Raw genomic sequence first — 102679 nt, 5'->3', positions numbered from 1 at the left:
ACGGAGGAAAGGAAATCGCATCCCCCCCCCCCCCCCCTCTACCCCCCCCCCCCCCCCCCCCCCCCCCTCCTTCTTCCCCCCCTCCCCCCCCCCCCCCCCCCCCCCCCCCCCCCCACCGCCCTGTTCACGCGTCCAGCAGCGGGATCAGCTGCTCCTCCTCGTACCGGAGGTGCTCCTCCAGTTCCTCGGTGAGCCGCTCGACCTCCGCGAGGACCCGCGACCCGTCCGCCTCCTCGTCGGAGACGGCGTCCCGCAACGCGGCGAGCAGCGCGGCGATCCGCTCGTGCTCCTGCTTCAGCCGGTCCATCACCGGGGCGAGGCCGGGATGCGCGGGGTGACGGTCGGCGAGCATCGGGAAGAGCATCGTGTCCTCCCCGGTGTGGTGGTTGTGCAGGCCCTGGCAGAGGGTGAGGCAGTTGACGCGCAGCTGGGTGCCGAGGCCACCGGCGGTCCCGGATTCCGCTATCTCCTTGCTGATGAGGCCCAGTTCGCGCCGGAACGCGTCGTGGACGACCTTGATGGCCTCCCCGAGGGACGTCGCGTTGATGTCCGGCGGGCCGGGGACCTCGTCGAGGGCCACGACGGGGATGACGCGGGCCGTCCTGGCCTGGTAGTCGGCCCACCCGGAGTCGGCCTCCACGGCGCGGGCGAAGGCCCGGTCGCGTGCGTCGCCCGTCAGGACGGTGGCGTCGGCCTCGTACGTGAAGACGCCGCTCTCGACGGTCACACGGGGGTGGGCCAGAAGGTTGTGGTACCACGCGGGGTGCCGCGGGGAGCCGCCGGCCGAGGCGATGACCAGGACGCGGCCGTCGCCGTCGGGGTAGTAGCCGACGGGGGTGGTGTGGGGCTCGCCGGACCGGGCGCCGGTCGTGGTCAGCAGGAGGAGCCGGGCTCCCTCGAACATCCCGCCGACGCGGCCGTGGTTGGCCCGGAACTCGTCGATGACGGGCTGGTTGAAATCGTTGGGCAAGAGTGTGGTCTCTGCTTTCTGCTCCGGAGAAGACGCATGGGTACGCGGAGGAGGAACGCAGAGACGGCGGGGATCTGCCCCGCCCCGGCGTCACGCGGAGGCCGGGTGCCCTACTCGTGTGTGGCCCATGGCCGACCCGGCAGTCACCGCGTCAACGTACCGGCACGTTCTCACCCGTCGCAACGACGAAAACCGGCCAGCAGACCCGGCTTCAGCCCAGGTCGATCCGGTCCCCGACCGACCGCGCCCGCGCCGCGTCCACCACGAGCGCCGCGGCCACCGCGTCCTGGACGGCGACGCCGACCGACTTGTAGAGGGTGATCTGGTCGGCCGACGTACGTCCGGGCCTGCTGCCCTCGACCAGCTCACCGAGCTCGGCGTGGATGTGGTCCGGGGTGATGACACCGTCCCGGATCGGGTAGAGCAGGTCGTTGCTCCCGGCGGGGAACGGCGCCAGCGCGGCCCGCCGCGACTCGACGCAGACGAGCGCGTCGGCGACGGTGGCGTCGTCGACCTCGCGGCCCGCCCGGCTGAAGCCGACGGACGCGATGTGCACGCCGGGGGTGAGCCATTCCCGGCGTACCACCGGGTCGACGGGGTGGGTGGCGGCGGCGACGAGGTCCGCGCCGTCGAGCGCGGCGGCGTAGTGGGGCGCGGCGACGACGTCCACGCCGAGCTCCGCCGACAGCTCCTCGGCCAGCACCCCGGCCCGCACCGGGTCTCGCCCGGCTACCCGGATCTCCCGGACCGGCCGCACCCTGCACATGGCCCGGGCGTGGGTACGCGCCTGCACTCCGGTGCCGAGGAGCGCGAGGACCGCCGCGTCGTCCCGCGCCAGCAGCCGCGCCGACAGCGCCGACCCGGCGGCCGTGCGCGCGGCGGTGATGGCGGTCCCGTCCAGCAGCGCGGTCGGCTCGCCGGTCGCCGGGTCGAAGACCACGATCAGCGCCTGGTGCGTCGGCAGCGGCTTCCCGGCGGCACCACCGGCACCAGCGGTACTCCCTGCACCTCCCGCCCCGGCCCTGCTTGTCTTCCCGGGCCTCCCCGCCGCCCTCCCGGCGTTGTGCGGGAACACCGACACCAGCTTGCTCAGCAGGACCCCGGCCGACGGCACGAACCCCGGCATGGCGGCGAGGAAGGCGTCCTGCTCGGGCACGACGGCCGCCACCCGGTCGGGCACCGAGGCCCGCCCCTCGCTGAGGTCCACCATCGCCGGGGCGAGCCTGTCGATCAGCGCGTCCATGTCGAGCAGCGCCTCGACCTGCGACCGTCCCAGTAGCAGCATCCGTCCAGCGTCTGTCAGTCCCGTGTCCGGCGGGGAGGCGACACGCCGGAACCGGCCCGGCGCGCGGGCGGCGGACCCCTCAGGGACCCGTGCGCGCCGCGGCGGCCCGGCTCAGCCGCTCGGCGACGCGCACGGCCGGCGCCGCGCCGTCGGAGCCCTCGACGCACACGGCGATCGCCAGGAGGCCGCCGTCGCCGGCGCGGGCGTACGACACGGACCACGCGGCCGCTCCGGCCCCGTCGCCGTCGTCCGTCGCCGCCGCGACCCAAGCGGTCCGGGACGCCGAGGGCCCCAGCGCCGAGCGCAGCTGGTCGGCGGTCGCCTGTGCGACGACCCGGCCCGGGGTTTCGGCTGCGGGCCGCTGGGTGCTCCCGTCCGCCCGGACCACGTGGTCGACCACCGTCGGACGGACCTGGCCGCCTCCTCCGGCGAGGACCGCCATGACCCTCGCCATCTGTACGGGCGTGGCGGTCACTCCGCCGAGTCCGTTGCCGGTCGCCGCGAGGTCCGCCTCACCGTCCGCACCGCGCGGGTAGGTGCTCGTGACGGCGCGCACGGGCACGTCGAGGCGGTCGTCGTTGAAGCCGAACGCCTCGGCGGCCTGGGCCAGGGTGTCCTCGCCCAGGTCGGTCGCGATGCGGGCGAAGACGTTGTCGCAGGAGAACCGCAGGGCGGTCCGCAGCGACGCGTTCTCGCAGCGGGCGGGGACACCGGGGGTGAGGGGGCTGCGGGTCGGGGCGTCCATGGAGCTGTAGAGGTCCTGCTCGACGGCCGCCACCGCGACGACGAGGTGGAAGGTGTCGCCCGGTGCCACCGCCTGCCGCAGCGCGCGGTTCAGCAGCGGATCGTCCTCGTCGCTCTCCAGCTCCTCCCACGCCTCGGCGTCCTTGGGCATGTTCCCGCTGAAGGTGGCGGGATCGAAGGACGGAGCACTGACCAGGGCCTCGATCCTGCCGCTCTGCACGTCCAGGGCGACCGCGGCGCCCTTGCGCCCGCTCAGCCCGTCGGCGGCGGCCTTCTGCAGCACCGGGTCGATCGTCGTCACCACATCGCCGGGCGCGCGTCCACCGTGACGGGCGGCCGGCCCGAGGACGTCCTCGTAGACCGCCTCCAGACCGTTGTACGCGTAGGCCGTCGACCGGTACCCGGTGACGGCGGCGTACAACTCCCCGTCGGCGTAGGTGCGCTGGTAGGGCGCCTTCTCCAGCCCGGTCGGCTTCGCCCCCGTGACGGCCCGTCCCGCGACGACGATGTCACCGAGTCCCTTCGGCTGCCCGGCGGTCGGTTTCCCCTCTCCCGCCCCCGCAGGGGGCCGGGGCTGCTTGTCGGCCGTGCATCCCGACAGGGCGGCGGGGAGCAGCGCGACGAGGACGGCGAGCGCAGCCGTACGCCGGAGAACATAAGACATGTTGATCACTCTACGTTCGCCAACTCCCCTGCGGACAGGGCGTGATCATCCGAACAGGATGCCGCCCACCGCGTGCGGCGCCGATCGAGGCCGGGCGACCGCGCCTACGGGAGACCGGCGTCCGGGCACCTCCGGGCAACCTTCGCGTTCGGGAACCGCTTGGAGTCCCTTGCACGTCACATGGCATGCTGACACGATCTGCCGCGGCATGACAGTGCGTGAAACGGGGGCTTTGCGCTGTGGGTTACACCATTCCCGAAGGCGTCGACACGATGCTCGACATCGTTGGCGTCGGCTGGCCGAACGTCGACGAGGACGCCTACCGCGACATGGCCACGGCGCTGCGGGAGTTCGCCGACGACGCCGACGACGACGGCCACGCAGCCCACCAGCACATCCAGCGGCTGCTGTCCACCGGACAGAGCGAGTCGCTGACCGCCCTCGACAAGCACTGGTCCAAGGTGCAGGGCAAGCACGCGGACCTGGCGAAAGCCGCCCGGCTCGTCGCCGATGCCCTGGACCGGGTGGCCGACATCATCGTCGCCCGCAAGATCGCCGCGGTCGGCGAACTGGCCGACCTGTGCGCCACGGTGGGCATCACCCTCGCCTTCGCCCCGGTGACCGCCGGCCTGTCCACCCTGCTCGCCGGCGCGAAGATCGCCGCCACCCGCATCGCCTTCAAGAAGATCCTCAAGGAGATGGCCGAGGCCGCCGTCGCCGAGATCGTCGCGGTCCTCACCCAGCCCGCCGTCGCCGCCATCGAGAACGTCGTCGCGGACCTGGCCATCCAGACCGCGCTCAACGTCACCGGCGTCCAGGACGGCTACAACACCGGCCAGACCGTCCAGGCCGGCAAGGACGGCCTGCAGATCAACTCCGCCGGCCCCGGGGGCGGCGGACCCGGCGGCGGCCCGGTCATCGACCACGACGCCCACGGCAAGGCCGGCGGCAACCTCACCGACGTACAGATCGCCATGCAGGGCAAGACACGCGGCAAGCTCGGCACCGCCAAGTCCCACCACGGCCGCGCCAAGGGCAAGGACTCCCTCACCGCCGTCCTGGACACCACCATCGAGGGCGTGACCGAGAAGCTCGGCAAAGCCCTCGACGACCTCGGCGACCACATCGGCAAGAAACTCCCCGACGCCATCAGGGGCGGCTCCAAGACCCACCGGGACACCGACCAAGGCGTCCACGACGACGTCAGGAAGATCAAGCCGGGTGACGGCAAGGACGAGAACGGCAAAGGCGGCGCGGGGGGCGGCGGCGGTGGCGGTGGCGGTGGAAACGGCGGTGGCGGCGGGAATTCCGGTAAAGGCCCCGCAGGGAAGCCGATAAGCCCCCAGCCGGATTGGCACGGAAAGAGCGCCGGCAAGATGAAGCACCACCGGCGCGACGCACTGGACGTAAGTCACCTCACCCCGGAGCAGCAGCGGCAGGCCCTCGTCCAGGAGACGCGCGATCTGGCGGACAACGCCCGCGACCAGGAAGCGGGCCACAATCCGCCCGGCAAGGACCGTCTGGTGAAGTCGTGCGCGGGAGGCCTGCTGCACGAGGGCACGCTGACGAGCCACTCCAGCTCCACGAAACGGCACGGCCAGACACACCTCGACACCCACCCCGCGCTCAAGAGCGTCGTGGACCAGGTGGAGAAGGCCATCCGAGCGGACGGCGACAACCCGGGCGCCGGGCATGGGAAGTGCGCGGAGATAGCACTCGTGTCCGACCGGTTGCGTGGTATAGAAGACAGGGACAAGACAGCGATCCGCACGCCGGAGGACATTCGCCGAGTAATGAGCGGAGCACTCGTCTACTCCCTTCAAATCGGAGAACAGGACTCGCCGACCGGTTTCAAAAAACACGGCGATTACAAGGAACCATGCCGTTCCTGTTCGAGAATTCTCCCGTTGATCGGTGTCACGGCACACACATAGAGCGAGGGCAACGATGCCGATACTTTCCACACCCGAAGAAGTGGACGCGTGGCTTGCCGAGGCAGGCTGGCACCCGGGCCGCGACGTCGGGGAACAGGCGGCCGAGGCAGTCGCGACGGTGGTCGAGCGCTACCGGTCCTACGGCGTGGACATCCAGCCCTCCGCGCCCGCCCTCGCCTTCATCCGGGAGCACGCGTTCCTCAAGGCCGTCATCGACACGGCACCGGAGAATTTCGCGGTATTCACGCCACACCTCGTCTTCAAGGGAGACGCCGAAGAGATCGAGGAACTGGCGGGAGAGCTGGGCACCAAGCTCTTCCCCATCGGTTACGACACATACGACGGGTCAACCATTCTCATGGACGAGACCGGCCGGTTCTTCTTTTCTCATCACACCGGCGCGTATTATCTGGGACGGGAAAAGTACGAGGCGCTGATGAGTCTGATGAGCAGCGAGATGGAGGACGCGGAGGACTACTTTGTCTGAGCTGATTCCCGGCGTAGCCGCATCACTGCTGCTCCACAACCAGATCTTCAGCCATACGAATGTGGCCGGCGACGAGGAGCCCCATCTCCATCCCGCCGTCAGGGCGTTCTTCGAGACGCTGCCCGTGGCGCAACGCGAGCCCTTCATCGGATACTGCGCGGAATCCGCTCTCGTCTCGGACCAGCTGTGGAGTCTGGACCGACGACGCTCCGACGGGGGAACGACGACCCTGGAAGAGGCCGTCCCCCACTTCACCGGTGCCGTCCTCGTCGCGAAGAAGATCCGCGGTTACGGCGACCCCGAGCACGGCACCACGGCTCAGGTGTGCCGCTCTTGTTCGGCCCTCCTGGAGCGGCTGGGCATCGACGTGATCGACTCATGAGCCGAGATGAGGACGCACTGGTCACGGCGGGCTGGTACGAGGGCCGTGACGTCAGGGAGGAGGCACTGAGGGCCGCCCTCAAGACCGTCGCGCTTGTCGAGCCGGTGGCCGATGGAGCGACATGGGTGCTGTTCCCCGCTGCCGAACGGGCACTGCGCGAATTCCACGGGCTGCGCATACGCCCGTCCTGCCCCGGCCAGGACGTCGCAGCCACGGGATGTGTGATCGACCCCACGGAAGCCAGGCACGCCCTGCGCCCGTTGACGCTTCTCGGTCGGTCCACGGGGTCCCGGTTGTTCCCCTTCGGCCGTACGGACGCCGACGCCCTGCTCGCCGTCGACGAGGAAGGGCGCCTGTTCTCCATCGATCACGGCGGGCGCTGGCAGCTGGGCGAAACCGTGCGGGAAGGCCTCTCCGCACTGGCGCAGGGACGTGCTCCGCAGCGGATCGCCGCTCGCCGCTGGGCCTGGACCGCGCCCACCTCACCGGGCAGCGAGCCACTCGAAGACGCCGTACGTACCGCGCTGGTGGGGGTGTACGTCTTGCACCGGCACCAGGTGTTCAGCGCTCGCGAGCTGTGGTTCACCGTGACGACGCTGCGCGGTATCGGGGTCGAGGCCCTGAACCGCCCCCTCCCCCTCCCGGGCGGCTCTCTCGGCGAGAGCGCGGCGCCGTTGGCGGCCAGGATGGAGGCGTTGATCCGGGCGGAGGGCATCACCACGCAGGGCGCTGAGCTCGGCCTGGCCGTTCGCGCCCCGCGGGAGACCACCGCCCCGCTGTCGTCCGTCATGTGCGCCGTGCGCACCGGGCACTCGGCGAAGGCCCCGGCGTTGGTCGAACTCTCGCTCTCCGCCGGCGCGGGCGCTTCGGTCGGCCGGTCCGGCACGGCCGTCGCCGCCTGCGCACAGGACCTCGCGCGATACGCCGAGCACCCGTCGTCGTGAGCGTGTCCATGGGGAGGGCCACGCCGAGCCCGGCCCCCGCCACCGGCCCTCGGTGAGCACCTAGAACGGCGCCCGCGCCGCCTCCATCAGGCGGACGGTGTCGTCCGCGCACAGCCGCAGCGCGCTACCGACGGTCGTCAGCACCTCGCGCTCGGCCTGGGTGTACGCGCCGTCCGCGAGCGCGATCCGCGCCCCCTGGAGCAGGATCGACTCGCGGCCCGCCGGGGCGAGGTGCGGGGTGAGCGGCTCCAGCGCCTCGTGGAGCTCGATGGCGAGCGCGGCGCCGCAGGGGCCGTCGGTGTCGGTCACGAAGCGGCCCGTGTCGGCTTCGAGGGCCTCGATGAGCGAGGTGAGGCTGTCGGCGGTGCAGTCCTCGTACCCGGCGGCGCGGACCGTGGAGACGGCGGTCTGCAGGACCGTACGGGATGAGACGCCGCCCGCCGCGAGGACGGCGAGGGCGACGGTGTGGACGGCGTCGCGCAGCATCGCCGAGAAACGGGCGGTCGTCGGGTGGTCGAGGGCGTCCAGGCCGAAGTGCGCGTGGCAGGCCGCGCACTCGACGACGGGCCCGGCGATGCCCCGCGGCAGCAGCGGAACACCGAAAAGAGTGAACCGGCGGCGGCCGGTGCGGCGCCGGTAGTTGCGGTCGCCGCCGCAGCCGGGACAGAAGAACTCGCCGTCACCGACGGTGTTCCACGTGGTGGAGATGGAGCAGATGCGCAATTTCCGGCCGCGTGATCCTCGTGCTGGCAGCACGTCGCACCTCCATCTAGCCTCGGCCACCTTGCCGCGTGGGCGTGATGTTAGCCACATCGGTGATGCCGCGTCAGCACCTCGTCCAGAGAACGCCACCGGACATGGCCGAACCCCGCCCGCTGTCGGCGGGCGGGGTTCGGCGTACGGAGGGGTGCGGGGGTCAGCGCGCGGCGCGGTTGACGGCCGAGATGACCGCCTTCAGCGAGGCGCGGGTGGTGTTGGCGTCGATGCCGATACCCCACAGGACCTTGCCGTCAATGGCGCATTCGATGTACGAGGCGGCCTGCGCGGAGGCGCCCTCGCTCATCGTGTGCTCCTGGTAGTCCAGCAGGCGTACGTCGATGCCGATCGACTGGAGCGCGTCGAAGAAGGCCGAGATCGGACCGTTGCCGGAACCGGTCAGGACGACGTCCTGGCCGTCGACGACCGCCTCGACGGTCAGCGTGTCCGTGCCGTCCTTGTCGGTCGTGGTCTGGCCGGAGCGCAGCTGGATGCGGCCCCAGCGGGCGGCGGCGTCGTCCGCGTTGGGCAGGTACTCGTCCTGGAAGACGGCCCAGATGTCCTTCGGCGTGACCTCGCCGCCCTCGGCGTCGGTCTTCGCCTGGATGATCTTCGAGAACTCGATCTGCATGCGGCGCGGCAGGTCCAGCTTGTGGTCGTTCTTCAGGACGTAGGCGATGCCGCCCTTGCCGGACTGCGAGTTGACGCGGATGACCGCCTCGTACGACCGGCCGACGTCCTTGGGGTCGATCGGCAGGTACGGCACGGCCCACTCGATCTCGTCGACGGTCTTGCCTGCCGCGGCGGCGGTGGCCTCCATCGCGTCGAAGCCCTTCTTGATGGCGTCCTGGTGGGAGCCGGAGAAGGCGGTGTAGACCAGATCGCCCGCGTAGGGGTGGCGGGGGTGGACCTCCATCTGGTTGCAGTACTCGGAGGTGCGGCGCACCTCGTCGATCTGCGAGAAGTCGATCTGCGGGTCGACACCCTGCGAGAACAGGTTCATGCCCAGGGTGACCAGGTCGACGTTGCCGGTGCGCTCGCCCTGCCCGAACAGGCAGCCCTCGATGCGGTCGGCGCCCGCCATGATGGCCAGCTCGGCCGCCGCCACCGCCGTACCGCGGTCGTTGTGCGGGTGGACGGAGAGGCAGACGAACTCGCGGCGCGACAGGTTGCGCGACATCCACTCGAACCGGTCCGCGTGCGTGGAGGGCGTGGAGCGCTCCACCGTGGCGGGCAGGTTGAGGATGATCTCGCGGCCCTCCTCGGGCTGCCAGACGTCCATGACCGCCTCGCAGACCTCCAGGGCGAAGTCCAGCTCGGTGTCGGTGAAGATCTCCGGGCTGTACTGGTAGCCGAAGGTGGTCTCGTCGCCCAGGATCTTGTCGGCGTACTCCATCACCAGCCGGGTGCCGTCGACCGCGATCCGCTTGACGTCCTCCTTGGAACCGCGGAAGACGACCCGCCGGAAGACGGGCGCGGTGGCGTTGTACAGGTGCACGGTGGCGCGGTGGGCGCCGCGCAGCGACTCGACGGTCCGCTCGATCAGGTCCTCGCGCGCCTGCGTCAGGACGGAGATCGTCACGTCCTCGGGGATCGCGCCCTCTTCGATGATGGAGCGCACGAACGCGAAGTCGGTCTCGCCGGAGGACGGGAAGCCGACCTCGATCTCCTTGTAGCCCATGCGCACGAGCAGGTCGAACATCTCCCGCTTGCGGGCGGGGGACATCGGGTCGATCAGCGCCTGGTTGCCGTCCCGCAGGTCGGTCGACAGCCAGCGCGGGGCCTTGGTGATGCGCTGGTCCGGCCAGGTGCGGTCGGGGATGTCGACGGCGTCGTACGGGCGGTACTTGTGGATGGGCATCCCGGACGCCTTCTGGGTGTGCGTCGCGTTGGTGATGGGCGTGGGACGGCCGATCCACTGGGACTGAGACATTGCGTAGGGCTCCTGGGATGTCCTGATCTGGGGGTCCCCCATGTCCGAAGGGCTATGGGGGAGGCCGACAGGGTCGAACGCAGCACCAGACTCCGCGGGGAGGGGGTCGGCCTACGACTACAGGCCCTCGCCGCGGCAGCTAAGGAGAAGCAGCCCGAAACGCATGATGCGAAGCAGCCTAGCCGAGGGGCACGGTGGGCGGGGGGTCTGTTTCAGTATGCGGGATTCCGCGCTGTAATCACCCAAGCGTGAGGAATCACTCCTTTTCAGGAATCGTCGTCGCACCTCGTGACAGGCACGTGACGCGCTGCGACATTGCGGAACATGACCACCGCACCTGCCACACGCACCTCCGATCCCTCCACCCGCTGCTCACCGGGGTTCTGCTCGGTCGTCCCGCCGCACCTGCTGGACCGGCTGAGCCGTTCCGCCGACCCGCTGATCGCCGCGGCCGCCCGCCGCACCCTGGTCACGGACGCCGCCAACCGCACCGCACGCCGCCTGACCACGGTCACCGGCGCCGCCGCCGTACCCCGGGCGGCCGACGCGCCCGCCGGCAAACCGCGGCGCACGATCTACGACGCCGAGCACAAGACCGCGCTGCCGGGCAGGAAGGTGCGCGCGGAGGGCCAGCAGCCGACGGGTGACGCGACCGTCAACCGCGCGTACGCCGGTCTCGGCGCGACCTTCGAGCTGTTCCGGGACGTGTACGAGCGCGACTCGATCAACGGGTCGGGCCTGCCGCTGGACGCGACGGTCCACTACAGCCGGGACTACAACAACGCCTTCTGGAACGGCGAGCAGATGGTCTTCGGCGACGGCGACGGCCGGATCTTCCTCGACTTCACCCTCGCGGTGGACGTCATCGGCCACGAGCTGGCGCACGGCGTCACGCAGTACACGGCGAACCTGGCGTACTTCGGCCAGCCGGGCGCGCTCAACGAGTCGATGTCGGACGTCTTCGGCGCACTGGTCAAGCAGTACGCGCTCCAGCAGACGGCCGAGCAGGCGGACTGGCTCATCGGGGCGGGGCTGCTGGCCCCGGACGTCCAGGGCGTGGCGCTGCGCTCGATGAAGGCGCCCGGCACCGCGTACGACGACGACGTCCTCGGCAAGGACCCGCAGCCCGCGACGATGGACGACTACGTGCACACGGGTTCCGACAACGGCGGCGTCCACATCAACTCCGGCATCCCGAACCACGCCTTCTACCTGGTCGCCACCCGGCTCGGCGGCAGCGCCTGGGAGCGGGCCGGGCGGATCTGGTACGACGTGCTGACCGGCGGCGAGCTGGCGGTGGACGCGGAGTTCGCGGACTTCGCCAAACTGACGGTGGCCGCGGCGAGCGCGCGGTACGGCGCGGGGGGCGCGGAGCACGACGCGGTGACCAAGGCCTGGTCGACGGTGGGGGTGCCGACGGAGTAGACAGGGCCCATGCGGATTCGGGTGACACGCACGGGCGGTTTCACGGGCATCGAGCGGCGGGCCGAGGTGGACACCTCGGGCCGCCGCGACGCTGCCGAATGGCACACCCTGGCAGAGGCTGCACTGACCACGAACCGGGGGGCGCCGCCGTCCGGGGTGCCGGACGGCTTCCAGTACGAGATCAGCGTGGACGGCCGTACGGTGCGCTGCGCGGACCCGCACCTGTCGGACGCGCAGCGCGAGCTGGTGAGCCGGGTGCTCCGCGAAGGCGCCTGAGCCGGTGATCGCCTCGGAAGCCGAAGTGCTCCGGCAGAAGCTCAGAAGCCGAGCTTGCGGAGCTGCTTGGGGTCGCGCTGCCAGTCCTTGGCGACCTTCACGTGCAGGTCGAGGAAGACCGGCGTACCGAGCAGCGCCTCGATGTGCTTGCGGGACTTGGTGCCGACTTCCTTCAGGCGCTGACCCTTGGGGCCGATGATGATGCCCTTCTGGCTGGGGCGCTCGATGTAGACGTTGGCGTGGATGTCCAGCAGCGGCTTGTCCGCCGGGCGGTTCTCGCGCGGGATCATCTCCTCGACGACGACCGCGATGGAGTGCGGCAGCTCGTCCCGTACGCCCTCCAGCGCGGCCTCCCGGATCAGCTCGGCCACCATGACCTGCTCCGGCTCGTCCGTGAGGTCACCCTCGGGGTAGAGCGGCGGGGACTCGGGCAGCAGCGGGACCAGCAGGTCGGCCACGAGCTGGACCTGCTTGCCGCCGACCGCCGACACCGGGATGATCTCCTGCCACTCCATGCCCAGCTCCGCGCCGAGCCGGTCGATCGCGATGAGCTGCTCGGCGAGGGTCTTGGAGTCGACCAGGTCCGTCTTGGTGACGATCGCCACCTTCGGGGTCTTCTTGATCCCCGCGAGCTCCTTGGCGATGAACCGGTCGCCGGGGCCGAGCTTCTCGTTCGCCGGGAGGCAGAAGCCGATGACGTCGACCTCGGCCCAGGTGGTGCGGACGACGTCGTTGAGCCGCTCGCCCAGCAGGGTGCGCGGCTTGTGCAGCCCCGGGGTGTCGACCAGGACCAGCTGCGCGTCCGGGCGGTGCACGATGCCGCGCACGGTGTGGCGGGTGGTCTGCGGCCGGTTGGAGGTGATCGCCACCTTCTGTCCGACCAGAGCGTTCGTGAGGGTGGACTTGCCCGCGTTGGGACGGCCGACGAAGCAGGCGAAACCGGCCCTGTGGGTGGTTTCGGTTTCTGGATTACGAGCGCTCATAGGGGCCATTCTCCCCGATGCGGGCACCCTCACGTACCGCTGCCCTTCCGCATGGCCAGCGCGGAGGCCATCGCGACCGCGTAGAGGATCACCAGCACGCCCACGATCAGGTCCAGCCAGTCGAACGTTTCACCGCGTGCGGCCGCGGCGGCGGCCCGGACGCCGACGGTGAGGCCGGCCGCGAACAGCACCACCCCGGCGGTTCCCCGCATCGCCCGGGCGGCGGTCGGCCGGCGCTCCTTCAGCAGGTCGCCGGCCGCCCACAGCACGAGCAGCAGCGGGAACACGTCGTAGGGCTGCGGCCGACCGTCCCCGACGAACCAGTCGGCGACGTTGATGGCGACGCCGATGGCGCCGACCCCCAGCACGACCCAGGGGTAGGTCAGGCCCCCGGTCTTCTTTCCGGGCTTCCGCCCGGTCTTCCCACCGGTCGTCTCGCCGGTGTTGCCGCCGACGGTCTCGTCGGCGTTCTCCCCCGTGCCCGCCATCAGCCGGCGCTCACCGTGGCACGCAACTCGCCGTCGGGGCCGGCCACCAGCACGGGCGTGGCCGGGCCGCCGAGGTCGCGGACGGCGGCGCGGTCCGCGTCCGAGGCGGCGTCGGCCTCGGTGACGACGGCCGCGGCCTCCAGCGACTTCGCGCCGCTGGCCACGGCCATCGCGACCGCCGTCTGGAGCGCGCTGAGGTTCAGCGACTCCAGCGCGACGGTCCCGGCGACGTACGTACGCCCCGTCTCGTCCCGCACCGCCGCGCCCTCGGGCACACCGTTGCGGGCACGGGCGCTGCGCGCCAGCGTGATGATCTTGCGGTCCTCGGGGCCAAGGTCGGATGTCGTCTGCGTCATGCCCCGAGGATAAGTCCGCGATCAGCGTCAGCCCTGGGCGGCCTTGGCGAACTTGTCGCCGGCGAGCTTGGCGAGGTCGTTGACGCTCTTGCCGGCGTTCGCGACGCCGGGCAGGTACATGACCCGGCTCACGCCCGCGCCCTGACGGGCGACGACCACGTTGATCGTGAGCGCCATCTCGCCGCCGAGGTCCATGCTCAGGGCGACGCCGTGGGTCTCCTCGCCGCTCTTCGGCGCGTCCAGCTTCGCGACCTTGATCGCCATGGGCGTGCCCTCCAAGTCCGAGCTGAAGGAGGTGCACTTGTCCGCGGCGGTGCCGACGGACTTCATAAAGTCCGCGGCGCCGGTGCCGGAGAAGGTCATGACCTGGTGGTTGAGCTGGCTCGCGCCGTTGTCACCGCGGAAGTCCTCTTCGGCGCCGACGGTCGCACCGGCGACCTTCTTCTGCAGCATGTCGGTGAGAGGCTGGCACTCGGACTTGTCGACCTTGTACGGGGAGCTGCCGGACTCGGTCGGGGCGTCGGCCCAGCCCTTGGGCAGGTCGGCGACGGCGAGCACGCCCGCCTTCATCTGCGCCTCGGTCAGCGGCTTCGCCGCGGCCTCCGCCGGCTTCTCCGCGGACTTGCCGGGCGCCTCGGAGGACTTGGCCTTGTCGGAGCCGCCCTTGTCGGCGGAGCCACCGCACGCGGCGGTGAAGGTGAGCGCGGAAACGGTGAGCGCGACGGCAGCGCCGCGACGAATGCGGGTACGCATGAAGATGTGTTCTCCCCTTGGGATGTGGATGTTTCCGGGGAGCACGGTTCCCCCCTCCCCGCCGGTGATCGGCCGGGCTGAGGATACACACATCGGAGGCAAAGGCTCCGCCTATTTACGAACTGACTTTCGAGAGAACCCGCTTCACGGGTGGTCGAGGCGCAGCCGGGTGGCACGGGGCAGGCCCGCGACGACGAGGTCGTACGAGTCCTCGATGAGCTCGCGGAGGAGGCGGTCGGGCAGGCCGGAGACCGTGACGGTGTTCCAGTGGCGCTTGTTCATGTGCCAGCCCGGAACGATCGCGGGGTGCTCCGCGCGCAGCCGTACCGCGATCTCCGGGTCGCACTTGAGGTTCACGGTCAACGGGCGGGCGTCCAGGGCCGCGAGGGCGAACATCTTGCCCTCGACCTTGAAGACCGAGGTGTCCGGCCCGAAGGGGAAGTCCTCCACCGCGGCGTTGAAGGAGAGGCAGAAGGCCCGCAGCCGTTCCGGAGTCATGCCGCCTCCCGATCCGGTTCCGGTTCCGGCTCCGGGGCCGGCTCGGCGAGGACCGTGACGATCTTGTTGCGGCGGCCCGCCGGGGACTCGGCCGTCAGCCTCAGGGCGCGGCCGTCCGGCAGGTCCACCACGGCGCTCGCCCCGGCGATGGGGACGCGGCCGAGGGCCTTGGCGAGCAGCCCGCCGACCGTCTCGACGTCCTCGTCGTCGTACGCGTCGAGACCGAAGAGCTCGCCGAGGTCGCCGATGTCAAGGCGGGCGGTGACGCGGTAGCGGCCGTCGCCGAGCGGTTCGACGGGCGGCAGTTCGCGGTCGTACTCGTCGGTGATCTCGCCGACGATCTCCTCCAGGATGTCCTCGATGGTGACGATGCCGGCGGTGCCGCCGTACTCGTCGATCACCACCGCGCAGTGGTTGCGCTCCTTCTGCATCTCGCGCAGCAGGTCACCGGCGTTCTTGGTGTCGGGGACGAAGGCGGCGGGCCGCATGGCGGTGGAGACGAGGTCGCTCTCGGCGTCGCGGTTGATGTGGGTGCGGCGGACCAGGTCCTTGAGGTAGACGATGCCGACGATGTCGTCCTCGTTCTCGCCGGTCACGGGGATGCGGGAGAAGCCGGAGCGCAGCGCCAGCGTCAGGGCCTGGCGGATGGTCTTGAAGCGCTCGATGGAGACGAGGTCGGTGCGCGGGACCATCACCTCGCGGACGAGGGTGTCGCCGAGCTCGAAGACGGAGTGGACCATCCGCCGCTCGTCGTCCTCGATGAGGGACTCCTGCTCGGCGAGGTCGACCATGGCACGCAGCTCGGCCTCGGAGGCGAAGGGGCCCTTGCGGAAGCCCTTCCCGGGGGTGAGGGCGTTGCCGATGAGGATCAGCAGCTGCGGGACCGGGCCCATGACGCGGGCCAGCGGCAGCAGGACGTACGCGGCGGCGGTGGCGGTGTTCAGCGGGTGCTGGCGGCCGATGGTGCGGGGCGACACGCCGACGGCGACGTACGACACGAGCACCATCACGCCTATCGCGACCAGCAGCGCGGACCAGGTCTCGGCGAACTCGTTCAGGCAGACGTACGTGACGAGGACGCCGGCCGCCATCTCGCAGGCGACGCGTACCAGCAGCGCCACGTTCAGGTACCGGACCGGGTCGGAGGCGACCTGGGCCAGCTTGGCCGCGCCGCGCCGCCCGGCCCGTACCGCCTCGGCGGCGCGGAAGCTGGACACGCGCGCGATGCCGGCTTCCGCGCAGGCGGCGAGCCACGCGACCACGACCAGCGCGACCGCGCCGAGGAGCAGTTGGGCGGTCATGAGACGGTCGGCGCCGGGGAGGGGCCGGTCAGGCCCTTCTCCGCCCGCCAGCCGTCGATGATCGCCGCCTGGAGGCCGAACATCTCCACCTTCTCGTCCGGCTCCTCGTGGTCGTAACCGAGCAGGTGCAGCACGCCGTGGACGGTGAGCAGCTGGAGCTCCTCGTCCATGGAGTGCTGCGTGGGGGCGTCCTGGCCCTGCTTGGTGGCGACCTCGGGGCAGAGCACGATGTCGCCGAGGAGCCCCTGCGGGGGCTCCTCGTCGTCCTTGGACGGCGGGCGCAGCTCGTCCATAGGGAAGGACATCACGTCGGTCGGGCCCGGCAGGTCCATCCACTGGATGTGGAGCTGCTCCATCGCCTCGGCGTCCACCAGGATCACCGAGAGCTCGGAGAGCGGGTGGATGCGCATGCGGCCCAGGGCGTAGCGGGCGACATCGAGGATCGCCTGCTCGTCGACCTCGGTGCCGGACTCGTTGTTGACGTCGATCGACATGGTGCTGGTGTGCTACTTCCCGTTTTGGTTGTCGTACTTCTCGTACGCGTCGACGATACGGCCGACGAGCTTGTGCCGGACGACGTCGTTCGACGTGAGCATCGAGAAGTGGACGTCGTCGACCCCGTCCAGGATCTCCCGGACCTGGCGCAGACCGCTCTTGGTGCCGCCCGGAAGGTCGATCTGGGTGATGTCACCGGTGATGACGATCTTGGAGTCGAAGCCGAGCCGGGTGAGGAACATCTTCATCTGCTCGGGGTTCGTGTTCTGTGCCTCGTCGAGGATGATGAACGCGTCGTTGAGCGTCCGGCCGCGCATGTACGCCAGCGGCGCGACCTCGATCGTGCCCGCCGCCATCAGGCGGGGGATCGAGTCGGGGTCGAGCATGTCGTGCAGCGCGTCGTACAGCGGCCGCAGGTACGGGTCGATCTTCTCGTAGAGCGTGCCGGGCAGGAAGCCGAGGCGCTCGCCCGCCTCGACGGCCGGCCGGGTCAGGATGATCCGGGTGACCTGCTTGGACTGCAGGGCCTGGACGGCCTTCGCCATGGCCAGGTACGTCTTGCCGGTGCCCGCCGGACCGATGCCGAAGACCACGGTGTGCTTGTCGATGGCGTCGACGTACCGCTTCTGGTTGAGCGTCTTGGGGCGGATGGTACGGCCGCGGCTGGAGAGGATGTTCTGGGTGAGGACCTCCGACGGCGTCTCGACGCCCCGTCCCCCCGTCTCCTCCTTGAGCATGGCGATGGAGCGTTCCACTGCGTCCTCCGTCATCGGCTGCCCGGTGCGGAGCACCAGCATCATCTCGTCGAACAGGCGCTGGATCAGGGCGACTTCCGTCGCGTCGCCGACCGCGCTGATCTGGTTGCCCCGGACGTGGATGTCGGCCGCCGGGAACGCCTTCTCGATGACGCGCAGCAGCGCGTCACCGGAGCCGAGCACCGTCACCATGGGGTGCTTGGCAGGCACGGTGAAGTGGGCTCGGACCTGGTCCTGGTCTGTGGGTGTGTGAGTCATGGGCCGGCTCTCTGGCCTGCACATACCTCCTGCTGCAGGGTTCTCGCCGATCGAGACCCTCTGGACTGTCCAGCGTACGTCGTGCGACTGACAGGTCCGAAGGCTTTTCCCAAGGAGGGCGCGCTCACACCGAGCGGCGGAAGCCGATCGTCGGCACGGCCCGCCGCAGCGGCCAGGGCCGGATCGGGGCGGGGAGCAGGGACTCCAGGAACGCGTACCGGCGCAGCGCCTCGGGGTCCTGGTCGCCGCACTCCTGTACGTACTCCCACCAGGCCGCCACCTCCACCCAGCCCGGCGCGGAGAGCGACCCGCCGAACTCCTGCACCGACAGGGCGGCGGTCAGCCCGGCGAAGGCCAGCCGGTCGGCGAGCGGCCAGCCGGCGAGCGTGCCGGTCACGAACCCGGCCACGAAGACGTCTCCGGCCCCGGTCGGGTCGAGCGCCTCCACCTCGATGGCCGGCACCTCGGCGGTCTCCCCGGTGCCGGAGTCCACGGCGTACGCGCCCTCCGCGCCGAGGGTGACGACCGCGAGCGGCACCTTGTCGGCGAGCGCGCGGGCGGCGGCGCGGGGGCAGGAGGTGCGGGTGTAGCGCATCGCCTCCTCGGCGTTGGGCAGGAACGCCTCGCAGTGCTCCAGGCCGGGCAGGGCCGCGAGGTCCCAGCGGCCGGTCTCGTCCCAGCCGACGTCGGCGAAGATCCGGGTGGCGTGGCGGGCCGCTTCGGCGACCCACGGCTCCGGGCGGCCGGGTACGAGCGAGGCGACGGCGGCACGCGCGCGGGGCGGGTACTCCGGCAGGTGTCCCAGGGTGGCCTCCGGGGGCGGAGCCTCGTGACCGTGGGAGACCATGGTCCGCTCACCCTCGTACGCCATGGAGACGGTGACCGGGGAGTGCCAGCCGGGGACGGTGCGCGACCGGGAGAGGTCGATGCCCTCGCCCTGCTCCAGGGCGTCCCAGCAGTAGTCGCCGTAGTGGTCGTCGCCGAAGGCGGCGGCGAGGGAGGTGCGCAGGCCGAGGCGGGCGAGGGCGGTCGCCATGTTGGCGACGCCGCCGGGGCTGGAGCCCATGCCGCGGGCCCAGGTCTCGGTGCCGCGCACGGGGGCGGAGTCGAGGCCGGTGAAGATGATGTCGAGGAAGACCGTGCCGGTGAGGAAGACGTCGCACGTGGGATCGCCGGGGGCGCGCAGGGGGGCCAAGGGGTCGACGCCGGCAGTGTGTTGTAGCTGCTGCTGCTCTCCTCTGGGTGTGGTCACTGCGGGCTCCCCGGTCGCGGTACGGACGTGGCCAGTGTGCCTGAACCCGGGCGGTCGGCGGGGGTGAAGGACGCGCCGAGAACCACCCTCTTTACCCGGCCTCCCGGCAAACAAACGACTTGTGATACAGATCACATATACACGGCTTCTCGCCCGCGTCGCCCGCTTGATACAAATTGGCGCGCGTTCCCGTGCGCGTTCCGCTTCCCCGCGACGTTTCGTGCGGCGTTCCCCTGCGACGTTTCCGTGCGACGTCCGCTTCCGTGAACCCGTGGACAGACACGAGCGCTCTCCTCTCGCTTCGCTCCCCTCCCCCTCCCGCCTTTCTGTCCGCTGGAACGCCCATGCCCTCGCGCCCGCGCGCCCCGTGGCCCCTCGTCGCGCTCTTCACCGCCGGCTACCTCGCCTCGTACCTCCTGCCGACCGTCGTCGGCCGCCTCTCCGCCGGACTCGGCCTCTCCCCCGCCGAAGCCGGGCTCGTCGGCTCGACGCTGCTGCTGTGCTCCGCCACCGCCGGGTTCACGCTCGCGGCCCGCGTGGAGCGCTACGGGCCCCGGCGCCTCGCCCGGGCCGGCCTGGCGCTGGCGGTGGCCGGCTACGGCGGCGCGGCCCTCACCTCGTACGTCCCGCTCGTCGTGGCGGGCGCCGCGGTCGGCGGCTTCGGCTCCGGTACGGCCCTGGCGGTCGCCGCGGCCGGGATCGCGGGCCGACTCGACCCGCACCGCACCTCCACGCTGGGCCTGCTGTCGGTCTCGGCGACGGCGGGCGCGCTGTATCTGACGCTGCCGCACCTGGGCGGTGGGCACGTGCTGCCGTTCGCGTCGCTCGCGCTCGCCGCGGCGGCGGTGTGGCCCGCGACGTCCCGGCTGGAGACCGGCCACGACACCGGTGAGGTGCGCGAGGAGAGGGCGCCGCTGCCGCGCCTGCGGGCCGGGGTGGTGCTGGCGGCCGCGATGGTGTGCTGGTCGATGGCGCAGAACGCCCTGTGGGGTGTCAGCGGCCGCATCGGCCTCACCCAGGCGGGCCTGAGCGAGGTCACGGTGGGCGCGGTCTTCGCGGCCGCCCTCGGCGCCGGGCTGCTGGGCGTCACGACGGCCGGGGCGCTCGGCTCCCGGCTCGGCCGGGCGGTGCCGATCGGCCTGGGCACGGTCGCCATCGCGGGCTGCATCGCGCTGAGCTCCTCCGCCGAGGGGCTGGCGTCCTTCGCGACCGGCGAGATCCTGTGGAACGCCTGCTACCCGGTCGTCCTGTCGTACGTGATCGGCCTGGCCGCCTCGCTGGACCCGCGCGGCCGCTGGGCGGTGCTCGTCGGCTCGGCGTCCTCGCTGGGCACGGCATGCGGCCCGGTCACCGGGAGCCTCCTGTCGGAGGGGGCGGGCTACCCGGTCATGGGCCTGGTCCTCGGCGGGCTCCTGCTGCTGCTCGCCGTGCCGATGACCGCCGTGGCCCTGCACACCTCGGGCCGCCCGCTGGTGCCGGGCGCGATCCGGCGCCGGGGCGGCGCGCCCGCGGCCGTGGTCGCGGCCACCGCGGCGCCCACGGCGCTGGCGCCCCAGGTCGGCGCCCCGGAGCAGCCGGTCGCGGAGATCCCGGTCGCCGACCTGGCCGACCTGCGAGGGCCGGCCGCCGCGACGCAGCGGGCCTACGGCCTCGCGGAGTCGACCGCGTCGGCCGATTCGGGCGAGCCGAAGTCGTACGCCTCGACCTCGGCGAGGTAACGCGCCCTGCGCTCCTCGTCGTGGTCGAGGAAGGACGCCGTGAAGGAGTTGCGGGCCAGCTCGCGCAGCTGCTCCTGGTCCAGGCCGAGGGCCTCGTGGACCGCGTGGAAGGTGTCGCCGACGTAGCCGCCGAAGTAGGCGGGGTCGTCGGAGTTGACGGTGACCAGGAGCCCGGCCTCCAGCATCCGCTTCAGCGGGTGCTGCTCCAGGATGTCGATGGCGCGCAGCCGTACGTTCGACAGGGGGCACAGCGTCAGCGGCACCCGCTCCCGCGCCAGCCGCTCCATCAGCTCCGGGTCCTCCACCGCGCGCAGCCCGTGGTCGATCCGCTCGACACCGAGCACGTCCAGGGCCTCACTGATGTATGCCGGCGGGCCCTCCTCGCCCGCGTGCGCGACCTTCCGCAGCCCGAGCGCGGCGGCCGCCTCGTACACCTCGGCGAACTTCGACGGCGGGTGGCCCACCTCCGCCGAGTCCAGCCCGATGCCCGCGATGCGGCTCAGGTACGGCTTCGCCGCCTGGAGCGTCTCCATCGCGGACTCGGCCGGCAGGTCGCGCAGGAAGCACATGATGAGCTGCGTGGAGACGCCGTGCCGCTCCTCGCTGTGGTCCAGGGCCCTGGCCAGCCCCTCCACCACCGTGCCGAGGGGGATGCCGCGGTTGGTGTGCGCCTGCGGGTCGAAGAAGATCTCGGCGTGGCGCACGCCCTGCGCGGCGGCGCGCGCCAGGTAGGCGTCGGCGAGCTCGGCGAAGTCGTCGGCGGTGCGGAGCACGGCCATCAGCCCGTAGTACAGGTCCAGGAAGGACTGCAGGTCGCTGAAGAGGTACGCCTTACGCAGCTCCTCGGTGTCGGCGTAGGGCAGGGTGACGCCGTTGCGGGCGGCGAGGGCGAAAGCGAGCTCGGGTTCGAGGGTGCCTTCGATGTGGAGGTGGAGTTCCGCTTTGGGGAGGGGTGCCATGGTGCCTGCCTGCCTCGATCACTTTCCGGGAGTCTGCGCAGCGTAACGCGCCCGGTCACGCATCGTGCTCGTCGGCGTACTCCATGGGCGGGTGGGCGACCGGCCAGACGGGCCCACCCGCAGGGCGGGCCGTCAGGCGGACCGGCGTTCGCGGACACGACCTAGCGCTTGGGCAGCGGCACCCGGACGAGGTCGTGGGCGACGGTCAGCTCGCCGTCGAAGCCGGCCGCGCGGGCCTGGGGGGCGAAGACGGCCGGGTCGCCGTAGCGCTGCGAGAAGTGCGTGAGGACGAGGTGGCGTACACCCGCCTCGCGCGCCACCGAGGCCGCCTGGCCGACGGTGAGGTGGCCGTGTTCGAGGGCGAGGGACTCGTCCTCGTCGAGGAACGTCGACTCGATGACGAGCAGGTCGCAGCCCTCGGCGAGCGCGTACACGCCGTCGCACAGCCGGGTGTCCATGACGAACGCGAACTTCTGCCCGCGCCGCACCTCGCTGACGTCCTCCAGGCGTACGCCGCCGAGCCGGCCGTCGCGCTGGAGGCGGCCCACGTCGGGGCCCTTGATGCCGTGCTCGGCGAGCTTGGCGGGCAGCATGCGGCGGCCGTCGGGCTCGGTCAGCCGGTAGCCGAAGGACTCGACGGGGTGCGAGAGGCGGCGCGCCTCAAGGGTGAAGCCCCGGGTCTCGGCGAGCACGCCGTCGTCGGCGACCGGTGCCTCCGTCAGCCGCACGGTCTCCCGGTAGGCGGTGGCGTACCGCAGGCGGTCGAAGAAGCGCTGCCCGCTCGCCGGGTAGTGCGCGGTGACCGGGTGCGGGACCTTGTCGAGGTTGATGCGCTGGATGACGCCGGCGAGTCCGAGGGAGTGGTCGCCGTGGAAGTGGGTGACGCAGATCCGGTTGATGTCGTGCGCGGCGACCCCGGCGCGCAGCATCTGGCGCTGCGTGCCCTCGCCGGGGTCGAAGAGCAGACCCTCGCCGTCCCAGCGCAGGAAGTAGCCGTTGTGGTTGCGGTGGCGGGTGGGCACCTGGCTGGCGGTGCCCAGCACCACGAGTTCACGGACCGACATCGGCGTCGACTACCCGGGGGGCCAGTTGAGGCCGCGGCCGCCGAGGACGTGCGCGTGGGCGTGCCAGACGGTCTGCCCGGCGCCGGTGCCGGTGTTGAAGACGATGCGGTAGCCGGTGGAGTCGACCTTCTCCGCCGCGGCGACCTCACCGGCCTCGCGCAGCACGTCGGCGGCGATCTCGGGCGCGGCGGCCGCGAGCGCGGCGGCGTCGCGGTGGTGCGCCTTGGGGATCACCAGGACGTGGGTGGGCGCCTGTGGGTTGATGTCGCGGAAGGCGACGGTGGTCTCGGTCTCACGGACGATCGTGGCCGGGACCTCCCCCGACACGATCTTGCAGAACAGACAGTCGCCCTGCGGCTCTCCGGCCATGCTCCGGCCCCTTCTCGAATCGGATCATCTCGAATCGGATCATCACTACGGACGCAGCTTATCCGTGACGATCACGACCAGCGCCCGGTCCTCCCCAGCAGCAGGGCCGTGGCGGCCGTCCCCGCGGTGGAGGTGCGCAGCACGCTGCGCCCCAGCCGGTAGGGCCGTGCGCCCGCCTCCGCGAAGGCGGTCAGCTCCTCGGGCGACACACCGCCCTCGGGCCCGACCACGAGAACGATCTCGCCGGTCGCGGGCAGGTCGGCGGTGGCCAGCGGCTCGGCGCCCTCCTCGTGCAGGACGGCGGCGAAGTCGGCGGCGGCGAGCAGCTGCGCGACCTGCTTGGTGGAGGCGGCTTCGGCGACGTCCGGGAAGCGCAGGCGGCGGGACTGCTTGCCGGCCTCGCGGGCGGTGGCACGCCACTTGGCGAGGGACTTGGCGCCCCGGTCGCCCTTCCACTGGGTGATGCAGCGGGACGCGGCCCACGGCACGATCGCGTCGACGCCCGTCTCGGTCATGGTCTCGACCGCGAGCTCGCCGCGGTCGCCCTTGGGCAGGGCCTGCACGACGGTGATCCGGGGGCTCGGCCCGGGCTCGGCCCGCACCTCGCTCACGGCCACGTCGAGGCGGTCCTTGCCCTCGACGGCGGCTACGGTGCCGTACGCGCCGGTGCCGGCGCCGTCCGTCAGGATGATCTCCTCCCCGACGCGGAGGCGGCGTACGGAGACGGCGTGCCGCCCCTCGGGTCCGTCGAGGGTCACGGTGCTCCCGCCGGTGATCCGATCCAGGTGCTCGACGACGAAGACGGGCGCGGTCATGCGGCCCCCCGCAGCGCGAGCGTGGCCGCCGCGGCCCGCAGTTCGGTGGTGAGCACCTCGACGAGCTGGGCGGCGGGCAGCGCGCGGGCGAGCCGGTGCCCCTGGCCCGCCCACAGCGCCATGCCCTGCGGGTCGCCCGCGGCCGCCGCGGCCTTCCGCAGGCCGCTGGTGAGGTGGTGCACCTCGGGGTACGCGGCCGGTGCGTACGGCCCGTGTTCCCGCATGAACCGGTTCACCAGACCGCGCGCGGGCCGCCCCGAGAAGGCCCGGGTCAGCTCGGTGCGCGTGAACAGCGGGTTGGTCATGGCCTGCTTGTGCAGGGTGTGCGCGCCCGACTCGGGGCAGACGAGGAACGCCGTGCCGAGCTGCGCGGCCTGCGCGCCCGCCGCGAGGACGGCCGCGATCTGGCTGCCGCGCATCAGCCCGCCGGCGGCGATCATCGGTATCTGGACGGCCTCCCGGACCTGCGCGATGAGCGCGAGCAGCCCGGTGCCGCACGCGTCCGTCTCCGGATCGTCGCGGTGCGTCCCCTGGTGCCCACCGGCCTCGACGCCCTGGACGCAGACGGCGTCGGCGCCCGCGTACTGCGCGGCCTGCGCCTCCTCGGGCGAGGTCACGGTCACGACCGTGTACGTCCCGACGCGCGCGAACGCGTCGAGGGTCTCGCGGGTCGGGCAGCCGAAGGTGAACGACACCACCGGCACCGGGTCGTCGAGCAGGATCGCCAGCTTGGCCTCGTAGCCGTCGTCGCGTCCGGCGTCCGGGTCGCCGAGCGGTGTGTCGTACCAGTTGGCCTCCCCGGCCAGCTGGTGCCGGTACACGTCGACGGCGGCGGCGTCGGCGTGCCCGGGCTGCGGCATGAAGAGGTTCACCCCGAAGGCCCGCGAGGTCAGCCCCCGGACCTGTGTGACCTCCTGGTACATGCCGTCGGCCGTTTTGTAGCCGGCGGCGAGGAAACCGAGCGCGCCCGCCTCGGACACGGCGGCGACGAGCTGCGGGCAGGAGGCACCACCCGCCATGGGTGCCTGCACGATCGGGTACCGGCAGAGATCGGTCAGTGCGGAGGACATGCACGCATGGTGTCACGCCACGGGTCCGCCTCCGAATCCCGCCCGCCCCCGGTTCCGCCCCCTGGTCCGCTGGGGTGTCTCCCGGGGGCTCGCCCCCTCCGGAACGCCCCGGAACACCCCCGGAACGCCCCCGAACCGCCAAGGCCCGGAACGCCGCTGACCGGGGGCACGGGCCCCCGGTCAGCACCGATCACCGCTGGATCTACCGGCGGATCACCGACGGATCACCGACGGCTAGCGTCCGTTGAACGCGTCCTTCAGGCGCGAGAACAGCCCCTGCTGCCCCGGCTGGAACTGACCCGTCGGCCGCTCCTCGCCCCGCAGCTTCGCCAGCTCCCGCAGCAGCCGCTCCTGCTCGGCGTCGAGCTTCGACGGCGTCTGGACCTCGACGTGCACGATGAGGTCGCCGCGTCCGCCGCCCCGCAGGTGGGTGACGCCCCGCCCGTGCAGCGGGATCGACTGACCCGACTGCGTACCGGGCCGGATGTCGACCTCCTCCATCCCGTCCAGCGTCTCCAGCGGCACCTTCGTGCCGAGCGCGCCCGCCGTCATCGGGATGGTCACCGTGCAGTGCAGGTCGTCCCCGCGCCGCTGGAAGACCGCGTGCGGCAGCTCGTGGATCTCGACGTACAGGTCGCCGGCGGGGCCGCCGCCCGGGCCGACCTCGCCCTCGCCCGCGAGCTGGATGCGGGTGCCGTTGTCGACACCGGCCGGGATCTTGACCGTGAGCGTACGGCGGGACCGTACGCGCCCGTCGCCGGCGCACTCCGGGCACGGCGTCGGCACCACGGTGCCGAAGCCCTGGCACTGGGGGCAGGGACGGGACGTCATGACCTGGCCCAGGAAGGACCGGGTCACCTGGGAGACCTCGCCGCGGCCGCGGCACATGTCACAGGTCTGCGCCGACGTACCGGGCGCGGCGCCCTCACCGGAACACGTCGTACAGACGACGGCGGTGTCGACCTGGATGTCCTTCGTCGTACCGAAGGCGGCCTCGTTGAGGTCGATCTCCAGCCGGATCATCGCGTCCTGGCCGCGCCGGGTCCGCGAACGCGGGCCGCGCTGGGACGCCGTCCCGAAGAAGGCGTCCATGATGTCGGAGAAGTTGCCGAAGCCGCCCGCGCCGAAGCCGGCGCCCGCTCCCGCGCCGCCGGAGGCGGACAGGGGGTCGCCGCCGAGGTCGTAGACCTGCTTCTTCTGCGGGTCCGACAGCACCTCGTAGGCGGCGTTGATCTCCTTGAACCGCTCCTGCGTCTTCGGATCGGGATTGACGTCCGGGTGCAGCTCGCGCGCGAGCCGCCGGAACGCCTTCTTGATCTCGTCCTGGGACGCGTCGCGGCGTACGCCGAGTACGGCGTAATAGTCCGTGGCCACTACGACTCCGCCAGGATCTGTCCGACGTAACGTGCCACTGCGCGTACCGCTCCCATCGTTCCGGGGTAGTCCATGCGGGTCGGTCCGACCACGCCGAGTTTGGCGACTGCCTCGTCGCCCGAACCGTAGCCGACCGCGACGACGGACGTGGAGTTCAGCCCCTCATGGGCGTTCTCGTGCCCGATGCGTACGGTCATCGCCGAGTCCTTGGCCTCGCCGAGCAGCTTCAGGAGCACCACCTGCTCCTCCAGCGCCTCCAGCACCGGCCGGATCGTCAGCGGGAAGTCGTGCCCGAAGCGCGTCAGATTGGCGGTCCCGCCGATCATCAGCCGCTCCTCGGTCTCCTCCACCAGCGTCTCCAGCAGCGTGGCCAGCACCGTGGAGACCGTCCCGCGGTCCTCCGTCTCGAACGACTCGGGGAGGTCCTGCACCAGCTGCGGCACATCGGTGAAGCGCCGCCCCACGACACGGCTGTTCAGCCGCGCCCGCAGGTCGGCCACGGACTGCTCGCCGAACGGCGCGGGGCAGTCCACCATGCGCTGCTCCACCCGGCCCGTGTCGGTGATCAGCACCAGCATCAGCCGGGCCGGGGCCAGCGACAGCAGCTCCACGTGCCGCACGGTGGAGCGCGTGAGGGACGGGTACTGCACGACCGCGACCTGCCGGGTCAGCTGCGCGAGCAGCCGCACCGTACGGCCGACGACGTCGTCCAGGTCCACCGCGCCGTCCAGGAAGTTCTGGATCGCGCGGCGCTCCGGCGTCGACAGCGGCTTGACGCCGGCGAGCTTGTCGACGAAGAGCCGGTAGCCCTTGTCCGTGGGGATGCGGCCCGCGCTGGTGTGGGGCTGGGCGATGAAGCCCTCGTCCTCCAGCACCGCCATGTCGTTGCGCACGGTGGCCGGCGAGACGCCGAGGTTGTGGCGCTCCGTGAGCGCCTTGGAGCCGACGGGCTCCTCGGTGCCGACGTAGTCCTGGACGATGGCGCGCAGCACCTCGAGTCTGCGTTCGCTGAGCATCGCGCGCACCTCCAGCTGGCTTCGGTTACTCGGTGTCCATTGGCACTCGACGGGTCCGAGTGCCAGGTATCACCCGGCCAGTGTACGGCGCCGGGGTACGCCCCTAGCAAGGGCGGCGGCCACGCTACCGCGCTAGCGTCACGGTATGGACGTCAGCTGGGAGGACTTCGGATGGGAGCGGCTCGCCGACGGTGTGGGCCGTCGGCGGCTGCCCGTCTGGGACGCCACCACCGCCCTGGTGGCCGGTGAGGACGCGGCTCTGCTCTTCGACACGGGGGCCACGCTCCGCGAGGGGGCGGAGATCCGGGGGCAGGCGCAGAAGCTGCTCGGCGGGGGGCGGAGGGTGACGCATATCGCACTGAGCCACCCCCATTTCGATCATGTGCTGGGTACGGCGGCGTTCGCGGGGGCGGAGGTGTTCGGCGCGGTCGGCGTCGACACGCTGCTGGACCGGGAGCGGGACGACCTGCGGGCGGACGCGGTCCGGCACGGGGTGGCCGCCGCGGAGGCCGTCGAGGCGGTGGACGTGCTGGTCAGGCCGCACCACCTGGTGACCGGCGAGTGGACGCTCGACCTGGGCGGGCGGCAGGTGCTGCTGGCCAACGTGGGGCCGGGCCACACCGGTCACGACCTGGTGCTGCTGGTGCCCGGCGCCCCGGAGGTCGTCTTCTGCGGGGACCTGGTGGAGGAGTCGGGCGACCCCCAGGCGGGCCGGGACGCCATCCCGTCGCGCTGGCCGGCCGCGCTGGACCGGCTCCTGGAGCTGGGCGGGGAGGACGCGCTGTACGTGCCGGGGCACGGCGCGGTGGTCGACGCCGCCTTCGTACGCGCCCAACGCGATGAGCTGGCCCGGCGGTTCGGGGTGTCGTAGCGTCTGCCGAATGCGCAGTTACGACCCTGATCTGACGCCCTCGTGGAAGCGGCCGCCGGCCCCGGTGCCGGAGGTGCCCGCCGAGCCGGATCTGGTGGTGGAGGAGGTGGGGACCGGTTTCTGCGGGGCGGTGATCCGCTGTGAGGCGGGGACGGTGACCCTGGAGGACCGGTTCGGCAAGCACCGGGTGTTCCCGCTGGCCCCGCGCGGGTTCCTGCTGGAGGGCCGCCCGGTCACCCTGGTCCGCCCGTCCTCCGCCGCTCCGGTACGGCCCGCGCGAACCGCCTCGGGTTCGATCGCCGTCCCCGGCGCACGCGCGCGGGTGGCCCGCGCGGGGCGCATCTATGTGGAGGGCCGCCACGACGCGGAGCTCGTGGAGCGGGTGTGGGGCGACGACCTGCGCGTCGAGGGCGTGGTCGTCGAGTACCTGGAGGGCGTCGACGACCTGCCCGCGATCGTCCGCGGCTTCGCGCCCGGCCCGGACGCCCGCCTCGGGGTCCTGGTGGACCACCTGGTGCCGGGCTCCAAGGAGTCCCGCATCGCGGCACAGGTCACGGACGCCCACACGCTGGTCGTGGGGCACCCGTACATCGACATCTGGGAGGCCGTGAAGCCGTCGGCGGTGGGCATCCCGGCGTGGCCCGCCGTCCCCCGGGGCCAGGACTGGAAGACGGGCGTGTGCCGCGCCCTGGGGTGGCCGGAGAACACGGGAGCGGCGTGGCGGCACATCCTGTCCCGGGTGCGGGACTGGAAGGACCTGGAGCCGGAGCTGCTGGGGCGGGTGGAGGAGCTGATCGATTTCGTGACGGCGCCGTAGGGCCGCCGCGAGGGCGGTTCCGGGCGGCTCAGTCCACCAGGTCCCGCACCACCGCGTCCGCCAGCAGCCGTCCGCGCAGCGTCAGTACGGCGCGCCCCTCGGCGTAAGGACCGGGGTCCAGGAGACCGTCCCTTACCGCGCGCTCGGCGGCGAGCAGGCCCGCGGGCTTGAGCAGCTCCAGGCCGCAGCCCTCGCGCAGCCGCAGTTCCAGCAGCACCCGCTCGACCCGACGGTCCTCCTCCGAGAGGACCTCGCGGCCCGCGCCCGGCGAGCGGCCGGCGGCCAGGGCGGCGGCGTACGCGCCCGGGTGCTTGACGTTCCACCAGCGCACGCCGCCGACGTGGCTGTGCGCGCCGGGGCCCGCGCCCCACCAGTCGGCGCCGCGCCAGTACAGCTCGTTGTGCAGGCACCGCCCGGCCTCGGAGGTCGCCCAGTTGGACACCTCGTACCACGCGAACCCGGCCCCGGACAGGACGTCCTCGGCGATCAGGTACCGGTCGGCGTGGACGTCGTCGTCGGTCATCGGCACCTCGCCGCGCCGGATGCGCCGCGCCAGCTGCGTGCCCTCCTCCACGATCAGGGCGTACGCCGAGACGTGGTCGGGGCCCGCGCCGATCGCCGCGTCGAGGGAGGCGCGCCAGTCGTCGTCGCTCTCGCCGGGCGTGCCGTAGATCAGGTCGAGGTTGACGTGGTCGAAGCCCGCCGCCCGCGCCTCCGCGACGCACGCCTCGGGCCGCCCGGGGGTGTGCGTGCGGTCGAGCACCTTCAGGACGTGCTGCCGGGCGCTCTGCATGCCGAAGGAGATCCGGTTGAAGCCGCCCTCCCGCAGCTCCGCGAGGTATGCGGGGCCGACGGACTCCGGGTTGGCCTCGGTCGTGATCTCGGCGTCGTCCGCGAGCCCGAACTCGTCGCGGACGGCACCCAGCATGCGGACGAGGTCGGCTGCGGCGAGCAGGGTCGGCGTACCGCCGCCGACGAAGACGGTCCGCACCGGGCGGGGGTCGTCGCCCAGCACCTTCCGCGCGAGGCGCACCTCGTCGACGAGGGTTTCGGCGTAGTTGTCGCGCGAGGCGAGCACGCCGCCGGAGCCGCGCAGCTCGGTGGCGGTGTACGTGTTGAAGTCGCAGTAGCCGCAGCGGGTCGCGCAGTAGGGCACGTGCAGATAGAACCCGAGCGGCCGCTCACCGGCCCCGAGCAGGGCGGACGCGGGCAGCGCGCCGTCCTCGGGCATGGGCTCGCCATCGGGCAGTACGGAAGGCATACCGCCCATTGTCCGTCACTCGCGTGGTTCTCCGGCCTGGAGGACGAGGAGGGCGAGGTCGTCGGAGACCGGCCCCTCGCCGAAGGTGTGCACGGCCTGCCGGATCCGGTCGGCGACGCCCTGGGCGGTGAGCCCGGCGCAGCCGGCGAGCGTCCGGGCGAGGCCGTCCTCGTCGTCGAACATCCGGCCGGCGCGGGAGCGCCGCTCGGTGACGCCGTCGGTGACGCACAGCAGGGTGTCGCCGGGCGCGAGGTGGAAGGTGTGGGTCTCGTACGCGACGTCGTCGATGACGCCGAGGAGCACCTGCGGCACGGCGACGGGCGACACGGTGCCGTCGGGGCGCAGGAGCAGCGGAAGCGGGTGCCCGGCGCAGGCGAGGGTGCAGCGGGCGCCGCCGCCCTCCTCCGGTGGGAGCGGCGCGAGCTCGCCGTACAGGAGGGACAGGAACCGTGACTGGGTGGGGCTGATCGGCTGCGCGTCGGGGCCCCCGGCGGCGGCGACGACCAGCGCGGCGGCCTCGGCGGCCTCGGTGGCGTCGTCGAGGAGGAGCCGGTTGAGCCGGTCGAGGACCTCGCCGACGCGGTGGCCCTCGCGGGCGAGGAGCCGCAGCCAGGGCCGGGCCAGGCCGGTGACGACGGCGGCCTCGGGGCCGCTGCCCTGGACGTCGCCGAGCATGAAGCACCAGCGGCCCGCCGCCTGGAAGACGTCGTAGAAGTCGCCGCCCGCGAGCCCGTCGTCGCTGGGCTCGTACACGACATGGCTGGCGACGCCCGGGATCTGGGCGACCTTGCTGGGCAGCAGTCCGCGCTGGAGGACGCGGCTGATGGTGGCCTGGCGCGTGTACCGGCGGGCGGCGCCGATGGCGAGTGCCACGCGGCGCGCGAAGTCCTCGATGAGGGCGGTGACCGCGTCCGGGATGCGGCTGGTGCCGCGCCGCCCGATCATCAGGGTGCCGAGCCCGCGGCCGCCCACGACGAGGCACAGGGCGAGCGCGGTGCCGTGGCCGTCGCCCGACGGGTCGGGCCACGGGACGGGCACGGGGGCGGTGTGGGCGGGGCCGGGGAGCTTCGGCGGCTCCTGCTGGAGGACCGCGCGCAGCGGCTCGATGGCGGACTCGTCGGCGTGCCAGACGCGCGCGAGGCGGGGCACGGCGGCCGCGCCGCCCTCGCCGCCGTCGCCCTCCAGCCAGAAGGCGCACCAGTCCGCGAGCCGCGGTACCAGCAGCTGTCCGGCGAGCGCGGCGACGAGGTCCTCGTCGAGCTGGCCCGCGAGGAGGTCGGACGCCTCGGCGAGGAAGGTCAGCGCGCCGCTGCCGATCCACTCCTGGTCGTCGCGGACGGCGCGGCGGGGCGCGGGGGCGAGGATCTCGGCGGCGCGCAGGCCGCGCTGGATGGCCGGCTCGGGGCCGGGCACGGGGCAGGTGTTCCAGCCGTCGAGGGGGAGGCGGGCCCAGACGGTCTTGAGGCCGGGGCGGTAGGTGATGCCCCAGCACTCGGCGAGGGCGGCGACGAGCTGGAGCCCGCGGCCGTACTCCTCCGGTCCGCCCTCCTCGTGGGCGGGGTGTTCGTTGCGGACGGTGCGGGTGGGGTGGTGGTCGGAGACTTCGAGGACCAGGGCGGCGGGCTGGTCGGCGTCGGGCTCCTCCAGCCGGAAGAGGAGCTCGACGGTGGTGCCCGCGTGGACGACGGCGTTCGTGACGAGTTCGGCGACGACGAGTACGGCGTCGTCCGCGACGCGGTCGGTGATCGCGGCGGTGGCGGGCAGCGCGAGGCCGGTCCAGTCGGCGAGCGCGGCCCGTACGAAGCGGCGTGCGGCGCCGGGGGCGAGCGGGTTGCCGGGCAGGCTGGTGCGGGCCACGGAGTGGTGGGGCGGCGGCTGCCGGGGTGGCAGATGGTCCTGCGACTCCGCGCACGCCATGGAGGCCATGGAGGCCATGGGCGTCATGGGCGTCATGGGCTCGACTGGATCCATGGGCTGGAGCGCCTGCGGCCGCTGTGCCCGCTGTGCTGGAAAGGACCCCACGTGCTCTCCTCGTCGGCTCCCGGTTCGGACACCGACAGAGTGACAGATCGAGCTCGTCCATAAGCGCCGAGTCATCGAAGTGGGCGCGGGAAGGACACGAAAAGCGGGTCCCGCCCCCGTGAAGCAAGCCCCCTCGGACGCGGAACCTACCTCTCGGCGGCGCCCAGGGCGGCCCAGGAGTCGAGGAGGAGCTCGACCGCGTCGACGACCACCTCGGCGCTGATCCGATCGGGGGTCAGGAGCCGCTGGATCAGCAGACCGTCCTCCAGGGCGTGGGCGATCAGGGCGAGCGAGGCCGGGTCGGCGGGCGGGGTGGCGATGCCGCGCCGGGACAGTTCCTGCTGGATGCCCGCCCCGATGGCGTCCCGGGCGAGCTCTTCGCGCTCGGCCAGGGGCCGGCGGAGGTCGGGGTTGCGCACCGCGTGGAGCAGGAGCTCCAGGCGGAGGGCCAGCCAGGAGGTGAGGTGCTCGGCTCGGGCCCTGTTCCAGGCGCGGAGCCGGTCCAGCACCTCGGCGAAGGAGGCGGCGTCGGCGGCCATGGCCCGCACCTCGCGCAGTTCGGCCTGGGTGCGGCGCAGGAGCAGTTCGCGTACGAGCTCGTTCTTGTCGTCGAAGTTGCCGTAGAAGGCGCCGCGGCTGAAGCCGGCTCGTTCGGCGATCTGCTCGACGGACGTGCCGTTGACGCCGCGTTCGGTGAACAGCTCGGCCGCGGCCTGCACCAGGCGGTCCCGCGTCTGCTGCCTGGTCTCCTCGCGCGTGAGGCGACGCTTCGGTGGTGCCATGGCGTGCCCTGCCCTCCGTCTCCATGGAAATCGCTGGCGCACTTCGCATACAGACCTGTATCCGTATACAGAACTGTATCCGGAGCAGAGCTGCGCCCGCAGCGCGAACCCAAGGAGCCGTCGCATGGACCGGGAACTCTGGCGCGAGGACGCCTCCGCAGTGGCGCGTGCCGTCGCGGGCGGCGAGGTCAGCGCCGTGGACGTCACCGAGGCCCATCTCGCCCGCATCGCCGCGGCCAACCCCGCGGTGAACGCGGTCACGCAGGTCCTCGCCGACAGCGCCCGCGCCGCGGCTCGGGACACCGACCGCCGCCGGGCCGCGGGCGAGCCGCTCGGCCCGCTGGCCGGCGTGCCGTTCACGGTGAAGGAGAACATCCACGTCGCCGGTTCGGCCACGACCTTCGGCGTGCCCCGGTTCCGCGGTCTCGTACCCGCCGAGGACGCGCCGCCGGTGCGCCGGCTGCGCCGGGCCGGGGCGATACCCGTCGGCCGGACCAACCTGCCCGACATGACCATCGCCGGCATGCACACCGTCAGCACGCTGTACGGCGCCACCCGCAACCCCTGGGACCCGGCCCGGACACCCGGGGGAACCAGCGGAGGCGACGGGGTCGCGGTCGCCACGGGCATGGCGCCGCTCGGACTCGGCAACGACTCGGGCGGATCGATCTGCGTTCCGGCGGCGTTCAACGGCGTGGCCGCGCTGAAGCCCTCCTACGGCAGGTTCGCGCTCGACCACCGGATCGGTCCGCAGGACCCGACGCTGTCCTCCCAGCTGTTTCCCGTCGACGCCCCGCTCGCGCGCTCGGTCGCGGACCTGCGGCTGGTGTACGAGGTCCTCGCCGGCGCCGATCCGCAGGACCCCCGCGCGGTGCCGGTCCCGCTCGACGGGCCGCCCCTCGCGCCCGGTCGCCCGGTCCGGGTCGGCGTCGTCACCGACCCGGGCGGGGGCGGCGTCCACCCGCACGTGCGGGCCGGAGTGGAGGCGGCGGCCGCGGCGCTGGAGGACGCCGGGTACGCACTGGAGGAGGTCGAGGTGCCGAGGCTGGACGAGGCCGTCGAGGCCTACCACGGGCTGATCTTCACGGAGTTCGCCCTGATGTGGCCGGCGGTGCGGGACCTGCTCACCGAGGACAGCCGGCGGCACGTGGAGTACACCCTCCAGGAGCACCCGCCCGTCGACCTCGCGGAGTACCTCCGGCTCACCGGTGTCCGCTTGGGCGTCCAGCGCGACTGGGCCCGGCTCTTCGAGCGGTTCCCGCTCGTGCTGGGGCCGGTGTCGACCGAGCCGGCGCCCTTCCCCGACACCATGCACGGCACCGTGGAGGACAACGCCCGCACGATGGCGGCGCTCCGGTTGTGCAGGGCGAACACGTTCGTCGGTACGCCGTCGGTGACGGTGCCCGTGGGCGTCGCCGACGGGCTGCCGCAGGGCGTGCAGATCGTCGGCGGGATGTACCGGGAGGACCTGTGCCTGCGGGCCGCGGCGGCCATCGAGCGGCGGCGGGGGACGTTCACACCGGTCACTCCGGTGACCGGTGTGACCGGTGCCAAGCCTGCCCCGCCGGTCACGCCGGTCACGCCTCGGCCGTAGCCCGCGCCCGCCGGAGCGGGCCCCAGCGGGCGCGGCCCGGGCGGGCCCGGGCGAGCGGGGCAGGCCCGGGCCGGCGGGGCGGGGCCGGGCGGTGGGCCCGGCAGCCGCTCACACCTCCCTGGCGCCCTCGTACATCTCCTCGATCAGGTGCTTGTACTCGCGCTCCACGACCGGCCGCTTCAGCTTGAGGCTCGGGGTGAGCTCGCCGTGCTCGATATCCAGGTCGCGAGGGAGCAGCCGGAACTTCTTGATGGTCTGCCAGCGCTGCAGCCCCTCGTTGAGCCGGTCCACGTACCCCTGCACGAGCTGGTTCACCTCGGGCCTGGCCACGAGGTCGGAGTACGACGTGCCGCTCAGGCCGTGCTCCTCGGCCCAGCCGAGGAGGGCGGGCTCGTCGAGGGCGATCAGCGCCGTGCAGTAGTTGCGGTCGGCGCCGTGGACGAGGATGTTCGAGACGTACGGGCAGACCGCCTTGAACTGGCCCTCCACCTCGGCGGGCGCGATGTACTTGCCGCCGGACGTCTTGATGAGGTCCTTCTTGCGGTCGGTGATGCGCAGGTAGCCGTCGACCGACAGCTCGCCGATGTCCCCGGTGTGCAGCCAGCCGTCCGGCTCCAGCACCTCCGCGGTCTTCTCCGGCAGCCCGTGGTAGCCCGCCATGATGCCGGGGCCGCGCAGCAGGATCTCGCCGTCGTCGGCGATGCGGACCTCGGTGCCGGGCAGCGGCTTGCCGACCGTACCGGTGCGGTACGCCTCGCCGGGGTTGACGAAGCTGGCGGCGCTGGACTCCGTCAGTCCGTACCCCTCCAGGATGTGGACGCCGGCGCCGGAGAAGAAGTAGCCGATCTCGGGCGCGAGGGCGGCCGAGCCGGAGATGGCGGCGCGCAGCCGGCCGCCGAAGGCGTCGCGGAGCTTGGAGTAGACGAGCGCGTCGGCGACCTTGTGCTTGGCGGTGAGGCCGAAGGGGGCGCTCGCGGTGCCGGTGCGGCGGAAGTTGTCCTGGGTGACCTTGGCGTACTCGCGCGCGACCCCGGCCGCCCACGTGAAGATCTTGTACTTGGCGCCGCCGCCCGCCCGCGCCTTGGCCGCGACCCCGTTGTAGACCTTCTCGAAGATGCGGGGGACTGCGGCCATGTAGGTGGGCTGGACGACCGGCAGGTTCTCGATGATCTTGTCGACGCGGCCGTCGACGGCGGTGACGTGCCCGACCTCGATCTGGCCGGAGGTCAGCACCTTGCCGAAGACGTGCGCGAGCGGCAGCCACAGGTACTGCACGTCGTCCGCCGTGATGAGGCCGGTCGCGGCGATGGCCTTGGCCATATACGACCAGTTGTCGTGCGGCAGCCGTACGCCCTTGGGGCGGCCGGTGGTGCCGGAGGTGTAGATGAGGGTGGCGAGCTGGTCGGCGCTGATCGCGGCGACCCGCTCCTTGACGGCGTCCGGGTGCTTGGCGAGGTACGCCCTGCCGCGCTCTTCGAGATCGGCGAGGGAGAGGACCCAGCCCTCGGGGTCGGCCTCGTCCACCTCCACCGCGCCGGCGTCGATGACGACGACGTGGGCGAGGTGGGGCAGGTCGGCGCGCTTGGCGCGGGCCTTGGCGAGCTGGGCGGCGTCCTCGGCGATCAGCACGCGGCTGTCGGAGTCGGCGAGGATGTACGCGGACTCGTCGGCGTTGGTCTGCGGGTAGACGGTGGTCGTGGCCGCGCCGGCGCACATCACGCCGAGGTCGGCGAGGATCCACTCGACGCGGGTGGCGGAGGCGAGCGCGACGCGCTCCTCCGGCTGGACACCCAGGTCGACGAGGCCGGCGGCGACGGCGTACACGCGGTCGGCGGCCTGCTGCCAGCTGAGGGACTTCCAGTCGTCGGGGCCCTGTCCGGAGGCCGCGGGGACGGGGTAGCGGTAGGCCTCGGCGTCCGGGGTCTTCGCAACGCGCTCAAGGAAGAGGGACGCCACGGAGGGCGGCCGGTTCTCGATCAGGGTCTTGGTGTCGCTCACGGCGTCCTCCGGGCGGCGGCTTGCGGCAGGGCTGCACGACGGGGTGGTTGTTTAACTGGCGAGTAACCCTCGGGCGGGATCAGGTTAGAGCGCTGTCGTCCGCCATGTAAGGGGCTACGGCCAGGCGCTTGATACCCGGTTCATAACGACTGTGCAGTACCTGTGCGGTCCGTGGGCACGCAAAAGCGCCCGTCCGTGAACCGAACGGGCGCTTTGGCGCACGTACCCGCGCGGGGCTGCTTCTTCGCTGCTCCCGGCTACTTCTTGCTCTTGCCGCCGGCGGACTCGTCGCTCGACAGCACCGCGATGAAGGCCTCCTGCGGCACCTCGACGGAGCCGACCATCTTCATCCGCTTCTTGCCTTCCTTCTGCTTCTCCAGCAGCTTCCGCTTACGGGAGATGTCACCGCCGTAGCACTTGGCGAGGACGTCCTTGCGGATGGCGCGGATCGTCTCGCGGGCGATGACGCGGGAGCCGATGGCCGCCTGGATCGGCACCTCGAAGGCCTGCCGCGGGATGAGCTCGCGCAGCTTGGCCACGAGCCGCACGCCGTACGCGTACGCCGCGTCCTTGTGCGTGATGGCGGAGAAGGCGTCGACCTTGTCGCCGTGCAGCAGGATGTCGACCTTGACGAGGCTGGAGGCCTGCTCGCCGGTGGGCTCGTAGTCGAGGGAGGCGTACCCGCGCGTCTTGGACTTCAGCTGGTCGAAGAAGTCGAAGACGATCTCGGCGAGGGGGAGGGTGTAGCGGATCTCGACCCGGTCCTCGGAAAGGTAGTCCATGCCGAGGAGGGTGCCGCGGCGGGTCTGGCACAGCTCCATGATGGAGCCGATGAACTCGCTGGGGGCGAGGATGGTGGCGCGTACGACCGGCTCGTACACCTCGCTGATCTTGCCCTCGGGGAACTCGCTCGGGTTGGTGACCGTGTGCTCGGTGCCGTCCTCCATGAGGACGCGGTACACCACGTTGGGCGCGGTGGCGATGAGGTCGAGGCCGAACTCGCGCTCCAGCCGCTCACGGATCACGTCGAGGTGGAGCAGGCCGAGGAAGCCGACGCGGAAGCCGAAGCCGAGCGCGGCGGACGTCTCCGGCTCGTAGACGAGCGCGGCGTCGTTGAGCTGCAGCTTGTCGAGGGCGTCGCGCAGCTCGGGGTAGTCGGAGCCGTCCAGCGGATACAGGCCCGAGAAGACCATCGGCTTCGGGTCCTTGTAACCGCCGAGGGCCTCGGTGGCGCCCTTGTGCAGGGTGGTGATGGTGTCACCGACCTTGGACTGCCGGACGTCCTTCACACCCGTGATCAGGTAGCCGACCTCGCCGACGCCGAGGCCGTCCGCCGGGAGCATCTCGGGCGAGTTCGTGCCGATCTCCAGCAGCTCGTGGGTCGCGTTGGTCGACATCATGCGGATGCGCTCGCGCTTGTTGAGCTGTCCGTCGATGACACGGACGTACGTCACGACGCCACGGTACGAGTCGTAGACCGAGTCGAAGATCATCGCGCGGGCGGGGGCGTCGGCGACGCCGACCGGCGCCGGGACATCCTTGACCACGCGGTCGAGCAGCGCCTCGACGCCGAGACCGGTCTTGGCGGACACCCGCAGGACGTCGTCGGGCTCGCAGCCCACCAGGTTCGCCAGCTCCTCGGCGAACTTCTCCGGCTGGGCGGCCGGCAGGTCGATCTTGTTGAGCACCGGGACGATGGTGAGGTCGTTCTCCATCGCGAGGTAGAGGTTCGCGAGGGTCTGCGCCTCGATGCCCTGGGCGGCGTCGACGAGCAGGACGGTGCCCTCGCAGGCGGCCAGGGACCGCGACACCTCGTACGTGAAGTCGACGTGGCCGGGGGTGTCGATCATGTTGAGGATGTGGGTGCTGCCCTGACCGGGGCCCGTGGTCGGGGCCCACGGCAGACGCACAGCCTGGGACTTGATCGTGATGCCGCGCTCGCGCTCGATATCCATGCGGTCGAGGTACTGAGCGCGCATCTGCCGCTGCTCGACCACACCGGTCAGCTGGAGCATCCGGTCGGCGAGGGTCGACTTGCCGTGGTCGATGTGCGCGATGATGCAGAAGTTGCGGATCAGCGCCGGGTCGGTACGGCTCGGCTCGGGCACGTGGGTAGGGGTCGCGGGCACGCAGGGTCCTGATTCTCGAGACGCTGGCGTCTCTGCTCGGGTCGACGTCGGATCGATACGTAGGTTCCATGGTCCCACGGACGGGGACGGGCGCTCGGTTTGGGCCGCTCGGAGCACGACTGGTACCGTGGGCAGCTGTGTCTCATAGCCCTCTCAGCATTGAGGCACTCCTCTAAGAAATCCTTACGAACCTGAAAAGGCTCTTTCGTGGCGAACATCAAGTCCCAGATCAAGCGGAACAAGACGAACGAGAAGGCGCGCCTGCGCAACAAGGCCGTCAAGTCGTCGCTCAAGACCGCGATCCGCAAGGCCCGTGAGGCTGCCGCCGCGGGTGACGTCGAGAAGGCCACCGTGGCCGCTCGCGAGGCCGCCCGCAAGCTCGACAAGGCCGTCTCGAAGGGTGTCATCCACAAGAACGCCGCCGCCAACAAGAAGTCGGCGCTGGCTGCCAAGGTTGCCTCCCTCCAGGGCTGAGCTTTCTGCTCTTGATCCATCCTGATTCACCCTGATCCCGCGGGATCAGCCGCCGGAAGGGACCCAAGCGGGCCCTCTCATCCGCTCCCGACCGGCACCCCGGGACCGTACGCGGCCTGCGTTCGCCACGCGGGTACGGACCCAGCATCGTGATCCGAAGGCCCCGGCCTCGGTCCTTCCCCAGGACCGCGGCCGGGGCCTTCGGCGTACCGGGACGCGGGGTTCCCTCTACGTACGGGGCGCGCGGGGCTTTTTGGACCGGGGTGGGCCGGGGGTGGGCCGGGCCGGGGCTGACCCGCCCTCCGGCGGTCCACCGCCCCCGGCGGGTCAGCCGTGCCGGGTCAGTCGTGTCGGGTCAGCCGCGGCGGGAGCGGGCCGCGCGGGCGATGGCGACGACCGCTTTCTCCAGGGCGTACTCCGGGTCGTCCCCGCCGCCCTTGACCCCGGCGTCCGCCTCCGCGATCGCTCGGAGCGCCACGGCCACGCCGTCCGGCGTCCAGCCGCGCATCTGCTGCCGCACGCGGTCGATCTTCCAGGGCGGCATGCCGAGCTCGCGGGCGAGGTCGGCGGGGCGGCCGCCCCGCGCCGAGGACAGCTTGCCGATGGCGCGCACGCCCTGCGCCAGGGCGCTGGTGATCAGCACGGGCGCGACGCCCGTCGCGAGCGACCAGCGCAGGGCCTCCAGGGCCTCGGCCGCCCGGCCCTCCACCGCCCGGTCGGCGACGTTGAAGCTGGAGGCCTCCGCACGGCCGGTGTAGTACCGGCCGACGACCGCCTCGTCGATCGTGCCCTCGACGTCCGCGGTGAGCTGCGACACCGCGGAGGCGAGCTCCCGCAGGTCGCTGCCGATCGCGTCGACGAGCGCCTGGCACGCCTCGGGCGTCGCCGACCTGCCCAGCGCGCGGAACTCGCCGCGCACGAACGTCAGACGCTCCGCGGGCTTGGTGGTCTTCGGGCAGGCGACCTCGCGTGCCCCTGCCTTGCGTGCCGCGTCGAGCAGGCCCTTGCCCTTGGCACCGCCGGCGTGGACCAGAACGAGGGTGATGTCCTCCTCGACGGGCGCCCCGAGGTAGGTCTTGACGTCCTTGACCGAGTCGGCGGAGAGGTCGTGCGCGTTCCGCACGATCAGCACCTTGCGCTCGGCGAAGAGCGACGGGCTCGTCAGCTCGGCGAGCATGCCCGGCTGGAGCTGGTCGGCGGTGAGGTCGCGGACGTCCGTGTCGGCGTCGGCGGCACGGGCGGCCGCCACCACCTGCTGCACCGCGCGGTCCAGGAGCAGCTCCTCCTGGCCCACGGCCAGGGTGACGGGGGCGAGGGGGTCGTCGGTCGCGTTCTTTCTGGTGGCCATCGCGAACCAGGATCGCACGCGCCACCGACAACCCGTCCCCGCCCGGCCCCTCCCGCGGCCGCGCCTACGGCGCCCTCTACAGGTCCGTCTCCGGCCCCGTCTACTGCTCCCTCCACGGCTCCGTCTACGGCTCCTCGCGCCAGCCGTCCCACTCGGCCGCGAAGTCGTCCAGCTCGGCCGCAGCGAGCCGGGCCTCCGGGTCCTCGACGACCACCAGCCACTGCGCGTCCTCGGCGTCGTCCTCGCCGGCCAGCGCGTCCCGTACCAACTGCGGCTCCTCGTGGAGCCCGAACCGGTCGCCGAGAGCCTCGGCCACCTCCTCCGCGGCATCCCGGTCGGGCAGCACCAGCACATGTCTCACATCGTTCACAGGACCATTGTTCAATGCCGGTTCCGGGCCGTGGCCCGCAGGTCCCGCCCGGTGCCGGTGACCGCGATCGGGCCGTCCAAGTCGGTGCGCAGCACCACCGCTCCCCCGTCACGCAGGGCGGCGACCGTACGCGGTGACGGATGGCCGTAGTCGTTGTCCCGGCCTGCCGACACCAGGGCGAGCCGGGGCCGGACGCGGTCCATCAGGCGTGGGTCCTGATGGGACGAGCCATGGTGGGCGACCTTGAGCACGTCGACGGGCGGCAGGTCCGGGTGGGCCCGCAAAAGGCCCCGCTGTGCGGGCGGTTCGAGGTCGCCGAGGAGAAGCAGGGTCACCTGGGAGCCTCCTGTCCCGGCGCGGACGAGCAGCGTGACGCTGGCGTCGTTGGGCCCCTCGGGGTCCGGGCCGGGCCGGGCTCCCGGCCACAGCACGCGCCATTCCAGGGCGCCGGTCCGGCGCCGCTCCCCCGGTACCGCAGGTATGACGGGCACCCCGGCGGCGCGGGCCGTCCGGTAGACGAACGCGGCCTGGCCCGCCGGTTCCCGGAGGCTCGTCGTCTGGACGGCACCGACTTCGCGCCCCCGCAGCACCCCGGGCAGTCCGGCGACATGGTCGGCGTGGAAGTGGGTGAGCACCACGAGCGGTACGCGGCTCACAGCGAGGTCGCGCAGGCACCGGTCCACGGGCCGCGGGTCGGGTCCCGCGTCCACCACCACGCCCGCGCCCGGACCGGCCGCGAGCACCATCGCATCACCCTGCCCGACGTCGCACATCGCGTAGAGCCAGCCCGGCGGCGGCCATCCGGTGACGAGCCGGGTCAGCGGGGGCGGCCGCACCACCGCGAGCAGCAGCAGCGCCGCGCAGGCGGCGGCCACGAGCGAGCGGTACGGCACCCTCCGGGCCAGCAGCAGGGCCGCACCGGTGGCGGCGGCGAGCAGCAGTCCACCCCGCCAGCCACCCGGCCAGCCGGCCTCCGCCCCGGGCAGCGCGGCCCCGGCGCGGGCGACGGAGGCGATCCACCCGGCCGGCCACCCCGCGCACTCGGCGAGCAGCCGGGCCACCGGCATCGCCACGGGTGCCGCGGCGAGCGCGGCGAAGCCGAGGACGGTCGCCGGGGCCACCGCGAGCTCGGCGACCAGGTTGCAGGGGATCGCCACCAGGCTGACCCGGGCCGCGAAGACCACCACCACGGGCGCGCACACGGCCTGGGCCGCCGCGGTCGCGGCCAGCGCCTCTGCGATGCGGGACGGCACCCGGCGCCGCCGCAGCGCGGTGCTCCAGCGTGGGGCGAGGGTGAGCAGGGACCCGGTCGCCAGCACGGACAGCAGGAAGCCGTAACTGCGCGCCAGCCACGGGTCGTACAGCACCAGCAGCAGCACCGCGGCGGCCAGGGCGGGGATGAGGGATCTGCGGCGCCCGGTCCCGATGGCGAGCAGCGTGATCAGTCCGCAGGCGGCGGCGCGCAGCACGCTCGGGTCGGGCCGGCAGACCACGACGAAGGCGAGCGTGAGCGCCCCGCCGATGAGCGCGGTCGCCCGCAGCCCGAGCCCCAACCGGGGTGCCAGCCCGCCGCGCTCCGCCCTCAGCGCCGAGCCCGGCCTGCCGATGAGCAGCAGCAGCGCGACGCTGAGGTTGCTGCCGGAGACGGCGAGCAGGTGCGTGAGGTCGGTCGCCCGGAAGGCGTCGTACAGCTCGGGCGGGATGCGGGAGGTATCCCCGACGACCAGGCCGGGCAGCAACGCGCGGGCGTCGGGCGCCAACCCGTCCGTCGCCGTGCGCAGGCCCGCGCGCAGCTTCCCGGCGGTGCGCTGGAGCGCGTTCGGCGGCCCGGTCACGCGCGGTGGCCCGGTGCCGACGCGCACGACGGCCGCGAACCGGTCCGCCGTGCGCTGCGGCGGGGCCAGCCGCGCGGCCACGCGCACCCCGGTGGAGGGCAGCAGCCGCTGCCACCCGGCTTCGACGGGTGCGATCAGCAGCACGGGGGTGCGGATCCTGGTGGCGCCGCCGCCGGTCACCGTGACGCGTGTCGCCTCGCCGTCGAGGACGACCGAGCCTGTCCCGGCCGGGCCGCCGACCCGCCGCACCGGGCGCGGGTCGGAGGTGACCGTGACGTCGAGGGTGACGCGCGCGTACTCCCGCGCCAGCCCCGGCAGTGGCCCCCGCCGCAGATCGGCGCCGTGAAGGCCGGCCGATGCCGCGCCTGCGGCGCCGCACAGCAGGACGGCGGCGCACGCGGTGACGTTCGCACGCCACCGCCCACCGGGCGACGAGCGCGCGCGCCGCTGTCGACGTACCGTCACGCGGGCGAGCAGCCCGAGCGCCGCCGCGACGCCGACGGCCACTCCCGCGACGGTCCACCATCCCGGCGCACCGACCGCGAGGGCCGCCGCCACCCACGCGGCCAGGGCCGGAGGCACGAGCCGCAGGTCGGCAGGCTCTTCCTGGCGCGGGTCGGCGGCACCGAGCGGGTGGCCGGACGCGGCGTGGACCGGCGCGCGGGCCGGGGCGGTCCCGGGGGTCATGGCCGTACCAGGGGCTGGAGGTCCGAGAACCGGCGGTCGCCGATCCCGTTGACCTCGCGGAGCTCATCGACCGACCGGAAGCCCCCGTGCCGGGTGCGGTAGTCGACGATGTGCTGGGCCAGTACGGGCCCGACGCCGGGCAGCGCGTCCAGCTGTTCGACGGTGGCGGTGTTGAGGCTCACGGGCCCCGCACCCGCCGCACCCGCTTGACCGGAGGCGCCGCCCGGGCCGGGACCGGGTGCCGGTCCGGCCGGCGCGGGGGTGACGCCCACGAGCACCTGCTCGCCGTCCATCAGCAGGCGCGCCCGGTTGAGGCCGGAGACGTCCGTGCCCGGCCGGACCCCGCCCGCCGCGTGCAGCGCGTCGGCGACGCGCGACCCGGCGGGCAGCCGCAGTACGCCGGGCCGCCGCACCTTGCCGCTCACGTCGACGACCACGGCCGGGGGCGAGGCGGTCGGCACCGGCGGGCCGGCCGTTCCAGTCGTCGGGGCGGCCGCCGGCTCCGCCGCCCCGACGACTTCGGGAGCGTGCACGGCCTCCGGCCGCCCGGCCCAGAAGTACCGTCCGGCCACGAGGGCCGCCACGACCAGTACCACCGCGAGCGCGGCGAGCGCCCTGGGCTCGACCCCGCACCGCAGTTGCAGCCACAGCGGTAAGCGGTCGCGCAGCGCGGGCCACCACCGCTCGCGTGCTCCTCGCGCTTCCGCCGTCGCCGTCCCCGTCTCCGGCTCCGTCTCCGTCCCCGCCCCGGTCCCCATCCCCGCCCCCGTCCCCGGTGCGTCCGGTCCGGCCGCGGCGGGGGCCGCACCCGGAGGTGGGGGCATCGCGTACGCCGCCGTACCGTCGAAGGCCCCCGTACCGTCGAAGAGCGCCTCCGCACGTTGGCGGGGTGCCGTGGCCGCATGCCCGTCGTGGGCCTGTCGCCGTACCCGGCCGCGGGCGCGGGCGTGGACACGAGCGCGCCCGCGGGCACGGCTCCGTCCGTCTGATCCCGGCATCCGCCCGGGCCCGCTCGTCGCGAGACTCGTCACTGTGCGTGTTCGGTTCGTCATGGCGCAACACGGTACGCACATACGCCCGAACCTGCCGAGCAGCCCCAAAAGTGGTGGATAACCCAGGAGTTGTGGAAAAACCGCTCACCCGAACGAGCGACGTCCGAGCCTGCTCGCCGTCACCGCGACACCGTCACCGCGACGACGTCACCAGGACGCCGTCACCACGACGAGACGACCACGCCCAGCAGCCCCGGCCCGGTGTGCGCACCGATCACCGCGCCCACCTCGCTGACGTGCAGCTCGGCGAGGTCGGGGATCCGTCGGCGCAGCCGGTCCGCCAGTGCGGCGGCCCGTTCCGGGGCCGCCAGGTGGTGAACGGCGATGTCCACCCGGCTCGCGCCCGCCCGGTCGGCGGCGATCTCCTCCAGCCTGGCGATGGCCTTCGACGCCGTGCGCACCTTCTCGCGTAGCTCGATCCGGCCGCCCTCCAGCTCCAGCAGCGGCTTGACGGCGAGCGCCGAGCCCAGCAGTGCCTGGGCCGCGCCGATGCGGCCGCCCCGGCGCAGGTAGTCGAGGGTGTCGACGTAGAAGTAGGCGGAGGTCCCGGCGGCCCGCTTCTCGGCGGCCGCGACCGCGTCGTCCAGCGTGCCGCCCGCCTCCGCCGCCTCGGCGGCCGCGAGTGCGCAGAAGCCGAGCGCCATGGCGACCATGCCGGTGTCGACCACCCGCACCGGCACCGGGGCGTCCTTCGCCGCCAGGACGGCCGCGTCGTACGTGCCCGAGAACTCGGCCGACAGGTGCAGGGACACGATTCCGTCGGCGCCTCGCTCGGCGGCCGCCCGGTACGCCGCCGCGAACGTCTCGGGGCTCGGCCGAGAGGTGGTCACGGAGCGCCGCTTCTGCAGGGCGAGGGCGAGGGAGCGGGCCGAGATCTCGGTGCCCTCCTCAAGGGCCTGGTCGCCGAGTACGACGGTCAGCGGCACCGCTGCGATGCCGTGCCGCTCCATCGTCTGCGGCGGCAGGTAGGCCGTGGAATCGGTGACGATAGCGACATGGCGGGACATGAGCGGGAGGTTACCCGCAGGCGGGCGTCCCATGGCAGTCCGCCCCCGCCGCCGTGCTCGGTTCGGGTCAGTTCGTGGTCTCGGGCCGGGTGGACTTCTGCCATGAATAGGGGTGCGGCTGCCGGGGGTCGCGCGCCGTGATCGCCGGCCGCTCACCCTGGCCCGACGCAGCGCCGCCGTTCGCCTGCGCCGGGGGCGCCTCCGGCCACGTCAGGTCGTCCCCACCGTCACCGGCGCCCCGGCCATCCCGGCCGTCCGCACCGCGCACGGTCCGCGCCGACGACGACTCCGCCGTCACCGGGGGCTCCGCCGACCAGTGCCGCAGCGCGCCGGCCTCGATGTCGATCTGGGCGCTCAACGTCTCCAGCTCGTCGTCGGCGAACCTCCGCGCCCGGTCCCGGGCCGCCCACCGCAGGGAGTCGGCCGAGTCCGTGATCCGCTGCGTACGCTCCCGCAGGCCCGGCAGCTGTTCGGCGACCCTGGACCGGTCCGGGTCGCGCTCCATGCGCCGCAGGTCCTCGTCCAGCTCGTGCCCGTGCGCGCTGAGCCGCCGGAACAGCTCCAGCGACTCCTTGACCGAGGCGTCCTCCCGCGCGGTCGCCTCCAGCGCCTCCTGGGTGGCACGCATCGACGTGCGCAGCTTCAGCCGCAGCTGCGCCAGCTCGCCTACGACGCCGCCCTGTCCGTAGCTCTTGGCGCGCAGGGTGGTGTCCTCGACGGTGCGCCGCGCCTGGGTGATCGTCCGGTCGACGCCGCGCTTGACGCCCTTGACCACCTTGACGGACACGTACACGCCCAGCGCGACGAAGGCGACGAAGAGCAGCGCCAGGATCAGGATCGCGGCTTCCATGAAGTCCCCTCGGTTTCGGTGCCGGACGCTCGCGCCCGTGTTCCTCCACGGTAAACGGAACAGGCAGGTCGGGGGTTCCATCGAAACCCCCAACCTGCCCGTAAGGGAAACCACCCAGGCGTTATGCCCGGAACGCGCTACGCCGGGACGATGTTCACCAGCTTCGGCGCCCGCGCGATCACCTTGCGGATGTCCGCGCCGCCCAGCGCCGCGACGACCGCCGGGTCGGCCAGGGCCAGCGCCTCCAGCTCGGCGTCGGTGATGGACGGGGAGACCTCCAGCCGCGCCTTGACCTTGCCCTTGATCTGGACGACGCAGGTGACGGTCTCGTCCACGACGTACGCCGGGTCGGCCACCGGGAAGTCCTGGTGGACCACGGAGTCGGTGTGGCCCAGCCGGTGCCACAGCTCCTCGGCGATGTGCGGCGCCAGCGGGGCGATCAGCAGCACCAGCCGCTCGGCGATGGAACGCGGCACCGGGGCGCCCGACTTGGTCAGGTGGTTGTTCAGCTCGGTGACCTTGGCGATCGCCGTGTTGAACCGCATCGCGGCCATGTCCTGGGACACGCCGTCGATGGCCTTGTGCAGGGCGCGCAGCGTGTCCTCGTCGGGCTCGGCGTCGACGACGGTGACCTCGCCGGTCGCCTCGTCCACGATGTTGCGCCACAGCCGCTGCAGCAGCCGGTACTGGCCCACCACCGCGCGCGTGTCCCAGGGGCGGGAGACGTCCAGCGGGCCCATGGCCATCTCGTACAGGCGCAGGGTGTCGGCGCCGTACTCGGCGCAGATCTCGTCCGGGGTGACGGCGTTCTTCAGAGACTTGCCCATCTTGCCCAGGACGCGGCTGACCTTCTCGCCCTGGTACCAGAAGGCACCGTCCCGCTCCTCGACCTCGGCGGCCGGTACGGCGATGCCGCGCGCGTCCCGGTAGACGAAGGCCTGGATCATGCCCTGGTTGTACAGCTTGTGGAAGGGCTCGGCCGACGAGACGTGGCCCAGGTCGTACAGCACCTTGGACCAGAACCGGGCGTACAGCAGGTGCAGTACGGCGTGCTCGGCGCCGCCCACGTACAGGTCGACACCGCCGTGCGGCTGTCCCTCGCGCGGGCCCATCCAGTACTGCTCGATCGCCGGGTCGACCAGCGCGGAGTCGTTGTGCGGGTCCAGGTAGCGCAGCTCGTACCAGCAGGAACCGGCCCAGTTGGGCATGGTGTTGGTCTCGCGGCGGTACTTCTTCGGGCCGTCGCCCAGGTCCAGGGTGACGTTGACCCAGTCATCGTTGCGCGACAGGGGCGTCTCGGGCTGGGTGTCGGCGTCGTCCGGGTCGAAGGTGCGCGGCGAGTAGTCGTCGACCTCGGGCAGCTCCAGCGGCAGCATCGACTCGGGCAGCGCGTGCGCCACGCCGTCCTCGTCGTAGACGATCGGGAAGGGCTCGCCCCAGTACCGCTGACGGCTGAACAGCCAGTCGCGCAGCCGGAAGTTGACGGTGCCCTCGCCGATGCCCTTCTCGGACAGCCACTCGGTGATGCGGGCCTTGGCGTCGACGACACCCAGGCCGTCCAGCGAGACGTCGTCGTTCGACGAGTTGACGAGGGTCGCGTCGTACGAGTCGAAGGCGTCGTCCCACGTGGACGGGTCGGTGCCGCGCTCGTCGGAGGGCTGGACGACACAGCGCATGGGCAGGTCGAAGGCGCGCGCGAAGGCGAAGTCACGGCTGTCGTGCGCCGGGACGGCCATGATGGCGCCGGTTCCGTAGCCCATCAGGACGTAGTCGGCGATGAAGACGGGGACCTGCTCGCCACTGACCGGGTTGGTGGCGTACGCGCCGGTGAAGACGCCGGTCTTCTCCTTGGCCTCGGCCTGGCGCTCGACGTCGGACTTGGCGGCGGCCTGCTTGCGGTAGGCGTCGACGGCCAGGGCCGGGGTCGCGTGACCGCCCGTCCACAGGGCGTGGGTGCCGGCCGGCCAGGCCTCCGGGACGATCTTGCCGACCAGCTCGTGCTCGGGCGCCAGCACCATGTAGGTGGCGCCGAACAGGGTGTCCGGGCGGGTGGTGAAGACGGTGATGGCGTCCTCGCCGACGGCGAAGTCGACGCGTGCGCCCTCGGAGCGGCCGATCCAGTTGCGCTGCTGCAGCTTGATGGCCTCGGGCCAGTCCAGCGCGTCCAGATCGTCCAGCAGCCGGTCGGCGTAGGCGGTGATGCGCATGTTCCACTGGCGCAGCTTCGCCTTGAAGACCGGGTAGTTGCCGCGCTCGGAGCGGCCGTCGGCCGTCACCTCCTCATTGGCCAGGACGGTGCCCAGGCCGGGGCACCAGTTGACCGGCGCGTCGGAGGCGTACGCCAGCCGGTAGCCGCTCAGGACGTCGGCGCGCTCGGCGGCGGTCAGCTCGCTCCACGCGCGCTTGGAGCCGGGGACGGAGCCCGGTACGGCGCGCTCGCCGCTCTCGAACTGGGCGACCAGGTCGGCGATCGGGCGGGCCTTCTTCGCCTCCTCGTCGTACCAGGAGTTGAAGATCTGCAGGAAGATCCACTGGGTCCACTTGTAGTAGTCCGGGTCGATCGTCGCGAAGGACCGGCGCTTGTCGTGGCCCAGGCCCAGCCGGCGCAGCTGGACCTTCATGTTCTCGATGTTCGCCTCGGTCGACACACGCGGGTGGGTGCCGGTCTGGACGGCGTACTGCTCGGCCGGCAGGCCGAAGGCGTCGAAGCCCAGCGTGTGCAGGACGTTGTGACCGGTCATGCGCTGGTGGCGGGCGTAGACGTCGGTGGCGATGTAGCCCAGGGGGTGCCCGACGTGCAGGCCCGCGCCCGAGGGGTACGGGAACATGTCCATGATGAACTTCTTGGGGCGGGCGACGACGGCCGGGTCACCGGCCAGATCCCCGCTCGGGTTCGGCGCCTCGTACGTGCCCTCGGCGTCCCAGAAGTCCTGCCAGCGTGCCTCGATGTCGGCGGCCATGGCCGCCGTGTAACGATGCGGGGCTGCTGCCTCGGCAGCAGAATTCGTCTCGCTCATGATCCTTAAAGCTCCATCGATCGTCGTCTCTGCCACGAAATGAAAAATCCCCTCGCACAGGAGGGGACGCCGCGCCGATTCCGACCGGATTCATCAACCGTCGGGACTGATCAGCGCGGCTCGCTAAGCAGAAGGCGTACGGCACGCATGGCGCCAGGGTACCGCAGGGCCCGGACGGGCCGCACCGAGGTTCCGCCGTGTGGGCGCGTGCCACGCGCGCGCTCCATGCGTGCCGTGTGCGTGCCGTGTGCGTGCCCCGCGCGTGCGGTGGATACCCCGCCCCGGCCACGGCGGCCGCTCCGGTTACTCCGCGTATCGACCCTATCCAGGGCAACCCCAGAGTCAGTTGCCGATGTTCCGAGCCATAAAGGCCCAAAACTCGTACTGGTTGGTATGCGTCGACCTAGCATGCGGCTCCGGGACCTCTTTTCCGCACCACTGGAGTCGCTCCCCATGAACCCTCATCGCAAGATCCGCTCATCGCCGCCCACACCGAAGGGCGGCATGAGCCGGCCGGTGCAGGGCGGGTTGTACGTGGCGGCCGTGGTGCTCATACCCCTGCTAGCGGTGGGCGGCAGCGACAGTTTCCGCGCCGCCCTGGACTTCACCACGGGCGTGCTGTCCCTGGTGTCGCTCACCGCCTCCGTCGCATGGGGTCTGATCGCCACCGACCGGTTGCTCCTGTCCACCCGTCACCGGCTGGTCGCCCAGGCCGTCCACAGGAGCACCGCGGTCGCCTCCCTGGGCTTCCTCCTCCTGCACGCCACCGTCAAGGTCTCCCTCGGCCACACGCAGCTCATCGGGGCCCTCCTCCCCTTCGGGCTCGGACTCTCCGGCTCGGCCGGGCTCATCGGCTTCGGGTCCTTGGCGGGCCTGCTCATGGTGATCGCCGCGTCGACCGGCGCCGCCCGGAGCGCCCTCGCCGGGCGCGGCAGCATCGCGGCCCGCTGGCGGCCGCTGCACATGCTGGCGTACCCGGCCTGGTGCTCGGCGCTGATCCACGGCCTGTACGCGGGCCGCCCGGCGGCCGCCTGGGTGGTCACCCTGTACTGCCTGGCGCTCGCGGGCGTCGCCGCGGCCGTGTCCGTACGGATGCTGCCCCGGCCCGTACAGGACCGCCTGGCGGCACGTCTGCTGGCGCTGATAGGTCCGGGCGCCGCGCAATCGGACGCGGAGCCCGCCCGGCGTGACCTGTCGGTGTCGCCGCTGCCCGGCACGGCGCCCGCCCCCGAACCGCCGCCCTCCCCGTCCCCGTCCTTCTCCGCCTTCGAACGCCCCTCTGACCGAGCCTCCGACCGACCCTCCAGGCGGTCCTCCAGGCAGTCCTCGGAACGTTCCTTCGGCCGGCCCCGCGCGCGGCCGCCGCGCACCTTCGACCCGCCGTCCCCGGCTCCTCTCTACGACCCGATCGCCCCTGAACGGCCGACCGCGGGAGCCGGTCTCTCCGCCGGTTACCGCGCGGTCTCGCTCGGCAACGCGAGCTACCCGGGCGTTTCGGGTGTCTCGGGCAGCTCGGGCGTTTCGGGTGTCTCGGGCGTCTCGACCGAGGAGATCCCGCTCGCCGAGCGCATCCCCATGACGGAGGAGCTGCCCGTCGTCCCCGACGAGCCGGTTACCCGCCCCGGGTACTGGCCCACCCCGTCCCCTCCGCCGCCCGCCCAGTCCCCCGCACCGCCCTCGTACCCCTCCCCTTCCTCCGTCTCGTACCCCTCCTCCCCCTCCCCTTCGTACCCCTCGTACAGCAGCCCCACCGAGCCCACCCCCGGCCCGTTCCAGTACCCGCCGGCCGGTGAACCGTGGTCCGCACCCGCAGGAGACCGCCCGTGAACGCCCCGCTCCCCGACGTCCCCGAAGTCCGCGTCGTCGGCCTCCCGCACCTGACCCAGGGCTTCGACCTGGTCGAGCGGCTGGACCTGCAGATGCACCTCAAGGTGCACGGCCCGCTCGAGCCGATACCCGGGGAGCGGCTGGCCCAGCTCGCCGAGGAGATCTCCCTGCGCGGGCGGGGCGGCGCGGGCTTCCCCTTCGGCAAGAAGCTGCGCGCGGTCGCCAAGGCGGCGATACGGCGCGGGGTGCGGCCCGTGGTGGTGGTCAACGGCAGCGAGGGCGAGCCGGCCTGCCGCAAGGACACGGTCCTGCTCAACCGGGCCCCGCACCTCATCCTGGACGGCGCCCTGCTGGCCGCCGAGGCGCTCGGCGCGCGCACCCTGATCGTCGCCGTGACGCGCAACTCCACGGAGATCTCCATCCGTGCCGCGCTGGCCGAGCGGGGGCTGTCCGACCGGCGCGGACAGCAGCTGCGCGCCCGGGTGGTGCGTACGCCGGAACGGATGGTCTCCGGCGAGGCGTCCTCCGTCATCCGCGCGGCGGGCGGTGGTCCGGCGATCCCGCCGGGCCGCCGTGAGCGGGCCGCCGAGTCAGGGGTGGGCGGCGCGCCGACGCTCCTGTCGAACGCGGAGACGTTCGCGCAGCTGGCCGTCGCGGGGCGGATCGGCGCCCGCCGCTACGGCCACACCGGCCTGGAGAGCGAGCCCGGCACGGTCATGCTGACGATCTCCGGCGCGGTCGCCCGTCCCATGGTGGTGGAGGTCCCGACGGGCGTCCCGCTGCGGTACGTCCTGGAGCTGGCCGGTGCCCCTCCGCAGCCCCAGGGCGTCCTCACGGGCGGCTACCACGGCAACTGGATCGACGCCATGGCCGTGCACAACGCCGTCGTCTCACGCGAGTCCCTGGCAGCCGTGGGCGGCTCCCTGGGGGCGGGCGCGATCCTGCCGATCGGCCCGGAGACGTGTCCGCTGGGTGAGGCGCAGCGGGTGGCGAACTGGCTGGCGGCGGAGACCGCCGGCCAGTGCGGCCCGTGCCGGCTGGGCCTGCCCGCTGCGGCGGGGGGCCTGTCGGACGTGCTGAACGGCGGCGGACCGGCCGCCCTTGAGGCGCTGCGCGAGGTGACGCAGGCGGTGAAGGGCCGGGGCGTGTGCAAGCACCCCGACGGGTCGGCGCGCTTCTTCGGCTCGACGCTGTCGGCGTTCACGGACGATCTCGCCGCGCACGTGCTGCACGGCGGCTGCGGGCGTCCGACGATCGGCGTGCTGCCGCTGCCGGAGCCGGGCTACCAGGAGGCCGAGGAGTCCATCCCGAGCGGCGAGAAGCTGGCCGTGGACTGGACCCTGTGCAAGGGGCACGGGCTGTGCGCGGACATCGTGCCGGAGCTGATCCGGATGGGCCGGGACGGCTACCCGGTGCTCGCGGACGCGTCCGTGCCCGTGCACCTGCGGACCCGCGCGCAGCTGGCCGTACGCCGCTGTCCCGAACTGGCGCTGCGCCTGGAACGCTCCGAGGAGGACCGCGTCGGCCGTCAGGGCCGTCCGGCGCTGCCGAGCGCCGCCCGCAAGGCCCTGGGCAGCGGGCGGGGTTGACCGGAGACAGAGAAGCGGGCCATCCGATCCGGATGGCCCGCCTCTGGTGCTTGTGGAGCTAAGGAGAATTGAACTCCTGACCTCTTGCATGCCATGCAAGCGCTCTACCAACTGAGCTATAGCCCCTTGCGGTGTGTCGTTCGCTCGGTTTCCCTTGCGGGTTTCCCTCGCGGCGACAGAGAGAACATTACACGGTCCCCCCGGTGGTTCACCAAATCCGTTTACGGCCGGAAGGGCTCCGGCCGGTAGCGTCGCCCCTCGTGACCGTGACCCTGAACTTGCGCGCCCGTCTGCGAGGCCTGCCCCTGCCCGCCGCGGTGGCGGCCTGCCTGCTGTCCTTCGTGGCCTTCTGGGTGGCGCAGCGCGCCGCCAACGTCACGATGCTGGACCTGTCGGTCTACCGGGCGGAGGGCGAGACCGTACTCGCGGGCGGCGACCTCTATGCGATGCGCGCCACATCGGCGAACCTGCCGACGACGTACCCGCCCTTCGCGGCGCTGCTGTTCACGCCGCTGACGCTGCTCGGCGTCCCGGAGATGCGCACCCTCGCCACCGCGGGGAACCTGCTCCTGCTGCTGGCCCTGGTGCGGCTGTCGCTGCGCCTGGTGGGCCGGGACCGGCCGGAGACGGCGCTGTGGGCGGCCGCGGTGCTGGTGTGGTGCGAGCCGGTGTGGACGACGCTGCGGTACGGGCAGATCAACCTGCTCATCGCGGTGGCGGTGCTGTGGGACCTGACCCGGCGGGAGAACAACCGGTGGGCGGGCGTGGGCATAGGCCTGGCCACGGCCGTCAAGCTGACGCCGGGGCTGTTCGTCGTCTTCCTGCTGCTGGTGGGGGTGGCACGCGCGCGTGCGCACGGCTGGGCGTGGAACGCGTGGCTGCGGCAGGCGGCGACGGCGACGGGGGTGTTCGCCGTGGTGACCGTGGCGTCCGCCGTGATCCTCCCGTACGACTCGCGCCGCTTCTGGACCGAGATGATCTTCGAGACCAGCCGGGTGGGTCGTAAGGAGGAGACGGCCAACCAGTCCCTGAGCGGGGTGCTGGCCCGGCTGCTGCACACCACCGACCCCGGGCACTGGTGGCTGGCCGCCGCGGTCCTGGTGGGGGTCGCCGGTCTGGCCGTGGCGGTGCTGGCCGCGCTGCGCGGGGACCGGCCGATGGCGGTGGTGGCGTGCGCGACGACGGCGCTGCTGGTGAGCCCGATCTCCTGGTCGCACCACTGGGTGTGGTGCGTGCCGATGCTGATCCTGCTGGCGACCCGCGTGAGTACGGCGTGGACGGCCGCCGTCGGGCTGGTCTTCGCGTCCTTCGCCCTGTGGTGGGTGCCTCACCAGCCCGCCCCCGTACGGCTCGAACTGCACCAGAACGCCGGGCAGATGCTGCTGTCCGGGCTCTACACCCTGGTGGGGCTGGGACTGTTGGCGGCCTTCGCGGTACGCCTGGGCCTCGGCCGCCGCCGTCAGACCGGCCAACCGGGCCGAGCCGTCCGGGCCGTGCAGCCGGTTCAGCCGGTTCAGCGCGGTCAGGCCGGTCAGGCCGGTCAGGCCGTGGCGAAGGAGTAGAACCGCTTGAGGGTGCAGTGCTCGTCGAGCAGGCGCCCGTAGATGGGCTCCCCTTCGAGCTCCCGGTAGGTCTCGATGGGGTCGCCTTTTATGATCAGGGCCCGCGCGCACTCCTCGCACCAGTACTGGTACGCGGGGTTGACCGGATCCATGTCGCGGACGATCGGCGTGCCGCTGCCGCACCAGTCGCATTTCCGCCTGTGCGCACCCATCAGTCAGCTCCAGCTGTGGCCGCAGGACGTGCACACATAGGACACTCCGCCGTTGTCACCGAGCATCTGGGCGACGTGGGAGGAGCCGCACGAGGGGCAACTGAGGCCGACGTTCGTCTGCGACGCGGCGGCGAGCCGGGCAGCCGGTTCCTCGAAACTGCTAGCGGCCATCGCACACTCCCTCCCGTCCGGACGTCGTCCCCCTCCGGCCGTCCGATTCTGCCATGGCCCCGCAAGGGGGTCAGCGGGGTCGGCGGACCGGGCCGGCGGCCGCTCCCATGATCGACGCGGTGGCCAGCGCCAGGGCGCATACCCACAGCGCCTCGGCTGACGCGTGCGCCCCGGCGTATGGAAGCGGCTGAGGAAGAGTGTGCCAAAGGTCGCGACGCCGATCAGGCGCATGAGCCGCCAGGGGAAGGCCCGGAAACGCAGGATCCCGCCCCCAGGTGGGGACGGGATCCGGTGCTTGTGGAGCTAAGGAGAATTGAACTCCTGACCTCCTGCATGCCATGCAGGCGCTCTACCAACTGAGCTATAGCCCCTCGTGTTCTTCGCGCTCCGCGCTGCGAACAAGAAGAACTTTAGCCTGCCACCTGCCGGAAAGTGAAATCCGGGTCCGTGGGCACCGTCGAGACTACGTCGCGACTTCGTGGGCCGTCGTCAGTCGTCGTCGCCGAGGACGGGCTCGGGGAGCGTTCCGGCGTTGTGCTCCAGGAGCCGCCAGCCGCGGGCCCCCTCGCCCAGGACCGACCAGCAGCAGTTGGAGAGACCGCCGAGGCTCTCCCAGTGGCGCGCCTCCAGGCCGAGGAGCCGGCCGATGGTCGTGCGGATCGTGCCGCCGTGGCTGACCACGACGAGCGTGCCGTCCGTGGGCAGCTTCTCGACGTGCTCCAGGACCACCGGAGCGGCCCGGTCGGCGACCTCGCTCTCGAGCTCGCCGCCGCCGCGCCGCACCGGCTCGCCCCGCTTCCACGCGGCGTACTGCTCGCCGTACCGCTCGACGATCTCGTCGTGCGTCAGGCCCTGCCACTCGCCCGCGTACGTCTCGCGGAGCGCGGAGTAGTGGTTGACCTGGTGGCCGGTGATCGCGGACAGCTCGCCGGCCGTGGCGGCCGCGCGCTTCAGGTCGGAGGCGATGATCGCGTCCGGCTTCAGCGCGGCGAGCAGCCTGGCGGCCCGGCGCGCCTGGGCGACGCCGGTCTCGGTGAGCTCGATGTCCGTGGAGCCCTGGAAGCGGCGCTCCAGGTTCCACGAGGTCTGGCCGTGGCGCCAGAGGACTATGCGGCGGCCCCTGCCGCCCTTGGTGCCGCTCAGCTCAGCTCACCGTCCGGGCCCTCGGCGCCCATGAGCCGGGCGTGCTCCTCGGCCTTGCCGCGGGTCTTCATGGCGTCCTCGGGCAGCGGCAGCTCGGGGCAGTCCTTCCACAGCCGCTCCAGGGCGTAGAAGACCCGCTCCTCGCTGTGCTGTACGTGGACGACGATGTCGACGTAGTCGAGCAGGACCCAGCGGGCCTCGCGGTCGCCCTCGCGGCGGACGGGCTTGGCGCCCAGCTCCTTGTTGAGCCGCTCCTCGATCTCGTCCACGATCGACTTGACCTGGCGGTCGTTGGGCGCGGAGGCGAGCAGGAAGGCGTCGGTGATCGACAGGACGTCGCTCACGTCGTAGGCGATGATGTCGTGCGCGAGCCGGTCGGCCGCCGCCTGGGCGGCGGTCGTCACGAGCTCGATGGAACGGTCAGTGGCGGTCACAAGCAGGCTTTCGTCGGCGGTCGGGAACACCCCCAGGGTCTCACGTACCGCCGACAGCCCGGCAAACGATTAGCTCACGCGCTCACTCGTAGTCCCGGCCGAGGACGACCGTGACGTCCGCGTTCGCCGCTGTCGTGCCCTTCTCGACCGCCTCGGCGGGCAGGCCCAGGGTCTTGGCGACCTCCACGGCCTTCGCCTTCTGGGTCGCGTCACCGTAGATGACCTGCGAGGACGAAACGGAGTCGGCCTTGCCGCCGTCGATGACGGCGTAGCCGCCGTTGACCAGGGCGATCCGGGCGCTCTCGGTGGCGTCCTCGTCACCCGACGCGTTCTTGACGCCCACGCGCACGGCGGAACCCTTCGCGGGTGCGGTCACCGAGCCGCCGAGGACGTCCTTGACCACGCTCCGCGCGGCCTCCTCGCTGAGCGTGCCGTCCTGCTGGACGGGGAGCAGCTCCGTCTTGTAGTCGCCGCCCTTGGCGTGCTCGGCGAGCTTGGCCAGCGAGGCGCCCAGGTCCTTCTCGGGCAGGGAGGGGTCGAGGATCTGCGCGAGCGTCTCCACGGTGACGGTGGCGGCCCGCGGGTCGTCCGACATCTTGCGCAGGACGCCGTACACGACCTGACCGAACCGCTGGAGCTGCGCCGCCTCCGCCTCTCCCGCGCCGCGGTAGGTGGCGTACGCGACGGCCATGCGCCCGTTGAGCGTCTGGTTCTCGCCCTTCGGCACGAGGGGCGCTTCGCCCTTCTTGGCGGCGGGCACCTCGGTGTCGGTGGTGAGGTCGACGCCGCCGACGAGCTCGACGAGGTTCTCCAGGTAGGGCGTGTCGAGCCGCCACGTGCCGGAGATCTCCGTGCCGAGCAGGGCGCCGATGGCCTCGCGGGTACCGGCCGAGCCGTCTTCGTCGACGGACTTCGCGAGGGTGGTGGTGGTGCCGTCGTCGTGGGCGACGGAGAGGGCGTTCGGCAGCAGGACCGTGGTCCCCTGCTTGGTGGTGGCGTTGTCGACCAGGAGCGCGGTGGAGGTGTCGTCGCTCTTGGTGTTGTGCAGGTGGAGGACGATCACGTCGCGCTTCTGCGGGCCGCCGGCGGCGGTGCCGCCCTGCTTGGCCTCTTCGTCCCCGAGGCCGGGCAGGTTGCCCGAGGCCCAGAGGTAGCCGACGCCGCCGATGAGGGCGACGGTCAGGACGACGACCAGGGCGATGACCCGGTTGCGGCCCCGGCGGCGGGCCTCCTCACGCCGCTCGGAGCGGCTCTCGGTGAACTTGAGCCAGTCGATGACGTCTTCGGAGTCCTCGTCCGGATCCTCGACGAAGGCGAACTGCTCGGTGCGGTACTCGCGGTCGGCCTCCCGCTCACCCTCCCGGTCGGGCGCGGACGCCACCGGCCGGCGCGGGCCGGGTACGGAGGAGGGCGACGCGGTCGCCGCACGCTCCGGCCCGGGCTGGGGCTCGGGCGGGGACACCGGCTGGGGCTGGGGTTGGGGCTCGGCCTGCTGGGGGATCCACTGCCGGCCGGCGTCGTAACCGGTGCCGGTGTAGCCGTCGTACCCGTACCCCTGGGGTGCCTGGGGCACCTGGGCCGACTGGTCCGACTGGTCCTGCGAGTAGCCCTGCGGGTAGCCGTCGTAGGACTCGTACCCGTAGCCCTGGCCCTGCGGCTGTCCCTGCTGCTGATACCCCTGCTGGTACTGCTGCTGCGGCACCTGCCCCTGCACCTGCTGCTGCGCGTAAGGGTCGTACTGCTGCTGGGCCTGCTGGTACACCGGCTGCCCGTACTCGTCGTAGCCGACGATCTGCGGCTGCGGCGGGTAGTACGGGTCGTACGGGTTCTGCTGGTCGTTCACCGGTGCCCCTCTCCGTGGCTCACTCGCCGCGGTACAACTGGCGCTTGTCGATGTAGCGCACCACGCCGTCGGGCACCAGGTACCAGACCGGATCGCCCGCCGCGACCCGCGCCCGGCAGTCGGAGGACGAGATGGCCAGCGCCGGCACCTCGACCAGGGTCACCCCGCCCTTGGGCAGCCCGTCGTCCGACAGGTCGTGGCCCGGGCGCGTCACCCCGATGAAGTGGGCGAGGGAGAAGAGCTCCTCGGCGTTGCGCCATCCCGGCATGATCTGGGAGAGCGCGTCCGCCCCGGTGATGAAGAAGAGGTCGGTGTCCTCATTGAGGGCACGCAGTTCCCGCAGGGTGTCGATGGTGTACGTCGGCCCCGCCCGGTCGATGTCGAGGCGGCTCACCGAGAACTGCGGGTTGGACGCCGTGGCGATGACCGTCATCAGATAGCGGTCCTCCGCCGGGGACACCGTCTTGTGGGTCTTCTGCCACGGCTGTCCGGTCGGCACGAACACCACCTCGTCCAGGTGGAACAGCGCGGCCACCTCGCTGGCGGCCACCAGGTGTCCGTGATGGATCGGGTCGAATGTCCCACCCATCACGCCGAGTCGGCGTTTGCCGGGACTGGTAGGCACTTCCTGGTCTCCCATGCGTGCAGAGCCTACTGGCACGGCGGCGCGCCCGGTCCCGGCGGCCCGGGGCTCAGCGGTCGCGGTTGAAACGCGTGGTGATCCACAGCAGCAGGAGGAGCGCGACGAGGGCACCGATACCGGTGAGGTAGGGGCTGAGGCTTTCGTGGTTGCCGCCGTGCTCGGAGCCCTCGGCGAGCGTGACGAGGGAGGCGGCGGTGCTGGGGATGCTCATCTTCGGAAGGCCTATCCATCGGGAATCGGAGCGGAGACTTCGCGCACATCGTATGCGGGCGCTCCGGGCACGCTCACGCCGACTCAGGCGTTGTCATCTTCCGGGCCGTCCCCCGCGTCTGAGTTCACAGTTATCCACAGGCCGCCTGCCCGAGGGCGCCAGCACCTACTCTGGGGTGCGTCAGGGGGACGAGGCGGGGCTTGTACGAAGAGGGGGCATCATCCATGGCAGACAGCAGTGCCGAAAACGTGCCGAGCAGGCAGCGCACGCGCTTTCCGGGCATCTCCTCGCGCGCATACGAACATCCGGCGGACCGCTCGGCGCTCGTCGCGCTGCGCAAGCTCAGCGGCTTCGACACCGTCTTCAAGGCCCTGAGCGGCCTGCTGCCGGAGCGCAGTCTGCGGCTGCTCTTCCTCTCCGACTCCGTGCGGGTGAGCGACGCGCAGTTCGCCCACCTCCACGCGATGCTGCGCGACGCCTGCTACATCCTGGACCTGGAGAAGGTCCCGTCGATGTACGTCACGCAGGACCCGAAGCCCAACGCCATGTGCATCGGACTGGACGAGCCGATCATCGTGGTCACCACCGGGCTGGTGGAGCTGCTGGACGAGGAGGAGATGCGGGCGGTCATCGGCCACGAGGTGGGTCACGCTCTGTCGGGCCACTCGGTGTACCGCACGGTGCTGCTGTTCCTCACCGGCCTCGCGGTCAAGGTCGCCTGGATCCCCCTGGGGAACGTGGCGATCATGGCGATCGTGACGGCGCTGCGGGAGTGGTTCCGCAAGTCGGAGCTCTCGGCGGACCGGGCCGGGCTGCTGGTCGGGCAGGACCTGCGGGCGTCGATGCGCGGCCTGATGAAGATCGCCGGCGGTAACCACCTGCACGAGATGAACGTGGACGCGTTCCTGGAGCAGGCCGAGGAGTACGAGGCCGGGGGTGATCTGCGCGACTCGGTGCTGAAGATTCTCAACGTGCTGCCGCGCTCCCACCCGTTCACCACGGTCCGGGCGGCCGAGCTGAAGAAGTGGGCGGAGAGCCGCGACTACCAGCGGATCATGGACGGGCACTACCCGCGGCGCGCGGACGACAAGGACACCTCCGTCACGGACTCCTTCCGCGAGTCGGCGTCCCACTACGCCGAGTCGGTGCGCACCAGCAAGGACCCGCTGATGAAGCTGGTCGGGGACATAGCCGGCGGCGCTGGTGACCTGGGCGGGAAGCTCCGCGACCGGTTCACCGGCGGCAACGGCGGCAACGGTGCCAATGGCGACAGCGCGGGAAGCGGCGGCGGTGCGGCGGGCGGCGAGCGCGGCGACGCCTGAGCCGGCCGCCGGGTTCAGCCGGTCGGCTGGGCGTGGGGGGCCAGGGTGCCGCAGAGCGGGGTGGCGGCGCGGTCCCTGGCGTACGGATCGGTGACCGCGGGGCCCTCCGCGGTGGCGCTCCGGCCGGCCAGCAGCGGTCGCATCGCGCCCGCCACGTCGGCCGAGCAGGACTGCGGTCCCGCCAGCACACGGCTGCTCACCAGCTCGGTGCGGTGCATCCGCAGATCCTCCCGGTCGAAGCGGAAACGCAGCTCGCGCCGGACGGTGAAGAGGGAGGCGGCGGCCGTGTCGCCGTCCGCCGCGGCCGGGCGCAGCGCGTAGACGAAGGTGTGGTCCGTCGTCACCTCCAGGGCGTCGGACAGCCCCTCGGTCACGCGGATGGTGCCGCGTGCGCGTACGGCGGTGGTCGCCAGGGCCACCTCGTCCGGGTCGAACCGCACCAGCCAGCCGGTCGCCGCGTGCCGCCCGTCGTCGGCCGGCGACGTGACGCTGCGATCGAACTGCGCCAGCTGGTCGGGGTCGAGCAGCAGCCGCACCGGCCGGACGGAGCCTCCCGTCAGGACGTCCGGGGTGAGCGCCGACCGCACCAGGTAGTCCTGCACGGTGTGCAGCGCGGCCACCACCTGGCTCTCCGTGAAGTGGGTGGTACGGCGCGCCGGGGGCAGCGCGACACCGGCGGCGCCGCTGTGGAACGCGGCGGCGGGGCTGCGCGCGTACAGGTCGTCGGGGTCGCCGCCCGGAACGGGGCCCCGCGGGGCCAGCGGGACGATCGTGCTGCGCAGGGGCTCGGCGGGCCGGTCGGGCAGTGGCTGGAAGGGGCGGGCGCCCGCGTAGATGGCGGCGGCGAAGGCCAGGGCGACGACCAGGACGAGGGCGAGCGCGCCGGGGCGGGAACCGCCGCGTGGCCGCCAGGCGGGGCGGCGGCGTACGGCCTCGGTGTGCTCGGCCAGGCGCTCCCGCGCGGAGTACTCCTGGAGCCGGGCAGCACGGACGAACGACTCGTCGAAGACGACGGATCGGTACTCGTCCTCGCCACCGCCAGGGAGCCCCTCGGGCGCCCCCTCGGGCGGGTCGCCACTCCGTGCCATACCTTCAGGGTAGGTCGGCGGGACCTCCCGTAAACGCGCCTCGGGAGGGCGCTCAGGGCGGTTTCAGGGCGTGTGCGGTGCCGCCGGGAGAGGTGCCGGGGCGGTGTGGGCGGCGGAGGCCGAGGGGGCGGACGCGGTCGCGTGCGGCTCGTCGGAGCCGGTCCTCCCGGACATGCCGGTCGCGCCGGTCGTCGCCGGGGCCGGGACCTGGTCGTCGCGGCTGCCGGAGGCCCCGCGGTACACGGCCGCGAAGGCGAGGGCGACCATGCCGACGCCCAGGAGCACGGCCAGGACCCAGGCCACCGGACGGTGCCAGCGGGCGCTGGGCCGGTACGGGCGCAGGGTGCCGCCGTGCGGGCCGTACGGTCCCTGGCAGTGGCCCCGGCAGCGGTCGTCGCCGTCGCCGTACTCGCTTGCGCAGCCGCACGCGGGGGCGGGTCCGTACGCGCCATCGTACGAGCCGTCGGCGTGGCCGTCGGCGTGGCCGTCGGCGTCAGTGGAGGCGGCCCGGGCTTGGGCGGCGGCCAAGAGCCGCTCGACGGCGGTGGGTTCGTGGAATGCGGCGGCCCGTACGAAGTCCTCGTCGAACACCACGGAGGCGAAGTCCTGGTCCGCGCCCCCGCGGTCGTCGTCGGGCTCCCAGCCGTCCTGGAACGGCTTGCCCCCCACGTCGTCCGGCACGCCTTCAGGGTAGTGGCGGGAGGGCGGTTTGGGCAGGGAGAGTGCGAAACCTCCCCGCCCTCGCATCGCCCTGGCGCCGCTACCGGGTGTGGCCGTCGCCCGTGACGATGTACTTCGTCGACGTCAGCTCCGGCAAGCCCATGGGGCCGCGGGCGTGCAGCTTCTGCGTCGAGATGCCGATCTCGGCGCCGAAGCCGAACTGGCCGCCGTCCGTGAAGCGCGTGGAGGCGTTCACGGCGACCGTCGTGGAGTCCACCAGCTGGGTGAAGCGGCGGGCCGCGGCCTGCGAGGTGGTGACGATCGCCTCGGTGTGGCCGGAGGACCAGAGCCGGATGTGCGCCACGGCGGCGTCCAGCGAGTCGACGACGGCCGCGGCGATGTCGTACGAGAGGTACTCGGTCTCCCAGTCCTCCGGCGTGGCCGCCACGACGGTGGCCTTGGAGCCGTCGCCGTACGAGACGACCCGCTCGTCGCCGTGGACGGTGACGCCCGCCTCGGCGAGGGCCTCCAGGGCGCGCGGCAGGAAGGCGTCGGCGATGTCGCGGTGGACGAGGAGCGTCTCGGCGGCGTTGCAGACGCTGGGCCGCTGCGCCTTGGAGTTGATCAGGATGTCGACGGCCATGTCGAGGTCGGCCTGGGCGTCGACGTAGACGTGGCAGTTGCCGGTGCCGGTCTCGATGACCGGGACGGTGGACTCCTCGACGACGGTGCGGATCAGCGAGGCGCCGCCGCGCGGGATCAGGACGTCGACCAGGCCGCGGGCGCGCATCAGCTCCCGTACCGAGTCGCGGGACTCGCCGGGCACCAGCTGCACGGCGTCGGCGGCGAGCCCGGCGCCGCCGACGGCGTCGCGCAGGACGCGGACGAGGGCGGTGTTCGAGGAGTACGCGGAGGAGGAGCCGCGCAGCAGTACGGCGTTGCCGGACTTCAGGCACAGGGCTGCGGCGTCGACGGTCACGTTGGGCCGGGCCTCGTAGATGATGCCGACGACGCCGAGCGGGACGCGGACCTGGCGCAGGTCGATGCCGTTGGGGAGGGTCGAGCCGCGCACCACCTCGCCGACCGGGTCGGGCAGCGCGGCGACGTCGCGGACGTCCGCGGCGATGGCCCGGACGCGCTCCGGGGTGAGCGTGAGCCGGTCGATGATCGACTCGCTGGTGCCGGCCTCGCGGGCGCGCGCCACGTCCTCGGCGTTCGCCTCGACGATCTCGTTGGTGCGGACCTCCAGCGCGTCCGCCATGGCGAGCAGCGCGTCGTCCTTCGTCGCGCGCGGCAGCGGCGCGATGTCGGCGGCGGCCGCGCGGGCCCGGTAGGCGGCGCGGGCGACCGGCGACATGTCGTCGAACGGCGTGATGGAGGGGGTGGGGGCGGAGTGCGAGGTCATGCCCGCAGGGTAATGCGCGGAGGGCGGGCATCCGTCACATATCCCGCACTGCGAGACGCCCGTCTCGGAATCGTCCCCCGGCGCGCGGCGTGCGGCGTGCGGCGTGCGTCGACCAGCCGGCCCGCAGCAGTCGGCCGGCAGCGACCGGCCCACGGTGATCGCCCACCGGGACCGGCGCGCCGCGACCACCGGTCAGTACGGGTGGACGCCGACGGGAGCCGCCGGTGGCGGACCGTACCCCTCCGCGATCCGCAGGTGGTAGGTCTCCCGGTCGATGACCTCGAGGCCGACGATCTCCCAGGGCGGCAGCTTGGCGCTCTGCCGGTGCTCACCCCACAGCCGCAGGGCCACCGCAGCGGCGTCGTGCAGGTCGCGGGCCTCTTCCCAGTACCGGATCTCGGCGTGGTCGTTGGCGTATCTGCTGGTCAGCAGGAACGGGTGGTCGTGCGCGAGCTGCTCCAGGGCCCGCCTGACCTCCGCCAGGGGCGCCTCCTGGCCCGAGACGCTGAGGGTGATGTGCCAGAGCTTCGACATCTGGCGGTCCCGGGGCTGCCGGTCGGGCTCGCGGACGGCCTCCGCGTCGCTGACGGCGGCGTCACCGAGCCCGGCGTCGGCGAAATCGGCCCCGGCCTCGACACTCGTCAGGGCGCGTTCGGTCGTCCCTCGGGGCAGTGCCCCCGGGCGCGCTCGTCTCACCGGCGGCCTCCTGTTGATGCGTTCTCGTGCTGTCACCCCGCTTACCCCCCGACACAAAGTTGACCAGTCCTGAGCGGAACGTGGGGCTGTTTTGGTGAAGGTCTCCGGCGGATGGCGGGACTTTCAGCCGTTCTGGGGCTGGAGGACGACCAGATCGTCCCTGTGTACGACTTCTCTCTCGTATGCCGGACCCAGCTCCTTCGCGAGCTCTCGGGTGGAACGTCCCAGGAGCTGCGGCATCTCCTTGGCGTCGAAGTTCACCAGCCCGCGGGCGACGGCCCGGCCCGCGGCGTCGCGGAGCTCGACGGGGTCGCCGGCCGCGAAGTCGCCCTCGAAGCCCGCGATACCGGCCGGGAGCAAAGACTTCTTGCCCTGCACCACGGCGCGTACGGCGCCCTCGTCGAGGAGCAGCGCACCCTGCGGGGTCGAGGCGTGGGCCAGCCACAGCAGCCGGTTCGCCGAGCGCCGGCCGGTGCGCCGGAAGTACGTGCCGGTGTCGCGGCCCGCGAGGGCGTCGGCGGCCCGGCTGGCGGAGGTCAGGACGACGGGGATGCCCGCGGCGGCGGCGATCCGGGCCGCCTCCACCTTGGTCACCATGCCACCGGTGCCGACGCCCGCCTTGCCGGCGGAACCGATCTCCACGCCTTCCAGGTCCTCCGGTCCGCGCACCTCCTCGATCCGCGAGGTGCCGGGCTTCGACGGATCACCGTCGTACAGCCCGTCCACGTCGGAGAGCAGGACCAGCAGGTCGGCGCGGACGAGGTGGGCGACGAGCGCGGCGAGGCGGTCGTTGTCGCCGAACCGGATCTCGTCCGTGGCGACGGTGTCGTTCTCGTTGACGATCGGTACGGCGCCCATGGCGAGGAGCTGGTCCAGGGTGCGGTAGGCGTTGCGGTAGTGGGCGCGGCGGCTGGTGTCGTCGGTGGTGAGCAGCACCTGGCCGACGCGTACGCCGTAGCGGGCGAAGGAGGCGGTGTAGCGGGCGACGAGCAGGCCCTGTCCGACGCTGGCGGCGGCCTGCTGGCGGGCCAGGTCCTTGGGGCGGCGGGCGAGGCCGAGGGGCGCGAGGCCGGCGGCGATGGCGCCGGAGGAGACCAGGACGATCTCCTTCTCCCCGCCGTCCCCGCCGCCGCGGACCTTGGCGAGTACGTCGACGAGGGCGTCGACGCGGTCGGCGTCGAGGCCGCCGGACGCGGTGGTCAGGGACGAGGAGCCGACCTTGACGACGATCCTGCGGGCTTCCGTTACGTACTGCCTTGCCACTGCTGTCACATGGGGAAATCTATGCCAGGGGCGGTGGTCGGCGCGCGCCTGTTTCAGCGCGTGGACAGCGCGCTGGACACGCCGACGGCGCGCCGGGCCCCTCCCCGCGCGGGCACCCGACCCCACCCGGGGCGGGCGCGCGGGCCCCTGTCCACGCGAGCGCGCGCTCGCTGCTTGGGCGCCGGCCGGAGCCGCCGCGAAAGCGGCCGAATCCGATCCCCCGGCGTACCCGTCACCCGCGCGCGCCCCGCCGCGCCCGGGCCTCGCGACCGCGGCGGCCCTCACGCCGCCTCGCGTGCCGCCTCCCCGGGAGTCGCCGGGCGCGGCGTGCCGGCGGTGGCGCGCGGGCCGCGCAGGTGCAGGCGGCGCAGGGCGGTGCCCGCGAGGCGCCGGGTCCGGCGGTAGGCGCGGCGCAGGATGCGGCGGGCGGCCGCGCGGACGGCGGCGCGCGGGCCCCCGGCGCCGCGGAGCTCGTACGCGGCGTCGGGGATGCCCGCCACCGGGTCGCGGAAGTGCGGGTACGCCAGGTACGCGCGGCCCCAGCGGCGCACGCGCTCCGGAGGCGTGCCCGCCTTCAGGCACGCGACCACCTCCCGCAGCGCCTCCGGCTTGTTCAGCGCCACGCAGGTCAGCCGCAGCCGGTCCTCGGGCTTGAGCCGGCGCGCGACGCCCGGTGTCCAGTACGCGGCCATCAGCGGTGCCGCCAGCTCCATCTTGTGGCGCAGCACCTCGGGCGACTGCTTGAGCAGCACCGGCCCGAACTGCGGCAGCAGCGTGACGATGAACGGCCGCAGCATCAGCAGGTCGCGTTTCCGGCCCTTCGGCACGAGCCGGGCGATCAGCTCCATCAGGGCCTTCGCCGAGTCGAAGCGCAGGGTGTAACTCCCGGTCTTCGTCACGTGCTTGCCGTCCTCGCGGCCCACCAGGTAGTAACAGACGTAGTCGGCGACCACCGAGACGCCGTTGCCGCGCAGGTACGCCTCCAGTGTGAACAGCGCGTCCTCGCCCGTACGCAGCGACTCGTCGAAGCGCATGCCGTGGCGCACCAGCAGTTCGCGCCGGAAGAGCTTCTGGGCGCTGAGCGTGTACTTGACGTTGGAGGTGAAGATGTCGGCGCGCTCGACGGTACGGCCCCACATCGACTTGGCGGCGTTGCGGTTGACTCCGACGGTCTTGCCGAGCACCACGTCCGTGCCCGCCCTGTCGGCCATCGCGACGAGCCGCTCCAGGGCCTCCTCGCCGAGGTAGTCGTCGGCGTCGAGGAAGAAGACGTACCGGCCGCGGGCCAGTTTCAGGCCGGTGTTACGCGGGCCGCTGGGGCCACCGGAGTTGGCCTGCCGGACGACCCTCGTCGGCACGGCCGACCGTGCGGCGAACTCCTCCAGGTACTCGCCGGTGCCGTCCGTCGAGCCGTCGTCGACGGCGATGATCTCCATGCGCTCCGGGCCGATGGTCTGCGCCTCGGCCGAGTCCAGGCACTTCACCAGGTACGGCATGGCTTCGTAAGCCCCGATGATCACGCTGACATCGGGAGTGTTCTCAGGCATCGGCACCCACTACGGCGGTAAGCGGTGAACGGTAAACGGACGACGGCCGTCCGTCAGTGCGTCATGGTGCCCCTGAGCCGTGTCACGCATGTGTCGGCACGCACAACGGCCCGTAAGTCCCCTTCGTACGAGGGACTTACGGGCCGTTGTGTGTACGCCGACGTCTACGGCGGTGTACGTCCGGGCCGCGCCAGGCGCGTCAGGTCGCGACGGGGGCGGCCGCCTCCTCCGTGGTCTCCTCCGCGCCCTTCTCGGCCACGGTGTCGGTCACCACGTCCGCTCCCACCGAGGCCTCCGCGTCCAGCTCGCCGATCCGCTGGCCGCCCAGCCGCTGCGCCACGCCGCGGTTGCGGGCCTCCGCCTTCGTGGCGAGGGCGCGGACCGCCGCGTTGAACCGCTCCATGGAGGTCGGCTCGTCCGGGCCCAGCAGGTACCGCTTGAGCCGCCGCCGCTCCGCCGCGAGGAGGTCGGCGGCCGGGTCGGCCACGGCCGCCAGCAGCTCGTCCAGCTCGGCGGCGCTGTTGGAGAGGATCACGGCGGCGCGGACCGCGGTGTTCTGGCGCTTGAACTCGTCGGCACCGAGCTCGGCCGAGTCGGTCACGGCGTACGGCTTGCCGCTCGCGATGAAGTCCGACACGACACTGGAGATGTCGGAGACCATGCCGTCGGACTCGTTGAAGCAGTCGTAGAGCTTCGGCTCGGGGCCGGTGACGACGCGGTGCTCCCACCAGCCGAAGGAGCGCCAGTACGCGTCGTTCCACTGCGCGCGCAGCCGCTTGATCTCGGCGAGGCGGTGCGGGTCGGCGAGCGAGACGCGCGACTCCTCGGCCTCGTCGCCGCCCTTGCGGCCGGGGCGGCAGAGCTCGGCGATCCGGGCCTCGATACGGGTGAGCTCGGCGCGCGCCGCGCTCTGCGACGCCTGCGCGGCGGCGGTCTCCTTCGCCCAGCGCGGGTCGGCGGCGCGGGCGGCGTTGGCGGCGGCGACCATCTTCTGCAGCCGCTCGTCGACGGCCTTGGCCTTCTTGTTGACCAGGCCGGTGAAGGGGTGCGGCTTGTAGATCACGCGGACCGGGCTCGGCGCGTTGAGCAGCCGCTTCATGATGTTCTCGCCGGCCAGCAGCAGCGAGGTGTTGCCCGGGTTGTTGTCCCAGCCCTCCCAGGTGGGGGCGTAGAGGATGGTCGGGATCGGGTTCTTCGGGGTGCCCGTCCAGGTCGTGATCGGCGCGAGCTGCGGGCGGCCGACCTCGACGATGTCCTCGTCGCGGACGCCGACGTCGGCGAGCGCGTACCGGTCGCGGCCCGCCTGGCCGGCGGTCCAGACCTCGTCGTACACCTTGGAGAAGGGGTTGACGCTGGCGAGCTTGTCGCTGTCGCCGTGCCCGATGAAGACGTGCTTCATCGTCGGGACGCGCAGCATGTGGATGTTCTTGCCGACGTTGGCCGCGTAGAGCGTGACGCGGATCGAGGAGAAGTCCATCGCCATCAGGTGCTGCCCGCCGGGCACGCACAGGACCGGCACGGACGTCGGGTTGAGCTTCTTGACCAGGTTGCGCTCGCGCATGATGACGATCGGCCGGCCGTCGGCCTGCTCCATCGTCTCCAGCCACATGTTGACCTGGTACGCGGAGTCGTCGGAGCCCGAGAAGTACAGCGCGACGGTCGGCTGGTACTCGCCGAGCCAGGTGCCGACGGCCTTGAGGACCGCGCCTGCGGCCGGCACGCGGCGGCCGCGGCGCAGGTACGGGACGAGGACGAGGGTGTAGAGCAGGCCCAGTGCGAGGGTGGCGGCGACGCCGGCGTACGCGACGGTGTCGGCGCCGGTGGCGGCGGCGATGATGACGCCCGCGACGGCCGGGATGTCGAGGTGCAGCATCTTCTCGGCGGACCGATTCAGCAGGGCGCGCGGCGGGGCGTCCGGGATGCGCACGGCGTGCAGGTCGATGTTGCGGGTGACGACCGGCATGGTGCGCCGCAGCCGGATGAGGGTGGCGAGGGCGCCCTGCGGGGCCTGGAGGCCGTAGAAGAGCAGGAAGCAGGCGACGGCGGCGTAGAAGACCGGCTGCTCGGCGAGGTTCTCGCGGGCGAGCAGCAGGATCAGCAGCAGCTGGCGCAGCAGGAAGCGGATCGGCAGGCCGGCTCTGACCTTGCTCAGCCGGTTGATCAAGTAGCTCTTCTTCTGGTGCAGATACCAGTCCGCGACATAGGTCACGGCACCGGCGGCCGCGAAGAACCAGAGGTTCGGGATGAGCGCGGCGAGCATGACGCACGGATAGCCCAGTCCCATCAGGACTGCCGCGGCCAGCTCCGACGCGCTGCCCACGCGTACCAGGCGAATGGCGGTCGAAATCACGAAGAACCTGCTCCAGAGGGGGGTGCCGGTTTATTCATTGCGATGCGGGGTGGTTCAGGAGCCACGGGCCCGTGAACCGGTGGTTCATGAACTCGAGGCCCGTGAACCCGGGGGTTCACGAACTCGGGCCCCTGTATTCGCGGTGAGGCGACACAGAGGCCCGAATTGCATATCAAGCGATCCAGATCATGAGATTCTGCGATCCGCCGAGTATTACACATCTCCCTGACGGTCCAGAACGGACGCCAGGGCCTGCTCGAAGCCCGACGCCTCGCTCGCGCCGGCGGTCGGGTCCTGCTGCCGTACGTCGATGACGTGGCCGGTCAGCTCGGACAACAGCACGTCCAGCGAGGTCCGGGCCACGGCCTCGGAGGACAGCAGCGAGCCGGCCGGCTCCTGGCCGAACGCCTTCGTACGCATGGGGGTCGCGGTGCGCTCGGGGTTGACGCAATTCACCCGGATTCCATCGCCGGCCCATTCGTCGGCGAGGGCCTGGGTGAGATTCACCATGGCGGCCTTGGTCGAGGAGTAAAGGCTGTACTCGGCGCGGCCGCGGGTGTAGCTGGAGGAGGTGTAGAGCAGCAGCTGCCCCTTGGTCTCGACCAGGTATTTGTACGACGCGCGGGCGATGTGCACGGGCGCGAGGTAATTGACGTTCAGCGCTTCCTGAATGGTGGCGCTGTCGGTCTCGGCGAGCTTGCCGATGCGCAGCACGCCCGCGGTGTTGATCACGTAGTCGATGCGGCCGCTCTCGGCGTACGCCTTGGCCAGCGCGGCGTCGACGTGGTCCGGGTTCTCCACGTGGGTGCCGGTGGTGGAGCGGCCCAGCGCGTACACCGTGGCGCCGTAGCGCTCGGCGAGGGCGGCGATGTCGGCGCCGATGCCGTACGAGCCGCCGAAGACGACGACGGTCTTGCCGGAGAGCTGCTCGCGGTAGGCGGCCTCGTCGGCCTGGCGGGGCGCGGCGGTGGAGGCCAGCTGGAAGAGCTTGTCGGCGATGAAGACGTCGACCGGCTGCGTCACCTTCATGTTGTACTCGTCGCCCGGCACGACGTGGATCGGCACGTCGGGCAGGTACTTCAGCACGACGGAGCAGTCGTCGGTGGCCTGGAAGTTCGGGTCGCCGGCGGCGACCTCGTACGCCTTGCGGATCGTGGAGAGCTTGAACGCCTGCGGGGTCTGGCCGCGGCGCAGCCGGGAGCGGTCCGGGACGTCGGTGATGAACTCGCCGTCCTCGCCGTGGGTGCGGGTCACGATGATCGTGTCCGCGGACGGGATGGCGACGTCGACGGCCTGGTAGCGGTCGAGGGCCTCGACGCAGTCCTTGATCACACGCTGTGACAGAAGCGGACGGACGGCGTCATGGAAAAGGACGTTGCGGTCCTCGCCCTCCGCGAGCCCCTCGCCGAGGGCGCGGATGGCGCGCTCGGTCGTCTCGTTGCGGGTGGCGCCGCCCTCCAGGACGCGGGTGACCTTGGTCAGCCCGGCCTTGGCGATGATCTTCTCGACGTCGGGCACGAAACCGGGCGCCATCAGCACGATCACGTCGTCGACGGACTCGGCCTGCTCGAAGATCGTCAGCGTGTGCTCGATGACCGCCTTGCCCGCGATCTTCAGCAGCTGCTTGGGAATCGCGAGGCCCACCCGCTGGCCGGTACCACCGGCCAGGACGACTGCTGTGGTGCGGGTCTTGGCTTCATGCGGCGCTGACACAGAACGACCTACCTTGCGACGACGGGGGGACGGGCTGATGGTCGCACTCTCCGTGACCGTCTCGCAAGGCGGACAGCAGGCCCCCGGCACCGGGTGGACACCCCGTGTTCACCGCGTGGCCTGGGGAGTTGTTCCGGTACCCGGAAGGGCGTTCGGTGACCGACGCCACACGGGGGACGGCGGAGTGTGATGGAGGTGTGCGGAGCCGGTTACTTGACCGGCACATCGGCGACATTGACCAGCAGGTCGTTGGTGTCGGCGTACGCCGGGCGGACCCGCACGTACTGCTGTGGGAGGCCCCGCAGCCTGCGGGCCGCGATGCGCAGCAGGGCGTAGGGGCGCTTCTTGCGCAGCCGCGTGCCGGGGTAGCCGAAGACGGGGCCCTTGTCGACGATGTCGTCGAGGACGCGGGCGAGGCGGACGGGCTCGGCGCCGGGCGCGTACCGCACCAGCAGGTCCCACCACTGGTTGGCCGCGGTCTGGTGGGCGGCGGGGCCGGCGGCCGGGAAGGTGAAGCGGAACCGTCCGTCGCCCTGCCAGCTGCCGGGGTACGTGAGGTCGACGGAGCCGCGGCCGCGGCGGCGGACGATCAGGGTGGGGGCGCCCGGTGCCGGCGTGGCGCCGATCAGTTCACCGGAAACGGTGATTTCTCCCCGCGAGACCTGGACATCGGCGGCCTCGGCGTGGACGGGGCGCACCCAGGAGCGGAGCAGGAGCTGCTTCTTGGGCTTGCTGGGGTACGGGATGAGGGTGCGTACGCCGTCGGTGACGCGGTCCCGGGCGCGCATCGCGCCGCGCTGGTCTATGGAGCGGGTGGTGATGCGGACGCGGCGCCCGGAGCCGGGCAGTTCCACCGACCCCTCCCAGATGCCCTCGTGGAACACGGCGTCCGCCGGTATGGTGGCGCGGCCCTCGGAGTCGAAGGGGAAGCGGTGGTCGTCGGTGCGGTCGTCGGTGCGTACGCAGGCGAGGTGGAGTCCGTCCCGGCGCGGGCCGGCGAGCGTGACGGTCACGGCGCCGTCGGGCTCGGCCACGCAGTCGGCGACGGGGGCGTAGCCGCCGGCCTCGGCGCGCTGGGCGGCGGCGGTGCGCAGCTCACCGAAGAGCTGCTCGTACTGCTCGGCGACCTGGGCGGGGTGGAAGCGGCGGGCGTTGCGCAGGGCGGCGGCGCCCATCTTCCGGCGCAGTTCCTCGTCGTCGATGAGGCTCAGCAGCGCGGTGGCGACCGCGTCGGCGTCGCCCACGGGGACGAGGATGCCGTCCTCGCCGTCCTTGAGGATCTCGCGCGGGCCGTAGTCGCAGTCGGTGGAGACCACCGGCAGGCCGCAGCGCATCGCCTCGACGAGCGTCATGCCGAACGACTCGTGACGCGAGGTCGACGCGGCGATGGCGCCCTTGGCCCACTCCGGCTCGATGGGCGAGTGCGGGCCCATGAGGCGGACGCTGTTGTAGAGGCCGAGCTCCTCGATGCGGGCGAGGAGCTTGTCCCGCTCGGTGCCCCAGCCGTAGATGCGCAGGTCCCAGTCGGGACGGGCCTTGACGACCTTGGCGAAGGCGTCGATCAGGACGTGGTACTGCTTCTCCGGGGAGAGCCGCCCGGCGGCGACGACCGTCTTCCCGGAGACGTCCGACGGCGCGACCGGCGGCTCCGGCACGCTGTTGGGGATGGCCAGCACGCGCGTGGCGGGCAGCGGCATCCGCTCGCGCCACACCCGGGCGTCGCCCTCGGAGACGGTGACGTACGCGTCGAGCGCGTCGAGATGTGCGTACATCTCCTTGCGCAGGGCCGTCTTGTGGTGATGGTGCGTCATGTGCTCCTGACCGATGAGCACGGCGCCGGAGGGCGCGAACTGCGCGACGTACGCGGAGAGTCCGGGGCGGGTGCCGATGACGACGTCCGCGTCGGAGCCCGCGGTGGCGTAGTGCGCCCGGACGCGCTCGTCGGTGAGCTTGCCGTACTCCTTGTAGCGCGCTTCGTTCCGGGGGAAGAACTCGGCGGGCTGGAGCAGGAGCGGGTGCTCCTTCTCGTTGGTGGGCGAGGAGGGGCGGGTGTCGACGAGCGGGACGACGGTGATGCGGGGGTCGATGTCGAAGAGCGGGATGTCGCGGTGCCGGAAGACCGACACGATCTCCACCTCGTGGCGGTCGGCGAGCTCTTCCGCGAGGTTGAGCGTGGTGCGGATGGTGCCGCCGATGCCGTAGATGGTGTGGATGAGGAAGGAGATCTTCATCAACGCTCCGTTCGATGTGCCGGGGGCGGTTCTGCTCGGCCCCTCGTAGCTAGACGGCTGTTCGACGGCTGAGGTTGTGCGCGAACGGAGGCAATCCCTCCAAGCCGTCGGCGGCCCACGATGACGCCGGGCACCGCGAAGCCCCGGCCCCCGGAGGCCGGTGCGGCGCTTTCCGGGGGCCGGGGCACGGTGTCGCGGAGCCCGCGAGGGCTCCCAGGGGACCGGACTAACCGGACTAGAAGGGCTCGAAGCCCTCGTACTCGCGGAGCGCCTCGTCGCGCTCGGCGTCGCGGTCCTTGCGGCGCTGGGCCGCGGGGCGCGGGGCCTCGAAGCGGTGGTCCTCGCCGCGGCGGCCGAGCATCTCGGCGCCCGACATCATCGTGGGCTCCCAGTCGAAGACGACCGCGTCGTCCTCGGGGCCGATCGCCACGCCGTCGCCGGCGCGGGCGCCGGCCTTCATCAGCTGCTCCTCGACACCGAGGCGGTTGAGGCGGTCGGCGAGGTAGCCGACGGCCTCGTCGTTGTTGAAGTCGGTCTGGCGCACCCAGCGCTCCGGCTTCTCGCCGCGGACGCGGAAGAGGCCGTCCTCCTCGCGCGTGACGGAGAAGCCCGTGTCGTCGACCGCCTTCGGGCGGATGACGATCCGGGTCGCCTCCTCCTTGGGCTTGGCCGCGCGCGCCTTCGAGACGATCTCGGCGAGCGCGAAGGAGAGCTCCTTCAGGCCCGTGCGGGCCACGGCCGAGACCTCGAAGACGCGGTAGCCGCGCTCCTCCAGCTCCGGGCGGATCATGTCGGCGAGGTCCTGACCGTCCGGGATGTCGATCTTGTTGAGGACGACGATGCGCGGGCGGTCGTCGAGGCCGCCGTACTGCTTGAGCTCCTCCTCGATGACGTCGAGGTCGGAGACCGGGTCGCGGTCGGACTCCAGGGTCGCCGTGTCCAGGACGTGGACGAGGACCGAGCAGCGCTCGACGTGGCGCAGGAACTCGAGGCCGAGGCCCCGGCCCTGGCTGGCGCCCGGGATGAGGCCCGGCACGTCGGCGATCGTGTAGACGGTGGAGCCGGCGGTGACCACGCCCAGGTTCGGCACGAGGGTGGTGAACGGGTAGTCCGCGATCTTGGGCTTGGCGGCGGAGAGCACGGAGATCAGCGAGGACTTGCCGGCGCTGGGGTAGCCCACCAGGGCCACGTCCGCGACGGTCTTGAGCTCCAGGACGATGTCGCCGGACCGCCCGGGCTCGCCGAGGAGCGCGAAGCCGGGCGCCTTGCGGCGCGCGGAGGCCAGCGCGGCGTTGCCGAGGCCGCCGCGGCCGCCCTCGGCGGCGACGTACGAGGTGCCGTGGCCGACCAGGTCGGCGAGGACCTCGCCGTTCCTGTCCAGCACGACCGTGCCGTCCGGCACCGGCAGGATCAGGTCCTGACCGTCCTTGCCGGAGCGGTTGCCGCCCTCGCCGGGCTTGCCGTTGGTGGCCTTGCGGTGCGGGGAGTGGTGGTAGTCCAGCAGGGTGGTGATCGACTGGTCGACGACCAGGATCACATCGCCGCCACGGCCGCCGTTGCCCCCGTCGGGGCCGCCGAGCGGCTTGAACTTCTCCCGGTGAACGGAGGCACAGCCGTGGCCTCCGTTACCCGCGGCGACATGCAGCTCGACGCGGTCCACGAAGGTGGTCATGTCCTATGCCTCCAGTTACGTAGGAATTGTCTTCGGTGCAACAAGCGAAAGGCGGACCCGCTTCCCGATACGGGAAGTGAGGTCCGCCTCTCGTAAGTGGCTTAGGCAGCCGGAACGATGTTCACGACCTTGCGGCCGCGGTGCGTACCGAACTGAACCGCACCGGCCTGCAGCGCGAACAGCGTGTCGTCGCCACCACGGCCGACACCCGTGCCCGGGTGGAAGTGGGTGCCACGCTGGCGGACCAGGATCTCACCGGCGTTGACGACCTGACCGCCGAAGCGCTTCACGCCGAGCCGCTGAGCGTTGGAGTCGCGACCGTTCCGGGTGGACGATGCGCCCTTCTTGTGTGCCATGTCTCCTCAGTCCCTTACTTCGCGGCCGACGGGATCGTCGTGACCTTGATCGCCGTGTACTGCTGGCGGTGGCCCTGACGACGGCGGTAGCCGGTCTTGTTCTTGTAGCGCAGGATGTCGATCTTGGCGCCCTTGTGGTGGTCCACGACCTCGGCCGTGACCTTGATGCCGGCCAGCACCCACGGGTCGCTGGTCACGGAGTCGCCGTCGACAACGAGCAGGGTCGAGAGCTCGACCGTGTCGCCAACCTTGGCAGTGGAAATCTTGTCAACCTCAACGATGTCGCCGACAGCAACCTTGTGCTGGCGACCACCGCTGCGCACGATGGCGTACACGGTTCTCTCCTTGCTCGTGAACGGGAACTCCTGATGCCAGCCGCTCGCACGGACCGGCGAGGTCCGTGACTGTTCCGGGTGGATGAGCGGCCTCTCCGACCGGGGCCGATGGCCCGCCGGAGGAAGGTGCTCAGGAGCTGGCGCGCATGGAAACACGCCGACGGTCAAGGTTACGGGGCCCGGCGGGGCGGGTCAAACCGAGCCCCGGCCTGCCTTAGGGCAGGGCGTTGGCCAGTCCGGACGCCCAGAGACGGCGGGGTCAACCTGGAGAGACAGCAACCTTGCCTTCACCACCCCGGCGGGTCGACCTCTCGACCCGGCCGACCCCACCCGCACCTTCACCGCGCCCTTCCGCAGAGCCAGCCTCCGCCGCGTACCCTTCCACGGCCTCCGGCACTCGGCCGCCACGCCGCTTTCGCGACGCCATCGGACACCCTCAGCACTGCACTCGGCAGCCCGGAGACCACCGAGACGGCAAGCGGCGACGGCTAGGAACCGCCGCCTTGTGCCATCTCCGTCCGTTGACGTTGCCGTCAACTACTGCCGTCACTACGCGCAGAAGCCCCGACAGAGACGATCTGGCGGGGCTTCACGTTTGCGCTTGCGTGCCCTCACAAGCCCCAGACGGACTCGCGGAACCGCCTCACTTCGGCCGCGCTCGTCACCCACTCGGAGATGCGGTTCCCGTCCTCGTCGACTTCACGGCGAGGCTCCACGTACCGCCACGGCTCTTGCGGGTCGAACGGTTCATTGAGCTCATCCAGAAATATGAGCGAATTCTGGACGCGGATCACATCCCCGTCTCGATACATAGGCCAGCAGGAGATGAAATTACTGGCCGCCGGATCAGTGATCGAAGCAATGAGGCAAGAGGTCACCTTCTCGGAGCATTCGATTTCCCTCAGGGCACTCCCCCAGCTGCGGCGATATTCATCCACCGACCAGAAGCTCAGGTCCATCAGGAACGTCTCCGCGAAGCTGCCGACTCTAATCCTGGCGACAGCATCGGAGGATGACGGGGCCACACCCTCCGAAACCGGATCGTCGATCACCTCGATGGAGAACCCATCATTCCTTGAGGTAGTTGAGATCTGGGTCATAGGTTCCGATCCGTTGCCCTCTGCGATTGAACATCTTCCATCCGTCCGTCACGTTGTGGCCATCGACATCAGGCGTGATGTAGTTCTTTCCGTTGGAAAAGACGACCTGACCATGCGAATTGAACGGTGCCTTCTGCGCGGGAATTCTTGTCCTGTACCCAAGTGCGTTAGCCCGATCGGCCACGCTCCCGGCGTACAGCTCTCGACTCTGGCGACTGCGCTCAGCCACCTTGTCCGGATGGTAGGGGTCACCCTCGAGCGCAGGGGAAGAGGTATACCCCTCAGGAAGGTCACAGTTACTGTTGTGAACGAGTACCGGCGTGGCCCCCGCCAGCACATAGTACGAATGAATGCCGGTGATCGTCAGGTCATGCGTCCGCTGGCGCTTCTCGAAGTAGCGGACGTCCGCAACCTCAACCGTTTCGCCCGCCGGCGTGCGCAGTGCCATGCCCGGACGGAGATCACCCGCCTCGACCCACTCGCCCTCGGACTCCACCCAGAACGGGTGCGTCGTCGTGGAGATCAGCGCCTCCGGCTTGCCGGACTCGCCTTCGATCGTGAGGTCGACGAAGTGCTTGTCGTCCTCGGTGACGATCGTGCCGGCCACCTCGCGGACCGTCGTCTCGCCCGTGTCCGGGTCCGTGACGGTGACCTTGTCGCCGAGCTCGACCTCCTCGATCGGCTTGGTGGTGCCGTCGGCAAGCAATACCAGAGTGCTAGGCAAGAAACTGTGATTGACCGGCGCTGTGGGGCAAGACCCGGCCTCGCCTGACTTCTTCGCCCCTGCGGCCTTCTTCCTGGCAGCGGCGAGTGCGTCCTTCGCCTTCGAGAGGCCGTCCTTGGCCTTGCTGATCGCCTTGCTCGCGTCCCAGAGGTCCTTGATGCCCCCGATGAGGTCGCCTACCAGGCCCGTGACGCGCTTGCCCAGCTTGTAGGCGTCGTCCCACTTCCACGGCCCGCCGTACTTGGCGAGGAGCTTGCCGGCGAGGCCGCCGGCGAAGCTGCCCGCGATGTTGAGCAGGGTTTCGCCGCAGGCGCCCATGTCTCCGGTGGAGAGGCAGTCCATCGCCGCGTCCACACCCAGCTCGTCACGGATGATCTTGACGAGGGCCTTGCCGGCCGACTTGATGCGCTGCTTGGCCGCCGTGCTCTGGCCCTCGGCCTTCTGTACGTTCTCCGAGGCCGTGTCGACGTTCGAGGAGGCGGCCGCGACGCCCTTGGAGCCGGTGGGGTCGTTGCCGTTGTCGATCGGCACGCCGCCCTTGCAGGCGAGGCCTCCCTCGAAACACTCCGGCACGTACAGACCGCTGGGGTCCGCGTACGTCACCGGGCTGTTGTTCGCGTAGGCGTAGCCGTTGATCTGCTGCGGCTGCAGGTAGTCGATGATCGGGTCGACCGAGATGAACTTGCCGATGGCCGCGTCGTACTCGCGCGCCCCCAGATGGGTCAGGCCGGTCGAGGCGTCGATCGTGCCGCCGACGAAGCCCTTCTCCCCGGGCCATGCCCCGGTGGCCTTGCCGCGCTCGACGCCGTACGGGTCGAAGCGGCGCTGCGAGACCGCGCCGGTGGTCGCGTCGACGGCCAGCTCGCCCGTGCCGTGGTGGTCCGAGGCGACGAACGAGACCTTGCCGTCGTTGCCGCGGACGGCGACGGTCTGGCCGGCGTGCGTGTAGTAGCGGGTGGCTTCCTTCTTCGTGCCGTCGGCGGAGAGCTTCAGCTCCATGCCGGGCAGGTAGACCGTGGTGCCGGTCGTGTCCTTGCGCTGGACGCGGTTGCCTCCCGCGTCGTAGAGGTACGTCGTCGCCGTGCCGTTGGCCTCGGTGGCCTTGGCGAGCTTGCCGGTGTCGGTCCACTCCAGCGTCTGGGCGTTGCCGCCGATGGTGCGCTTGGTGGTGTTGCCTGAGTTGTCGTACTCGTAGGTGGACTGGCGGTCGCCGGTCGGGGTGTTCTCCACGACCTTGGTCAGCTGGTGCGGGCCGTCGCCGGCCACGCCCGCCGCGCCGTAGGTGAAGGTGCGGGTGACGTTCTTCGCCGCGTCACGGCTGACGTCGTGCACCGTCTCCGAGGTGCGGTTGCCGATGGCGTCGGTGACGTACGACTTCCAGTACGCCGCCGGACCGCCGAGCGCGGTCGTGCCTGGGGCCGCCTGGCAGGCCTTGGGGCCTGTGCCGCCCACCGGAGCGGTGGAGCCGACGGTGCCGTTGCCGGACGCGTCGGCCGTGGTGGCCGCCGGGGTCCAGGCCTCCGACAGGCGCTGACGGCTGTCGTAGGCGAAGCACTGCACGTCCGGGGAGGCGGTGTTCGCCGTGTCCGAGATGGACAGGACGTTGCCCGCCTGGTCGTACGAGTAGTTCGACTCCTTGGCCGGTCCGGTCGTGCCGCTGATGTCGACCAGGGAGCGGGTCAGCCGGTCCGTGCCCTTTTCGTAGGCGAAGGTCTGCCAGACCTTCTTGCCGCTGCCCGTGGACAGCTCCAGCTGCTGGAGGTGGCTGTTCTGCGAGTAGACGGTGTTGGTGACGTAGGTGGTCGTGCCGTTCAGCGTCGTCGGACGCTGGAGCTCGTCGTACCCGTGGGCCAGCGTTTCCGCGGGCAGGCTGCCCGCAGCGGGCATACCGGCGGTCTTGACCGTGCCGTCCGGGTTGTAGGACGTGTCGAACACGTACGTACCGGCGAGCGTGCCCTGGGAGGCGGGGACCACATAGGCGGTCTTCAGGGGGCGGTAGAAGTCGTCCACCGACTGCACGACCGAGGCGAAGTACTCCGTCGGCGAGATGTAGCTGAGCGAGGCGTACGCCAGGCCGAGCCAGCCCGTCTTGTCGTACCGGGTCTCGGTCAGCTTGACGCCCGTGGTGGGCTCGCCCTGCCACGTCGAGGTGACGCGGCCGAGCTTGTCGTAGACCGTGGAGATCTTCTTGTCCCGGGCGTCGGTGGTGGACACCGGACGGTCGAGGGCGTCGTACGTGACGATCGACGTACCGGCGTCCGGGTCGACGCTCTTCGTCTTGCGGCCGAGCTGGTCGTACTCGTAACGCCAGACGTTGCCCTTGGCGTCGGTGACCGTCTCCAGCTTGCTCGACGGCGTGTAGGTGTACTTGGTGACGTCGTAGCCGAGAAGCGGGCTCGGGGAGGCCCCCCGGTAGTGCCACACCTCCGCCGTGTTGCCCTGGGCGTCGTTGATGGTCGTCGTCGGCACGCCGCCGGTCGGCGGGTCGACGTGGACGCGCTCACCGTCGTACGTCGTGGTGGTGCGCCACTGCTCGACGCCCGAGACGGCCATGATCTGGGCGGTGGGCCGGCCCAGGCCGTCGTACTCGACGAGGCTCTGCGCACCCACTTCGCCGTTGTGGACGGTCAGCAGCTCGCTGGAGGGCGCTCCGGCGGCGTTGTAGGTCGCGTTGGTCTTCTTGACCTTGCCCGTGCCGTCGTAGAAGGAGTCGGCCACCATGCGGGTGCCGCCGGGCCCCTCGGTCTGGATCTGGCGCGGGCGGAGCAGGCCGTCGTAGAGCTGGTACTCCGTGCCGTAGGTGTAGCCGTTCTCCAGCTTCTCCGTCTTGATCGCGACGACCTTGTCGCGCCGGACGTCGTAGGAGTACTTGATGCTCGGCGTCTGGATCTTCGCCCGGTCGGGCAGCCACACGGAGGTGAGGCGGCCCAGGCTGTCGTACGCCAGGTCGGTCCGCTCGCCGTTCGGGTCGGTCTGCCCCGTCGACATGCCCCACGCCGGCGCGTAGTCCGTGGTGGTGACGTGCCCGAGGGCATTGGTGTGCTTGGCCTGCGACAGGAGGCCGTTGACCTCGGTGTACGCGGTCTTGGTCACCGCGTCGGCCGCGTCCGTCTGCGTGAGCGGACGGCCGTACGCGTCGTACGTCGTGGTGCCGGTGACCTGGTAGGTGCCGGTCGTGCCGTCGTGCGAGGTCAGGCGCTCGGTCCTGGTCGCGTCGCCCACGGTGGGCGCGGCGCCGAAGGCTCCGTTGTCGTACGAGGTGCGCTCGTCGGCGTAGACCTGCGTCCTGCGGTCGGGGGTGGCCGTGCAGGCCACGCCGACGGATTCGCTGCGCGAGGGCAGGGACAGGATGTTCTTCGCCGTGTTGTCCGCGTACCAGGTACGCGTACAGGTGTCGTCCTTCGTCATGGAGACGTCACCGAGGTCGTTGACCTCGATGACGCGGCCCGTGCGGTTGGCGGTGTCGTACTTGGTGGTGGACTTGGTCTCCCGCCAGGTGCCGTTCGACAGCAGGGAGAAGCCCCGGCCCGTCTCGGACCTCACGAGCACCGACCGCGTGGTGCCCCAGCTGCGGGTCTGCGTGCCGGTGTAGTGCTTCCACGGCGTGCTGATCGACTTGGAGATCAGCTTGGTGCCGTCGTAGGTGGCGGCCTCCAGCTGGTGGCCGGTGAACTCCTCGTGGTCCGTGTACACGGCGCCCGTGGAGTCCGAGACCGTCACGGAACGGGTGGCGCCGGCCGCGTCCTTGTCGCCGTTCATGCCCTGCATGAACGTGTAGTCGACCCGGGTGGACTGCTTGTCGGCGCTGCCACTGGTGACGGTGACCTTGCCGTAACCCTGCCAGGCGCCCCAGGTGAGGTACTTGTCCAGGGTGATGCCGTCGGGCTTGGCCTTACGCCAGGCGGTGTTGCCCTGGTAGTTGTACCGGGTGACGAGGCTCTCGCCGCCGCCGGTGCGGTCGGTCTCGACGATCTCGGCGACCACGTACTTGTGGAACCAGTCCGTGATCGGCTCGATGTAGCCGGGCGGCGCCCACTTGACGGGGTAGCAGCGCTTGGTCGACTCGCCCGGCTTGGGCAGAGCGTCCTTGGTGCACTCGGTCGGGGCGTAGTTGACGTCCAGCTGGGCGCCGGTCTCACTCAGAACGGCGGAGAGCCGGAAGCGGTGGAAGGGCGCGATGTTGTCGCCCACCGCGTCGACGCGGTTGACGAGGGTCTCGCCGTACAGCTCGAGCGACGGCAGCTTGACCGCGGTGCCGGCCCGGCCCTCGTGGTCGATCTTCGACAGCCACAGCGTCTTGGAGTTGTCGCCGTTGTCGGTGAACAGATGCGTGAGCGTCCAGGCGTCCACGTCCTGGTACGTCGTCGCGTCCTTGCGCATCTGCGTCGTGATGCCGACCAGGCGCTTCGTCGTCCAGAAGGTCTGGCCCACGGTGCACTTGGTGTTGGGCGCGCACTCCTGGTCGACGGGGACGTCGGGCCAGTACGCGGCGTTGGTCTTGGTGCGCTTGCTCTCGGCGCAGTCGAAGTCGGCGGTGGGAAGGCACCGCTCGGCGACGGTGAAGACGACGCGGGCGGGGGCCTTGGCCGCGTAGACGGAGCCGTCGCGCTGACCGTAGTCGATCCGCTTCAGGTAGCCACCGCGGTGGTAGGGGGTGCCGTTGACGTCCGTCTTGCCGTTGAGCGCGTAGTGGTTCGTCTCGGGCGTGTAGAAGTAGGACATCACGTTGCCGTGGGTGTCCTTGACGTAGTCGAGGCTCCAGCGCCAGGCCTGCTTGCAGTGGGCGCTGGTGAAGGTGGCGTTGTAGCAGGGCTCGCCGGAGTCGTCACCGAAGACGGGGACCGTCCACGTGGAGTTGGTCTCCTCGTTGCCGGTGGCCCAGCCCGGCAGGCGGTTGAGGCCGAAGGAGTACTCGGTGCCCTCGGGGGTGGTGACGCGCCAGTGCTCGCCGTCGTTGTCGCCGTTGACGCCGCCGGTCAGCTTCTCGACCTTGGTGCCGTCGTCGGAGGCGAGGCGCCACTGCTTGCTGGTGTCGTCCTGGATCAGCTCCGTGGCACTGCCGTTGAGCATGATGGTGGCGTTGTCGAACGCCCAGCACTGCTCGCCCGAGGTGGAGTGACCGTCGTCCGAGCAGGGCTTGTAGCGGCGCTCGATGTAACCGGGTTCGTAGGAGAAGCCCTCTCCGATCCAGGAACCCTGGTTGTTCGTCGCCGCGGTCCGGCCGTCGGCGGACTGGGAGGAGTAACCGAGACCGATGCTCGGGATCTGCCCGCCCGGCGTCGGGACCGTCCGCAGCGGATAGCTCCACGAGAAGGATCCCGAGGAGGTGTTCATGTTCCAGCTGGCCGAGGGCGACAGGGCGGTCGCCTTGTACGTGCCCTGCGCGGACGAGGGGCCGGCGGTGACGGCGAAGAGCGAGGCGCCCGTGTCCGCCATCGTGGAGGGGCCGTCCGACGAAGGCGCCGCGGTGACATCGGCGGAGAGCGTCCGCGCCTTGGCGTCGTTCACCGTGGGCAGCGGCTTGGCCGTCGCCGGGCACGCCTTGCCACCGGGCTCGGCGAAGGCGGCACACGCGGGCAGCTGGACGAGGTGGAGACGGGCGCCGTAGGTGCCGCCGAACCCTTCGGCGAACGACGAGTAGTCGACGTTCAGGCGCACCTTGGCGGCCTTCGCCGCGTCGTCCGCGCGCTCGACCTGGAGCAGCGCGCTTACCCCGAGCTTGGCGGCACGCTTGGGGTCGAGGACGTCGACCTTCACCTTGTCCGGCGCCGTGTCGGGCTGCTTGGCGCCGGTCTTGAGCTGTGCGGCGGTGCGCGACAGGTTGACGGACACCGGCAGTCCGCCCGGCGAGACGACGGGCGCCTTGGCGCCGGGCCCGGCGACCCGCACCTCCGCGGCGCCCTGCACCGGCCAGCCGGCCTTGCCGAGGCGCGGCGCGGCGGCCTTGCGGGCCGCGTCCGCGGGGCGGGGCTTGACCTTGCCCGGGGTTCCTTCGACGGGATCGCCGAAGTCCTGGACGCCGGGGCGGCCCCGGCCCTTCTCGTCGGCGAAGGCCACAGACTGGACGGTCGACGCCGACAGTGCCAAGGACAAGCCCAGCACTGTCGCGGCGACCGTATGTCTGGGCATGCGGCGGCTCAGCAAGCGGCCACGTAGAGACATCAGAGAACTCCGCGTATGCGAGTGACGGAAAAGCGGGAACGAGCGCGGGTGGGCCGGCTCCCGGGCAGGAGCCGGCCCACCCGCTGGGGATTACATGTGGGGCAGGGGGGTGAGTCCCGACAGCTTCTGCACCATCACGAGGTCGGCGGCGCCGGTGTAGGCGCGCACCTCGTCGAGGGCACCGGCGAAGTACTCGCTGTCACCGATCACCGAACGGCCCACCTGGAGGCCCTTGGTGGTCCCCCAGAGAGTGGTGTCGACGCCACGGGCGGTGGAGGCCAGGAGGCCCTCCACGTAGAGCCTCAGCTCATTGGCGACGGCGTCGTAGACGACGGCCAGGTGCTGGCCGGAGCCGCCGCTGTCGGGCAGCTGCTGATCGTCCACGAGGATCTTCTTCTCCGCGCCGGCCGCGTCGGTCCTGCTGACCACCAGCTCCCACTTACCGCCTTGGTCGTCGGCGTGATAGCGGACGGCGACGCGGTTGTTCACGGTCCCCGGCAGGGACAGGACGGTCTGGGACTTCGTCGGGTCCAGCGACGTGAGGCGGGCACGGGCGGTCAGCGTGAAGCTGGTGGAACCCGTGATCGGGGCCGCGGCCGTGGACGCGTAGTCGCCGTCACCGTCGAGGACCATGTGGCCGTCGCCCATCAGCGTGGCCTCGCCCACCAGCGGGTCGGGCTGGCTGTAGATGTACGCGTTGCCCGCCAGCGTCAGCGCGGCACCGCCCTCCACCTTGTTCGCGGACGCACCGCTGGTCGCGGCGTCCAGCGGCCAGTAGCCCTTGCGGTCCGGCTTGACCGTCATCAGTTCGGCGACCTGGGCGGTCGGCAGGACGCGGTCGAAGACGCGGACCTCCGCCATGTCACCGGTGAAGTGGTTCTGGTAGCCGGTCTTGGCGGTGGAGCGGCCGATCTGGAGCGGGCCGTAGGACTTCCAGACGGCCGGCCGCGAGACGGTGCCCTTCAGCTCCTTGTCGACGTACAGCTGGAGCTTCTTCTGCTCACCGTCGTACACGCCGGTGAGGTGCACCCACTGGTCCTTGACGAGGCTCAGGTTGGCTGCGTGGACCTTGAACTCGCCGATGGAGTCCACGTCCGTGATCGGGATCGCGAAAGCCCACGTCTTGCGAGCGGCGTCGTAGCCGAGGGTGAAACCGGGCTCGCCGGTGCCGTCCTGGCTGACGACGGTCATGTCCCGCTTGGGGGCGGTGTCGGGTTCCGGCCAGGTCGGGCGGACCCAGGCGCTGACGCTGAAGCCCTTCGCCGAGTCGATGACCGTCTCCTCGGTGTCGAGGTAGGCGTTCGGGGTCCCGTCGAACCGCGCGGCGGCGTCCGACTTACCGCCGGGGCCATCCACACCGAAGGTCACACCGGTGCCGGCGGTCGCGGAGAAGGTCCCCCGCTCGTCGTGGGCCTCGGTGCTGCCCGCGTCGTCCGCGAGGTTCCACTGGCCGGTGACCGGCCTGCCCTCGCTCACGCGGAACTCGTAGCGGTGCGTCGTACTCGGGTTCTCGGCCTTGTCGACGGCGACGACCTCCAGCCAGTGCAGGCCGTCCCTCGTCGGCATCCAGCTCACCGACGCCGGGCCGCCGGCCGCCGCGGCGGTGACCGTCGTGGCGGGCGAGGCGGTGGAGTCGAAGGCGTAGCGGTACTTCACGACGTCCGTGTCGGGCACGGAGTCGTTCGGGTTGGGCGAGAAGGTGAAGGTGCCGTAGGTGCCCACGCCGTCGTGGTAGACGGAGTCGGAGGGGTACTGCTGGGACACGACGTTCGGCTTGCCGGGCAGGGTGGCGTCGTAGATGAACTCGCACTTCGACGCCGACCAGAGGCCCAGGCCGTCACCGTCGTAGGCGCGGGCGCTCCACGAGATGACGGTGTTCTGCGGGATCGTGGACTTCACCTGATGGGTGAACTTGGTGCCGGCGATGGGTGAGAGGTAGCCCGTCCGGGTGGTGTAGTACTGGGGCTTGCCGGTGCTGTCGGTCCACTCGACCTTGAACTCGACCAGGACCTTGTCCGTCACGCCGTTGCCGTGGTCGGGGTCGCGCGCCTCGGTGGAGATGACCGGGGGCACCTCGCTGTACGGGCGCGCCGCGCCGACCTTGCAGCCGCCGCCCGGGTTGCTGGACATCATGCCCGCCGTGATCTGCGACGGCAGCGTGTTGTAGCTGACCGACAGGTAGGCGTTGCCGCAGATGCGCTTCCACTCGGCGAACCGGGTCTCGTCGTTGGCGCGCAGGCCCAGGGTCATCGCGGTGACGCCGGTACCGGCGGCGGACCTGACCGCGTTGGTGAGCGCGCCGGTGGCGGCGCTCTCGAAGTGCAGGTTCGCCTGGTTCGAGCAGGAGCCGGTCGGCGAGATGGCCTTGTCGACGGTGTGCAGGTGGGTCGTCCAGTCGTCCTGCGTGTTGGACCAGTTGCTGGACGAGGTGATCGTGTAGTTGCCGCTGCCGATCCGGTACAGCCGGATGGGCTCGGCGGTCGGCTGCGCGCTGTAGATGTGCGCGACGTTGGCCGAGAACGAGGTGCTGATGATCTGCTTGCCCTTGTAGAAGGACATGGGCATGGTGAACAGCAGTCGCCGGACACCCACACCGTTGCAGGAGACCGGGTTGTAGTCCGTGGGGCACTTGCCCACACCGGCGTCGCCGGAGTACTTCCAGTCCTGCTCGGTCGGCATGCCGGACATCACGCCGGTCCACGCGGTACGCGAGGTGGTCCGCGGGATCGGGTCGATGACGACCGGGAAGACCGTGTCGGTGGACGTCAGCAGCTTGCGGTCCGGTACGAGGGTCAGCTTGCCCTTGCCGATCTCCAGGCCGAGCGGGGCGACCTTGCCGCCGCCACCCGGGCCCTCCAGGGCGGGGGCGGGAGCCGGGGCCGTCGCAGCCGCCGTCGCAGTGGCGGTCGCCGTCGCCGTCGCCGTGGCGGTCGCCGTCGCGGCGAACGCCTGCCGGACGGCCTTGGCGCCCTGGGACCTGGCCGCCGCCTCCTTCACCGCGGCCGAGTCCCACATCGCGGGCTTGCCCGCCTCGAAGACGGTGCCGCCGACCGCCGCGTCCTCGGCCTTGAGGGCGCCCGAGGCGTCCTCCGCGACCTTCACGCCGCCGGCCTTCAGGCCCAGGTCCAGCCGGGCGAGCCGCGGGTCGGCGGCCGCCTTGGGCGTCTTGACGACCAGCAGGTGGCCGAAGCCGTCGGCTTCGGCGCGCACGGTCAGGTCGACGCCGGGCAGGGCGTCCACGTACGTGGCCGTGTCTCCCTTGAGGACCGGCGCCGGGAGCTTGCCGTACGGCCAGGTCAGCGCCAGCTCGCGGCCGACGTGCCGCAGCGACGCGAACGGCGTGCCGGCCTGTCCCGACGACAAGGTCAGGTCGGCGGTGGCCGCCTTGGGGGCGATCGAACCGTCGGGCCGCTTCACCAGCGTGGTGTCGATGTCGACCCACGTGCCGCCCTTCACGGTGCGCACCGGCTGGGTGTACTCCCGTGCGGTGAAGGTGCCGTCGGGCTCGGCGAAGACCTCACGGCGCTCGGTGCGCTGGTTGAGGACCTCGACCCGCTTGCCGCCCTTGCGGGCGGCCGCCCGGGCTTCGTACTCCGTATCGGCCGGGCCTGATACGGCGGCCGGCTCGGATCTCCGTTCCGGCTGTCCGGGCGCCGGAGGCCCGCTCACGACGGTGGTGAGGACGGCGCCTGCCGTCGCGGCCACCACCGCGCTGCGCAGCAGTGTGCTGCGACGTATCCGTGCGGACACGCTGTCACTCCCTTTTGTGCTCATGTCAACGATGTGGGAACCACGTGTCCGGGTCATCCGATGGCGGTGCCGAACGCGCCGTCGCCGGCCGGGATGACGCCGTCGCCGGGCCGCCACGTCTGCGTCGGGGCGGAGCCCTGCGCCGCCGTCCACGGGAAGCCGTACACGGCGTGTCCCGGTGCGGCGCCGTAGGGCAGACCGACGAACAGCGAGGTACGGCTGGCGCCCAGGCTGATGCCGGTCAGCAGCTGGTTGCCGGAGGTGTCCGGGATGCCGGTGCCGGGTTCCATCCAGGTGTCGCCCGTACCGGGCGCGCCGATCATGGGCAGGATCTGCACGCCGCCCTTGTCGCGCTGCTCCTCGGAGGACTCCTCACCCGGTACGCCGACGGCGACGCGCAGGGTGGAGGCGGTGCCCACCGTGGCGGGCGAGGTGTTCACGGCGGCGAGCCGCTGCCCGAAGAAGTCGCCCGGCTCGGCCGCGCCCTCGACGTTCGCCGTGTTCTGGTCGATCCAGTTGAGGCGCGTCACCCCGCCGTCGGCGGTGATGTGGTACGTCACCACGGCGCCGGCGTCGACCGATCCGACCAGGTCCTCACTGGGCGCGCCGACGGCGAGCAGCCAGTCGGTCGCCGTCGTGGAGGTCGACGGGCGGTACGGGACCATGGCCATGGAGGTGCCGAAGCGGTCGCCGTCCTCGGCGGACGATTCGTAGCCCGCCGCACGGCCCTGGCCCATGGCGAAGGAGGGTGCCGGGATGCCGTCGGCGTTGATGGACGGGCGGAACGCCATCACGGCGCCGGACGCCTGGTCGGTGTCGATCGACTCGCCGGGCACCCCGACGACGAACACCTGGCCGGATGCGACGAGGGACGCGCCGAACTGGTCGTGCGCCTCGGAGGTCTCCCAGACGCCGATGCTGTCCTGGTCCACGGAGGCGGCCCGGAAGTCGGACCCGTACATGCAGGTGACCAGACCGCTGTCGGTGAGGCCGCGGGCGTCCTCGCCCGGGGTGCCGATGATCAGGTACGGGATTCCAGAGGCCGACAGGGTCGTCGCGACCGAGTAGCCGACCCAGTCCTCCGGCTCGGCGACCTCCTTCATGAGGCCGTCCGCGCCCTGCCGGAAGCCGACCGAGCCCAGGGCGCCGAGGCCGGACGGGGAACCGTAGACCAAGTGGACGAGGCCCGCGTCCGGGACGGTGCCGACGTCCTCGTACGGGATGCCGACCGCGAGGTCGCTGCAGCCGTCCTGGTTGGCGTCGTACATGGCGAACGAGAAGCCGAACTGGTCGCCCGCCTCCGCGCTGTCCGAGACGCCTTCCGTGTCCTGCGAAAGCTGGACGGTGCCCTTGCCGCCGCCCAGGACGATATTGATCAGCCCTGCCTTGGGCTGTCCGCTGACGGTGGCCATCGGGTCGGTGATGACGACGTCACGCAGACCGTCCCCGTTGAAGTCGTAGTCGACGCCACCGGCGCATGCCGTGGCCGCTCCCGCCTCCTGTGACGAACCTGGCACCGCCCCCGTTGTGATCAGTGCCGCTACGGCGGCCCCGGCGGCGATCCGCCACCAGGTTCTTCCTGTGCCGGGCATACGTGTCCCCCACCTCTGAACGCCTGTCATGACTCCGGCACATTGACCCGAGCAGGACAAGCCCTCAAGATCCGATGTCCGACATCACCCCCTCCGTCGGGTCACGGAACCGTCACGTCCTTTTCACATACGGGGGCAGTCCCTCAACAAAGCGCCCATACGTCCGTCGCCGCATCGCCCCCAGGTGACGCGCACGCTCACGTGAAGCTGCTCACGCCGGCCACCCGCGCCCTCGGCGCGTACCCGATGCCGGTCCGGCGGCGCTCTCCCCGGCCCGGCACGTATGCTCACCTGGCGAAGAGCACCTGGGAAAGGCATGACAGTGAACTACAGGGTCCAGCCCACCGCGCAGGTCGACGAGACCGCTGAGATCGGGGCCGGCAGCAGCGTCTGGGAGCTCGCCCAGATCCGGGAGAACGCGCGGCTCGGCGAGGCCTGCGTGGTCGGGCGCGGCGCGTACATCGGCACCGGTGTCCGCATCGGCGACAACGTCAAGATCCAGAACTACGCCCTGGTGTACGAGCCCGCCGAGCTCGCCGACGGCGTCTTCGTGGGGCCGGCGGTCGTGCTCACCAACGACCACAACCCCCGGTCGGTGGACCCCGAGGGCCGGCAGAAGCGGGGCAGCGACTGGGAGGCCGTCGGTGTGAAGGTCGCCGAGGGCGCCTCGCTCGGCGCGCGGTCGGTGTGCGTCGCCCCGGTCCGTATCGGACGATGGGCGATGGTCGCGGCAGGCGCCGTGGTCACCAAGGACGTGCCCGACTTCGCCCTGGTCGTCGGTGTCCCGGCCCGTCGGATCGGCTGGGTCGGCCGGGAGGGCGTCCGGCTGGTCGAGCGGGACGGCGAGCCCGGGGTCTGGACCTGCCCGAAGACCGGCGCCCTGTACGAGGAGAAGGACGGGGTCCTGTCGGAGCGCGCGGACCTCTCCGCCTGAGGCTGAGCCGAGGGCCGGCCGCCCGGAGTGACCAGCCACACAGGCGACCACAGCTCCGCCACAGAACCGGACACGCACATCCAAGCGTCCGATAGCATGGACGCATTTTGCCTTGAGGGAAGGGTTCCACCACTGTCATGCCGCTCGGATCAAGCGGACGCCGGCCACGCGTTCTGTATCTCGCGTATTTCTTTCCGCCCAGCCGTGCAAGTGGTGTCTTCAGAGGCCGCGCCACTGCGAACCACTTCGCCGAAGCAGGCTGGGACGTAACCGTCTGCACGGCCCCGCGCGAGTTCTTCGAGACGTACCTGCAGAACGCCTGCGACCCCTCCCTCGAGGACACCGTCGACCCGCGCGTCCGGGTGGTCCGGCCCCCCATGGCGTACTACGCGTGGGAGAAGGACGTCCGGCAGTTCGGCCGCCTGCGCCGCAACTTCCCGACCCTCGCCGCGAGCTTCTACAAGCTCTTCCAGACCAAGGTCCTTCCCGAGCACTACCTCTCCTGGATCCCGGGCGTCCTCACCCACGCCGTGAAGGCGCACTTCAAGGAGAAGTTCGACCTCATCATCGCCACCGGGAACCCCTTCGCCTCCTTCATCGCGGCGCACATGCTCAGCAAGCTGCTGAAGATCCCGTACGCGGTGGACTACCGCGACGCGTGGACCTTCAACCAGTTCACCGAGCAGCTGAAGTTCAAGGAGGACAGCAAGGCCTTCGAGTGGGAGGCGAAGGTCCTCCGTGACGCCGCCGAGGCCGTCTTCGTCAACGACGGCATGCGGCAGTGGCACATCGAGCGCTACCCGTACGCCGCCGAGCGCATGACCGTGGTGCCCAACGGCTGGGAGCCGGAGCTGCTCGGCGAGTCCGCGTTCGTCCCGCCCGCCGCGGACCGCCCGCTGCGCTTCGGCTACCTGGGCACCGTCACCTCGTACCTTCCCCTCGACGAGCTCTTCGACGGCTGGCGCATCGCGCGCAGCCACCCGCTGCTCCGGGACGCCGAGCTGAACATCCACGGACACCTGGGCTTCTTCCCCGCCGACGTGGCGACGCTGACGAAGCGGCTGCCGCTGGAGGAGAACATCGGGGTGCGCTACCACGGCGCCTTCGGCAAGACCGAGGCCAAGGCCGTGTACGCGCAGACCGACGCGCTGGTCTTCTGCGTGCCGGGCGCGCGGTACGTCACCTCCGGCAAGGTCTTCGAGTACATGGCCTCCGGCAAGCCGATCGTCTCGGTGCACAAGCCGGACATCGCCGCCACCGAGGTCCTCGACGGCTACCCGCTCTGGTTCGCCGGCGGTGAGCTCACCGCGGAGCAGGTCGCGAAGTCGTTCATCGCCGCCGCCGAAGCCGCCCGCGCGGTCGACCGCACGCAGCACGAGCTCGCCGTCGAGCACGCCCACAAGTACACCCGTGCGGCGACGCTCGGCCCCTGGGAACAGCGGATGCGCAAGCTGGTGGAGGAGCACCGATGAGCACCCACGTCCTCTATCTCGCGCTCGGGGAGTCCCGGGTCCGCGGCACCCGCGTCCACGTCGAGAACCTGGCCGCCGCCGGACGCGAGGTCGTCCTGGTGGTCTCCGCTCACGCGGCGTGGGACGACCTGCCCGAGATCCCCGGCGTACGGGTCCTGCGGGCCGGGCTCAACAAGAAGGGCTCCGCCTGGCGGTCCGCCCGCAAGCTGGTCCTCGCCAAGGACGGCCCCCTGAAGGGCGCCGACCTCCTCGTCGCGGGCGACGCGCAGGCGCTCCCGGTCGCCTGGACGGCCCTGCGCCGCCGCCCGGAGCTGGAGTTCCGGCTGGAGCCGTACGAGAGCACGGAGCGGGTCACCGAGCCCGCCGACCTCGCGGTGGTCACGCCCTGGTACCCCTCCCCCAACAACCCGTTCGCCGGGTCGTTCGTGCAGGCCGCCAACGAGGCCGTCGCGCACCACTACGACCGGATCTCGATCCTGCACACGGAGGACTGGCCCGGCAGCGCCGACCCGCTCCTCCAGGACGCGATCAAGGCCACCGCCGAGCGGTTCCTGGAGCGGCGCGAGCTGATCCCGGTGCTGGACACGCCCGAGGGCGTCGTCACGCGCGTGCCGGTGCCGATCAGCGTCCGCCGCAATTACGCCGTCTGGGTCGCCCGCCAGGAGGAGGCCCTGCGCAAGGCCCTGCCCACCGGCCGGATCGAAGCGCCCGTGATCCACGCGCACACCGGCATCTACGGCGGCGTCCTCGCCATGCACCTGGCCCGGCCCGACGCGCGCATCGTCGTCACCGAGCACTCCTCCTTCCTGGAGAAGATCTTCCGGCAGCCGGCCGGACGCAAGCTGTACGACGAGGTGCTGCACCGCGCCGACGAGTTCCTCTGCGTGAGCAAGCACCTGCGCGACCAGATCGTGAGCGAGTTCCCGCACCACGACGGCAAGATCCGCATCGTGCCGAACGTGATCGACTTCGAGCGGTTCACCGCGGAGGCCAAGCCCTCCGAGAAGCTGCTCAAGTTGCTCTACGTCGGCCGGCTGCTCCCCGCGAAGGGCGTCGTCCCGCTGCTGGAGGCCTTCGCGCTCGTCGCCGAGAAGGAGCCCGAGGCGACGCTGACCATGGTCGGCTCCGGCTCCCTGCGCGAGCAGCTGCTGGAGCGGGCGGAGGAGCTCGGGCTGGGCGACCGCTTCACGATCCTGCCGCCCGTGCAGCCCGAGGAGGTCAACGGCCTCATGCACCAGTACGACCTCCTGGTGCACGCCAGCCGCGCCGAGACCTTCGGCATGACCGTCGTCGAGGCCAACGCCGCGGGCCTGCCCGTGCTCGTCACCCGCAGCCGCGGCCCCGAGGAGACCCTCGCCGGCATAGAGGAACTGGCCGGCGGGCTCATGGACGTCAGCGACGACCCCCAGGTCATCGTCGACGCCTACTGGGAGCTGCGCGAGCGCTTCGACCAGCTCGACCTGGACAAGGCCCGCGAGGTGCTGGTCTCCCGGTACAGCCGCGCGGTCGTCGGCCGCCGGCTCATCGAGGTGTACGAGGACCGGGCGCCGGCCATCGAGCCGGACCCGGAGCCCGAGGAGGCGGTCGACGCCGAGGTCGCCGCGGCCGTAGCGGCGGTCGAGGCCCGGGCCGCGCAGGCGGAGGACGGCGCGGCCGGCCCCGCGGCGGCTCCCGGCCGGGCCCTGCTCCTCGCCTACACCCCCGCCCGGCCCCGCCGCGTCGCCGACTACGCGAACTACCTGGCGGCCCGGGGCGTCGAGGTCCACCTGGTCACGGCCCGGGAGGGCGCCTGGACGCGTACGCAGCTGGACGAGCGCGTGCAGGTGCACAACATCGAGAAGGCCGAGCAGCGGCTGCTCATCCCGCGCGGTGAGCGTTTCGTCGTCTACCGCGCCCCGCGCGCGGTGCTGCGGCGCGCAGACCGGCTGGCCGGCCGGCAGCGCGACAAGGTGGCGCCCGAGCTCGCCGTGAAGGCGACCTGGCGCGCCCACAGCAAGCTGGCGAGCAGCTTCCACAAGAAGGTGTTCCACCGCGGCTACCGGGTGGTGCGCCCGCGCATCTACGCGAAGATCGCCGAGCGGGAGATCCTCCCCCAGCTGCGGCTGGACCCGACGGACTTCGTGGTCGCCTGCGACACCAACGCGGCCCCGACGGCGTGGCGGATCGCGCAGGCCTATCCGGAGCTGCGTGTCACCAACGAGATGGACCGTGCCAGGTTCGAGCACCTGCCGGTGGTGGACACCACCACGTCTTGATCCGCACCGCGTCACACGACGGCCGGTTCCCCCATGGGGGAACCGGCCGTCCTGCGTTCACGCGCCGATGACGGTGGGCGCCGCGCGGGAGAAACGGCGAGGCCCCGCCGCGGTACGCGACAGGGCCTCGCCGGTGGAGTACGCCGGAGAGCGTCAGCCGCCGATGACGACGCGGCGCACGCCCTTCCAGGCGGCCGGGTCGGTGGTGCGGCGGCCGTCGACGAGCACGGTGACGTCCGGCAGGTCCGCCGGGGTCAGGGTGCGGTACTCGGCGTGGTCCGCCTGGAGGATCGCGGCGGTGACCTTCTCGCCCCGGTGGGCGGTCAGGCCGTGCGCCTCGAGCTCCTCGGCGGTGTACATCGGGTCGGAGACGAACGGCACCGCGCCGCGCGCCGTGAGGGCCTCGACGGTCGGGAAGACGCCGGAGAAGGCGGTCTCCTTCACGCCACCGCGGTACGCGGCACCCAGCACGAGCACGTTGACGCCGGTCAGGTCGCCGTACGCGGCGGCCAGCAGGTCGACGGCGTACTCGGGCATCGCGGCGTTGGCCTCGCGGGCCGAGCGCACGACGGTCGCCTCCGGGTCGTTCCACAGGTACATCCGCGGGTAGATCGGGATGCAGTGGCCGCCGACGGCGATGCCCGGCTGGTGGATGTGGCTGTACGGCTGCGAGTTGCAGGCCTCGATGACCTTCTTGACGTCGATGCCGTTCTGGTCGGCGAAGCGGGCGAACTGGTTCGCCAGGCCGATGTTGACGTCGCGGTACGTCGTCTCCGCCAGCTTGGCGAGCTCGGACGCCTCCGCGGTGCCCAGGTCCCACACGCCGTTGGCCTGCGGCAGGTCCTTGCGCTCGTCGAAGTCGAGGACCTGCTCGTAGAACTCCACGCCGCGCTGGGTGGAGGCCTCGTCGATGCCGCCGACAAGCTTGGGGTAGCGGCGCAGGTCGGCGAAGACGCGGCCGGTGAGGACGCGCTCCGGGGAGAAGACCAGGTGGAAGTCCTCGCCGGCCTTCAGGCCGGAGCCCTCCTCCAGCATCGGCGCCCAGCGGGTGCGGGTGGTGCCGACCGGCAGGGTGGTCTCGTACGAGACGAGGGTGCCGGGCTTGAGGCCCTTGGCGATCGCCTTCGTCGCGGAGTCCATCCAGCCGAAGTCCGGGGTGCCCTCGGCGTCCACGAACAGCGGGACGACGACCACGACGGCGTCGGACTGGGCGACGGCGGCGGTGGTGTCGGTGGTCGCGGACAGCAGCCCGGCGCCGACGGTCTCCTTGAGGAGGCGGTCCAGGTCGTGCTCGCCGGGGAAGGGCTCGGTGCCGGCGTTGACCAGCTCGACGACCTTCTCGTTGACGTCCGCGCCGATGACCTTGTGGCCCTTGGCGGCGAACTGCACGGCGAGCGGCAGGCCGATCTTGCCGAGCGCGACTACACAGATATTCATCGGGTCAGTTTCCTCTTCACACGGGACATCGTTTGGCGCAGTCGCTTGCCCACGCCGGGCGAGGGCTCCCAGAGCGGAGCCGTGGTGATCACCAGCCGCCCCTTGGGGTTGGCGTTGGCGGAGACACGGTACGGGACCCGCTCGCGCCAGCGCCGGGCCAGCGGCAGCGGCAGGCCGCGGACCGGTACCGGGATCTCGTACACGGAGCCCGCCACGTCCACGTAGACGCGGATGCCGAGCTTGGCCCGGTGGGCTTCCAGGGGGAGCCGGACGCGCAGCACCGTGCCGGTGCCGTCGGCCGTCTCCTCGCGGGTCTGCTCGCCGGGCGGGGCGGGCGGCAGGTCGGTGCCGGCGGGCAGCCGGCGGCCGCCGGGCTTGTCGGCGCTCTTGGGCATGGCCTTGGCGGCCGCCCGTACGGTGGCCGAGCCGGTCTCGCCGGTGACGGGGATCCGCACCGCGAGCCGGACGGCCATCTGCTCGGCGTCCTGCTCCCAGTCGGCGGCCAGCAGCGCCGTACCCTCCGCCAGCTGCCGGGGTACGGCTTCGGCGATGACCTCGAAGAGCCGGTCGGGCAACCCGAGGCGGACGTCCCGGAAGCCGGGGTAGCGGGCGAAGGCGCGGCCGTTCTCCAGCAGGAACGGCGGGGCGCCGTGCTCGGTCTCGTCCGCGATGGCGCGCACCAGCTCGTCGACGGCGCCGCGCTGGGCGAGCCCGATGCGTACGCGCCGCTTCACGTCGAGCTTGTCGCGGATGGCGTCGGTGAAGTAGAGGTCCGCCAGCCGGGCGATGCCCGCGCACACCTCGGTCTGCGTCTCCCGGTCCAGGGTGGGGAAGTCCTCCTGGATGAGCTTGGCGAGCTCCCAGGTGAAGTGGCGCTCGAAGACGGCGTCCCGCTTCGGACCGGCCTCGATCAGCTCCGCGGCGCGCCGCATGATCTCGCTGACGCAGTGGAGGCGGGCGAGGTGGTTGGCGCGGTAGGTGATGTTGGACGCGTCGCCCCGCTTGACCGCGTAGTAGCAGGTGTAGTCGGCGACGACGGAGATCTTGGCGGCCCGGACGCACGCCTCGATGGTGAACGGCTGGTCGGAGCCGACCGGCATGTCCTCGGGGAAGCGCAGCTTGTACTTCTCCACCAGTTCGCGCCGGAACAGCTTGGTGTTGGCCAGCGTGAACGGCAGCGCCGAGTCGTACAGGCTCACGTCCGGGTCGCTCTGCTTGAAGAGCGCCTGGTGGACGTAGCGGCCGTTGGTGCCGACCATCTTGCCGACCACGATGTCCGAGCCGTGCTTGTCGGCGCAGGCGACCATCCGCTCCAGCGCTTCCTCGCCGAGGTGGTCGTCGGAGCCGATGAAGTACACGAACCGGCCGGTGGCCACCTCCAGCGCCCGGTTGCTGGGCGCGGCGGGGCCGCCGGAGTTCTCCTGATGGATCACCTTGACAGTGCCCGGGTACTTTTCCGCGAAGCGGTCCAGTTCCCGGCCGCTGTCGTCGGTCGAGCCGTCGTCGACGGCCACGACCTCGAGCCGGTCCAGACCGATGCTCTGCCCGACGAGCGAGTTCAGACACTCGGTCAGGTACGGCATCGTGTTGTAGACGGCTACCACGACGGTGACATCGGGCGTGGTCAACGCGCTGAGTCCTCCGGGGAGAGCCGCACGGTGACACCGCTGTTGGCGGACTCGAGGACCGCGGCGGCCACCTCCACCGTACGGAGCCCCTGGCGCAGCGTGCAGATGTCCTCCGACTCGCCGAGCACGGCGTCGCGGAAGAGCTCGTGCTCGACCAGGAGCGGCTCGCGCTTCGGGATGGCGTAGCGGATCATGTCGCCCTCGGCGACACCGCGGAACGCGCGCAGCGCCTCCCACTCGGTCGCCACGGCGGCGTTCGAGTAGAAGGTGAGGTCGGCGGTGAGGGTGTCGGCGATGAAGCAGCCGCGCTCACCGGTGACGGAGGTGAAGCGCTCCTTCAGCGGGCTCAGCCAGTTCACCAGGTGGTTGACCATCGTGCCGTCGGACAGCTGGCCGACGGCGGAGACCATGTCCTCGTGCGGGCGGCCGGACTTGGACACCGTGTGGGCGGCGATGGAGGTGTACTCCTGGCCCGTCACCCAACCGGTCAGGTCGATGTCGTGCGTCGCGAGGTCCTTGACCACGCCGACGTCCGCGATGCGGTGCGGGAAGGGGCCCTGGCGGCGGGTGACGACCTGGTAGACGTCGCCCAGCTCCCCGGCCTCCAGGCGGGTGCGCAGGGAGCGCAGCGCCGGGTTGCAGCGCTCGATGTGGCCGACGCCGGCCACCAGGCCGCGCGACTCGAACGCCTCGACGAGGCGGCGGGCGCCCTCGACGGTGTCCGCGACCGGCTTCTCGACCAGGGCGTGCACGCCGGCCTCGGCGAGCTTCAGGCCGACTTCCTCGTGCAGCGCGGTCGGGCAGGCGACGACGGCGTAGTCGATGCCCAGCGAGATCAGTTCCTCGACGGTGGACAGGACGGGCGCGCCCTGGGCCCAGCCGTTCTTGTCGCCCATCGGGTCGACGACTCCGACGAGAGTCACGCCGTCGAGCCCGGCCAGTACGCGGGCGTGGTGGCGTCCCATCGAGCCGAGGCCGATGAGGCCGGCCCGCAGTCCAGCAGCAGTCACAGGTTCTCTCCCAGCGCGTTCACGGCGGTGACGATGCGCTCCAGGTCGTTCTGGGTCAGCGAGGGGTGCACGGGCAGCGAGACGACCTCGGCCGCGGCCTTCTCCGTCTCGGGCAGGTCCCAGGTGCGGCCCGCCTTCTGGTCCGGCTCCCAGTACGGCTTCAGCCGGTGGATCGGGGTGGGGTAGTACACGGCGTTGCCGACGCCGGCCTCGGTGAGCTTCGCCATCGCAGCGTCGCGGGCGCCCTCACCGCCGGTCACGCGGATCGTGTACTGGTGGTAGATGTGGCGCGCGCCCTCGGCGACGACCGGCGTGACCACGTTCGCGGCGGTGATGTGCTCCGAGAGGTACGCGGCGTTGGCGATGCGCTGCTCGGTCCAGCCGTTGAGCTTGGCGAGCTGCACGCGGCCGATGGCGGCGTTCACGTCGGTCATGCGCATGTTGGCGCCGACGATCTCGTTCGCGTACCGCTGCTCCATGCCCTGGTTGCGCAGCAGGCGCAGGGTGCGGGCGATCTCGGCGTCCGCGGTGGAGACCATGCCGCCCTCGAGGGAGTGCATGTTCTTCGTCGGGTAGAAGCTGAAGGTACCGCCGGTGCCGAAGGCGCCGACCGGGGTGCCGTTCAGGGCCGCGGCGTGCGCCTGGCAGGCGTCCTCGACGACCGCGAGCTTGTGCTTGTCGGCGATGGCCATGATCTTGTCCATGGCGGCCGGGTTGCCGTAGATGTGCACCGGCATGATCGCGGCGGTACGCGGGGTGATGGCGGCCTCGACGGCGGCGGGGTCCAGGTTGAAGCTGTCCCGCTCGATGTCCGCGAAGACGACGTCGGCGCCGACCAGGCGGACCGCGTTCGCCGAGGCGGCGAAGGAGAAGGACGGGACGATCACCTCGTCGCCCGGGCCGATGTTCATGGCCATCAGCAGAAGGTGCAGCGCCGAGGTGCCGGAGTTGACGGCGACGCAGTGCCGGCCCTCGACCAGCTCCGAGAACTCCTCCTCGAAGGCCGCGACCTCGGGGCCCTGCACGACACGGCCGGTGCGCAGTACGCGTACGGCGGCTTCGATCTCTTCTTCACCGATGACCGGGCGGGCAGCGGGGATGGGCTGCTCGTTGATGCTCGGCATGGACGTCCTCCTATGAACACCGCAAGAGCTCTTTTGGCAGAGGTCTGGGGGTGAGCGGACGTCTCGCGAGGCCGCGCGTACCCCTCCGGCGCGATGCCGACGCCCTACCGAGGATTGCTGGGACCGGTCTGTCCCGGAACCGGGTCGGTCACCGCCGTAGTCTCCGGGCGGGGCCCGCCCACGGCAGCGACCGGCGTCACATTATCAGGAATTTCCTCGTCAATTTCGGGCCTGTTAACGCCTGAAGGCATCGATTGCGAAACGAAATCCGGGTCCCGCCTCGGGGAATCCCGGGGCGGGACGCGGAACGTTCCGCTGGGCCTTGCGAAGTGTTCAACCGTCAGCCGGGGCGCGTTCCCCCGGCCGGCGGCCGAACAGCGACCGGCCCGTCGGTCTGCCGTCAGTCCTCCGTGACGGCCGTCACGGAGGGGGCGGGGGCCTGCTCGGCGGCGGCCGTCTTCTTGGCCGTCGCCTTCTTGGCCGTGGTGCCCTTCGTGGCGGCCTTCTTGGCGGTCGTCTTCTTCGCCGCGGTCTTCTTGGCGGCCGCCGTCTTCTTGGTGGCCGCCTTCTTGGCCGTGGCCTTCTTGGCGGTCTTGCGCGCGGTCGCCTTCTCGGCCGGGGCCTCGGGCTCGGCCGCGGCTTCGCCTTCCGCCGTGTCCGGTGCCTGAGTCTCCGGCTCGGCCGGGGCGCTCTTCACCACGACGATCGCGGCCTCCGCCGCGCCCCCCGGAGAACCGGCGGGAGCGGTGACCTTGCGGACCACGCGGCGCCGGGCACGCGGCGGGGCGGCCACAGGGGCCTCCTCGGCGACCGGCTCGGCGGCGACCGGCTCGGCCGGCGTCGGCTGCTCCGGCTCGGGCTGCGGCTCCGGCTGACGCGGGGCCTCGGACTCGGCCGGAGCCGGGCCCTGGGCCTCGGCGGGCGCCGGCGCCGTCGCCTTACGGGTGGCACGGCGGCGCGTACGGCCCTTGGGGGCCGCTTCCGCCGCCTCCTGCACGGGAGCCTCCACCGGGGCCGCCGCGGCGGCGACGGCCGGAACCGCCTCCACCTCCACGGTCTCCGGAGCCACCTCGGCGAGCGCCGGCTGCGGCGCGGGCTCCTGGGCGGCGCGCGGGGCACCGGCCGGGGCCGTGGCCTTGCGCGTCACCCGGCGACGGCCACGCCCGCGGCCCGCGGCGGCCTCGGCCTCCGCGACGCTGGAGTACAGCTCCTCGTCGGGGCGGAAGGGCTCCTCGACGGCCACCGGGGCGGCGACCTCCGCGGCGAGCTCGGCCTCGGTCTCGAACTCCGGCTCGGCCTCGGCCGCCGGGGTCTCGACGGCCTCGGCGGTCTCGAGAGCTTCCGCGGCCTCGGCGGCCTCGGCCGCGCGGGCGCGCTTCTTGGCCCGCTTGCCGCCGTTGCCGCCGCCCACGGTGGTCGGCTGCTCCATGTGGACGATGACACCACGGCCGTTGCAGTGGACGCAGGTCTCGGAGAAGGACTCCAGCAGGCCCTGGCCCACCCGCTTGCGGGTCATCTGGACCAGGCCCAGCGAGGTGACCTCGGCGACCTGGTGCTTCGTACGGTCCCGGCCCAGGCACTCCAGCAGGCGCCGCAGCACGAGGTCCCGGTTGGACTCCAGCACCATGTCGATGAAGTCGATGACGACGATGCCGCCCAGGTCGCGCAGGCGCAGCTGGCGCACGATCTCCTCGGCCGCCTCCAGGTTGTTCCTGGTGACGGTCTCCTCGAGGTTGCCGCCCTGACCGGTGAACTTGCCGGTGTTGACGTCGATCACGACCATGGCTTCGGTCTTGTCGATCACCAGCGAGCCGCCGGACGGCAGCCAGACCTTGCGGTCGAGCGCCTTCATCAGCTGCTCGTCGATCCGGTACGTCGCGAAGACGTCGACCTCCGACGTCCAGCGCTGCAGCCGGTCGGCGAGGTCGGGCGCCACGTGGGACACGTACCCGTGGATGGTCTCCCAGGCCTCGTCACCGCTGATGATGACCTTGGAGAAGTCCTCGTTGAAGATGTCGCGGACGACCCGGACGGTCATGTCCGGCTCTCCGTAGAGAAGGGTCGGGGCGTTGCCGCTCTTCGCCTTCTTCTGGATGTCCTCCCACTGCGCCTGGAGCCGCTCGACGTCACGGCGCAGCTCGTCCTCGCTCGCGCCCTCGGCGGCGGTGCGCACGATGACGCCCGCGTCCTCGGGGACGATCTTCTTGAGGATGGTCTTCAGCCGGGCGCGCTCGGTGTCGGGCAGCTTGCGGCTGATGCCGGTCATCGAGCCCTCGGGCACGTACACCAGGTAGCGGCCGGGCAGCGAGACCTGGCTGGTGAGGCGGGCGCCCTTGTGGCCGATCGGGTCCTTCGTCACCTGGACGAGGACGGACTGGCCGGACTTGAGCGCGGTCTCGATACGGCGCGGCCCGTTGGCCATGCCGAGCGCCTCGAAGTTCACCTCACCGGCGTACAGGACGGCGTTGCGGCCCTTGCCGATGTCGACGAAGGCGGCCTCCATGGACGGCAGGACGTTCTGGACCTTGCCCAGGTAGACGTTGCCGACGTAGCTGGTGGCCTGCTCCTTGTTGACGTAGTGCTCGACGAGCACGTTGTCCTCGAGGACGCCGATCTGGGTGCGCTCGCCGCTCTGGCGGACGACCATCACGCGCTCGACGGCCTCGCGGCGGGCGAGGAACTCGGCCTCGGTGATGATCGGCACGCGGCGGCGGCCCTGCTCGCGGCCCTCGCGGCGGCGCTGCTTCTTCGCCTCCAGGCGGGTCGAGCCCTTGATGGACTGCACCTCGTCGGACGGCTCGGCCTTCTCGCGGGCCGGGCGCGGCTCGCGGACCTTGACGACCGTACGGACGCCGTCCTCCTCGGCCACCTCGGCCTCGGCGGGCGCCTCACCGGTGCGGCGACGACGGCGACGGCGACGGCGGGAGCTGCTGGTCCCGGCGGCGGAGGGGGTGCCGCCCTCGTGCTCGTCGCCCTCCTCGGCCTCGTGGTCCTCGTCCTCCGCCTCGCGCTCGGCGGCCTCGGCCTCGGCCTCGGTCTCCTCGGCGTCTTCGGCCTCTTCGGCCTCCTCGCGGGCCTCGTCCGCGTCGGCCATCTCGCCACGGCGGCGACGACGGCCTCCACGGCGGCGGCGACGGGAGGGGCGGTCCTCGTACTCCTCGCCCTCCTCGGCGGCCACGGCCTCCGTCTCGGGCTCCTCGGCCTCTTCGGCCTCCTCCGGCTGCGGGGCCTCGGCGACGGGCGCGACGGGCTCCGCGGGCTCACCCCGGCGGCGACGGCGACGGCGCCCACCGGTCTCCGCCGGCTCGGCGGCCTCGGCGACGGGGGCGGCCTGCGCGACCGGCGCGGCCTGCGTGGTCTCGGGGACCTCTTCCTCGTCCTGCTCCGCGGCGCGGGCGGCAGCGGCGGCGGCCGCGGTCTCCGGCGTCTGGAACATCGGCTCGGTGAAGACCGGAGCCTGGAAGACGGGTACGGCGGGCCGCGTGGCGCGGCGGCGCTCCGTCTTGTGCGCCGGGTCGGTGGTGAACTGCGGCGTGGCGGCACGGCGGCGGGTACGGCCACGGGAGGCGGCGCGCTCGGCGGCGGCGACCTCGTCCTCGTCGGCCGCGATCTGCGCGACGGTGCCGGCGGGCAGGGTCTCGCCCTCCTCGGCGGCGGCCTCCTCGGCCTCCGGCTTCGGCGGACCGGCGGGCGCGGTGGCCTTGCGCGTGGCGCGACGACGCGAACGAGCGGGCGCGGGCGCCTCAGCGGCAGCCGGGGCCTCGGCCTCGGCAGGCGTCT

General features: G+C 71.8%; 79 protein-coding genes and 2 tRNA genes. 18 read left to right on the top strand and 63 right to left on the bottom strand.

Going from position 1 to position 102679, the window contains the following annotated elements; genetic code table 11:
* Positions 1-124: 124 nt before the first annotated feature.
* The 3 genes from ACZ42X_RS19385 to ACZ42X_RS19375 all read right to left on the bottom strand — a co-directional run bounded on the left by ACZ42X_RS19385 (position 125) and on the right by ACZ42X_RS19375 (position 3663).
* Entirely contained in the window at positions 125-970 is an 846-nt protein-coding gene (locus ACZ42X_RS19385) for a nitroreductase/quinone reductase family protein (RefSeq protein ID WP_468291184.1), read from the bottom strand.
* Positions 971-1181: 211 nt separating this feature from the next.
* Positions 1182-2255 (bottom strand): ornithine cyclodeaminase family protein, encoded by a 1074-nt coding sequence (locus tag ACZ42X_RS19380; RefSeq protein ID WP_468291181.1) that lies wholly within the window; start codon positions 2253-2255, stop codon positions 1182-1184.
* A 79-nt stretch (positions 2256-2334) separates the two neighbouring features.
* Entirely contained in the window at positions 2335-3663 is a 1329-nt protein-coding gene (locus tag ACZ42X_RS19375) for a penicillin-binding transpeptidase domain-containing protein (RefSeq protein ID WP_468291179.1), read from the bottom strand.
* Between the two features lie 272 nt (positions 3664-3935).
* On the opposite strand from ACZ42X_RS19375, the gene ACZ42X_RS19370 reads away from it, so the two are divergent.
* The 4 genes from ACZ42X_RS19370 to ACZ42X_RS19355 are packed head-to-tail and all read left to right on the top strand — an operon-like array spanning position 3936 to position 7410.
* Entirely contained in the window at positions 3936-5597 is a 1662-nt protein-coding gene (locus tag ACZ42X_RS19370) for a YwqJ-related putative deaminase (RefSeq protein ID WP_468291177.1), read from the top strand.
* A gap of 13 nt (positions 5598-5610) precedes the next feature.
* Positions 5611-6084, top strand: a complete 474-nt coding sequence (locus tag ACZ42X_RS19365; RefSeq protein WP_468291174.1) for an SUKH-3 domain-containing protein — start codon at positions 5611-5613, stop codon at positions 6082-6084.
* Positions 6077-6466, top strand: a complete 390-nt coding sequence (locus ACZ42X_RS19360) for a YwqJ-related putative deaminase (protein ID WP_468291171.1) — start codon at positions 6077-6079, stop codon at positions 6464-6466. The genes ACZ42X_RS19365 and ACZ42X_RS19360 overlap by 8 nt, the downstream gene beginning before the upstream one ends.
* Positions 6463-7410, top strand: coding sequence for an SUKH-3 domain-containing protein (locus ACZ42X_RS19355; RefSeq protein ID WP_468291168.1), 948 nt, complete (start codon positions 6463-6465; stop codon positions 7408-7410). The genes ACZ42X_RS19360 and ACZ42X_RS19355 overlap by 4 nt, the downstream gene beginning before the upstream one ends.
* Positions 7411-7470: 60 nt before the next feature.
* Here ACZ42X_RS19355 and ACZ42X_RS19350 read toward each other — a convergent pair whose 3' ends face one another.
* Positions 7471-8166, bottom strand: a complete 696-nt coding sequence (locus ACZ42X_RS19350) for a TerB family tellurite resistance protein (RefSeq protein WP_468291165.1) — start codon at positions 8164-8166, stop codon at positions 7471-7473.
* Positions 8167-8326: 160 nt separating this feature from the next.
* Positions 8327-10099, bottom strand: a complete 1773-nt coding sequence (gene leuA, locus ACZ42X_RS19345) for a 2-isopropylmalate synthase (RefSeq protein ID WP_361413712.1) — start codon at positions 10097-10099, stop codon at positions 8327-8329.
* Positions 10100-10423: 324 nt separating this feature from the next.
* On the opposite strand from leuA, the gene ACZ42X_RS19340 reads away from it, so the two are divergent.
* The gene (locus ACZ42X_RS19340; protein ID WP_468291162.1) at positions 10424-11524 is read left to right on the top strand and encodes a M4 family metallopeptidase; all 1101 of its coding nucleotides are present in this window, start codon (positions 10424-10426) and stop codon (positions 11522-11524) included.
* A gap of 9 nt (positions 11525-11533) precedes the next feature.
* Positions 11534-11800, top strand: coding sequence for a protealysin inhibitor emfourin (locus ACZ42X_RS19335; protein ID WP_468291159.1), 267 nt, complete (start codon positions 11534-11536; stop codon positions 11798-11800).
* 41 nt (positions 11801-11841) lie between these two features.
* Here ACZ42X_RS19335 and era read toward each other — a convergent pair whose 3' ends face one another.
* The 9 genes from era to ACZ42X_RS19290 form a co-directional block, all read right to left on the bottom strand.
* The gene (era, locus tag ACZ42X_RS19330) at positions 11842-12792 is read right to left on the bottom strand and encodes a GTPase Era (protein ID WP_468291156.1); all 951 of its coding nucleotides are present in this window, start codon (positions 12790-12792) and stop codon (positions 11842-11844) included.
* Between the two features lie 20 nt (positions 12793-12812).
* On the bottom strand, positions 12813-13271 hold the full coding sequence (locus ACZ42X_RS19325) for a hypothetical protein (protein ID WP_468291153.1): 459 nt from the start codon (positions 13269-13271) through the stop codon (positions 12813-12815).
* Positions 13271-13627: a cytidine deaminase gene (locus ACZ42X_RS19320; RefSeq protein WP_361413693.1), complete on the bottom strand. Its 357-nt coding sequence runs from the start codon at positions 13625-13627 to the stop codon at positions 13271-13273. Before ACZ42X_RS19320 ends, ACZ42X_RS19325 begins: the two co-directional genes overlap by 1 nt.
* Positions 13628-13654: 27 nt before the next feature.
* Positions 13655-14380: a hypothetical protein gene (locus tag ACZ42X_RS19315; protein WP_468291150.1), complete on the bottom strand. Its 726-nt coding sequence runs from the start codon at positions 14378-14380 to the stop codon at positions 13655-13657.
* Between the two features lie 144 nt (positions 14381-14524).
* Positions 14525-14878 (bottom strand): MmcQ/YjbR family DNA-binding protein, encoded by a 354-nt coding sequence (locus ACZ42X_RS19310; protein WP_468291147.1) that lies wholly within the window; start codon positions 14876-14878, stop codon positions 14525-14527.
* Positions 14875-16179: a hemolysin family protein gene (locus ACZ42X_RS19305; protein ID WP_468291144.1), complete on the bottom strand. Its 1305-nt coding sequence runs from the start codon at positions 16177-16179 to the stop codon at positions 14875-14877. Before ACZ42X_RS19305 ends, ACZ42X_RS19310 begins: the two co-directional genes overlap by 4 nt.
* Positions 16176-16673, bottom strand: coding sequence for an rRNA maturation RNase YbeY (ybeY, locus tag ACZ42X_RS19300; RefSeq protein ID WP_361413683.1), 498 nt, complete (start codon positions 16671-16673; stop codon positions 16176-16178). The genes ACZ42X_RS19305 and ybeY overlap by 4 nt, the downstream gene beginning before the upstream one ends.
* A 12-nt stretch (positions 16674-16685) precedes the next feature.
* A complete protein-coding gene (locus ACZ42X_RS19295) occupies positions 16686-17687 on the bottom strand; it encodes a PhoH family protein (protein WP_361413680.1) in 1002 nt (333 codons plus the stop codon).
* A gap of 124 nt (positions 17688-17811) precedes the next feature.
* Positions 17812-18939 carry a carbohydrate kinase family protein gene (locus ACZ42X_RS19290; protein ID WP_468291140.1) on the bottom strand — a complete coding sequence of 376 codons (1128 nt, stop codon included), beginning with the start codon at positions 18937-18939 and terminating at the stop codon, positions 17812-17814.
* 344 nt (positions 18940-19283) lie between these two features.
* Between ACZ42X_RS19290 and ACZ42X_RS19285 the strand changes: the two genes are divergently transcribed.
* Positions 19284-20657, top strand: coding sequence for an MFS transporter (locus ACZ42X_RS19285; RefSeq protein WP_468291138.1), 1374 nt, complete (start codon positions 19284-19286; stop codon positions 20655-20657).
* Here the strand turns inward: ACZ42X_RS19285 and ACZ42X_RS19280 are convergent.
* From ACZ42X_RS19280 to hrcA, 7 genes are all read right to left on the bottom strand, one after another.
* Positions 20582-21616 (bottom strand): adenosine deaminase, encoded by a 1035-nt coding sequence (locus tag ACZ42X_RS19280; RefSeq protein ID WP_468291135.1) that lies wholly within the window; start codon positions 21614-21616, stop codon positions 20582-20584. The genes ACZ42X_RS19285 and ACZ42X_RS19280 overlap by 76 nt on opposite strands.
* A gap of 161 nt (positions 21617-21777) precedes the next feature.
* Positions 21778-22680: a ribonuclease Z gene (locus ACZ42X_RS19275; RefSeq protein WP_468291132.1), complete on the bottom strand. Its 903-nt coding sequence runs from the start codon at positions 22678-22680 to the stop codon at positions 21778-21780.
* A 9-nt stretch (positions 22681-22689) separates the two neighbouring features.
* Positions 22690-23049, bottom strand: coding sequence for a histidine triad nucleotide-binding protein (locus ACZ42X_RS19270; protein ID WP_468291129.1), 360 nt, complete (start codon positions 23047-23049; stop codon positions 22690-22692).
* 71 nt (positions 23050-23120) lie between these two features.
* Positions 23121-23864 carry a 16S rRNA (uracil(1498)-N(3))-methyltransferase gene (locus tag ACZ42X_RS19265; RefSeq protein WP_468291126.1) on the bottom strand — a complete coding sequence of 248 codons (744 nt, stop codon included), beginning with the start codon at positions 23862-23864 and terminating at the stop codon, positions 23121-23123.
* Entirely contained in the window at positions 23861-24934 is a 1074-nt protein-coding gene (locus ACZ42X_RS19260) for a nitronate monooxygenase (RefSeq protein WP_468291123.1), read from the bottom strand. The genes ACZ42X_RS19265 and ACZ42X_RS19260 overlap by 4 nt, the downstream gene beginning before the upstream one ends.
* 234 nt (positions 24935-25168) lie before the next feature.
* Complete coding sequence (gene dnaJ / locus ACZ42X_RS19255) at positions 25169-26308, bottom strand: molecular chaperone DnaJ (RefSeq protein WP_355355927.1); 1140 nt, start codon at positions 26306-26308, stop codon at positions 25169-25171.
* Complete coding sequence (gene hrcA / locus ACZ42X_RS19250; protein WP_468291120.1) at positions 26308-27324, bottom strand: heat-inducible transcriptional repressor HrcA; 1017 nt, start codon at positions 27322-27324, stop codon at positions 26308-26310. Before hrcA ends, dnaJ begins: the two co-directional genes overlap by 1 nt.
* Positions 27325-27469: 145 nt before the next feature.
* Here hrcA and ACZ42X_RS19245 point away from each other — a divergent pair, with 145 nt between their 5' ends.
* Together ACZ42X_RS19245 and ACZ42X_RS19240 are read left to right on the top strand one after the other, a co-directional pair.
* Positions 27470-28195, top strand: coding sequence for an MBL fold metallo-hydrolase (locus tag ACZ42X_RS19245; protein ID WP_468291117.1), 726 nt, complete (start codon positions 27470-27472; stop codon positions 28193-28195).
* A 10-nt stretch (positions 28196-28205) separates the two neighbouring features.
* Positions 28206-29012, top strand: a complete 807-nt coding sequence (locus ACZ42X_RS19240; RefSeq protein ID WP_468291114.1) for a DUF3097 domain-containing protein — start codon at positions 28206-28208, stop codon at positions 29010-29012.
* Positions 29013-29040: 28 nt separating this feature from the next.
* Here the strand turns inward: ACZ42X_RS19240 and hemW are convergent, their stop codons facing one another.
* The 3 genes from hemW to ACZ42X_RS19225 form a co-directional block, all read right to left on the bottom strand.
* Positions 29041-30273, bottom strand: a complete 1233-nt coding sequence (gene hemW, locus ACZ42X_RS19235; protein ID WP_468291111.1) for a radical SAM family heme chaperone HemW — start codon at positions 30271-30273, stop codon at positions 29041-29043.
* A gap of 15 nt (positions 30274-30288) precedes the next feature.
* A complete protein-coding gene (locus ACZ42X_RS19230; protein WP_468291245.1) occupies positions 30289-32190 on the bottom strand; it encodes a SpoIIE family protein phosphatase in 1902 nt (633 codons plus the stop codon).
* Positions 32191-32441: 251 nt separating this feature from the next.
* Entirely contained in the window at positions 32442-33077 is a 636-nt protein-coding gene (locus ACZ42X_RS19225) for a TetR/AcrR family transcriptional regulator (RefSeq protein ID WP_468291108.1), read from the bottom strand.
* A 124-nt stretch (positions 33078-33201) separates the two neighbouring features.
* Here ACZ42X_RS19225 and ACZ42X_RS19220 point away from each other — a divergent pair, with 124 nt between their 5' ends.
* The gene (locus ACZ42X_RS19220) at positions 33202-34671 is read left to right on the top strand and encodes an amidase (RefSeq protein WP_468291106.1); all 1470 of its coding nucleotides are present in this window, start codon (positions 33202-33204) and stop codon (positions 34669-34671) included.
* Between the two features lie 108 nt (positions 34672-34779).
* Here ACZ42X_RS19220 and ACZ42X_RS19215 read toward each other — a convergent pair whose 3' ends face one another.
* Both ACZ42X_RS19215 and lepA read right to left on the bottom strand, forming a co-directional pair.
* Complete coding sequence (locus ACZ42X_RS19215; protein WP_468291103.1) at positions 34780-36669, bottom strand: AMP-dependent synthetase/ligase; 1890 nt, start codon at positions 36667-36669, stop codon at positions 34780-34782.
* 257 nt (positions 36670-36926) lie between these two features.
* On the bottom strand, positions 36927-38798 hold the full coding sequence (gene lepA / locus ACZ42X_RS19210; RefSeq protein ID WP_468291100.1) for a translation elongation factor 4: 1872 nt from the start codon (positions 38796-38798) through the stop codon (positions 36927-36929).
* Positions 38799-39005: 207 nt separating this feature from the next.
* Between lepA and rpsT the strand changes: the two genes are divergently transcribed.
* Positions 39006-39272, top strand: a complete 267-nt coding sequence (gene rpsT, locus ACZ42X_RS19205) for a 30S ribosomal protein S20 (protein WP_355355943.1) — start codon at positions 39006-39008, stop codon at positions 39270-39272.
* A 355-nt stretch (positions 39273-39627) separates the two neighbouring features.
* Here rpsT and holA read toward each other — a convergent pair whose 3' ends face one another.
* The 7 genes from holA to leuS all read right to left on the bottom strand — a co-directional run bounded on the left by holA (position 39628) and on the right by leuS (position 49438).
* Entirely contained in the window at positions 39628-40620 is a 993-nt protein-coding gene (gene holA / locus ACZ42X_RS19200) for a DNA polymerase III subunit delta (RefSeq protein ID WP_361413618.1), read from the bottom strand.
* Between the two features lie 124 nt (positions 40621-40744).
* Positions 40745-40990 carry a hypothetical protein gene (locus tag ACZ42X_RS19195; RefSeq protein ID WP_468291097.1) on the bottom strand — a complete coding sequence of 82 codons (246 nt, stop codon included), beginning with the start codon at positions 40988-40990 and terminating at the stop codon, positions 40745-40747.
* Positions 40991-41001: 11 nt separating this feature from the next.
* Positions 41002-43512, bottom strand: a complete 2511-nt coding sequence (locus ACZ42X_RS19190) for a ComEC/Rec2 family competence protein (protein WP_468291094.1) — start codon at positions 43510-43512, stop codon at positions 41002-41004.
* Complete coding sequence (locus tag ACZ42X_RS19185) at positions 43509-44270, bottom strand: ComEA family DNA-binding protein (RefSeq protein ID WP_468291091.1); 762 nt, start codon at positions 44268-44270, stop codon at positions 43509-43511. The genes ACZ42X_RS19190 and ACZ42X_RS19185 overlap by 4 nt, the downstream gene beginning before the upstream one ends.
* A gap of 455 nt (positions 44271-44725) precedes the next feature.
* On the bottom strand, positions 44726-45571 hold the full coding sequence (locus ACZ42X_RS19180; RefSeq protein ID WP_361413606.1) for a DegV family protein: 846 nt from the start codon (positions 45569-45571) through the stop codon (positions 44726-44728).
* A gap of 67 nt (positions 45572-45638) precedes the next feature.
* Positions 45639-46421, bottom strand: a complete 783-nt coding sequence (locus ACZ42X_RS19175; protein WP_468291088.1) for a hypothetical protein — start codon at positions 46419-46421, stop codon at positions 45639-45641.
* A gap of 137 nt (positions 46422-46558) precedes the next feature.
* Positions 46559-49438 carry a leucine--tRNA ligase gene (gene leuS / locus ACZ42X_RS19170; protein ID WP_468291086.1) on the bottom strand — a complete coding sequence of 960 codons (2880 nt, stop codon included), beginning with the start codon at positions 49436-49438 and terminating at the stop codon, positions 46559-46561.
* A 453-nt stretch (positions 49439-49891) separates the two neighbouring features.
* Here leuS and ACZ42X_RS19165 point away from each other — a divergent pair, with 453 nt between their 5' ends.
* Both ACZ42X_RS19165 and ACZ42X_RS19160 read left to right on the top strand, forming a co-directional pair.
* Entirely contained in the window at positions 49892-51265 is a 1374-nt protein-coding gene (locus tag ACZ42X_RS19165) for a hypothetical protein (RefSeq protein WP_468291083.1), read from the top strand.
* Positions 51262-52854, top strand: coding sequence for an NADH-ubiquinone oxidoreductase-F iron-sulfur binding region domain-containing protein (locus ACZ42X_RS19160; RefSeq protein ID WP_361413593.1), 1593 nt, complete (start codon positions 51262-51264; stop codon positions 52852-52854). The genes ACZ42X_RS19165 and ACZ42X_RS19160 overlap by 4 nt, the downstream gene beginning before the upstream one ends.
* A gap of 53 nt (positions 52855-52907) precedes the next feature.
* Here the strand turns inward: ACZ42X_RS19160 and ACZ42X_RS19155 are convergent.
* Positions 52908-52980 (bottom strand) — tRNA-Ala (locus tag ACZ42X_RS19155).
* 134 nt (positions 52981-53114) lie between these two features.
* Between ACZ42X_RS19155 and ACZ42X_RS19150 the strand changes: the two genes are divergently transcribed.
* Positions 53115-54416: a glycosyltransferase 87 family protein gene (locus ACZ42X_RS19150; protein ID WP_468291081.1), complete on the top strand. Its 1302-nt coding sequence runs from the start codon at positions 53115-53117 to the stop codon at positions 54414-54416.
* Here the strand turns inward: ACZ42X_RS19150 and ACZ42X_RS19145 are convergent.
* From ACZ42X_RS19145 to ACZ42X_RS19110, 8 genes are all read right to left on the bottom strand, one after another.
* The gene (locus tag ACZ42X_RS19145) at positions 54395-54628 is read right to left on the bottom strand and encodes a hypothetical protein (protein WP_010468484.1); all 234 of its coding nucleotides are present in this window, start codon (positions 54626-54628) and stop codon (positions 54395-54397) included. The two genes, ACZ42X_RS19150 and ACZ42X_RS19145, sit on opposite strands and share 22 nt — an antisense overlap.
* A gap of 3 nt (positions 54629-54631) precedes the next feature.
* Positions 54632-54799: a hypothetical protein gene (locus tag ACZ42X_RS19140; RefSeq protein ID WP_468291078.1), complete on the bottom strand. Its 168-nt coding sequence runs from the start codon at positions 54797-54799 to the stop codon at positions 54632-54634.
* Positions 54800-55097: 298 nt separating this feature from the next.
* Positions 55098-55170 (bottom strand) — tRNA-Ala (locus ACZ42X_RS19135).
* Between the two features lie 118 nt (positions 55171-55288).
* On the bottom strand, positions 55289-55942 hold the full coding sequence (locus ACZ42X_RS19130; RefSeq protein ID WP_468291242.1) for a histidine phosphatase family protein: 654 nt from the start codon (positions 55940-55942) through the stop codon (positions 55289-55291).
* Positions 55939-56376, bottom strand: a complete 438-nt coding sequence (rsfS, locus tag ACZ42X_RS19125) for a ribosome silencing factor (RefSeq protein WP_468291075.1) — start codon at positions 56374-56376, stop codon at positions 55939-55941. Before rsfS ends, ACZ42X_RS19130 begins: the two co-directional genes overlap by 4 nt.
* Before the next feature lie 82 nt (positions 56377-56458).
* Entirely contained in the window at positions 56459-58219 is a 1761-nt protein-coding gene (locus tag ACZ42X_RS19120; protein WP_468291073.1) for an LCP family protein, read from the bottom strand.
* A gap of 19 nt (positions 58220-58238) precedes the next feature.
* Entirely contained in the window at positions 58239-58859 is a 621-nt protein-coding gene (gene nadD / locus ACZ42X_RS19115) for a nicotinate-nucleotide adenylyltransferase (protein WP_468291070.1), read from the bottom strand.
* Between the two features lie 52 nt (positions 58860-58911).
* Entirely contained in the window at positions 58912-59073 is a 162-nt protein-coding gene (locus ACZ42X_RS19110; RefSeq protein ID WP_355355970.1) for a hypothetical protein, read from the bottom strand.
* A 224-nt stretch (positions 59074-59297) separates the two neighbouring features.
* Between ACZ42X_RS19110 and ACZ42X_RS19105 the strand changes: the two genes are divergently transcribed.
* Positions 59298-60395, top strand: a complete 1098-nt coding sequence (locus tag ACZ42X_RS19105) for a M48 family metallopeptidase (protein ID WP_468291068.1) — start codon at positions 59298-59300, stop codon at positions 60393-60395.
* A gap of 14 nt (positions 60396-60409) precedes the next feature.
* Here ACZ42X_RS19105 and ACZ42X_RS19100 read toward each other — a convergent pair whose 3' ends face one another.
* The 16 genes from ACZ42X_RS19100 to ACZ42X_RS19025 all read right to left on the bottom strand — a co-directional run bounded on the left by ACZ42X_RS19100 (position 60410) and on the right by ACZ42X_RS19025 (position 88964).
* On the bottom strand, positions 60410-61483 hold the full coding sequence (locus ACZ42X_RS19100) for an SCO2583 family membrane protein (RefSeq protein ID WP_468291065.1): 1074 nt from the start codon (positions 61481-61483) through the stop codon (positions 60410-60412).
* Positions 61484-61546: 63 nt separating this feature from the next.
* On the bottom strand, positions 61547-62164 hold the full coding sequence (locus tag ACZ42X_RS19095) for an SCO2584 family spore wall biosynthesis protein (protein ID WP_468291062.1): 618 nt from the start codon (positions 62162-62164) through the stop codon (positions 61547-61549).
* 79 nt (positions 62165-62243) lie between these two features.
* Positions 62244-63548 (bottom strand): glutamate-5-semialdehyde dehydrogenase, encoded by a 1305-nt coding sequence (locus tag ACZ42X_RS19090; protein ID WP_468291059.1) that lies wholly within the window; start codon positions 63546-63548, stop codon positions 62244-62246.
* A gap of 192 nt (positions 63549-63740) precedes the next feature.
* Positions 63741-64244: a hypothetical protein gene (locus ACZ42X_RS19085; RefSeq protein ID WP_468291056.1), complete on the bottom strand. Its 504-nt coding sequence runs from the start codon at positions 64242-64244 to the stop codon at positions 63741-63743.
* Between the two features lie 123 nt (positions 64245-64367).
* On the bottom strand, positions 64368-65516 hold the full coding sequence (gene proB / locus ACZ42X_RS19080) for a glutamate 5-kinase (protein WP_468291053.1): 1149 nt from the start codon (positions 65514-65516) through the stop codon (positions 64368-64370).
* Positions 65517-65788: 272 nt separating this feature from the next.
* Positions 65789-67054: a glycosyltransferase family 2 protein gene (locus tag ACZ42X_RS19075; RefSeq protein ID WP_468291050.1), complete on the bottom strand. Its 1266-nt coding sequence runs from the start codon at positions 67052-67054 to the stop codon at positions 65789-65791.
* 199 nt (positions 67055-67253) lie between these two features.
* Positions 67254-69404 (bottom strand): hypothetical protein, encoded by a 2151-nt coding sequence (locus ACZ42X_RS19070; RefSeq protein WP_468291047.1) that lies wholly within the window; start codon positions 69402-69404, stop codon positions 67254-67256.
* A 213-nt stretch (positions 69405-69617) separates the two neighbouring features.
* Positions 69618-71117, bottom strand: coding sequence for an SDR family NAD(P)-dependent oxidoreductase (locus tag ACZ42X_RS19065; protein WP_468291044.1), 1500 nt, complete (start codon positions 71115-71117; stop codon positions 69618-69620).
* Positions 71118-71326: 209 nt separating this feature from the next.
* A complete protein-coding gene (locus ACZ42X_RS19060; RefSeq protein WP_468291042.1) occupies positions 71327-73348 on the bottom strand; it encodes a glycosyltransferase family 4 protein in 2022 nt (673 codons plus the stop codon).
* A 235-nt stretch (positions 73349-73583) separates the two neighbouring features.
* A complete protein-coding gene (gene obgE, locus ACZ42X_RS19055; RefSeq protein ID WP_468291039.1) occupies positions 73584-75020 on the bottom strand; it encodes a GTPase ObgE in 1437 nt (478 codons plus the stop codon).
* A 101-nt stretch (positions 75021-75121) separates the two neighbouring features.
* Positions 75122-75376: a 50S ribosomal protein L27 gene (gene rpmA / locus ACZ42X_RS19050; protein ID WP_093613107.1), complete on the bottom strand. Its 255-nt coding sequence runs from the start codon at positions 75374-75376 to the stop codon at positions 75122-75124.
* Between the two features lie 14 nt (positions 75377-75390).
* Positions 75391-75711: a 50S ribosomal protein L21 gene (gene rplU, locus ACZ42X_RS19045; RefSeq protein ID WP_355355993.1), complete on the bottom strand. Its 321-nt coding sequence runs from the start codon at positions 75709-75711 to the stop codon at positions 75391-75393.
* A gap of 611 nt (positions 75712-76322) precedes the next feature.
* Positions 76323-76811 (bottom strand): hypothetical protein, encoded by a 489-nt coding sequence (locus ACZ42X_RS19040; RefSeq protein WP_468291036.1) that lies wholly within the window; start codon positions 76809-76811, stop codon positions 76323-76325.
* Positions 76780-83628: a polymorphic toxin-type HINT domain-containing protein gene (locus ACZ42X_RS19035; RefSeq protein WP_468291033.1), complete on the bottom strand. Its 6849-nt coding sequence runs from the start codon at positions 83626-83628 to the stop codon at positions 76780-76782. The genes ACZ42X_RS19040 and ACZ42X_RS19035 overlap by 32 nt, the downstream gene beginning before the upstream one ends.
* Before the next feature lie 159 nt (positions 83629-83787).
* A complete protein-coding gene (locus tag ACZ42X_RS19030; RefSeq protein WP_468291030.1) occupies positions 83788-87447 on the bottom strand; it encodes a LamG domain-containing protein in 3660 nt (1219 codons plus the stop codon).
* Between the two features lie 53 nt (positions 87448-87500).
* Positions 87501-88964: an FG-GAP repeat domain-containing protein gene (locus ACZ42X_RS19025; RefSeq protein WP_468291028.1), complete on the bottom strand. Its 1464-nt coding sequence runs from the start codon at positions 88962-88964 to the stop codon at positions 87501-87503.
* A gap of 397 nt (positions 88965-89361) precedes the next feature.
* Between ACZ42X_RS19025 and ACZ42X_RS19020 the strand changes: the two genes are divergently transcribed.
* The 3 genes from ACZ42X_RS19020 (at position 89362) to ACZ42X_RS19010 (ending at position 93700) form a co-directional block, all read left to right on the top strand.
* Positions 89362-89973, top strand: coding sequence for an acyltransferase (locus tag ACZ42X_RS19020; RefSeq protein WP_468291239.1), 612 nt, complete (start codon positions 89362-89364; stop codon positions 89971-89973).
* 137 nt (positions 89974-90110) lie between these two features.
* Positions 90111-91445 carry a glycosyltransferase gene (locus ACZ42X_RS19015; RefSeq protein ID WP_468291025.1) on the top strand — a complete coding sequence of 445 codons (1335 nt, stop codon included), beginning with the start codon at positions 90111-90113 and terminating at the stop codon, positions 91443-91445.
* Positions 91442-93700, top strand: coding sequence for a glycosyltransferase family 4 protein (locus ACZ42X_RS19010; protein WP_468291022.1), 2259 nt, complete (start codon positions 91442-91444; stop codon positions 93698-93700). The genes ACZ42X_RS19015 and ACZ42X_RS19010 overlap by 4 nt, the downstream gene beginning before the upstream one ends.
* Before the next feature lie 153 nt (positions 93701-93853).
* Here ACZ42X_RS19010 and ACZ42X_RS19005 read toward each other — a convergent pair whose 3' ends face one another.
* From ACZ42X_RS19005 to ACZ42X_RS18985, 5 genes are all read right to left on the bottom strand, one after another.
* Positions 93854-95137 (bottom strand): nucleotide sugar dehydrogenase, encoded by a 1284-nt coding sequence (locus tag ACZ42X_RS19005; protein ID WP_468291019.1) that lies wholly within the window; start codon positions 95135-95137, stop codon positions 93854-93856.
* Positions 95134-96765, bottom strand: a complete 1632-nt coding sequence (locus ACZ42X_RS19000; RefSeq protein ID WP_468291016.1) for a glycosyltransferase family 2 protein — start codon at positions 96763-96765, stop codon at positions 95134-95136. Before ACZ42X_RS19000 ends, ACZ42X_RS19005 begins: the two co-directional genes overlap by 4 nt.
* Positions 96762-97775 (bottom strand): Gfo/Idh/MocA family protein, encoded by a 1014-nt coding sequence (locus tag ACZ42X_RS18995; RefSeq protein ID WP_468291013.1) that lies wholly within the window; start codon positions 97773-97775, stop codon positions 96762-96764. Before ACZ42X_RS18995 ends, ACZ42X_RS19000 begins: the two co-directional genes overlap by 4 nt.
* Complete coding sequence (locus tag ACZ42X_RS18990) at positions 97772-98899, bottom strand: DegT/DnrJ/EryC1/StrS family aminotransferase (RefSeq protein WP_468291010.1); 1128 nt, start codon at positions 98897-98899, stop codon at positions 97772-97774. Before ACZ42X_RS18990 ends, ACZ42X_RS18995 begins: the two co-directional genes overlap by 4 nt.
* Positions 98900-99299: 400 nt before the next feature.
* On the bottom strand, positions 99300-102679 hold a 3380-nt coding region (locus ACZ42X_RS18985), incomplete at its 5' end, for an Rne/Rng family ribonuclease (protein ID WP_468291007.1).

It is taken from the genome of Streptomyces sp. NPDC030862 (assembly GCF_055571835.1).
Note: the sequence above shows the minus strand (reverse complement) of the source record. Positions and strands in the feature narration are given on the sequence as shown.

Bases quoted from the DNA above. Each gene is read 5' to 3' on its own strand.
- ACZ42X_RS19180 (WP_361413606.1), bottom strand. From the start codon at position 45,571: ATGTCCCGCCATGTCGCTATCGTCACCGATTCCACGGCCTACCTGCCG.
- ACZ42X_RS19320 (WP_361413693.1), bottom strand. From the start codon at position 13,627: ATGACGCAGACGACATCCGACCTTGGCCCCGAGGACCGCAAGATCATC.
- ACZ42X_RS19285 (WP_468291138.1), top strand. From the start codon at position 19,284: ATGCCCTCGCGCCCGCGCGCCCCGTGGCCCCTCGTCGCGCTCTTCACC.
- ACZ42X_RS19325 (WP_468291153.1), bottom strand. From the start codon at position 13,271: ATGGCGGGCACGGGGGAGAACGCCGACGAGACCGTCGGCGGCAACACC.
- ACZ42X_RS18990 (WP_468291010.1), bottom strand. From the start codon at position 98,899: ATGCCGAGCATCAACGAGCAGCCCATCCCCGCTGCCCGCCCGGTCATC.
- ACZ42X_RS19265 (WP_468291126.1), bottom strand. From the start codon at position 23,864: ATGACCGCGCCCGTCTTCGTCGTCGAGCACCTGGATCGGATCACCGGC.
- ACZ42X_RS19375 (WP_468291179.1), bottom strand. From the start codon at position 3,663: ATGTCTTATGTTCTCCGGCGTACGGCTGCGCTCGCCGTCCTCGTCGCG.
- era (WP_468291156.1), bottom strand. From the start codon at position 12,792: ATGGCCCCTATGAGCGCTCGTAATCCAGAAACCGAAACCACCCACAGG.
- ACZ42X_RS19355 (WP_468291168.1), top strand. From the start codon at position 6,463: ATGAGCCGAGATGAGGACGCACTGGTCACGGCGGGCTGGTACGAGGGC.
- ACZ42X_RS19230 (WP_468291245.1), bottom strand. From the start codon at position 32,190: ATGGCGTGCGCGGAGTCGCAGGACCATCTGCCACCCCGGCAGCCGCCG.
- ACZ42X_RS19090 (WP_468291059.1), bottom strand. From the start codon at position 63,548: ATGACCTCGCACTCCGCCCCCACCCCCTCCATCACGCCGTTCGACGAC.
- ACZ42X_RS19175 (WP_468291088.1), bottom strand. From the start codon at position 46,421: ATGGAAGCCGCGATCCTGATCCTGGCGCTGCTCTTCGTCGCCTTCGTC.
- ACZ42X_RS19110 (WP_355355970.1), bottom strand. From the start codon at position 59,073: ATGAGCATCCCCAGCACCGCCGCCTCCCTCGTCACGCTCGCCGAGGGC.
- ACZ42X_RS19240 (WP_468291114.1), top strand. From the start codon at position 28,206: ATGCGCAGTTACGACCCTGATCTGACGCCCTCGTGGAAGCGGCCGCCG.
- ACZ42X_RS19040 (WP_468291036.1), bottom strand. From the start codon at position 76,811: ATGACCCAGATCTCAACTACCTCAAGGAATGATGGGTTCTCCATCGAG.
- ACZ42X_RS19245 (WP_468291117.1), top strand. From the start codon at position 27,470: ATGGACGTCAGCTGGGAGGACTTCGGATGGGAGCGGCTCGCCGACGGT.
- ACZ42X_RS19105 (WP_468291068.1), top strand. From the start codon at position 59,298: ATGGCAGACAGCAGTGCCGAAAACGTGCCGAGCAGGCAGCGCACGCGC.
- ACZ42X_RS19340 (WP_468291162.1), top strand. From the start codon at position 10,424: ATGACCACCGCACCTGCCACACGCACCTCCGATCCCTCCACCCGCTGC.
- ACZ42X_RS19225 (WP_468291108.1), bottom strand. From the start codon at position 33,077: ATGGCACCACCGAAGCGTCGCCTCACGCGCGAGGAGACCAGGCAGCAG.
- ACZ42X_RS19315 (WP_468291150.1), bottom strand. From the start codon at position 14,380: ATGCGTACCCGCATTCGTCGCGGCGCTGCCGTCGCGCTCACCGTTTCC.
- ACZ42X_RS19060 (WP_468291042.1), bottom strand. From the start codon at position 73,348: ATGAAGATCTCCTTCCTCATCCACACCATCTACGGCATCGGCGGCACC.
- ACZ42X_RS19015 (WP_468291025.1), top strand. From the start codon at position 90,111: ATGCCGCTCGGATCAAGCGGACGCCGGCCACGCGTTCTGTATCTCGCG.
- ACZ42X_RS19310 (WP_468291147.1), bottom strand. From the start codon at position 14,878: ATGACTCCGGAACGGCTGCGGGCCTTCTGCCTCTCCTTCAACGCCGCG.
- hrcA (WP_468291120.1), bottom strand. From the start codon at position 27,324: ATGCTCAGCGAACGCAGACTCGAGGTGCTGCGCGCCATCGTCCAGGAC.
- ACZ42X_RS19335 (WP_468291159.1), top strand. From the start codon at position 11,534: ATGCGGATTCGGGTGACACGCACGGGCGGTTTCACGGGCATCGAGCGG.
- ACZ42X_RS19145 (WP_010468484.1), bottom strand. From the start codon at position 54,628: ATGGGTGCGCACAGGCGGAAATGCGACTGGTGCGGCAGCGGCACGCCG.
- ACZ42X_RS19005 (WP_468291019.1), bottom strand. From the start codon at position 95,137: ATGAATATCTGTGTAGTCGCGCTCGGCAAGATCGGCCTGCCGCTCGCC.
- ACZ42X_RS19190 (WP_468291094.1), bottom strand. From the start codon at position 43,512: ATGACCCCCGGGACCGCCCCGGCCCGCGCGCCGGTCCACGCCGCGTCC.
- ybeY (WP_361413683.1), bottom strand. From the start codon at position 16,673: ATGTCGATCGACGTCAACAACGAGTCCGGCACCGAGGTCGACGAGCAG.
- rpmA (WP_093613107.1), bottom strand. From the start codon at position 75,376: ATGGCACACAAGAAGGGCGCATCGTCCACCCGGAACGGTCGCGACTCC.
- ACZ42X_RS19220 (WP_468291106.1), top strand. From the start codon at position 33,202: ATGGACCGGGAACTCTGGCGCGAGGACGCCTCCGCAGTGGCGCGTGCC.
- ACZ42X_RS19295 (WP_361413680.1), bottom strand. From the start codon at position 17,687: ATGACTCACACACCCACAGACCAGGACCAGGTCCGAGCCCACTTCACC.
- ACZ42X_RS19305 (WP_468291144.1), bottom strand. From the start codon at position 16,179: ATGACCGCCCAACTGCTCCTCGGCGCGGTCGCGCTGGTCGTGGTCGCG.
- ACZ42X_RS19140 (WP_468291078.1), bottom strand. From the start codon at position 54,799: ATGGCCGCTAGCAGTTTCGAGGAACCGGCTGCCCGGCTCGCCGCCGCG.
- ACZ42X_RS19165 (WP_468291083.1), top strand. From the start codon at position 49,892: ATGAACCCTCATCGCAAGATCCGCTCATCGCCGCCCACACCGAAGGGC.
- ACZ42X_RS19260 (WP_468291123.1), bottom strand. From the start codon at position 24,934: ATGTCCTCCGCACTGACCGATCTCTGCCGGTACCCGATCGTGCAGGCA.
- ACZ42X_RS19280 (WP_468291135.1), bottom strand. From the start codon at position 21,616: ATGGCACCCCTCCCCAAAGCGGAACTCCACCTCCACATCGAAGGCACC.
- ACZ42X_RS19185 (WP_468291091.1), bottom strand. From the start codon at position 44,270: ATGGGGACCGGGGCGGGGACGGAGACGGAGCCGGAGACGGGGACGGCG.
- obgE (WP_468291039.1), bottom strand. From the start codon at position 75,020: ATGACCACCTTCGTGGACCGCGTCGAGCTGCATGTCGCCGCGGGTAAC.
- ACZ42X_RS19010 (WP_468291022.1), top strand. From the start codon at position 91,442: ATGAGCACCCACGTCCTCTATCTCGCGCTCGGGGAGTCCCGGGTCCGC.
- leuS (WP_468291086.1), bottom strand. From the start codon at position 49,438: ATGAGCGAGACGAATTCTGCTGCCGAGGCAGCAGCCCCGCATCGTTAC.
- ACZ42X_RS19275 (WP_468291132.1), bottom strand. From the start codon at position 22,680: ATGTCGGTCCGTGAACTCGTGGTGCTGGGCACCGCCAGCCAGGTGCCC.
- leuA (WP_361413712.1), bottom strand. From the start codon at position 10,099: ATGTCTCAGTCCCAGTGGATCGGCCGTCCCACGCCCATCACCAACGCG.
- holA (WP_361413618.1), bottom strand. From the start codon at position 40,620: ATGGCCACCAGAAAGAACGCGACCGACGACCCCCTCGCCCCCGTCACC.
- hemW (WP_468291111.1), bottom strand. From the start codon at position 30,273: ATGCCTTCCGTACTGCCCGATGGCGAGCCCATGCCCGAGGACGGCGCG.
- ACZ42X_RS19075 (WP_468291050.1), bottom strand. From the start codon at position 67,054: ATGCCTGAGAACACTCCCGATGTCAGCGTGATCATCGGGGCTTACGAA.
- ACZ42X_RS19270 (WP_468291129.1), bottom strand. From the start codon at position 23,049: ATGGCCGGAGAGCCGCAGGGCGACTGTCTGTTCTGCAAGATCGTGTCG.
- nadD (WP_468291070.1), bottom strand. From the start codon at position 58,859: ATGGGAGACCAGGAAGTGCCTACCAGTCCCGGCAAACGCCGACTCGGC.
- ACZ42X_RS19380 (WP_468291181.1), bottom strand. From the start codon at position 2,255: ATGCTGCTACTGGGACGGTCGCAGGTCGAGGCGCTGCTCGACATGGAC.
- ACZ42X_RS19365 (WP_468291174.1), top strand. From the start codon at position 5,611: ATGCCGATACTTTCCACACCCGAAGAAGTGGACGCGTGGCTTGCCGAG.
- ACZ42X_RS19370 (WP_468291177.1), top strand. From the start codon at position 3,936: ATGCTCGACATCGTTGGCGTCGGCTGGCCGAACGTCGACGAGGACGCC.
- ACZ42X_RS19100 (WP_468291065.1), bottom strand. From the start codon at position 61,483: ATGGCACGGAGTGGCGACCCGCCCGAGGGGGCGCCCGAGGGGCTCCCT.